At 57.9% G+C, this 115,343-nt stretch carries 93 protein-coding genes, 2 pseudogenes and 1 riboswitch (1 of these 96 running past the window's edge); of the genes and pseudogenes, 48 read left to right on the top strand and 47 right to left on the bottom strand.

Features of this window, described 5'->3' with window-relative positions:
- From SPL01S_RS02490 to sseB, 9 genes are all read left to right on the top strand, one after another.
- Positions 1-9, top strand: partial view of an IscS subfamily cysteine desulfurase gene (locus tag SPL01S_RS02490; RefSeq protein ID WP_004952093.1) — the end only. Its footprint begins 1,206 nt before the window's first position; the window shows 9 of its 1,215 coding nt (coding positions 1,207-1,215); its start codon lies off the left edge, out of view; it ends in the stop codon at positions 7-9.
- A gap of 24 nt (positions 10-33) precedes the next feature.
- Positions 34-420, top strand: a complete 387-nt coding sequence (gene iscU / locus SPL01S_RS02485) for a Fe-S cluster assembly scaffold IscU (RefSeq protein WP_004952090.1) — start codon at positions 34-36, stop codon at positions 418-420.
- 125 nt (positions 421-545) lie between these two features.
- Complete coding sequence (iscA, locus tag SPL01S_RS02480; RefSeq protein ID WP_004952089.1) at positions 546-869, top strand: iron-sulfur cluster assembly protein IscA; 324 nt, start codon at positions 546-548, stop codon at positions 867-869.
- Between the two features lie 63 nt (positions 870-932).
- Complete coding sequence (gene hscB, locus SPL01S_RS02475; RefSeq protein WP_063197400.1) at positions 933-1,454, top strand: co-chaperone HscB; 522 nt, start codon at positions 933-935, stop codon at positions 1,452-1,454.
- Between the two features lie 26 nt (positions 1,455-1,480).
- On the top strand, positions 1,481-3,331 hold the full coding sequence (gene hscA, locus SPL01S_RS02470; protein ID WP_020439609.1) for a Fe-S protein assembly chaperone HscA: 1,851 nt from the start codon (positions 1,481-1,483) through the stop codon (positions 3,329-3,331).
- Between the two features lie 2 nt (positions 3,332-3,333).
- Complete coding sequence (fdx, locus tag SPL01S_RS02465; protein ID WP_004952086.1) at positions 3,334-3,669, top strand: ISC system 2Fe-2S type ferredoxin; 336 nt, start codon at positions 3,334-3,336, stop codon at positions 3,667-3,669.
- A gap of 32 nt (positions 3,670-3,701) precedes the next feature.
- Positions 3,702-3,902 (top strand): Fe-S cluster assembly protein IscX, encoded by a 201-nt coding sequence (gene iscX, locus SPL01S_RS02460; protein ID WP_006327336.1) that lies wholly within the window; start codon positions 3,702-3,704, stop codon positions 3,900-3,902.
- 223 nt (positions 3,903-4,125) lie between these two features.
- Positions 4,126-5,421 (top strand): aminopeptidase PepB, encoded by a 1,296-nt coding sequence (pepB, locus tag SPL01S_RS02455; protein ID WP_063197398.1) that lies wholly within the window; start codon positions 4,126-4,128, stop codon positions 5,419-5,421.
- A gap of 89 nt (positions 5,422-5,510) precedes the next feature.
- Complete coding sequence (gene sseB / locus SPL01S_RS02450) at positions 5,511-6,341, top strand: enhanced serine sensitivity protein SseB (protein ID WP_004952083.1); 831 nt, start codon at positions 5,511-5,513, stop codon at positions 6,339-6,341.
- An 11-nt stretch (positions 6,342-6,352) separates the two neighbouring features.
- Here the strand turns inward: sseB and SPL01S_RS02445 are convergent, their stop codons facing one another.
- The 3 genes from SPL01S_RS02445 to SPL01S_RS02435 all read right to left on the bottom strand — a co-directional run bounded on the left by SPL01S_RS02445 (position 6,353) and on the right by SPL01S_RS02435 (position 10,234).
- Positions 6,353-7,141, bottom strand: a complete 789-nt coding sequence (locus SPL01S_RS02445) for a MurR/RpiR family transcriptional regulator (RefSeq protein ID WP_063197396.1) — start codon at positions 7,139-7,141, stop codon at positions 6,353-6,355.
- A 155-nt stretch (positions 7,142-7,296) separates the two neighbouring features.
- Positions 7,297-8,655, bottom strand: a complete 1,359-nt coding sequence (locus tag SPL01S_RS02440) for a 6-phospho-alpha-glucosidase (protein ID WP_063197394.1) — start codon at positions 8,653-8,655, stop codon at positions 7,297-7,299.
- A 13-nt stretch (positions 8,656-8,668) separates the two neighbouring features.
- Positions 8,669-10,234, bottom strand: a complete 1,566-nt coding sequence (locus SPL01S_RS02435) for a PTS transporter subunit EIIC (RefSeq protein ID WP_063197392.1) — start codon at positions 10,232-10,234, stop codon at positions 8,669-8,671.
- 292 nt (positions 10,235-10,526) lie between these two features.
- Between SPL01S_RS02435 and SPL01S_RS02430 the strand changes: the two genes are divergently transcribed.
- From SPL01S_RS02430 to SPL01S_RS02370, 13 genes are all read left to right on the top strand, one after another.
- Positions 10,527-15,518, top strand: a complete 4,992-nt coding sequence (locus SPL01S_RS02430; protein WP_063197390.1) for an alpha-2-macroglobulin family protein — start codon at positions 10,527-10,529, stop codon at positions 15,516-15,518.
- A gap of 61 nt (positions 15,519-15,579) precedes the next feature.
- Complete coding sequence (gene pbpC, locus SPL01S_RS02425; RefSeq protein ID WP_063197388.1) at positions 15,580-17,904, top strand: peptidoglycan glycosyltransferase PbpC; 2,325 nt, start codon at positions 15,580-15,582, stop codon at positions 17,902-17,904.
- A gap of 182 nt (positions 17,905-18,086) precedes the next feature.
- Positions 18,087-18,512, top strand: a complete 426-nt coding sequence (ndk, locus tag SPL01S_RS02420; protein WP_004952077.1) for a nucleoside-diphosphate kinase — start codon at positions 18,087-18,089, stop codon at positions 18,510-18,512.
- Between the two features lie 279 nt (positions 18,513-18,791).
- Positions 18,792-19,988: a dual-specificity RNA methyltransferase RlmN gene (rlmN, locus tag SPL01S_RS02415; protein ID WP_004952075.1), complete on the top strand. Its 1,197-nt coding sequence runs from the start codon at positions 18,792-18,794 to the stop codon at positions 19,986-19,988.
- Between the two features lie 87 nt (positions 19,989-20,075).
- Positions 20,076-20,822, top strand: coding sequence for a type IV pilus biogenesis/stability protein PilW (pilW, locus tag SPL01S_RS02410; protein WP_006327320.1), 747 nt, complete (start codon positions 20,076-20,078; stop codon positions 20,820-20,822).
- Positions 20,812-21,795 (top strand): cytoskeleton protein RodZ, encoded by a 984-nt coding sequence (gene rodZ, locus SPL01S_RS02405; RefSeq protein WP_063197386.1) that lies wholly within the window; start codon positions 20,812-20,814, stop codon positions 21,793-21,795. Before pilW ends, rodZ begins: the two co-directional genes overlap by 11 nt.
- A 46-nt stretch (positions 21,796-21,841) precedes the next feature.
- Positions 21,842-22,963: a flavodoxin-dependent (E)-4-hydroxy-3-methylbut-2-enyl-diphosphate synthase gene (gene ispG, locus SPL01S_RS02400; RefSeq protein ID WP_004952070.1), complete on the top strand. Its 1,122-nt coding sequence runs from the start codon at positions 21,842-21,844 to the stop codon at positions 22,961-22,963.
- A gap of 139 nt (positions 22,964-23,102) precedes the next feature.
- Entirely contained in the window at positions 23,103-24,377 is a 1,275-nt protein-coding gene (gene hisS, locus SPL01S_RS02395) for a histidine--tRNA ligase (protein WP_063197384.1), read from the top strand.
- Between the two features lie 13 nt (positions 24,378-24,390).
- Positions 24,391-25,011: a YfgM family protein gene (locus SPL01S_RS02390; protein ID WP_063197382.1), complete on the top strand. Its 621-nt coding sequence runs from the start codon at positions 24,391-24,393 to the stop codon at positions 25,009-25,011.
- A gap of 11 nt (positions 25,012-25,022) precedes the next feature.
- Positions 25,023-26,204: an outer membrane protein assembly factor BamB gene (gene bamB / locus SPL01S_RS02385; protein WP_004952064.1), complete on the top strand. Its 1,182-nt coding sequence runs from the start codon at positions 25,023-25,025 to the stop codon at positions 26,202-26,204.
- A 133-nt stretch (positions 26,205-26,337) separates the two neighbouring features.
- The gene (der, locus tag SPL01S_RS02380; RefSeq protein WP_004952062.1) at positions 26,338-27,819 is read left to right on the top strand and encodes a ribosome biogenesis GTPase Der; all 1,482 of its coding nucleotides are present in this window, start codon (positions 26,338-26,340) and stop codon (positions 27,817-27,819) included.
- Between the two features lie 97 nt (positions 27,820-27,916).
- Positions 27,917-28,873 (top strand): AEC family transporter, encoded by a 957-nt coding sequence (locus SPL01S_RS02375; RefSeq protein ID WP_004952059.1) that lies wholly within the window; start codon positions 27,917-27,919, stop codon positions 28,871-28,873.
- A gap of 19 nt (positions 28,874-28,892) precedes the next feature.
- Entirely contained in the window at positions 28,893-29,114 is a 222-nt protein-coding gene (locus SPL01S_RS02370; RefSeq protein ID WP_062868286.1) for a zinc ribbon domain-containing protein, read from the top strand.
- Positions 29,115-29,118: 4 nt separating this feature from the next.
- Here SPL01S_RS02370 and SPL01S_RS02365 read toward each other — a convergent pair whose 3' ends face one another.
- From SPL01S_RS02365 to SPL01S_RS02355, 3 genes are read right to left on the bottom strand one after another with little or no spacing between them, the layout of a single operon-like run.
- Positions 29,119-29,460 (bottom strand): protealysin inhibitor emfourin, encoded by a 342-nt coding sequence (locus SPL01S_RS02365; protein ID WP_004952056.1) that lies wholly within the window; start codon positions 29,458-29,460, stop codon positions 29,119-29,121.
- Complete coding sequence (locus SPL01S_RS02360) at positions 29,460-30,485, bottom strand: M4 family metallopeptidase (protein ID WP_063197380.1); 1,026 nt, start codon at positions 30,483-30,485, stop codon at positions 29,460-29,462. Before SPL01S_RS02360 ends, SPL01S_RS02365 begins: the two co-directional genes overlap by 1 nt.
- 60 nt (positions 30,486-30,545) lie before the next feature.
- Positions 30,546-31,628: a LacI family DNA-binding transcriptional regulator gene (locus SPL01S_RS02355; RefSeq protein WP_062868284.1), complete on the bottom strand. Its 1,083-nt coding sequence runs from the start codon at positions 31,626-31,628 to the stop codon at positions 30,546-30,548.
- Between the two features lie 365 nt (positions 31,629-31,993).
- Between SPL01S_RS02355 and SPL01S_RS02350 the strand changes: the two genes are divergently transcribed.
- On the top strand, positions 31,994-33,301 hold the full coding sequence (locus tag SPL01S_RS02350) for an MFS transporter (protein WP_063197378.1): 1,308 nt from the start codon (positions 31,994-31,996) through the stop codon (positions 33,299-33,301).
- Positions 33,302-33,312: 11 nt separating this feature from the next.
- Positions 33,313-35,679 carry a glycoside hydrolase family 31 protein gene (locus SPL01S_RS02345; protein WP_063197376.1) on the top strand — a complete coding sequence of 789 codons (2,367 nt, stop codon included), beginning with the start codon at positions 33,313-33,315 and terminating at the stop codon, positions 35,677-35,679.
- Positions 35,680-35,688: 9 nt separating this feature from the next.
- Here the strand turns inward: SPL01S_RS02345 and xseA are convergent, their stop codons facing one another.
- Positions 35,689-37,074: an exodeoxyribonuclease VII large subunit gene (gene xseA / locus SPL01S_RS02340; RefSeq protein WP_063197374.1), complete on the bottom strand. Its 1,386-nt coding sequence runs from the start codon at positions 37,072-37,074 to the stop codon at positions 35,689-35,691.
- Between the two features lie 170 nt (positions 37,075-37,244).
- On the opposite strand from xseA, the gene guaB reads away from it, so the two are divergent.
- A complete protein-coding gene (guaB, locus tag SPL01S_RS02335; protein ID WP_063197372.1) occupies positions 37,245-38,708 on the top strand; it encodes an IMP dehydrogenase in 1,464 nt (487 codons plus the stop codon).
- A 103-nt stretch (positions 38,709-38,811) separates the two neighbouring features.
- A complete protein-coding gene (guaA, locus tag SPL01S_RS02330; RefSeq protein WP_063197370.1) occupies positions 38,812-40,389 on the top strand; it encodes a glutamine-hydrolyzing GMP synthase in 1,578 nt (525 codons plus the stop codon).
- A gap of 275 nt (positions 40,390-40,664) precedes the next feature.
- Here the strand turns inward: guaA and SPL01S_RS02325 are convergent, their stop codons facing one another.
- Positions 40,665-41,558 carry a DMT family transporter gene (locus tag SPL01S_RS02325; RefSeq protein WP_063197368.1) on the bottom strand — a complete coding sequence of 298 codons (894 nt, stop codon included), beginning with the start codon at positions 41,556-41,558 and terminating at the stop codon, positions 40,665-40,667.
- Between the two features lie 83 nt (positions 41,559-41,641).
- On the opposite strand from SPL01S_RS02325, the gene SPL01S_RS02320 reads away from it, so the two are divergent.
- Positions 41,642-42,529, top strand: a complete 888-nt coding sequence (locus tag SPL01S_RS02320) for a LysR substrate-binding domain-containing protein (protein WP_197913129.1) — start codon at positions 41,642-41,644, stop codon at positions 42,527-42,529.
- A 510-nt stretch (positions 42,530-43,039) separates the two neighbouring features.
- Here the strand turns inward: SPL01S_RS02320 and SPL01S_RS02315 are convergent.
- Positions 43,040-43,414, bottom strand: a complete 375-nt coding sequence (locus tag SPL01S_RS02315; RefSeq protein ID WP_062791738.1) for a winged helix-turn-helix transcriptional regulator — start codon at positions 43,412-43,414, stop codon at positions 43,040-43,042.
- 124 nt (positions 43,415-43,538) lie between these two features.
- Here SPL01S_RS02315 and SPL01S_RS02310 point away from each other — a divergent pair, with 124 nt between their 5' ends.
- Complete coding sequence (locus tag SPL01S_RS02310) at positions 43,539-44,372, top strand: enoyl-CoA hydratase/isomerase family protein (RefSeq protein ID WP_063197542.1); 834 nt, start codon at positions 43,539-43,541, stop codon at positions 44,370-44,372.
- Positions 44,373-44,411: 39 nt separating this feature from the next.
- On the opposite strand, the gene SPL01S_RS02305 is transcribed toward SPL01S_RS02310, so the two are convergent.
- Both SPL01S_RS02305 and SPL01S_RS02300 read right to left on the bottom strand, forming a co-directional pair.
- Positions 44,412-46,193 carry a hybrid sensor histidine kinase/response regulator gene (locus tag SPL01S_RS02305; protein ID WP_063197364.1) on the bottom strand — a complete coding sequence of 594 codons (1,782 nt, stop codon included), beginning with the start codon at positions 46,191-46,193 and terminating at the stop codon, positions 44,412-44,414.
- Entirely contained in the window at positions 46,190-46,822 is a 633-nt protein-coding gene (locus SPL01S_RS02300) for a response regulator transcription factor (RefSeq protein ID WP_063197362.1), read from the bottom strand. Before SPL01S_RS02300 ends, SPL01S_RS02305 begins: the two co-directional genes overlap by 4 nt.
- A 179-nt stretch (positions 46,823-47,001) precedes the next feature.
- Between SPL01S_RS02300 and SPL01S_RS02295 the strand changes: the two genes are divergently transcribed.
- A complete protein-coding gene (locus tag SPL01S_RS02295) occupies positions 47,002-47,316 on the top strand; it encodes a putative periplasmic lipoprotein (protein WP_004952028.1) in 315 nt (104 codons plus the stop codon).
- Between the two features lie 230 nt (positions 47,317-47,546).
- Positions 47,547-50,654 carry an autotransporter outer membrane beta-barrel domain-containing protein gene (locus tag SPL01S_RS02290; protein WP_063197360.1) on the top strand — a complete coding sequence of 1,036 codons (3,108 nt, stop codon included), beginning with the start codon at positions 47,547-47,549 and terminating at the stop codon, positions 50,652-50,654.
- 69 nt (positions 50,655-50,723) lie between these two features.
- On the opposite strand, the pseudogene SPL01S_RS25620 reads toward SPL01S_RS02290, so the two are convergent.
- Positions 50,724-50,831, bottom strand: a pseudogene (locus tag SPL01S_RS25620) (23S rRNA pseudouridine synthase F); the annotation flags it as partial.
- Positions 50,832-50,975: 144 nt separating this feature from the next.
- Here SPL01S_RS25620 and SPL01S_RS02285 point away from each other — a divergent pair.
- Together SPL01S_RS02285 and SPL01S_RS02280 are read left to right on the top strand one after the other, a co-directional pair.
- Complete coding sequence (locus tag SPL01S_RS02285; protein WP_063197358.1) at positions 50,976-51,782, top strand: YPO3983 family protein; 807 nt, start codon at positions 50,976-50,978, stop codon at positions 51,780-51,782.
- On the top strand, positions 51,772-52,230 hold the full coding sequence (locus SPL01S_RS02280; RefSeq protein ID WP_073972011.1) for a DUF943 family protein: 459 nt from the start codon (positions 51,772-51,774) through the stop codon (positions 52,228-52,230). The genes SPL01S_RS02285 and SPL01S_RS02280 overlap by 11 nt, the downstream gene beginning before the upstream one ends.
- A gap of 180 nt (positions 52,231-52,410) precedes the next feature.
- Here SPL01S_RS02280 and rluF read toward each other — a convergent pair whose 3' ends face one another.
- Together rluF and SPL01S_RS02270 are read right to left on the bottom strand one after the other, a co-directional pair.
- Positions 52,411-53,166: a 23S rRNA pseudouridine(2604) synthase RluF gene (gene rluF, locus SPL01S_RS02275; RefSeq protein WP_063197356.1), complete on the bottom strand. Its 756-nt coding sequence runs from the start codon at positions 53,164-53,166 to the stop codon at positions 52,411-52,413.
- Between the two features lie 21 nt (positions 53,167-53,187).
- A complete protein-coding gene (locus tag SPL01S_RS02270) occupies positions 53,188-53,637 on the bottom strand; it encodes a winged helix-turn-helix transcriptional regulator (RefSeq protein ID WP_006327260.1) in 450 nt (149 codons plus the stop codon).
- A 94-nt stretch (positions 53,638-53,731) separates the two neighbouring features.
- Here SPL01S_RS02270 and SPL01S_RS02265 point away from each other — a divergent pair, with 94 nt between their 5' ends.
- Positions 53,732-54,973 carry an MFS transporter gene (locus tag SPL01S_RS02265; protein ID WP_063197354.1) on the top strand — a complete coding sequence of 414 codons (1,242 nt, stop codon included), beginning with the start codon at positions 53,732-53,734 and terminating at the stop codon, positions 54,971-54,973.
- Here SPL01S_RS02265 and SPL01S_RS02260 read toward each other — a convergent pair.
- Entirely contained in the window at positions 54,950-55,630 is a 681-nt protein-coding gene (locus SPL01S_RS02260; protein WP_063197352.1) for a class I SAM-dependent methyltransferase, read from the bottom strand. The genes SPL01S_RS02265 and SPL01S_RS02260 overlap by 24 nt on opposite strands.
- A gap of 446 nt (positions 55,631-56,076) precedes the next feature.
- Here SPL01S_RS02260 and SPL01S_RS02250 point away from each other — a divergent pair, with 446 nt between their 5' ends.
- Both SPL01S_RS02250 and SPL01S_RS25120 read left to right on the top strand, forming a co-directional pair.
- The gene (locus SPL01S_RS02250; protein ID WP_063197349.1) at positions 56,077-56,598 is read left to right on the top strand and encodes a hypothetical protein; all 522 of its coding nucleotides are present in this window, start codon (positions 56,077-56,079) and stop codon (positions 56,596-56,598) included.
- Between the two features lie 12 nt (positions 56,599-56,610).
- Complete coding sequence (locus SPL01S_RS25120) at positions 56,611-57,018, top strand: putative T6SS immunity periplasmic lipoprotein (RefSeq protein WP_147424915.1); 408 nt, start codon at positions 56,611-56,613, stop codon at positions 57,016-57,018.
- A gap of 271 nt (positions 57,019-57,289) precedes the next feature.
- Here SPL01S_RS25120 and SPL01S_RS02245 read toward each other — a convergent pair whose 3' ends face one another.
- Positions 57,290-57,715, bottom strand: a complete 426-nt coding sequence (locus SPL01S_RS02245; RefSeq protein WP_006327257.1) for a GNAT family N-acetyltransferase — start codon at positions 57,713-57,715, stop codon at positions 57,290-57,292.
- Positions 57,716-57,783: 68 nt separating this feature from the next.
- Positions 57,784-57,875, top strand: a riboswitch (TPP riboswitch).
- Between the two features lie 36 nt (positions 57,876-57,911).
- Here SPL01S_RS02245 and thiM point away from each other — a divergent pair.
- The 3 genes from thiM to SPL01S_RS02230 all read left to right on the top strand — a co-directional run bounded on the left by thiM (position 57,912) and on the right by SPL01S_RS02230 (position 60,048).
- Positions 57,912-58,706 carry a hydroxyethylthiazole kinase gene (gene thiM / locus SPL01S_RS02240; RefSeq protein ID WP_006327256.1) on the top strand — a complete coding sequence of 265 codons (795 nt, stop codon included), beginning with the start codon at positions 57,912-57,914 and terminating at the stop codon, positions 58,704-58,706.
- Positions 58,703-59,503, top strand: a complete 801-nt coding sequence (gene thiD / locus SPL01S_RS02235) for a bifunctional hydroxymethylpyrimidine kinase/phosphomethylpyrimidine kinase (RefSeq protein WP_004951994.1) — start codon at positions 58,703-58,705, stop codon at positions 59,501-59,503. Before thiM ends, thiD begins: the two co-directional genes overlap by 4 nt.
- A gap of 86 nt (positions 59,504-59,589) precedes the next feature.
- The gene (locus tag SPL01S_RS02230) at positions 59,590-60,048 is read left to right on the top strand and encodes an inhibitor of vertebrate lysozyme family protein (RefSeq protein WP_062868267.1); all 459 of its coding nucleotides are present in this window, start codon (positions 59,590-59,592) and stop codon (positions 60,046-60,048) included.
- Positions 60,049-60,094: 46 nt separating this feature from the next.
- Here the strand turns inward: SPL01S_RS02230 and gutQ are convergent, their stop codons facing one another.
- From gutQ to SPL01S_RS02150, 16 genes are all read right to left on the bottom strand, one after another.
- Positions 60,095-61,066 carry an arabinose-5-phosphate isomerase GutQ gene (gutQ, locus tag SPL01S_RS02225; protein WP_004951990.1) on the bottom strand — a complete coding sequence of 324 codons (972 nt, stop codon included), beginning with the start codon at positions 61,064-61,066 and terminating at the stop codon, positions 60,095-60,097.
- Complete coding sequence (gene srlR, locus SPL01S_RS02220; protein WP_004951988.1) at positions 61,059-61,832, bottom strand: glucitol operon DNA-binding transcriptional repressor SrlR; 774 nt, start codon at positions 61,830-61,832, stop codon at positions 61,059-61,061. The genes gutQ and srlR overlap by 8 nt, the downstream gene beginning before the upstream one ends.
- Before the next feature lie 83 nt (positions 61,833-61,915).
- Positions 61,916-62,272 (bottom strand): transcriptional regulator GutM, encoded by a 357-nt coding sequence (gene gutM / locus SPL01S_RS02215; RefSeq protein ID WP_063197346.1) that lies wholly within the window; start codon positions 62,270-62,272, stop codon positions 61,916-61,918.
- A gap of 45 nt (positions 62,273-62,317) precedes the next feature.
- Complete coding sequence (srlD, locus tag SPL01S_RS02210) at positions 62,318-63,097, bottom strand: sorbitol-6-phosphate dehydrogenase (RefSeq protein ID WP_063197344.1); 780 nt, start codon at positions 63,095-63,097, stop codon at positions 62,318-62,320.
- A 10-nt stretch (positions 63,098-63,107) separates the two neighbouring features.
- Complete coding sequence (srlB, locus tag SPL01S_RS02205; protein WP_004951982.1) at positions 63,108-63,470, bottom strand: PTS glucitol/sorbitol transporter subunit IIA; 363 nt, start codon at positions 63,468-63,470, stop codon at positions 63,108-63,110.
- 23 nt (positions 63,471-63,493) lie between these two features.
- Complete coding sequence (gene srlE, locus SPL01S_RS02200) at positions 63,494-64,474, bottom strand: PTS glucitol/sorbitol transporter subunit IIB (protein ID WP_020439579.1); 981 nt, start codon at positions 64,472-64,474, stop codon at positions 63,494-63,496.
- A gap of 15 nt (positions 64,475-64,489) precedes the next feature.
- Positions 64,490-65,038: a PTS glucitol/sorbitol transporter subunit IIC gene (srlA, locus tag SPL01S_RS02195; protein ID WP_004941528.1), complete on the bottom strand. Its 549-nt coding sequence runs from the start codon at positions 65,036-65,038 to the stop codon at positions 64,490-64,492.
- A 234-nt stretch (positions 65,039-65,272) separates the two neighbouring features.
- Positions 65,273-66,322 (bottom strand): class I fructose-bisphosphate aldolase, encoded by a 1,050-nt coding sequence (fbaB, locus tag SPL01S_RS02190; protein ID WP_006318230.1) that lies wholly within the window; start codon positions 66,320-66,322, stop codon positions 65,273-65,275.
- Between the two features lie 251 nt (positions 66,323-66,573).
- Positions 66,574-67,260 (bottom strand): GntR family transcriptional regulator, encoded by a 687-nt coding sequence (locus SPL01S_RS02185; protein WP_006327242.1) that lies wholly within the window; start codon positions 67,258-67,260, stop codon positions 66,574-66,576.
- A 105-nt stretch (positions 67,261-67,365) separates the two neighbouring features.
- The gene (locus SPL01S_RS02180) at positions 67,366-68,841 is read right to left on the bottom strand and encodes a mannitol dehydrogenase family protein (protein ID WP_063197342.1); all 1,476 of its coding nucleotides are present in this window, start codon (positions 68,839-68,841) and stop codon (positions 67,366-67,368) included.
- A gap of 47 nt (positions 68,842-68,888) precedes the next feature.
- A complete protein-coding gene (locus tag SPL01S_RS02175; protein ID WP_006327239.1) occupies positions 68,889-70,178 on the bottom strand; it encodes an MFS transporter in 1,290 nt (429 codons plus the stop codon).
- An 84-nt stretch (positions 70,179-70,262) separates the two neighbouring features.
- Positions 70,263-71,279, bottom strand: a complete 1,017-nt coding sequence (locus SPL01S_RS02170; RefSeq protein ID WP_063197538.1) for a Zn-dependent oxidoreductase — start codon at positions 71,277-71,279, stop codon at positions 70,263-70,265.
- Positions 71,280-71,293: 14 nt separating this feature from the next.
- A complete protein-coding gene (gene manD, locus SPL01S_RS02165) occupies positions 71,294-72,508 on the bottom strand; it encodes a D-mannonate dehydratase ManD (protein ID WP_063197340.1) in 1,215 nt (404 codons plus the stop codon).
- A 193-nt stretch (positions 72,509-72,701) separates the two neighbouring features.
- On the bottom strand, positions 72,702-73,601 hold the full coding sequence (gene yegS / locus SPL01S_RS02160) for a lipid kinase YegS (RefSeq protein WP_063197338.1): 900 nt from the start codon (positions 73,599-73,601) through the stop codon (positions 72,702-72,704).
- A 488-nt stretch (positions 73,602-74,089) separates the two neighbouring features.
- On the bottom strand, positions 74,090-75,442 hold the full coding sequence (gene trhP / locus SPL01S_RS02155; protein ID WP_004951966.1) for a prephenate-dependent tRNA uridine(34) hydroxylase TrhP: 1,353 nt from the start codon (positions 75,440-75,442) through the stop codon (positions 74,090-74,092).
- Between the two features lie 235 nt (positions 75,443-75,677).
- Positions 75,678-76,016, bottom strand: a complete 339-nt coding sequence (locus tag SPL01S_RS02150) for a YegP family protein (protein ID WP_004951963.1) — start codon at positions 76,014-76,016, stop codon at positions 75,678-75,680.
- 349 nt (positions 76,017-76,365) lie between these two features.
- On the opposite strand from SPL01S_RS02150, the gene SPL01S_RS02145 reads away from it, so the two are divergent.
- Together SPL01S_RS02145 and SPL01S_RS02140 are read left to right on the top strand one after the other, a co-directional pair.
- Positions 76,366-76,629, top strand: a complete 264-nt coding sequence (locus tag SPL01S_RS02145; protein WP_006318240.1) for an antitoxin — start codon at positions 76,366-76,368, stop codon at positions 76,627-76,629.
- A 2-nt stretch (positions 76,630-76,631) separates the two neighbouring features.
- Complete coding sequence (locus tag SPL01S_RS02140) at positions 76,632-77,021, top strand: type II toxin-antitoxin system VapC family toxin (protein WP_006318241.1); 390 nt, start codon at positions 76,632-76,634, stop codon at positions 77,019-77,021.
- Here SPL01S_RS02140 and baeR read toward each other — a convergent pair.
- The 6 genes from baeR to SPL01S_RS02110 are packed head-to-tail and all read right to left on the bottom strand — an operon-like array spanning position 77,016 to position 88,001.
- The gene (gene baeR, locus SPL01S_RS02135; RefSeq protein WP_004951961.1) at positions 77,016-77,732 is read right to left on the bottom strand and encodes an envelope stress response regulator BaeR; all 717 of its coding nucleotides are present in this window, start codon (positions 77,730-77,732) and stop codon (positions 77,016-77,018) included. The genes SPL01S_RS02140 and baeR overlap by 6 nt on opposite strands.
- A complete protein-coding gene (baeS, locus tag SPL01S_RS02130; RefSeq protein ID WP_062868259.1) occupies positions 77,732-79,114 on the bottom strand; it encodes an envelope stress sensor histidine kinase BaeS in 1,383 nt (460 codons plus the stop codon). The genes baeR and baeS overlap by 1 nt, the downstream gene beginning before the upstream one ends.
- On the bottom strand, positions 79,111-80,544 hold the full coding sequence (locus SPL01S_RS02125; RefSeq protein WP_063197336.1) for an MFS transporter: 1,434 nt from the start codon (positions 80,542-80,544) through the stop codon (positions 79,111-79,113). Before SPL01S_RS02125 ends, baeS begins: the two co-directional genes overlap by 4 nt.
- Before the next feature lie 19 nt (positions 80,545-80,563).
- Positions 80,564-83,644, bottom strand: a complete 3,081-nt coding sequence (mdtC, locus tag SPL01S_RS02120; protein ID WP_063197334.1) for a multidrug efflux RND transporter permease subunit MdtC — start codon at positions 83,642-83,644, stop codon at positions 80,564-80,566.
- A complete protein-coding gene (locus tag SPL01S_RS02115; RefSeq protein ID WP_063197332.1) occupies positions 83,641-86,757 on the bottom strand; it encodes an MdtB/MuxB family multidrug efflux RND transporter permease subunit in 3,117 nt (1,038 codons plus the stop codon). The genes mdtC and SPL01S_RS02115 overlap by 4 nt, the downstream gene beginning before the upstream one ends.
- Complete coding sequence (locus SPL01S_RS02110) at positions 86,757-88,001, bottom strand: MdtA/MuxA family multidrug efflux RND transporter periplasmic adaptor subunit (protein WP_063197330.1); 1,245 nt, start codon at positions 87,999-88,001, stop codon at positions 86,757-86,759. The genes SPL01S_RS02115 and SPL01S_RS02110 overlap by 1 nt, the downstream gene beginning before the upstream one ends.
- 269 nt (positions 88,002-88,270) lie before the next feature.
- Here SPL01S_RS02110 and SPL01S_RS02105 point away from each other — a divergent pair, with 269 nt between their 5' ends.
- Positions 88,271-89,224: an aldo/keto reductase gene (locus SPL01S_RS02105; RefSeq protein WP_063197328.1), complete on the top strand. Its 954-nt coding sequence runs from the start codon at positions 88,271-88,273 to the stop codon at positions 89,222-89,224.
- Between the two features lie 68 nt (positions 89,225-89,292).
- Positions 89,293-89,910, top strand: a complete 618-nt coding sequence (locus SPL01S_RS02100; RefSeq protein WP_063197327.1) for a pyridoxamine 5'-phosphate oxidase family protein — start codon at positions 89,293-89,295, stop codon at positions 89,908-89,910.
- Here SPL01S_RS02100 and SPL01S_RS02095 read toward each other — a convergent pair.
- From SPL01S_RS02095 to yegD, 3 genes are read right to left on the bottom strand one after another with little or no spacing between them, the layout of a single operon-like run.
- Complete coding sequence (locus tag SPL01S_RS02095; protein ID WP_232245979.1) at positions 89,907-90,416, bottom strand: P-loop nucleotide/nucleoside kinase family protein; 510 nt, start codon at positions 90,414-90,416, stop codon at positions 89,907-89,909. The genes SPL01S_RS02100 and SPL01S_RS02095 overlap by 4 nt on opposite strands.
- A complete protein-coding gene (locus SPL01S_RS02090) occupies positions 90,410-90,973 on the bottom strand; it encodes a GNAT family N-acetyltransferase (RefSeq protein WP_062868251.1) in 564 nt (187 codons plus the stop codon). The genes SPL01S_RS02095 and SPL01S_RS02090 overlap by 7 nt, the downstream gene beginning before the upstream one ends.
- Before the next feature lie 47 nt (positions 90,974-91,020).
- A complete protein-coding gene (gene yegD, locus SPL01S_RS02085) occupies positions 91,021-92,373 on the bottom strand; it encodes a molecular chaperone (protein ID WP_063197323.1) in 1,353 nt (450 codons plus the stop codon).
- A gap of 181 nt (positions 92,374-92,554) precedes the next feature.
- Here yegD and alkA point away from each other — a divergent pair, with 181 nt between their 5' ends.
- Entirely contained in the window at positions 92,555-94,051 is a 1,497-nt protein-coding gene (alkA, locus tag SPL01S_RS02080; protein ID WP_063197321.1) for a DNA-3-methyladenine glycosylase 2, read from the top strand.
- A gap of 2 nt (positions 94,052-94,053) precedes the next feature.
- Here alkA and SPL01S_RS02075 read toward each other — a convergent pair whose 3' ends face one another.
- From SPL01S_RS02075 to ppk1, 6 genes are all read right to left on the bottom strand, one after another.
- The gene (locus SPL01S_RS02075) at positions 94,054-94,404 is read right to left on the bottom strand and encodes a DNA-binding protein (RefSeq protein WP_004951938.1); all 351 of its coding nucleotides are present in this window, start codon (positions 94,402-94,404) and stop codon (positions 94,054-94,056) included.
- A gap of 216 nt (positions 94,405-94,620) precedes the next feature.
- Positions 94,621-97,959 carry a diguanylate cyclase gene (locus SPL01S_RS02070; protein ID WP_063197319.1) on the bottom strand — a complete coding sequence of 1,113 codons (3,339 nt, stop codon included), beginning with the start codon at positions 97,957-97,959 and terminating at the stop codon, positions 94,621-94,623.
- Between the two features lie 162 nt (positions 97,960-98,121).
- Positions 98,122-99,555, bottom strand: a complete 1,434-nt coding sequence (mgtE, locus tag SPL01S_RS02065; protein ID WP_063197317.1) for a magnesium transporter — start codon at positions 99,553-99,555, stop codon at positions 98,122-98,124.
- Between the two features lie 200 nt (positions 99,556-99,755).
- Positions 99,756-99,935, bottom strand: coding sequence for a YfgG family protein (locus SPL01S_RS02060; RefSeq protein ID WP_062868246.1), 180 nt, complete (start codon positions 99,933-99,935; stop codon positions 99,756-99,758).
- Between the two features lie 190 nt (positions 99,936-100,125).
- Entirely contained in the window at positions 100,126-101,676 is a 1,551-nt protein-coding gene (ppx, locus tag SPL01S_RS02055; protein ID WP_063197315.1) for an exopolyphosphatase, read from the bottom strand.
- A gap of 10 nt (positions 101,677-101,686) precedes the next feature.
- Positions 101,687-103,750 carry a polyphosphate kinase 1 gene (ppk1, locus tag SPL01S_RS02050; RefSeq protein WP_062868244.1) on the bottom strand — a complete coding sequence of 688 codons (2,064 nt, stop codon included), beginning with the start codon at positions 103,748-103,750 and terminating at the stop codon, positions 101,687-101,689.
- A gap of 491 nt (positions 103,751-104,241) precedes the next feature.
- Here ppk1 and SPL01S_RS02045 point away from each other — a divergent pair, with 491 nt between their 5' ends.
- From SPL01S_RS02045 to SPL01S_RS02025, 5 genes and pseudogenes are all read left to right on the top strand, one after another.
- Positions 104,242-106,416: an ABC transporter permease subunit gene (locus SPL01S_RS02045; protein WP_063197313.1), complete on the top strand. Its 2,175-nt coding sequence runs from the start codon at positions 104,242-104,244 to the stop codon at positions 106,414-106,416.
- Positions 106,413-108,065 (top strand): phosphate ABC transporter permease PstA, encoded by a 1,653-nt coding sequence (pstA, locus tag SPL01S_RS02040; protein ID WP_063197311.1) that lies wholly within the window; start codon positions 106,413-106,415, stop codon positions 108,063-108,065. The genes SPL01S_RS02045 and pstA overlap by 4 nt, the downstream gene beginning before the upstream one ends.
- A 28-nt stretch (positions 108,066-108,093) precedes the next feature.
- Positions 108,094-108,907: pseudogene (pstB, locus tag SPL01S_RS02035) on the top strand (phosphate ABC transporter ATP-binding protein PstB).
- 226 nt (positions 108,908-109,133) lie between these two features.
- On the top strand, positions 109,134-110,813 hold the full coding sequence (locus tag SPL01S_RS02030; RefSeq protein ID WP_063197309.1) for a ShlB/FhaC/HecB family hemolysin secretion/activation protein: 1,680 nt from the start codon (positions 109,134-109,136) through the stop codon (positions 110,811-110,813).
- 63 nt (positions 110,814-110,876) lie between these two features.
- On the top strand, positions 110,877-115,343 hold a 4,467-nt coding region (locus SPL01S_RS02025; protein ID WP_063197307.1), incomplete at its 3' end, for a two-partner secretion domain-containing protein.

Below are 115,343 nucleotides of genomic sequence, written 5' to 3'. Positions count from 1 at the left end.
CATCATTAATTCTCAGGATTCAGGAGCAAGGTCATGGCTTACAGCGAAAAAGTAATCGATCATTATGAAAATCCACGTAACGTGGGCTCGTTTGACAACGAAGATCCTACCGTCGGTAGCGGCATGGTGGGTGCACCGGCCTGTGGCGACGTGATGAAGCTGCAGATCAAAGTCAACAATGAAGGCATCATCGAAGACGCCCGCTTCAAGACTTACGGCTGCGGTTCCGCCATCGCCTCCAGTTCGCTGGTGACCGAATGGATGAAAGGCAAGTCTCTTGATCAGGCCGAAGCGATCAAAAACACTCAGATCGCCGAAGAGCTGGAATTGCCGCCGGTTAAAATTCACTGCTCTATTCTGGCTGAAGATGCCATCAAAGCAGCGATCGCCGACTACAAGAGCAAGCACAGCGCCAAGTAGTTTTTGTGTAGGGGCGCTGTATATTGCGCCTGCGTTGATCGGGGCGAAGATATTCGCCCCCTACACCGGTTTGCTCCCCAACACCGGTTTTGCAAGAGGTTGGGGATATTGAGTGTGAGGTTGTGATGTCAATTACCATGAGCGACAGCGCTGCGCAGCGTGTTCAGGCTTTTATGAATAACCGCGGCAAAGGTCTGGGTTTGCGTCTGGGGGTAAGAACCTCCGGCTGCTCCGGGATGGCTTATGTGCTGGAATTTGTTGACGAAATGAACGATGACGACATCGTTTTTGAAAACAAAGGCGTCAAGGTGATCATCGACGGCAAGAGCCTGGTCTACCTTGACGGCACCGAGCTTGATTTCGTTAAGGAAGGCCTGAACGAAGGCTTCAAGTTCAACAACCCCAATGTCTCGAGCGAGTGCGGCTGCGGCGAAAGCTTCAACGTCTGACAGCCCATCGTGCTCCCCCGCGTGCTGCGGGGGAACTCCATCCGATAACGCCCAGAGCACGCTATGGATTATTTTACTTTATTCGGGCTGCCAGTTCGCTATTCCGTGGACGGCGGCCTGCTTGCCTCTCGCTATCAGGATTTGCAGCGCCAATTCCATCCCGATCGCAATGCCCTCCAGCCAGAACGCGAACGCCTGATGGCGTTGCAGCAGGCGGCGACCATTAATGAAGCCTACCAAACGCTGAAGCACCCATTAAAACGCGCGGAGTATATGCTATCTTTGCACGGTTTTGATTTGGGTAATGAGCAGCACACTGTGCGCGATACCGCGTTCCTGATGGAACAGTTGGAACTGCGTGAAGAGCTCGATGCCATTGAACGCAAAGCGGATGCAGAAAGCCTGCTGGCCGATTTTGGCGCGCGGGTGAACGAGACGGTCAAACAGCGCAGCGCGCTGATGGTACAGCAGTTGGATAACCAGCAGTGGTCTGAAGCCGCCGACACCGTGCGTAAGCTGCGCTTTTTGGACAAACTCCAGCAACAGGTTGAACAACTCGAAGAAAAACTGCTGGGTTTTGAGTAATACATTCTGATTGTGGAAGCTTCAATATGGCCTTATTACAAATTAGCGAGCCTGGCCTCAGCGCCGCACCGCACCAGCGACGTCTGGCTGCCGGTATTGATTTAGGCACCACCAATTCTCTGGTCGCCACGGTACGCAGTGGGCAGGCGGAAACCCTGGCCGACGCGCAGGGGCGCGATTTATTGCCTTCGGTGGTGCACTATCAGACTGACGGGTTGCGCGTAGGTTGGGAAGCGCGCCAGCAAGCGGCGCAGGATCCGGCCAATACCATCAGCTCGATCAAACGCATGATGGGCCGCTCGCTGGCCGACGTTCAGCAGCGTTACCCGAACCTGCCGTACCAATTCCAGCCCAGCGATAACGGCCTGCCGATGATTGTCACCGCAGCCGGTCTGGTTAATCCGGTAGGCGTTTCCGCCGACATCCTCAGGGCACTTTCCGCTCGCGCGCAAACGGCGCTGGAAGGGGAGCTCGACGGTGTCGTGATCACCGTACCCGCTTATTTTGACGATGCACAGCGCCAGGGCACCAAAGACGCTGCTCGTCTGGCCGGCCTGCATGTGCTGCGCCTGCTGAACGAACCGACCGCCGCGGCGATTGCCTATGGCCTGGATTCTGGTCAGGAAGGCACCATTGCGGTTTATGATCTGGGCGGCGGAACCTTCGATATTTCCATTCTGCGCCTGAGCCGTGGGGTGTTTGAAGTGCTGGCTACCGGCGGGGATTCTGCGCTGGGCGGTGATGACTTTGACCACCTGCTGGCCGACTGGTTGCGCGAGCAGGCCGGCGTGGCCGATCGCAGCGATCATGGCGTCCAGCGCCAGTTGTTGGATGCGGCTATTGCCGCCAAAATTGCATTGAGCGATGCCGACAGCGTCAGCATCGACGTGGCCAACTGGCAAGGTGAAGTGACCCGCGCGCAGTTCGATGCGCTGATAGCACCACTGGTTAAACGCACCCTTATGGCTTGCCGCCGCGCTCTAAAAGACGCCGGCGTCAGCGCGGAAGAGGTGCTTGAAGTGGTGATGGTGGGCGGCTCCACTCGCGTGCCGCTGGTGCGTGAGCAGGTGGGGGCGTTCTTTGGCCGCACGCCGCTGACGTCTATCGATCCGGACAAAGTGGTCGCCATCGGCGCGGCGATCCAGGCCGATATCCTGGTAGGTAACAAGCCGGACAGCGACATGCTGTTGCTGGACGTGATCCCGCTGTCGCTCGGTCTGGAAACCATGGGCGGTCTGGTCGAGAAAGTGATCCCGCGCAACACCACCATTCCGGTGGCGCGCGCGCAGGAATTCACCACCTTTAAAGACGGCCAGAGCGCGATGATGATCCACGTGTTGCAGGGTGAACGTGAGCTGGTGCAGGATTGCCGCTCGCTGGCGCGCTTTTCGCTGCGCGGTTTACCGCCAATGCCTGCCGGGGGCGCACATATTCGCGTCACCTTCCAGGTGGACGCGGATGGCCTGCTGAGCGTCACGGCGATGGAGAAATCCACCGGCGTTGAGGCTTCGATCCAGGTGAAGCCGTCTTATGGCCTGTCCGACGGCGAGATCGCCGACATGATCAAAGACTCGATGGCCAATGCGCACAGCGACGTTGGCGCGCGCATGCTGGCGGAACAGCGGGTAGAGGCATCGCGGGTGCTGGAAAGCCTGCAGGGCGCCCTGGCCAGCGATGCCGCCTTACTGAGCGAAGCTGAAAGTACGGCGATCGCCGCTGCGGTGGAAGGCCTGCAACAGGCGACGCAGGGCACCGATCCTGCCGCCATTGAAGCCGCAATTAAAACATTAGATGCACAAACGCAAGATTTTGCCGCGCGCCGTATGGATGCTTCCATTCGCCGCGCGCTGGCTGGCCATTCTGTGGATGAGGTTTAATCATGCCTAAAATTGTTTTCCTGCCCCATCAAGATCTGTGCCCGGAGGGGGCAGTACTGGAAGCCGAGCAAGGCGAATCGATCCTTAACGTTGCCCTGCGCAACGGGATTGAAATCGAACACGCCTGCGAGAAATCCTGCGCCTGTACCACTTGTCACTGCATCGTGCGCGAAGGCTTTGATTCGCTTGAAGAGAGCAGCGAGCTGGAAGACGACATGCTGGACAAGGCCTGGGGTCTGGAGCCGGAAAGCCGCCTGAGCTGCCAGGCGCTGGTCGCCGATGAAGACTTGGTGGTAGAAATGCCGCGTTATACCGTTAACCATGCGCGTGAGCATTAATTGCTAGTCGCGGCGCAGAGCTGGAGATCATAATGGGACTGAAGTGGACCGACAGCCGTGAAATCGGCGAAGCCCTGTACGACCAATACCCGGATACCGATCCGAAAACCGTACGCTTTACCGACATGCATCAGTGGATTTGCGATCTCGAAGAGTTCGACGATGATCCTCAGGCTTCCAACGAAAAAATACTGGAAGCGATTCTGCTGGTCTGGTTAGATGAAGCGGAGTAAATAGCGTAACGGGCTGCCTTGGGCGGCCCGTTTATTTTGTATCCGACATACCCGTCGTCTTTCAAACTGCAGCGTTGTTACCTGCACGATCACACCCCAGTCACTTACCTGAGTAAGCTCCTGGGGATGAGATCGCTGGCCGCCTAGCTGCAATTTGAAATCCATAGGGTATGCAATAAAGCCCTAATGAAATAATAAAGGGAACATCCGGAGTGAGAAGGCTATGACAACTGAAATTATGCTGGTAACGCTGTCGCACCAACCTGCGGACGCTCGCTGGGGCGAGAAAGCGTTGCTGAGCACCAATGCGGAAGGGATGACCATTCACCTGACCGGCAACGACAAGCTGGGCAGCGTTCAGCGCGCCGCGCGTAAAATCGACGGTCAGGGCATCAAAAAAGTGAAGCTGGCCGGTGAAGGCTGGGATCTGGAAAACAGCTGGGCATTCTGGCAGGGGTTCCGTGGGCCGAAAGGCAAACGCAGCGTCGAATGGGCAGAACTGCCGGAAGCCGACCGTAAAGAGCTGGAACAGCGCCTGAAGATTGTTGACTGGGTGCGTGACACCATCAATATGCCGGCAGAAGATCTGGGGCCGGAGCAACTGGCCACCCGCGCCGTCGATCTGCTGTGTGATGTCGGCTGCGATGCCGTCAGTTACCGCATCACCAAGGGTGAAGATCTGCGCGAGCAAAACTACGCCGGCCTTCACACCGTGGGCCGCGGTTCCGACCGTTCCCCTGTGCTGCTGGCGTTGGATTTCAACCCGACCGGCAACCCGGATGCGCCGGTATTCGCTTGCCTGGTGGGGAAAGGCATCACTTTTGACACCGGCGGCTACAGCCTGAAACAAAGTGCCTTTATGGACTCGATGAAGTCCGACATGGGCGGTGCAGCGACCATTACCGGCGCACTGGCGCTGGCTGCCGCTCGCGGCCTGAAGCAGCGCGTTAAGCTGTTCCTGTGCTGTGCCGACAACATGGTCAGCGGCAATGCCTTCAAACTGGGCGACATCATTCGCTATCGCAACGGCAAAACCGTTGAGGTGATGAATACCGATGCGGAAGGGCGTTTGGTGCTGGCTGATGGCCTGATTGACGCGTCCGAGCAAAACCCCGAGCTGATTATCGACTGCGCTACGCTGACTGGCGCGGCGAAAACGGCGGTAGGTAACGATTACCATGCGCTGTTCAGCTTTGACGATGCGCTGGCGCAGGAACTGTTGACCAGCGCGACGGCGGAGCAAGAACCTTTCTGGCGCCTGCCGCTGGCCGAGTTTCACCGCAGCCAATTGCCGTCCAATTTTGCCGAGCTGAACAACGTGGCAGGCCCGGCTTACACCGCCGGTGCCAGCACCGCGGCCGCCTTCCTGTCGCATTTCGTGAAAAACTATCAGCAAGGCTGGTTGCACATCGACTGTTCCGCGACCTACCGCAAAGGCGCGGTGGATCAGTGGTCTGCCGGCGCGACCGGTCTGGGCGTGCGGACTCTGGCCAATCTGCTGCTGAGCAAAGCCAAATAATTGAAAGCCCGCAGCGGCGGGCGGTAGAATATGGTTTATCCTCGGGGCCCAGCATGCTGGGCCCCGTTATTTAATTGCTGGAGTTTGCCATGAGTTCCCATCATCACGATGCCGCCCCGGGCGAGAACGAGCTTGAACGTCTGCTGAAGCTGGCGGTGACGGAGCCGGCCCATCGCCCGGCGTTTTTCCGCGAGTTGCTCGATGCCACGGTATTGATTCTCGGCGACAGCGATCAGGTGCAGCAGGACGGCGACATTACGCTGAATGCCGATACTCCGGTGAATATCCAGCACTGGGAAAAACAGGACGGCGGCAGCATCATTCCGTTCTTCTCCTCGCTGGAGGCGTTGCAGAAAGCCGTCGAAGATGAACAGCCGTTTATCGCCATGCCGGCGCGGGTATTGTTCGAGATTACCGAAGGCGCGGATCTGTTCCTTAATCCGAAAGCCGAGTACGGCAAAGAGTTCTACCCCGAGGAAGTCGCGATGCTGCTGGCTACCGGCGGCGTAGCCAAGCCTGCGGAACGCTATGTCGACAAGGATACCCAGATCCTGCTGGGCCAGCCGGAAGAATATCCGTCGGCGATGGTGGATGCGTTGACCACGCTGTTCAGCCAGCGCAAACCGGTACGCCGTGCGTTTCTGGCGCTGATGCATGATCAGGCGGTGGATGAAAAGCCTAACCTGCTGGTGGGGCTGGAAGTGGATGGCGATCAAGGAGATATCGAAGCCTTGATCAACGAAGCCGGCAGCGTGGCCAGCGAAACGGCGCCCAACGACGAACCTGTGGATTTTTGTCTGGTGTCGGAAAAAGAGCGTGGGGTCAGCCATTATCTGATCACCCATACTCAACCTTTCTATCAGCGTCGCTGGGGCAGCTGGTTGCGTAACATCATTCCTTCCACTGACAAAACGCAGTAACCCTTCTCTTGCTACCGTGCGGCACGCAGCCCGCCGGTAGCGCTCAACAGCAATAAATCCATCAGCATCACCAGGTTCGATTCGAACGAGGTTATCTCACCGGCATCGACCGCCGCGTCATTGGCGTCGTCGTACAACGGAAAGTGAATATCCGCCAACGGCGCTAACGGGTTGATGGAGGCTCGGGTAAAAGCCACCACTTTCATACCTATGTTGCGCGCGATGCGCGTCTTGTCCAGTACCTGCTCGGTCTTCCCGCTGCGTGAAATCACGATCAGCACCCGGTATTTAGGCGCGTTGTTGAGGAAAATACCGCGGCTGTCGCCGCCGCCGGAGACAAAGGCGCTTTTACCGAGGATCTGCAGCTTCTTTTCCAGATATTCGGCAAACAGATGTGAAAAGCCGGTGCCGTACAGGTAAAAACTTTCTTCCTGCTGCAACAGGTCGCTAAATGCGGCGATTTTCTCTGCGCTGACGTAGGCAAAGGTTCGCTGGTAGTTGGCGATAAACTGTTGAAACGCCGCCGGCAGATTGCCGGGCGAAGGGGTGGTGAGCACCAGCGTTGGATTATCGCTCAGCAGCTGTTTGATGGTGAACAGCAGCTCGCTGTAGCCGCTGAACCCCAGTTTGTGACATAAACGCATCACGGTAGCGGTGGAGACAAAGGTTTCGCGCGCCAGCTCGCGCACGGTGAGTTTGCCAACCTGCAGGGCATGGTCGGCGATAAAGGCCAGCACCCGGTATTCGGCGCGGGTGAGATCCTCGCCGCGTTGCAGCAAAGAAGCCAGACGGTTATCCAAGAAATATGCCTCCGGTGGCAAGCGTTGCCTTATCCTAGGGGGCGCAGGGCGGCGATTCAATGCAAAAGAGAGCGGCCAGCCCCGAAAGGCCGGCCGGGTACTGCAATGGGCGCCGGAAAACCACTGAATCACACTAAAGGGCTACCGGGCACAAATTATTGTGCGATGCCTTCTTTATAGGCTTGCGCCAACTGCGGCCAATAATCCTGATTGGCGGCTATCATATCGTCCAAAATCGCTTTGGCATGCTGCATGGTTGGCACGGTACGGTTGAGAGTGAACGCTTGCAGCGCCTTCTCATAGCTGCCTTCCAGCGTCGCCTCCACCAGCAACTGTTCGCAGGCCAGTTGTTGTTCAATCAGCCCTTTGTAGAACAGCGGAATTTTACCGACCGTTACCGCTTCCGGGCCGTTAGCCGTGATGTAGGCCGGCACTTCCACCATGGCATCGTAAGGCAGGTTGGCGATGGCACCGCGATTTTCAACGATCACCAAATGGCGCTGACGCAGATCAAAAGCCAGCGAGCGTGTCACGTCGACAATAAACGAGCCGTGCACGCCAACGTGGAAAGCATCGGGTAGAATGCCGGTTTTTTTGTACTCGGCCGCTGCGGCAAACAGCTTTTTCTCGCGGCCGTCCATCACTTCGTTGGCGCGGGTATAGCCCGGATTTTGATGTTCCACGATCTGATTTGGCATCAGGTAATACTGCATATAAGGGTTTGGCAGGTATTCCGGGAAGTGGTCCATCAGCGGCTTGATGTTGCGCCAGGTTTTGACCCAGGAAGGATCGGAATGCTGCGGATCGGTGGCTGCCGCGTCTTCGGTCAGCAGGCCAAACCTGGCGATGTGCTCGCGCAGCTGCGGCAGGCGATCGACGCCGTCGACCAGCACCTGAGTGAACCAACCAAAGTGGTTCAAACCAAAGTAATTTACGGTCACCGCTTCGCGATCGACCCCCAGCACCGCCGCTATATTGCGCATCGCCGCCACCGGCATGTCGCAGATGTTCAGCACTCGCGCCTGCGGACGCAGACGGCGCACCCCTTCGGCCACGATCGCCGCCGGATTGGAGTAGTTGACGATCCAGGCGTTGTCCGCATGGCGCTCGACCAGGTCGATCAGTTCAACCATCGGCAAAATGGTGCGAAGCCCGTACGCCAGCCCGCCGGGCCCGCAGGTTTCCTGGCCCACCACGCCGTGGCGCAGCGGAATTTTCTCATCCTGTTCGCGCATGTTGTACTGGCCGACGCGCATTTGCGCGAACACGAAGTGGGCGTGGCTGAATGCCACCTCCGGGTCGGTGGTGACCGTCAGTTTGATGCTCTGACTGTGATCGCGGATCACCTTCTCCACCACCGGGGCGATGATGTCCTGCCGCTCGCCGTCAATGTCGTACAGGCGGATCTCCGCCAGCGGAAAATCAGCGAGACGTACCATCAGGCTTTTAACGATGCCCGGCGTGTAAGTGCTGCCGCCACCGGCAATGGCGAGAATGAACGGGGGTTTGGTCATGGTAATTCTCCTGTTAAAGCGCGGTTTCGACCGCTTCACGCATTTTCTTGACGTGCAACCCATACACCACCTGCACATTGTTGCCGGAGCGAATGACGCCCTTGGCACCGGTGGTTTTTAGCTGTTGCTCATTGATGGTTGAGATATCGCGAACCCTGACCCGCAGGCGGGTATAGCAGTTGTCCACCCCCTCGATATTTTGTTTGCCCCCCAGCCCGGCGATGATGACATGGCCGATACTGTCACCCGTGGCTGGCGGTGCGGCGGTGGGGGCTTTGCCTTGGTAATCGGCTTTGGAATACAGCCGGGTTTCCGTTTCATCGCTTTCGCGGCCGGGGGTTTTGAGATCGAACCTCAGGATCAGGAAACGGAACAGCAGGAAATACAGCGCCGCCATAATCAACCCGACCAGGATGTACATCGGCCAATTGGATTTTTCGATGCCGAGCGGCAGGTTATACAACACAAAATCAATCACCCCGTTGGCACCGATGGCATGCACGCCGAACAGGTAAAACAGCATCATGCCGACCCCGGCCAGCACCGCATGCACGCCGAACAGCAGCGGGGCGACGAACAGGAACGAAAACTCCAGCGGTTCGGTAACGCCGAGCAGGAAGGACGTGAAAGCCGCCGGGATCAGGATCGCCTTGGCGGCATTTTTGCGTTCCGGTTTGGCAGTGACATACATAGCCAGCGCCGCGGCGGTCAGGCCAAACATTTTGCTGATGCCGCGTGCGTCCCACACCACCGTCGGGCTGAGCTGCTTCACGCTGTGGCAAGCCATTTCAGCGAAGTAGATATTGCGCGCCCCCTGATAGGCGGTGCCGCAAACGTCCTGCGTGCCGCCCAGTTCGGTGTACAGGAAAGGCGTATAGACCAGGTGATGCAGGCCGGTCGGGATCAAAATGCGTTCCAGAAAGCCGTAAACCAGCACGCCAAACGCCCCGGCGCCGTGAATCGCGTAGGCCAGATGGGTAATGCCTTGTTGGGCGTACGGCCACAGATAGCTGAGAGCAAAACCCAACGCAATAGCCAGTGGGATCGCCAGAATGGTGACGAAGCAGTGGCCGGAATAGATCGCCATCACTCCGTTAAACTGCACGCCGGAGTAGCGGTTATAGAGATAGCCCGCCACGCCGCCAATCAGAATGCCGGCGAACACGCCCATCTCCAGCACCTGCACGCCCAGCACCATGCCCTGGCCGGCCGCGCGCATCTGTTCTGCCGGCACCAGTTTGCCGTGCAGCTGCAAGGTGATATTCATGGCATTGATAAAAATGATAAAGGTCACCAGACCGATCAGCGCCGCGTAGCCCTTATCGCGCTGCGCCAGCCCAATGGGAATGCCGACGGCAAACACCAGCGCCAGGTTGGCCAGAATGGCGACGGCAGAACGGGAAACCAACTGACCAAAGTCTTGCACCAACGGGTGATTCAGCAGGGGGATATAGCCCGCCAGATTGCCGTTGCCAAACAGGTTGCCGAGGGCGATAAACAGCCCGACGATCGGCAGAATCAATACCGGTCCGTACAGCGACTTGCCAAAATCCTGCAGCACGTTAACTGCTCTGTTCATTGCATGCCCTCATTATTGCTATTCGTATCGGGGGTCAATCGGGTTGAATCTGATGCTAGCAGCGCCGTGATTGCTTATCTATCTATCCTATTGTTTTAAAAACAAATAACTCTAATGGTAACAAGTAACGTTACGCAGTGTGATCGGCGTAACAGTTCTTTGCATAGCGCTTCGCCATTACGCTCGACACAGATTGAAATGTTTCACGGCTTGGGGAGCAGCGCTGCTATTATTCATCCATATCCGGATATTGCGCCGACAAGTCGCGCAAACGCTGCCAGGGAGTTAAACGATGAAACCATGCCGTTCAGGGGCATTCGCGTCAGGCAAGAAACTTTGTCAGGGGATCGCATTGGCGGGGGGCTTGCTGCTGCTGGTCGCCTGCGATGATGGCGGTCAAAAAACAGCCGTGGCGCAAGCCGATGGGCCGACGAACAGCGCCACGCAGGCGAAACGGCCGGATGCCGCCGCACTGGCGGTGCTGGCGAAACGCGACGCAGGCAAGCCGCTGGCGTTGCTGGATGCTTCCGAACTGCAACTCGATGGCGCCAGCGCTATGGTGCTGACGTTTTCTCTGCCGCTGGATCCGAATCAGGATTTCGCCGCGCGGGTGCACCTGGTCGACAGCGTCAGCGGTAAAATCGACGGTGCCTGGGAGCTGTCGGATAACCTGATGGAGCTGCGGCTGCGTCATCTGCAACCCAACCGCAAGCTGGTGCTGACCGTTGAAGGCGGCCTGAAAGCGGTCAACGGCGCCGAACTGGGCCAACAACAGCAACAAACCCTCGCCACCCGCGATATTAAACCCAGCGTCGGCTTTGCCGGCAAAGGCTCGCTGCTGCCGACCAAGCTGGCGCAGGGGTTACCGGTAATGGCGCTGAACGTCGACAACGTGGACGTTAACTTCTTCCGGGTGAAGGCCGATGCCTTACCGGCGTTCCTGGCCAACTGGGAATATCGCAACGCGCTTTCCAGCTGGGAGTCGGAAGAGCTGTTGAAAATGGCCGACCTGGTTTACAGCGGCCGTTTCGATCTCAACCCGCAACGTAATACCCGCGAACGCCTGCTGTTGCCGCTGAACGGCATCGAGGCATTGCAGCAGCCCGGCGTTTATTTGGCGGTGATGCAGCAGGCCGGTCATTACGGTTACACCAATCCGGCGACCTTGTTCACTCTCAGCGATATCGGCGTTTCGCTGCACAGCTATCACGATCGTCTGGATATCTTTACCCAGGGCTTGGAAGGCGGCGCGGCGCTAAGCGCGGTTGAGTTGCGCCTGCTGGATGAAAAAGGCCAAACCCTGGCCCAGGGCACGACCGATAAGCAAGGGCATGCTCAACTGGCGAAAAACAGCAAGGCGCGCTTGTTGCTGGCCACCCAACAGGGCCAGACCAGCATGATAGATCTCTCGACGCCGGCGCTGGACCTGGCCGAGTTTGATATCGCCGGGCCGGAAGGCTACAGCAAACAGTTCTTCGCCTTTGGCCCGCGCGATCTGTATCGGCCGGGCGAAACGCTGATCGTCAACGCTTTGCTGCGCGATGCCGACGGCAAGCCGCTGCCGGCCCAACCGGTGAAGGTGGATATCGTCAAGCCGGACGATCAGGTGGCACGTAGCTTTGTCTGGCAGCCGCAGGACGGTTTGTATCAATACCAGTATCAAATCCCCGAGGGCGGGCCGACCGGCAACTGGTCGCTGCGCTTTAATCTGGGGGACAACCAGCCGCGGCTTTACGGCTTCAAGGTAGAGGATTTCCTGCCGGAGCGCATGGCGCTCGACATCACCGCACAGAAAACCCCGCTGCACCCCGACGCGCAACTGGTGTTTGACGTCACTGGCCGCTATCTGTACGGTGCGCCGGCTTCCGGCAATCGCCTGCAAGGACAGGTGTTCCTGCGGCCCCAGCGTGAGGCGGTCAGCAGCCTGCCGGGTTATGAATTTGGCTCGGTGACGGAAGAGAGCCTGTCACGCAATATGGACGAGTTCGATCAGGCGCTGGACAGTGCGGGCAAGGCGCAGGTGGCGGTAGACAGCAGTTGGGCCGAGGTGAAATCCCCGCTGAAAGCGATCCTGCAGGCCAGCCTGCTGGAATCCGGCGGCCGCCCGGTAACGCGTCGCGCCGAACAGGCGATCTGGCCTGCCGATGCGCTGCCCGGCATTCGGCCGTTGTTCAACAAACAACAGATTTATGACTACCGCAGCGACAGCTATCAGGCTCAACCGGTCGTGGATGAAAACACCCAGGCCGGCTTTGATATCGTTTACGCCAATGCCGCCGGGGAGAAGCTGGCGGCCAGCGGGCTGAAGGCCCGGCTGGTGCGTGAGCGCCGCGACTATTACTGGCAATGGTCGGAAGGGGAAGGCTGGCAGTCGCTGTATGACAAGAAAGATCTGCCGCTGGCGGAACAGACTTTGGATATTGCCGCCAACGGCAGCGCCAAGGTGAGTTTCCCGGTGGAATGGGGCGCGTATCGCATTGAAGTGGTGGATCCGCAGAGCAACCTGATCACCAGCCTGCGATTCTGGGCAGGGTACAGCTGGCAAGACAACACCAACGGCAGCGGCGCGGTGCGGCCGGACCAGGTGAAGCTGAAGCTGGACAAGCCGGCCTATAAGCCGGGCGAAAAAGTAAAACTGCATATTGAAGCGCCGGCCGCCGGCAAGGGGTATTTGCTGGTGGAATCCAGCGATGGCCCGCTGTGGTGGCAGGAGCTGGCGGTGCCGGCCGGCGGTGCCGATGTCGAGGTGCCGATTAACCAGGACTGGAAGCGCCACGATCTGTATCTCAGCGCGCTGGTGATCCGCCCTGGTGACAAACAGCAGCAGTCGACGCCGAAGCGGGCGGTGGGCCTGTTGCATCTGCCGCTGGTGGACGAAGGGCGCAAACTGGCGCTAACGCTGGAGGCGCCGCAGCGTATGCGGCCGAATCAGACGCTGACGGTGAAGGTCAAGGCGGCCCATAGCGAAGGCAAACCGCCGCAGCAAATCAACGTACTGCTCTCCGCCGTGGACAGCGGCATTCTCAATATTACCGACTACGCGACGCCGGACCCGTATCAGGCATTCTTTGGCCGCAAGCGCTACAGCGCCGATCAATACGATGTTTACGGGCAGTTGATTGAGGGGAAAGGGCGCCTGGCCAACCTGCGTTACGGCGGTGACGGCGACGAAGAAGATGCGTTGTCGCGCGGCGGTAAAAAACCTATTACCACGGTGACCATCGTGGCCCAACAGGCGCAGCCGGTTAAGCTGGACGCCAAGGGCGAGGGCGAGATCCAGATCGCCATTCCGGATTTTAACGGCGAACTGCGGCTGATGGCGCAAGCGTGGAGCGACGAAGACTTCGGCAAGGCGGAGGCCAAAACCCTGGTTGCCGCGCCAGTGGTGGCAGAGCTGGCGACGCCGCGTTTCCTGGCCGGGGGCGACAGCACCCAGTTGGCATTGGACGTCAGCAATCTGTCCGGCCAGCCGCAGACGCTGACGGTGAAATTGGCCGCCAGCGGATTGGTGGCGCTGCAAGGTGCGGGTGAACAACAGGTCAGCCTGGCAAACGGCGAACGCACTACGCTGCAGATACCGGTGCAGGCGCTGGTGGGCTTTGGCCAGGGTGAGGTGGCGCTGAGTGTCAGCGGCCTGACGCTGCCGGGTGAAACGTTGAAAGATTATCAGCATACCTGGAAGATTGGCGTGCGGCCGGCTTACCCGGCGCAAACCCGCCAGTTCGCCAGCGTGATCCGCGCCGGTGAAAGTTGGAGCCTGCCGGCCGATGCCGCCGCCGGCCTGGTGCCGACAACCCTGGAGGGGCAATGGCTGTTAACCAGCAGGCCGCCGATTAATCTGGCGCGTTATATCAGCGAGCTTTACGCCTATCCGTACGGTTGCCTGGAACAAACGACCAGCGGGCTTTATCCGTCGCTGTATACCAACCGGGCGCAACTGAGCGCATTGGGCATCAAAACCGGCAGTGATGAAAACCGCCGCAGCAGCATCGATGCCGGCATCGAGCACTTGCTCAGCATGCAGCGCTTTAACGGCGGTTTTGGCCTGTGGAACCGCGACAGCCAGGAAGAGTTCTGGTTGACCGCCTACGCCACAGACTTCCTGTTCCGCGCCAGCGAGCAGAATTACAGCGTACCGGCCGATGCATTGACCGCAGCCAATAACCGCCTGCAGCGCTATTTACAGGACCGCAGCCAGATCGACGTCGCCTATACCCCGTTCCCTGATCACACCCGTTTTGCGGTGCAGGCTTATGCCGGGTTGGTGCTGGCGCGTCAACAGCAGGCACCGCTTGGCGCACTGCGGCAGCTGTACGAACGCCGTGCCGACGCTCGCTCAGGTTTGCCGCTGGTGCAGCTTGGCGTCGCGCTGAAGTTGATGGGGGATATGCCGCGCGCCAATCAGGCGATCGAACAAGGGTTGGCGACACAACGCAACGCCAAGGATTATTGGCTGGAAGATTACGGCAGCCCGCTGCGTGACGATGCGATGATCCTGGCGCTGCTGACCGAAAACAATCTGCTGCCGGCGGTACGCGACCAGCGTTTGCTGTCGCTGTCCGAGCGGCTTAACGGCGAGCGTTATCTGTCCACGCAGGAGAGCAATGCCCTGTTCCTGGCGGCGCGTAACCTGATCGGCAGTGCTGAAACGCCGTGGCAGGCGCAAACGGCGCAGGGCAAGACGCTGTCCGGCAGCCAGGCACTGACGCAAAGCTTGTCCGCCGAGCAGGTGGTCGCGGGGCTGCAATTCACCAATACCGGCAGCGGTACGCTGTACAGCCGCGCCGATCTGGTCGGTTACCCTGAACAGGCGCCGCAGCCGCAGAGCAACGTGCTGAACATTCGCCGTGAATTCCTGGGATTGGACGGCAAACCTGTGGATCTGACCCAGTTGAAAAGCGGACAGCTGATTCTGGTGCATCTGGATGTCTGGGCCGATAACGCGGTGCCGGACGCGCTGGTCGTCGATCTGCTGCCGGCCGGCCTGGAGCTGGAAAACCAGAATCTGGGGGACAGCAGCGCCAGCTTGGGCGAAAGCGCCAGCAGCGTGACCGAGCTGTTACAGGACATGCAGCAGGCCGATATCAAGCACCAGGAGTTCCGCGACGATCGCTACGTGGCGGCGGTGAATATCGACGGCTACCGTCATACCACGCTGCTGTATCTGGCGCGGGCGGTGACGCCGGGTGCCTATCTGGTGCCGGCGCCGCAGGTCGAGTCGATGTATGTGCCCGCCTGGCGTGCATTGGGCGCTACGCCGCCGCGACTTGAGATTGCCCGATGACCTACCCTGTCCCGCCCCGGAGGTTTAGCCGGTGGCGGGGCAAGGGAGCGATGCTTTTCTTATGACTCTCTTCCTCGCCCATTTGCGCCGCCGCGGGTTAATTTGGCTGCTGGTGATTTTACTGCCGCCCGCTTTGCTGTGGCTGGCGGACCGGCTGTGGCCGTTGCCGCTGAAGGATGCCGAGATGGCCCGAGTGGTGGTGGCGGAAGACGGCACGCCGCTGTGGCGCTATGCCGACGGCGACGGCGTGTGGCGTTACCCGGTGACGTTGCAGCAGGTGTCGCCCTATTATCTGCAAGCGTTGCTGACCTATGAGGACCGCTGGTTTTATCGGCATCCCGGTATCAACCCGCTGGCGCTGGCTCGCGCCGCCTGGCAGGACCTGCGCAATGGGCAGATTGTTTCCGGCGGCAGCACGTTGTCGATGCAGGTGGCGCGCCTTATCGATCCCCATCCGCGCACGCTGGGTGGCAAATTACGGCAGGTGTGGCGTACCGCACAGCTGGAATGGCATTTATCTAAGGATCAAATCCTCGAAATCTACCTTAACCGGGCACCCTATGGCGGCACGTTGCAGGGGATTGGCGCGGCAAGTTGGACCTATCTGGGCAAACCGCCTTCGGCACTCACGCGTGGAGAAGCGGCCTTGCTGGCGGTATTGCCGCAAGCGCCGAGCCGTTTGCGGCCGGATCGTTATCCGGAACGGGCGCAGGCCGCACGGGACAAGGTGCTGGAGCGGCTGGCGTATTACCGCGTTTGGCCGGTGCGGCAGGTGAATGAAATTCGTCAGGAAGCCTTGTGGCTGGCACCGCGTCAGGTGCCGCAGCTAGCGCCGTTGCTGGCGCGGCGCATGACGCAGGGTAACCGTAGCCAGGTCGTAACGACCACGCTGGACGCCACGTTACAGCGGCGGCTTGAAGAACTGGCGCGCGGCTGGAAGAGCCAACTGCCGGAAAAAACCTCGGTTGGCGTGCTGGTGGTCGATCACACCAACATGAAGGTGCGCGCCTACCTGGGGTCGTTGGATTTTAATGACAACGGCCGTTTTGGTCATGTTGATATGGTGGCGGCATGGCGTTCGCCGGGATCGACGCTCAAACCCTTTTTGTATGGGCTGGCGCTGGACGATGGGCTGATCCACGCTGAATCGCTGTTGCAGGATGTGCCGCGTCGCTTCGGCGATTACCGGCCCGGCAATTTTGATACCGGCTTTCACGGTCCGGTCAGCGCCAGCGAGGCACTGGCGCGCTCGCTCAATCTGCCGGCGGTGCAGCTGCTGGAGGCTTACGGTCCAAAACGCTTTGCCGCCAATTTACGCAACGTAGGCGTGGAGCTGCGGCTGCCGGCCCACGCCGAACCGAGCCTGGCGTTGATTCTGGGCGGAGCCGGCGCGCGGTTGGATCAGTTGGTCGCCGGGTTCAGCGCATTGGCCCGGCAAGGCAAAGTGGCGCCGCTGCGTTTTACGCCTCGGCAAGGGCTTTACGATCGCCAGTTGCTGTCGCCGGGCGCAGCCTGGATTGTGCGGCGCATATTGGCGGGAGAAGCGCGCCCGTTACCGGATGACGTGCTGCCTGCCAGCGTGCCGCTGGCGTGGAAAACCGGCACCAGTTACGGCTACCGCGACGCCTGGGCGATTGGCGTTAACGCCCGTTACACGCTGGGCATATGGGTTGGGCGGCCGGACGGCACGCCGGTGGCCGGGCAGTTCGGTTTCGCCACGGCGGTACCGCTGCTAAACCAGGTCAATAATTTGCTGCTGACCTCTTTGCGACAGCGCGGGCAAGGGATCCCGACCGATCCGCGCCCGGCGAGCGTCAGCCGCGCGGAGATCTGCTGGCCCGGTGGGCAGCCGCTTGCCGTCGGGGACAGTAACTGCCGCCAGCGGCGCCTGAGCTGGATCCTCGACGGAACCCTGCCGCCGACGCTGTCTGCACCGGGCCAGGAAAGCGCGTTGGGTAGCCAACCCCTGGTGTGGCTGAACGCTCGCGGGCTGCGCGTGGCGGCGGATTGCCCGGGGGCTGTGGCGCATCGTTTGGCGCTGTGGCCAACGCCGCTGGAGCCGTGGTTGCCGCCGGCGGAACGCCGTGCCCAACGTTTGCCGGCCGTCGATCCGCTGTGCCCGCCTTTGCCACAGCAAGAGGTGCCGCCGCTGCTGATGCTGGGCATACGCGACGGCGCGATACTGCGTCGCCTGCCGGGTAAAAATGCGCTTGATTTGCGAGTTAGCGCCCAGGGAGGCAGCGGGCAGCGCTGGTGGTTCCTGAACGGCCAGTTGGTGGGGGAAGGGGAGTCGCTGTTGCAGACGCTGACGCAGCCGGGCCGCTACCAGCTCAGTCTGCTGGATGAGAGTGGCCAGGTGGCGCTACGCGGTTTTAGCCTCGATTAAGCCGTTTTTTCACCTTCGGCCCGCAGGGCGCACAGTGAAGAATGAAGATAATAATTTTTAATGAAATGTTGATTTTCCCGTAGGCAAGCGTTAACGGCGCACATATAATCTGCGCCACTTAAGAAGGCCGGCACGCGTTTAATTGCAGACCGGTCAGTTTTGGAAGCCATATAGAGGCCATCATGACCGTAGAACGTACCTTTTCCATTATCAAACCAAATGCTGTAGCCAATAACGACATCGGCGCAATCTACGCTCGTTTCGAGCGTGCCGGTTTCAAAATCATCGCATCCAAAATGCTGCGTCTGACTCGCGAACAAGCCGAAGGCTTCTACGCTGAGCACAAAGGCCGCCCATTCTTCGACGGTCTGGTTGAGTTCATGACTTCAGGCCCAATCGTGGTTCAGGTTCTGGAAGCTGAAAACGCAGTACAGCGCAACCGTGACATCATGGGCGCAACCAACCCGGACAACGCACTGGCAGGCACCCTGCGTGCTGACTACGCGGACAGCTTCACGGCCAACGCCGTGCACGGTTCTGACGCAGTAGAATCTGCCCAGCGCGAAATCGCTTACTTCTTCAACGAAAGCGAAATCTGCCCACGCTAATACCGGCTGTCTTTCAATCCGCAGCATGTGGGCTGCAACTTGAAATCCATAAGGTATTCTGTGTTGTGGGTTGCAGAGGCTCGATGAGCATTCACCGGCTGAAACAATAAAAATGCCCTGAATGCCTTTCAGTCGTGGCAACCCGCTACTAAAATTTGTACAATGCCGCGCCCCTGATGAGTCGTCTTGTCAGGGGCGCGTTTTTCAGTGCGATTTAAACGCACACTTACTTTCCATTCTTTAGCGCCATAACGTGTAACAACGAGGCCAGAGATCATCATGTTAGAACCCATCACGTCCGAGCACATCGTGTCTGAAAATAATTCGCTGACTACTCAATCCGTTAACGCGGAAACCCCGGCTGCGGCCAAAATTAACCTGCTGGATTTGAACCGTCAGCAAATGCGTGAATTCTTCGCCAAAATGGGCGAAAAACCTTTCCGCGCCGATCAGGTCATGAAGTGGATATACCACTATTGCTGCGATGATTTTGAGCAGATGACCGATATTAACAAGGTACTGCGCAACAAACTGCAGAGCGTCGCCGAAATTCGCGCGCCGGAAGTGGCAGAAGAACAGCGTTCAGCCGATGGCACCATTAAATGGGCGATCACGGTAGGCGATCAGCAGGTCGAAACCGTGTTCATTCCGGACGGCGATCGCGCGACCCTGTGCGTGTCATCCCAGGTGGGTTGTGCGCTGGAGTGCAAATTCTGTTCGACCGCTCAGCAGGGCTTTAACCGTAACCTGCGCGTGTCGGAAATCATTGGCCAGGTGTGGCGCGCGGCGAAAATCATCGGCGCACTGAAAGTCACCGGCGAACGCCCGATCACCAACGTGGTGATGATGGGCATGGGGGAGCCGCTGCTCAACCTGAACAACGTCGTGCCGGCGATGGAAATCATGCTGGACGACTTCGGTTTCGGCTTGTCTAAACGCCGCGTTACCCTGTCTACTTCCGGCGTCGTGCCGGCGCTGGACAAATTGGGCGATATGATTGACGTTGCGCTGGCGATCTCGCTGCACGCGCCGAACGACAAGATCCGCGATGAAATCGTGCCGATCAACCGCAAATACAATATCGAGACCTTCCTGGCAGCGGTACGCCGCTACCTGGAAAAATCCAACGCCAATCAGGGCCGGGTTACGGTCGAGTACGTGATGCTGGATCATATCAACGACAGCACCGACGATGCGCACCAGTTGGCGGAGGTTCTGAAAGACACGCCATGCAAGATCAACCTGATCCCATGGAACCCGTTCCCGGGGGCGCCGTATGGCCGCAGCTCCAACAGCCGCGTGGATCGTTTTTCCAAAGTGTTGATGGAATACGGCTTTACGACTATTGTTCGTAAAACCCGTGGTGATGATATCGATGCCGCCTGCGGGCAACTGGCAGGTGAAGTGATCGACCGTACCAAGCGTACCCTGAAAAAGAAAATGGCCGGGGAACCTATCAACGTGCGTGCGGTCTGAATCCTATAGCATGATTTTTTTGTTATCTAACAGTCTGTTATGTGAATAGACACCAAGGTGACATCAGATAAGGAAATGAATGCGGGCATGAAGCTGAATCTGTGGGGCATGGTGCTGGCGGCCGGTTTACTGGCCGGCTGTTCCGGTTCGTCACCGGAAAAAGACGCGCAACCTGAAGCGGGCCAGACGCGTTTGCAACTGGGGCTGGAATATCTTAAGCAGGGCGATTTGAACGCCGCGCGGCAGAATCTGGAAAAAGCGGCGGACGCTGCCCCACAGGATTACCGTACCCAATTGGGCATGGCGCTTTACGAGCAGCGGATTGGCGAGAATGGCGCGGCTGAACAACGTTATCAGCAGGCGCTCAAACTTGCGCCAAACAATGGCACCGTGCTGAATAATTACGGTGCGTTTCTCTGCAGTTTAGGGCAGTATGTACCGGCACAACAGCAGTTTAGCGCCGCGGCACTGGCACCGGATTATGGTCAGGTTGCCGACAGCCTGGAAAACGCAGGTTACTGTTTTCTCAAGGCCGGACAGAACGATGAAGCGCGCACCTTGTTAACGCGCGCCCTGAAGGTCGATCCGGACAAAGGCACTCCACTTTTGGTGGAGGCAGAAAAGCAATTTGGAGAAGGGAAGCGCGCTCAGTCGCAACTTTTATTGGATAGTTATCAACATGTTCTGCCGGCCAGTGCCGACAGCTTATGGTTACAGATTCGTTTCGCCGCGTTAGCAGGCCGCCAGGATAGCGTTCAACGCTATGGCAAGCAGCTAGCGCGAAGTTTTCCACAATCCAAACAGTACCAGCAGTTCTTAGCTAATGAATACTGAAGCCTCCCAAGATAAAACCGTATCCATGACGACAGGCCAACGTCTGCGTCAAGCCCGTGAAGAACTCGGGTTGAGTCAACAGGCCGTTGCAGAACGCCTGTGCCTCAAAATGTCTACCGTGCGCGACATAGAAGAAGACAATCTCTCCGCAGACCTTGCTTCGACCTTCGTGCGTGGTTATATCCGTTCCTACGCCAAGCTGGTGCGTTTGCCGGAAGATGAGCTGCTGCCGATGTTGGCCAAGCAGGCTCCGCTGAAGGTGGCAAAAGTCGCGCCCATGCAGAGCTTCTCGTTAGGCAAGCGTCGCAAAAAACGCGATGGCTGGCTGATGAGCTTCACCTGGCTGATTGTTTTCGTGGTAGTCGGGCTGACCGGCGCCTGGTGGTGGCAAAACCACAAGGCGCAGCAGGATGAGATCGCCACCATGGCCGATCAATCTTCCGCCCAGCTTTCGCAAAACAATGAAGGCCAATCCGTGCCGTTGACCGACAGCAATGCCGACAACAGCGCGCCTTTGGCTGACAATGGTTCAACGCCGGTAGATACCGGCGTTGCGCCTGCGCAACAGGCAGCACCGGCTCTGGCCGCAACCGGCAGTGAAACCGCGCAGCAACCTGCGGTGGTTTCGCCAAGCCAAGCTCCGCTCCCAGAGACCACGCCTGCGGCTCCGACGGCGCAAGCCCCGCTGCCGACCGGCGAAGCGGGCCTGGCTGCACCGGCCGAAGATCCTAACGCGCTGGTGATGAACTTCTCCTCCGACTGTTGGTTGCAGGTAAGCGACGCCAGCGGCAAGACGTTGTTCAGCGGCACCCAAAAGAGCGGCGGCAAGCTGAACCTGGCAGGCACCGCGCCGTATAAACTGACTATTGGCGCACCGGCCGCAGTACAGATTCAATATCAAGGTAAGCCGGTGGATTTAAGCCGGTTTGTTAAATCAAACCGTGTTGCTCGTCTGACCGTTGCCGCGCAGTAATTGCGCGGCCATTGTCTGAAGCCAGAGCAACAATGGAGAGTAAGTAATGCATAACCAAGCGCCCATCAACCGTCGAAAATCAACGCGAATTTACGTCGGCAAGGTGCCTATTGGTGATGGCGCGCCGATTGCCGTGCAGTCGATGACCAACACCCGTACCACCGATGTTGAAGCAACGGTTAATCAGATCAAAGCGCTGGAGCGCGTGGGCGTAGATATCGTCCGCGTTTCAGTTCCCACCATGGACGCCGCCGAGGCGTTCAAGCTGATCAAGCAGCAGGTTAACGTGCCGCTGGTCGCCGATATCCACTTCGATTACCGCATTGCGTTGCAGGTTGCCGAATACGGCGTGGATTGCCTGCGTATCAATCCGGGCAATATCGGCAACGAGTCGCGTATCCGCTCAGTCGTGGACTGCGCGCGCGATAAAAACATCCCGATTCGTATTGGGGTGAACGGCGGCTCGCTGGAAAAAGACATTCAGGAAAAATACGGCGAACCTACGCCGGAAGCACTGCTCGAATCGGCGATGCGCCATGTCGATATCCTCGATCGTCTCAACTTCGATCAGTTCAAGGTCAGCGTCAAAGCCTCCGACGTATTCCTGGCGGTGCAATCTTATCGCCTGTTGGCCGCGCGTATCGATCAACCGCTGCATTTGGGCATCACCGAAGCCGGCGGCATGCGCAGCGGTTCGGTGAAATCGGCGATTGGCCTGGGGCTGCTGCTGTCGGAAGGCATCGGCGATACCCTGCGTATTTCGCTGGCGGCCGATCCGGTGGAAGAAGTGAAAGTCGGTTTCGATATTCTGAAATCGCTGCGCATTCGCGCGCGCGGCATTAACTTCATCGCCTGCCCGACCTGTTCGCGTCAGGAGTTTGACGTGATAGGTACGGTGAACGCGCTTGAACAACGCCTGGAAGACATCATCACGCCGATGGACATCTCGATTATCGGTTGTGTGGTCAACGGGCCGGGCGAAGCGCTGGTTTCCACGCTGGGCGTGACCGGTGGCCATAACAAGAGCGGTTTTTACGAAGACGGCGTGCGCCAGAAAGAGCGTTTTGACAACGAGCAGATGATTGACCAACTGGAGGCGAAGATTCGCGCCAAGGCGTCGATGATGGATGAAAGCAATCGCATCTCGGTCAATCTGCTGGAAAAATAAGCGTTATCGCTACATGGCGGGCTGATTAGCCCGCTTGTTTATGAACCCGGGAGGCAGAAAGCGGCACCCGCGTTGAATACGGGGCGGCAAAGTCCCTATAATCGGGTTCATTTTTATAGACAACGGACAGAGAAATCACGTGGCAAAGAACATTCAAGCCATTCGCGGCATGAACGACTACCTGCCGGAAGATACGGCATTATGGCAGCGTATTGAAGGCACACTGAAGCAGGTGCTGGGCAGCTACGGTTACAGCGAAATCCGGTTGCCGATTGTAGAGCAGACCCCGTTATTCAAACGCGCGATCGGCGAAGTGACCGACGTCGTGGAAAAAGAGATGTATACCTTCGAGGATCGCAACGGCGAAAGCCTGACGCTGCGTCCGGAAGGGACGGCTGGCTGCGTTCGCGCCGGCATCGAACATGGTCTGCTGTACAATCAGGAACAGCGTCTGTGGTACATCGGCCCGATGTTCCGCTATGAGCGTCCGCAAAAAGGCCGCTATCGTCAGTTCAATCAGCTGGGTGTGGAAGTGTTCGGCCTGCAAGGCCCGGACATCGACGCCGAACTGATCCTGCTGACCGCCCGCTGGTGGAAAGCGCTGGGCATTTCCGAGCACGTGAATCTGGAGCTGAATTCAATCGGTTCTCTGGAAGCGCGCGCCAACTACCGCGATGCCCTGGTGGCGTTCCTGGAACAGCATAAAGACACGCTGGACGAAGATTGCAAACGCCGCATGTACAGCAACCCGCTGCGCGTACTGGACTCCAAAAATCCGGAAGTTCAGGCCTTGCTGAACGATGCACCGCGCCTGTCTGAGTATCTGGATGAAGAATCCAAAGCCCACTTCGACGGCCTGTGTGAACTTTTGTCTCAGGCAGGTATCCCATATACCATCAATGAGCGCCTGGTGCGCGGTCTGGACTACTACAACCGTACGGTATTCGAATGGGTGACCACCAGTCTGGGCGCTCAGGGTACGGTGTGTGCAGGCGGCCGTTACGATGGCTTGGTCGAGCAACTGGGCGGGCGTGCGACGCCGGCGGTCGGTTTCGCGATGGGTCTGGAGCGTCTGGTATTGCTGGTTCAGGAAGTTAATCCGGATTTCAAAGCCCCGGCGACCATTGACGTGTACGTTATCTCCTCCGGTGCAGGCGCCCAAAGCGCGGCGATGCAGTTGGCAGAAAACGTGCGCGATGCAGTACCACAGCTGAAATTAATGACCAACTACGGCGGCGGCAACTTTAAGAAACAGATCACCCGTGCGGACAAATGGGGCGCGCGCGTCGCTTTGATCCTCGGTGAGAACGAAGTCGCGGCACAGCAGGTGGTGGTTAAGGACCTGCGCAGTGGTGAACAAGAAACGCTGGCGCAAAGCGAAGTCGCAGTGCGTCTGGCAACGATGTTAGGTTAAGGAGAAGGACACCGTGGAAGTCTATACCACTGAAAACGAACAAGTCGACGCCGTGCGTCGGTTCTTTGCCGAAAACGGCAAAGCGCTGGCGGTGGGGGTGGTGCTCGGAATTGGTGCCCTGGTCGGCTGGCGTTTCTGGCAGAGCCACCAAAACTCCAACATGATGGCTGCGTCCCAATCCTATCAGGAAGCCAGCGATCGTCTGGCAGCCGGTAAGCCGGACGACGTGTCCGCTGCAGAGGCGTTTGCCAAGGCCAACAGCAATAGCTATGGCGTACTGGCCTCGCTGGAGTTGGCGAAACACTTTGTCGAGCAAAATGATTTTGCCAAGGCAGAGCAACAGCTGGTGCTGGCTCAGGGCCAGACCAAAGACGATAACCTGTTGGCGATGGTTAGCCTGCGTCTGGCGCGTGTCCAGTTGCAGGAGAAAAAGCTGGATGAAGCGCTGAAAACGCTGGATGGCGTGAAAGGCGAAGGTTGGGCGGCGATGGCGCAAGATGCACGCGGTGACGCGTTGCTGGCCAAAGGCGACACCAAAGGTGCGCGTGAGGCTTACAGCAAAGGCATTGAGTCCAACGCTTCTCAGGCGCTGCAGGTTTTGCTGCGCATGAAATTGAATAACTTGTCCAGCTAAGGGGAATTCCCATGCAATTGCGTAAAACACTCTTGGTCGGACTGGTTTCCGTCGCCTTGCTGAGTGGTTGCTCGCTGTTTAACAGTGAAGAAGACGTGGTTACCATGTCGCCGCTGCCAAAAGTTGAAAATCAGTTCACGCCGAACAAGGCGTGGAGCACCTCGGTAGGTGACGGTATCGGTGAGTTTTATTCTCACCTGCGTCCCGCTTTCCAGGACAGCACACTGTATGCTGCCGACCGTCACGGTATCGTGAAAGCGTTGGACGCCGACAGCGGTGACGAAAAGTGGAAGGTCGATCTTTCCGAGAAAACCGGCTTCTTCTCCAGCAACCTGCCGGCATTGCTGTCAGGTGGCCTGGCGGTCGCGGGCGATAAAGTTTACGTCGGCAGTGAAAAGGCGGTGGTTTACGCGCTGAATACCGCAGACGGTAAAGTGGCGTGGCAGACCAAGGTGGCCGGCGAAGCGATTTCTCGCCCGGTCATCAGCGACGGCATGGTGCTGATCCATACCTCCAACGGTTTGCTGCAGGCGCTGAACGAATCTGATGGCGCGGTGAAGTGGACGGTTAACCTGGACATGCCATCGCTGTCACTGCGCGGTGAGTCTGCTCCGGCCGTTGCCTTCGGCGCGGCGATTGTCGGCGGTGATAACGGCCGCGTCAGCGCAGTGCTGATGCAGCAGGGCCAGCTGATCTGGCAACAGCGTATTTCCCAGCCGAGCGGCGCGACCGAGATCGATCGCCTGAACGATGTGGACACGACGCCGGTGATTGTTGAAGGCGTTGTCTACGCATTAGGTTACAATGGCAACCTGACGGCGCTGGATCTGCGTTCCGGCCAGATCATGTGGAAGCGTGAACTGGGGTCCGTGAACGACTTCATCGTGGACGCGGGCCGCATCTACCTGATCGATCAGAACGATCGCGTGGTAGCGCTGAGCACCGAAGGTGGCGTAACAGTGTGGACGCAGAGCGATCTGCTGCACCGCAACCTGACTCCACCGGTGATGTATAATGGTTATCTGGTGACCGGGGATTCCGAAGGTTACCTGCACTGGATCAACACCACGGACGGCCGTTTTGTTGCCCAGCAGGAAGTGGATAGCTCCGGCTTCCTGTCTGCGCCGATGGTGGCTGGCGATAAGCTGGTTATTCAGGCCCGAGGCGGAAAAGTTTACGCTTTCACCCGCTAACGTTGCCGGTCATCGCACGGTTTGCAAACGGCTCCTGAGTGTTCAGGGGCCGTTTCGTATTTTTATAATCTGCACTTCTGGTGTCTATCCATGGTGCAGTAACGCATTGATTATTAAGTAATGAGGCTTCACAATGATACCTGTCGTCGCGCTGGTTGGGCGCCCGAATGTGGGTAAATCCACCTTGTTTAACCGTTTAACACATACGCGCGATGCGCTGGTGGCGGATTTCCCCGGGCTAACGCGAGACCGCAAGTATGGTCGTGCCGAAGTTGAGGGTAATGAATTTATTATCGTCGATACCGGGGGCATTGACGGTACCGAAGACGGCGTTGAAACGCGCATGGCCGGCCAGTCGCTGTTGGCGATTGAAGAAGCGGACATCGTGCTGTTCATGGTCGACGCGCGTGCCGGCCTGATGCCGGCCGATCAGGGCATCGCCCAGCATCTGCGCAACCGTCAGAAAGCCACCTTCCTGGTCGCCAACAAAACCGACGGCATGGATCCGGACATGGCCACCGCCGATTTCTACTCGCTGGGCCTGGGTGACGTGCATGCGATTGCCGCTTCGCACGGCCGTGGCGTAGCGCAACTGATCGAGCACGTGCTGGTGCCGTTTGTCGGTGAAAAACCCGAAGAAGTCGAGCTGACCGAAGAAGAGGCGAACGCCGCTTACTGGGCTGAGCAGGAAGACGAAATCCCGGAAGACGAAGAGCCGGAAGACGACTTCAACCCGCAAGATTTGCCGATCAAGCTGGCGATCGTTGGCCGCCCTAACGTAGGTAAGTCCACACTGACTAACCGCATCCTCGGCGAGGAGCGTGTGGTGGTGTACGACATGCCGGGCACGACCCGCGACAGTATCTATATCCCGATGGTACGCGACGAGCGCGAATACGTGCTGATCGATACCGCCGGGGTACGCAAACGCGGCAAGGTGACGGAAACCGTAGAAAAATTCTCGGTAATCAAAACCCTGCAGGCGATTGAAGACGCCAACGTAGTGCTGCTGGTGGTTGACGCGCGCGAAGGCATTTCCGATCAGGATCTCTCGCTGCTCGGCTTTATCCTCAATAGTGGGCGCTCACTGGTGATTGTGGTCAACAAGTGGGACGGCATGAGCGAAGAAGATCGTGAGCACGTGAAAGAGATGCTCGATCTGCGCCTGGGCTTTGTCGATTTCGCCCGCATTCACTTTATTTCAGCCCTGCATGGCAGCGGCGTTGGCAATCTGTTCGTATCGGTGCTGGAAGCCTACGAGTGTGCGACCCGTCGTGTGAACACCTCCATGCTGACCAAAATCATGCAGATGGCTGCCGAAGACCACCAACCGCCGTTGGTGCGCGGCCGCCGCGTGAAGCTGAAATACGCTCACGCCGGGGGTTACAACCCACCGATCGTGGTGATCCACGGCAACCAGGTGAGCGATCTGGCCGACTCTTACAAACGCTATCTGATGAACTACTTCCGTCGTTCACTGAAGGTCATGGGTACGCCAATCCGCATCCAGTTCAAAGAGGGTGACAACCCGTTCGCCGGCAAACGCAACTTGCTGACGCCGAACCAGATGCGTAAACGTAAACGCCTGATGAGCCACCTGAAGAAAAGCAAGTAATCTTCAAAAAGAGCGCGGTAGCCATACCGCGCTCTTTTTTATTGCCCCGAAGTCGTTCTATTATCTGCATATTGTCGCCGTCAGTTGAAGGAACACCATGTCTTGGGAAACCTGGAGTTTTGCGTTCAGCGTCACCGTACCTAATTTGTTAATGATGCTGTTGGGCGTATTGTTGCGCCACTGGCGGCTGATGGACGATCGTTTTATTGATGGCGCCACCCGGTTGGTGTTCAATCTGGCGCTGCCTTGCCTGCTGTTCTTCAGCATCGCCACCAGTCATCCGCAACTGTTGGGCAACCTGCCGTTGGTTCTCTACGGGGCGATCGGCACCATCGCCACTTTCCTGCTGCTGGAGGTGGCGGCGGTCTGGCTGGTTAAGGAGCCGCGTGAACGGGGCGTGTTCGTGCAGGGCGGGTTCCGCGCCAATACCGCCATTGTCGGGCTGGCGTACGCCATGACTGCGTATGGCGACGAAGGGGTGGCGCTGGGTTCTCTGTACCTGACGGTCACGGTGATCCTGTTTAACGTGCTGTCGGTGATTACCCTGACGCGCAGCTTGCAGGGCGGGCATGGCAAGAAGATCAGCCGTTTGTCGCTGCTGCGCAGCATTGTCACCAATCCGCTGATTATCGGCCTGGTGTGTGGGCTGCTGTTCGCGCAAACCGGCCTGGCAATCCCGCAGGTGATCCGGCAGACCGGCAGTTATATCTCCGGGTTGTCGCTGCCGCTGGCGCTGCTGTGCACCGGCGCAAGCCTGGATCTGCGCGCCATGTTCCGTTCGTCCAACGTTGCTGCGCTGTCTTCTTCGGCCAAGCTGTTTCTGGTACCTGTACTGATGACGCTGGGCGGCTGGCTGTGGGGCTTTCACGGCGCGGCGCTGGGGATTATCTTCCTGTTTTCCGCCACGCCGACCGCCTCGGGCAGCTATGTCATGACGCGCGCCATGGGCGGCAACGCCACGCTGGCGGCGAATATTATTGCCATCACCACCGTCGGTTCGTTTTTTACCACCGCGCTGGGGATCTACTTCTTGCGCTCGTGGGGCGTCATCTAATTCAGATTCAGGAGTCAGTATGGAAGCGCACTGTCCGCAATGCGATCAAACGATGGAGTGGGTGAATGGTCACTACCATTGCGCCGCCTGCGAACGCGATTATCGGCAATTGGCCCATTGCCCGGACTGCGGGCAGCCGCTGCAGGAGCTGAAGGCCTGCGGCGCGGTGGATTACCTGTGTCAGAACGGCCACGGGCTGATATCCAAAAAGCGCGTGCTATTTGATTATCAGCCGTTGTAAGCGTTCACTCATCCACCTGACCGGTTTTCCACAAGTCCACCAGCGCCTGCGGTGCGCTGGTTTCCGGGATCAGCAAGACGATTTCACTGCACAGATTCTGGCTGTAATAGCTGATTTGCACGCGGAAGTAGCGCTGGTCGCCGCAGCCGGGGGAACCCGGTTTTCCCTCTTCCTGCGCGTAGGGCAGCGTTTGATTCAATAACTGGCTCAGGCGTTGGCGTTGCTCCGGCGTAATATCGGCCAGCGCAATGCGCCGCTGGCCCGCCAGTTTGGGAATAAAGGCGAAGCCGCCTTCACGCGCCAGCTCAATGACCGTGTCCTGATTGAGCGACGGCAAGGGTTTCATTATTCCACCCCCACCTGATGCCAGGCTTGCTGCACTTTGTCCGCCACGGTGCGATCAAAACGTTGCCGTGCATGTTTTACCGTAGTACGGGCGAAGGTGGCGAAGTCGGCATCCTGCGGCAGCGCTTTGTCGCATAGCGTGTCATACCAGACGTAACCGGCTTTCTCCCAGGCGAAGCCGCCGAGTGTGGTGGCCGCCAGATAGAAGGCACGGTTGGGGATGCCGGAGTTGAGGTGCACGCCGCCGTTGTCCTCTTTGGTCTGAATGTAATCCTTCATGTCGGCCGGTTGCGGATCTTTACCCAGCAGCGGATCGTCGTAGGCGGTGCCGGGCGCAGACATCGAGCGCAGGCCTTTGCCGTTAATGCCCTTGGCCAGCAGGCCCGCGCCAATCAGCCAGTCGGCCTTGTCGGCGGTTTGCCGCAGGTGGAACTGCTTGACCAAGGAACCGAAGACGTCAGACATAGACTCATTCAGCGCACCGGCCTGTTGGAAGTAAATCAGCCCGGCTTCGCTTTCGGTTACACCGTGCGCCAGTTCATGGCCGACGACATCGATAGCGAGGGTAAAACGGTTGAAGATCTCGCCGTCACCGTCGCCGAATACCATCTGCTGGCCATTCCAGAAGGCATTCTGATACTCATGGCCATAGTGGACGCTGCCGGTCAGCGGCAGCCCTTTGTTGTCCAGCGAGTTGCGCTCAAACGCCTGCCAGAAGAAATCGTAGGTTACGCCGAGATAGTCATAGGCTTCGTCTACCGCCACGTCATGGTTGCTGGCCTGGCCCTCGTTGCGCACTTGTTTGCCGGGAAGCTGAGTGCCGTTTTGAGCGTCGTAGATATCGCGGATGACTTCGCCGCCGCTGGCGGTTTGCGCGCCGGGCGCGCGCAGCGGCTTGTTGCCGAGCAGGCTTTGGACGTGGTTCAGGGTGTGCAATGCGCAGTCGCGCTGCGGTACGCTGCCGTGTTCAATAATCCTGCGTAGCATATAAGGGGGGATGACTGAACGTGCGGTCAGGGTCGGCATAATGGCTCTCCTTAAGCAAAATTACCCTCAATAAGTCAATATTCCACCACTAAGTGTAGTTCAGACATCGTAAAGACGATGATCGTGGGTGCTGACCGCCGGGCTGGTCTTGTGCGGGCTGATGCGCTTGACCGAGGCGCGTACCGCCAGTTTTCCGTGCAGCAGCAGGTTGCACGGTGGCGCATCGGCGCGCAGCATCCGGCGCTGCAACAGTTGGATCGCCTCATGCCCCAGTTCGTCTCGCGGCACATGCACCGAGGTGAGCGGCACATCATGAATTTCCGCCAGATTGAAACCGTCGGTGCTCATGACCGAGATATCCGTCGGTACGTTCAGCCCCAGTTTGTTCAATGCCTTGACCGCACCGACCGCCATATAGTCGCCCCCGGCGAGAATAGCCGTCGGCAGTTGCGAACGCTGGCCGACCTGATTGATAAAGGTGGTCAACGCCTGCTCGGCTTCTTCGCTGCCAAAGCCGGAGGTGGTAACCAGATGGCGGCCTTCGTCAAAGGCGATGTTGTGCTGCGCATAGGCCTGCCTGATGCCCGCCAGCCGCAGCTCCATGGTGTGTCGGCGCAGGCATTGCAGGTTCAGAATATGGCTGTGGCCCTGTTGGATCAGATAATTGGCGGAGAACTCGCCGATCAACTGATGATCGGGGGAGACGCTGTCCAGCCGCATCTGACGATCGGTGCAGTTGATCAGTACGCAGGGCTTGTGCAGATCGGCGGCCAACTGGTGAATGTGTTCGTCGTCGATGCCGATAATCAGCGCCGCCTCGGTCTGCGGATCGCTCATTTTTTCCAGGAACAGCGCGCCGTCGCTGTGTTGCTCTTCGAGCCCGCAATAGCGGATGCGCACCTCATGCTCCGCCAGCGCGGCGGTGATCCCCTGGATCACCTTGTGATAAAAGATGTCGGTGCGCACGTCGAAGGCGCGCTGCGGGGCAAACACCATGACGTTGTTCAGCATCAGCCGGCCGTTGGACAGGCCTTGCAAGATGCCGTTCTGTTGGGCGCAGGCCAATACTTTGTGGCGCGCCTCGGCGCTGGTGTTGGCCTTGCCCGCGAGTACGCGTGAAACGGTGCTGATCGACAGCCCTGTTTGGCGGGCGATTTCCTGTATTTTCAGCTTTCCGTTCATTCTGTGATCTCCTTCAAATTTGCCGGTGAAAATATTTTCACCGCATTTTTTCAGCGTACTGTCTGGCTTGGGTCGCCATTATGGCGAGCTTTTAGGCTGCTTATGAAAATTTTTGCAAAAAACCACGTTTCGCTCACGCTTCCGGCTGGCTAGTCTGCATTGGTACACCAATTTTATAGACTTATCAGTCCAATTTACCGACTGAATTATAAATAAAATGAAAATAAATCATGTGGTTGTGAGCAGTGTGTGTGATTTTTCGTGATCGCCATCGCAAATTTTAGCAACCCATACCTTCGATACCAAAACGTGCCCTACCAAAAAGCGAGCTGTTTCACCGGGCAGCCGCCGTGGAGAGAAGACAGATGAGTGTTGAAATTAATCAGACGGTCGCGCACAGCGGCCGCCGCAAGTTTAAATCGCTGCGCTGGTGGATGCTGGCGCTGTTTCTGCTCGGCGTTACGGTCAACTACATTACCCGTAACTCGCTGGGTATCCTGGCGCCGGAGCTGAAAACCAGTCTGAACATGACCACCGAGCAATATTCCTGGGTGGTGGCGTCGTTCCAACTGGCCTATACGGTATTTCAGCCGATCTGCGGCTGGCTGATCGATGTTATCGGCCTGAAGATGGGCTTTTTGATCTGCGCCAGCATCTGGGCAGTGGTGTGCATGCTGCACGCCGGGGCGGGGAGCTGGGTTCAGTTGGCGATCCTGCGCTTCTTCATGGGCGGGGCGGAAGCGGCGGCCACGCCGGGCAACGCCAAGGCGATCTCCGACTGGTTCCCGAAAAAGGAACGGCCGGTTGCCGCCGGCTGGGCGGGCGTAGGTTTTTCTATCGGCGCCATGCTGGCCCCGCCAATCATCGTCATCGCCCACGTCTCTTTTGGCTGGCAGGGCGCCTTCTTGTTCTCCGGCGCGCTGGGGTTGATCTGGGTGGTGCTGTGGTGGCTGTTCTACCACGAGCCGTTAAAGCACCCGAACCTGAGCCAAAAAGAGCTGGATCTGATCCGCGAAGATAACGAACCGGTCTTGCCGAGGCTGCCGTTTTTAAAATCATTGGCCATCTTGTGTAAAAACAAAAAGTTCTACGGCATCGCCATCCCGGCCTTTCTCGCCGAACCGGCCTGGGCGGTGTTCAGCTTCTGGGTGCCGCTGTATCTGGCCACCGAACGCGGCATGGATTTAAAGCACATCGCCATGTTTGCCTGGCTGCCGTTTTTGGCGGCGGATATCGGCAGCGTCGCCAGCGGTTATCTCACCACCCTGTACCGCAAATGGTTCGGTTGCAGCCGCGTTAACTCGGTGGTCGCCAGCTCGGTCACTGGCGCCTTCATGATGGTATCGCTGGCGTTTGTCGCGGTGACCAAAGATCCCTATGTGGCGATCGCGTTGATCTCGATCGGCGGTTTCGGCCATCAGGTGATCTCCTGCATGCTCAGCGCGCTGGTGGTGGAGTCGTTCGATAAAAACCAGATGGCGACGGTCAACGGCATGCGTGGCTCCAGTGCCTGGATCGCCAGCTTCCTGTTTACGCTGCTGATCGGTGCGGTTTCCGACACCGTCGGCTTCAATCCGCTGTTTATCGCCATGGGCTTCTTCGATCTGATCGGCGCCGTGTTCCTGATTGCTTTGATCGCCGAACGCAGCGGTAAAAAAACACTGAATAGTTAAGTTGGATACCTATGAAAACGTTAAAAAAATGGACGCTGGCAGGTGAATATGCCGATCGTATTGAGCTGTTGGTCGACGAGCGCCACCTGTTCTGCCTGTACGTGCTGGAAGACAACCTGTTCCGCGTGCTGATCAAACGCAACGGCGAGCTGGCGCTGGATCGCACCTGGAGCATTGCGCCGCAGGCTGACGTGCCCTGGGAAGGGCGCGATCGCCTGAGCGTCGCCGGTTTTAGCCTGCCGGGCTATCAACTGCAACAGCATGAGGATCGGCTGGTGGTGACCAGCGCCGCGCTGCGCGTTACCCTGCATCAGCCGCTGTGGCTGGAGTGGGAGCACCGCAATGCCGCCGGTGAATGGCGGCCGCTGGCGGCCGACCGGCCAACCAGCGCCTACCTGCTCAATCCGCAGGGTGACGGCGTGGCGCACTACCAGCGCCGCTTTGCCGGCGAACGCTATTATGGCCTGGGCGAGAAGGCCGGCGATCTGGAGCGCAGCGGCCGCCGTTTCGAAATGCGCAATCTGGATGCGATGGGCTACAACGCCGCCAGCACCGACCCGCTGTACAAACATGTGCCCTTTACCATCACCCGCGGTGCAGAGGCCAGTTTCGGGCTGTTTTACGACAACCTGAGCAGCTGTTGGCTGGATTTGGGCAACGAGATCGACAACTACCATCTGGCCTACCGCCGTTATCAGGCCGAGGCGGGGGATCTCGATTATTACCTGTTCCTGGGGCCGCAAGTGCTGGACGTGACCAAAGCCTTTGTGCGCCTCACCGGCAAGACCCACTTCGGGCCGAAATGGAGCCTCGGGTACAGCGGTTCGACCATGCATTACACCGACGCGCCGGACGCCCAGCAGCAGTTGCAACAGTTCATCGCCTTGTGCAAGCAGCACGATATTCCCTGCGATTCGTTCCAGCTGTCTTCGGGTTACACCTCGATCGGCAACAAGCGCTACGTGTTCAACTGGAATTACGACAAGGTGCCGCAGCCGAAGCTACTGAGCCAGGCGTTCCACGCCGCCGGGCTGAAGCTGGCGGCCAACATCAAACCCTGCCTGTTGCAGGATCATCCGCAGTACCGGCAGGCGGCGGAGCAGGGGCTGTTTATCCGCGATTCGGAAAGCGACCAGCCGGAGCGGTCCAGCTTTTGGGACGACGAAGGCTCGCACCTCGATTTCACCAATCCGGCGACGGTGCGTTGGTGGCAGCAGGGCGTCACTCAGCAACTGCTGGAGATGGGCATAGATTCAACCTGGAACGACAACAACGAATACGAAGTATGGGACGCAGAAGCGCGTTGCCAGGGTTTTGGCCGGCCGATCGCCATCAAGCATATCCGCCCGGTAATGCCGTTGCTGATGATGCGCGCGTCGATGGAAGCCCAGCAGCGCTTTGCGCCCGACCTGCGGCCGTACCTGATCTCCCGTTCCGGCTGTGCCGGCATGCAGCGCTACGTGCAGACCTGGAGCGGCGACAACCGCACCAACTGGCAAACCCTGCGCTACAACATCCGCATGGGGTTGGGCATGAGCCTGTCCGGGTTGTATAACCTGGGGCACGACGTCGGCGGTTTTTCCGGCGACAAACCGGACGCCGAACTGCTGGTGCGCTGGGTGCAAAACGGCGTGATGCACCCGCGTTTCACCATTCACTCCTGGAATGACGACGCGACGGTTAACGAGCCGTGGATGTATCCGGCCGCCACGCCGGCCGTCCGCGAGGCGATCAACCTGCGCTATCGCCTGATGCCCTATTTCTACACCCTGCTGTGGCAGGCCAGCGCCGACGACGAGCCGATGCTGCGCCCGACCTTCCTCGATCACGAGCATGACGAACGCACCCTGAAAGAAACCGACGATTTTATGATTGGCCGCGATTTGCTGGTGGCCAGCGTGGTGGAGCAGGGGCAGCGTGCGCGTTCGGTCTATCTGCCGGATAACGGCGAAGGCTGGTACTGCTTCCACAGCGGCCAGTGGTTCAGCGGTGGCCAGACGGTGGTGCTGGATGCGCCGCTGGAGCGTTTACCGCTGTTGGTGCGCGCCGGGGCGGCGTTGCCGTTGTCATCACGCTTGGCGCACGTTGACGTTGCCGCCGACGATCGGCGCGAGTTGCAACTGTACCCGTTTAAAGGCTGTGGCAGCGCTTCTGGGCTGTTGTTCGAAGACGACGGGGAAAGTTATGGCTGGCAGCAGGGCAACGCGCTGTGGCTGCGCTGGGAGATGCACAGCGATAATCGGCGCGTCATGCTGAACGTCACCACCGAAGGGCAGTTCAAACCGGCATGGCGAACGCTGACGGTCAGCCTGCCTGCCGGAGAAACGCGGGAACTGTGGATCAACGGTGAGCCGGGAGAGAGTTTTACGCTGAAATAACGGGAATAGCTATTCGGCCGCGTCAGCCGCGCGTTTTTTGCGCGGCTTCTTGGCGACGATGATAGTTTTCACTTCGCTTTCCACCCAGCCATCCTGCAGGCGGGTTTTCAGCAGTTCGCCCACCTGGGCCTGTTTGGTGGTTTTCAGCAATTCGCCGCGCGGGGTTTGCGTCACGCTGTAGCCGCGCGCCAGCGTCGCCAACGGGCTGACCGCTTCGAGCTGGCTACAGGCCACGCCGAAACGCTGGCGGTAAGCATTGAGTTGGCGCTCCAGCACCTGCTGCAAACGGTATTCCTGTTGCTGCACGCGTTGCTGATAACGGTGAATGCGCGCCTGCGGCTGTACCTGCGCCAAACGTTGTTGCACCCGATCGCTGCGGCGTGAAGACAGGCGCAGCTGGTTTTGCATGCCGTCTTCCAACCGGCGTTGCAGCTTGAACAACAGCGTCTGCTGGCGCGCCAGGCGCAGATGCGGATGCTGCTGTTGCAAACGGTGGTTGATGCGGGTGAACTGCTGCTGACGCTGGGCCAGATAGTAATCCATCGCCATTTCCATCCGCTGCTGCTGGGATTGCAACTGACGCAGCAGCTCCAACTGATTGCGGCTGACCAGTTCGGCGGCGGCGGAAGGGGTTGGCGCACGCAGGTCGGCGACAAAATCGGCAATGGTGACGTCGGTTTCATGGCCGACGGCGCTGACGATCGGAATGCGGCTGGCGAATATCGCCCGCGCTACGCGTTCGTCGTTAAAACTCCACAGGTCTTCCAGCGAGCCGCCGCCCCGGCCGACGATCAGCACGTCGCATTCGTCGCGGCGGTTGGCCGTTTCGATGGCGCGCACGATCTGCAATGGCGCTTCCGCGCCCTGCACCGAGGTCGGGTAGATAACGATGGGCAGCGAAGGATCGCGCCGTTGCAGCACCTGCAGCACATCGTGCAGCGCCGCGCCGCTGGCGGAGGTGATCACCCCGACGCGTTTGGCCGGGCTGGGCAGCGGTTGTTTGAACTGTTGGTCGAACAGGCCTTCGGCGCTCAGGCGCTGTTTCAGTTGATCGAATTGCTGTTGCAGCAGGCCGTCGCCGGCGGGTTGCATGCTTTCGGCAATCAGCTGATAGTCGCCGCGCGGTTCATACAGCGTGATGCTGGCGCGAACCAACACTTGCTGGCCGTTTTGCGGGCGGAAGGTGGTGCGGCGGTTGCTGTTGCGGAACATCGCACAGCGCACCTGCGCGCGGTCGTCTTTCAGCGTGAAATACCAGTGGCCGGAAGCCGGTTGAGAGAAGTTGGATATCTCGGCGGAGAGCCAAATCTGGCCCATTTCCATTTCCAGCAGCTGTCGAACCGTCTGATTCAGGCGGCTTACGGTAAAAATAGACGGCGAGACAGGTAGCGACATGTGACCCAGATCAAATTCCAAAACAACCACTTAATTGGTCGATACTACAGGGCTGAAAAAGGTAATCAAGAGTTTTTGTGAGAAAGTGCTGGAGGCAACCGATTACGCTCTGTATAATGCCGCGGCAATATTTTATCTTTTTCACAGCCCACTCTGGTGAGATATTGCCCATGCTACGTATCGCGAAAGAAGCACTAACGTTTGACGACGTTCTCCTGGTTCCAGCTCACTCTACGGTTCTGCCTAATACCGCTGAGCTCGGCACCCAATTGACCAAAACTATCCACCTGAATATCCCTATGCTGTCCGCAGCCATGGATACCGTAACCGAATCCGGCCTGGCCATTGCGCTGGCGCAGGAAGGCGGCCTGGGCTTCATTCACAAAAACATGTCCATCGAGCGTCAGGCTGAAGAAGTCCGCCGCGTGAAAAAACATGAAAGCGGCGTAGTTACCGACCCGCAAGCCGTAACTCCCTCCACCACGCTGAAAGAAGTGAAAGAACTGACCGCGCGTAACGGCTTTGCCGGCTACCCGGTAGTGACCGAAGAGAACGAACTGGTCGGTATCATCACCGGCCGTGACGTGCGCTTCGTGACCGATCTGAACCAGCCTGTTACCGCCGTGATGACGCCGAAAGAGCGCCTGGTCACGGTGAAAGAGGGTGAAGCGCGTGAAGTCGTGCTGCAAAGAATGCACGAAAAACGCGTTGAGAAAGCGCTGGTGGTGGACGACAACTTCCATCTGCTGGGCATGATCACCGTAAAAGACTTCCAGAAGGCGGAGCGCAAGCCAAACGCCTGTAAGGACGAGCATGGCCGCCTGCGCGTTGGCGCTGCGGTTGGCGCCGGTGCCGGCAACGAAGAGCGCGTTGACGCGCTGGTCGCAGCAGGCGTTGACGTACTCCTGATCGACTCCTCTCACGGCCACTCCGAAGGCGTATTGCAGCGCATTCGCGAAACCCGCGCCAAATACCCGGATCTGCAGATCGTTGGCGGCAACGTCGCTACGGCCTCCGGCGCCAAAGCGCTGGCTGACGCCGGCGTGAGCGCGGTGAAAGTGGGTATCGGCCCTGGCTCCATCTGTACCACCCGCATCGTGACCGGCGTGGGCGTACCGCAGATCACCGCTATCGCCGACGCGGTTGAAGCGCTGGAAGGCACCGGTATCCCGGTTATCGCCGACGGCGGCATCCGCTTCTCCGGCGACATCGCCAAAGCCATCGCGGCCGGCGCATCTTGCGTAATGGTCGGCTCTATGCTGGCGGGCACCGAAGAATCGCCGGGCGAAATCGAGCTGTACCAGGGCCGTTCGTTCAAATCCTACCGCGGTATGGGCTCGCTGGGCGCCATGTCCAAAGGCTCTTCCGACCGTTACTTCCAAACCGATAACGCCGCCGACAAACTGGTGCCGGAAGGTATCGAAGGCCGCGTGGCTTACAAAGGCATGCTGAAAGCGATCGTGCACCAGCAAATGGGCGGTCTGCGCTCTTGCATGGGCCTGACCGGCTGCGCCACCATCGACGATCTGCGCACCAAGGCTGAATTTGTGCGCATCAGCGGCGCCGGCATTCAGGAAAGCCACGTGCATGACGTGACCATCACCAAAGAGTCACCGAACTACCGCATGGGTTAATGCTTGACCCTCTCCTGCGGGAGAGGCCGGGGTGGGGGGTTTGGCTCCTCGCCCCGAAACCTTATTTTTCGCTCTTTTTCTCTGTTGCTGGAATTCGCCTCACATGACAAATAATATCCATAAGCATCGCATCCTTATTCTGGATTTTGGTTCGCAATACACTCAACTGGTAGCACGCCGCGTGCGCGAAATCGGCGTTTACTGCGAGCTGTGGGCCTGGGACGTTAGCGAAGAGCAAATCCGCGAATTCAATCCAAGCGGCATCATCCTTTCCGGCGGCCCGGAGAGCACCACCGAACATAACAGCCCACGTGCGCCAGAATACGTGTTCACCGCCGGTGTGCCGGTACTGGGCGTATGCTACGGCATGCAGACCATGGCGATGCAGCTGGGCGGCCATGTGCAGGGTTCCAACGAACGTGAGTTCGGCTATGCGCAGGTGGAAGTGACCACCGACAGCGCGCTGGTTCGCGGCATCGAAGACGCCCTCAGCGCTGCCGGCAAACCGCTGCTGGACGTGTGGATGAGCCACGGCGACAAAGTGACCGCCATCCCTTCCGACTTCGTGACCGTCGCCAGCACCGATACCTGCCCGTTCGCCATTATGGCCAACGAAGAAAAACGCTTCTACGGCGTGCAGTTCCACCCGGAAGTGACCCATACCCGCCAGGGCCAGCGTATGCTGGAGCGTTTCGTATTGGATATCTGCCAGTGTGAAGCCCTGTGGACGCCTGCGACCATCATCGAAGATGCGGTTGAGCGTATCCGCGAGCAAGTGGGCGAAGATCACGTGATCCTCGGCCTGTCCGGCGGCGTGGATTCTTCCGTTACCGCCATGTTGCTGCACCGCGCCATCGGCAAACGCCTGACCTGCGTGTTTGTCGACAACGGCCTGCTGCGCCTGAACGAAGCCGACCAGGTGCTGGATATGTTCGGCGACCACTTCGGCCTGAACATCGTGCACGTCGCGGCGGAAAACCGCTTCTTGGACGCGCTGGCCGGCGTTGACGAGCCGGAAGCCAAGCGCAAGATCATCGGCCGCGTATTCGTGGAAGTGTTCGACGAAGAAGCCTGCAAGCAAGACGAAGTGAAATGGCTGGCGCAAGGCACCATCTATCCGGACGTGATTGAATCCGCCGCTTCCGCCACCGGCAAAGCGCACGTGATCAAGTCGCACCACAACGTGGGCGGCCTGCCGAAAGAGATGAAGCTGGGCCTGGTCGAGCCGCTGAAAGAGCTGTTCAAAGACGAAGTGCGCAAAATCGGTCTGGAGCTGGGCCTGCCGTACGACATGCTGTACCGCCACCCGTTCCCGGGGCCAGGTCTGGGCGTGCGCGTGCTGGGCGAAGTGAAGAAAGAGTACTGCGACCTGCTGCGCCGTGCCGATGCCATCTTCATCGAAGAGCTGCATAAAGCCGACCTGTACAACAAGGTCAGCCAGGCGTTCACCGTATTCCTGCCGGTGCGTTCGGTCGGCGTGATGGGCGACGGCCGTAAATACGACTGGGTTGTTTCACTGCGCGCAGTGGAAACCATCGACTTTATGACCGCACATTGGGCGCACCTGCCGTACGATTTCCTCGGCCGCGTCTCCAACCGCATCATCAACGAAGTGGACGGCATTTCCCGTGTAGTTTATGACATCAGCGGCAAGCCACCGGCTACCATTGAGTGGGAATGATTTGGTTGCCGGCTTAAGCTGGCGCTGACAGGCAATAAAATGACTAAACCCGCGTAATTGCGGGTTTTTTTGTTTTTATGATTGGCAAATTTTGGTAGCGCTTGTTGCGATAGAAGAAAATTTTAGCGGCTAAAACCTCTGTGAGTATTAACCTTTGATTGTGTTGCCTTATATTTGAACTGACATCCTCGTTGGCCTGTGAAAAGTTGGGTTTGGATGTCTCAGGGCGTGAAGCGGACGCTGTGAACCCGTGAAGATTATCTGTCGCTATGGCCTTATAAACTTATCTTCCGTTGTCGCCCGACTGGGAAATGCCAGCCCAGTTTTACACCAAGTGTGCATAGTGCGATCAGTATCATACCTGTCATCTGAATGACCCCTGGTTGATGGCCATAAAACACCCAGTCAACAATGATAGCAACCACTGGGTAGATAAAAGTCAGCACGCCAATTACCGGGGTGGTTAACTTTGGATAAGCCGAATACATCAGGACGTAGGCGACACCGGTGTGCAGTACACCTATGCCAATTAACCACCCCCACGACTCAGGAGGAACTGAACGAAACGAATCGGTAAAGGGGGCCAGCAGAATAATTCCAACTATCGTCTGGCATAATGTGGTAATTTCGGGTCGTTGCTGTCCCAGTCCTTTCCCCACTACTGTTGATATCGCGTACAGCAAGGCTGCAACCAGAGTAAGCGCGACTCCCAGAACCCAGTGAATATTAATGACACCGGAGGGAGCGATAAGCCCACTGGCCAGAATGACGCCTGTAAATGCTCCTGCCATCCATAGGACCTGGTTTAGTGAGATCAGCTCCCTAAGAAACACCGCGCTGATCAGTACAACAAAGAAAGGTTGTATGTGGTAGACAATAGTTGTTGTGGCTATTGAGGTAAGTGTGAATCCGGCAAAAAAAGCTATCCAGCTAAGCACCATACAGACCCCTGCGAGGGAGGCATAAGTAAGACGTTTAAGGGAAAGAGACCTGTCCGGCAGGTAACCCCGGATGATGCACCATAAACCAAGAAAGAGAGTGCCAAAAACGCAGCGCCAGAACACTACCGAAACTGGCGAAAGTCCGGACTCCACGGCAAAAGCACCAACCGTTCCTATCATCGCCATTCCGACAGCGAGTTTAACCGCAGGTAGCTGTTTGTCAGACATTTTTCTTTCCCTTCCCAGGCTCTAAAATGAACAATGAAGCAACTATATTTTTCGTGGTTAAATTAATCCAGTGAATAGATTTTATGGCTTCTATTCGTTATATTGATAGAGCTATGGCTAATCTTTTAGATATTGATCTGCTGCGTGCCTTTGTTGCTGTTGTCGAAACGGGCAGTTTTTCCCGTGCGGGCGAACGGATCGGGAGAAGCCAGTCTGCTGTGAGTATGCAGATCAAGCGTCTTGAACAGTCCATCGGTAAACGCCTTTTACATCGAGGGACAAAGGCTGTTGTCCTCAACTCCGTTGGTGCTGATTTCCTGGTTCATGCCAGGCAAATTTTGAAACTGTCAGATGAGGCCTGGACAAGTGTGACACGCCCAGAAGAGACGGGCTGTGTTCGCCTGGGGGTACCTGATGACTATGCCGCTTTTTTATTACCTCCGGTGCTTGAACAATTCTCGGCGGAACATCCCTTGGTGACAGTAGAACTGATATGTGAGCCCTCTCTTTCCCTCACAAAAGCTATTGCGGATGGAAAAATTGATCTGGCTATTGTTACCCGGGCGGAGGAACAACCGGTTGAAGTGATACGAAAAGAGCCTTTTGTCTGGGTTGCATCACCAACACATGTCGCCTGGAAAAGTGATCCTGTCCCGGTAGCACTATTTGCTCCCGGGAGTGCTGCACGTACCAATGTCATTCGTGCTCTATCTGAAAACGGCTATACCTACCGGAATGCTTATTCGAGTGCCAGCTTGCTTGGTCTTGTAGCTGTTGTTCAGGCGGGGCTTGCAGTGGCCGGTTTGGCTAAGTGCAGCGTACCGCCATCCCTGTGCATTATTGGCGCCAATGAAGGTCTGCCTCCACTGAACGATCTGGAAGTGAGTATCTTACGGAAGTCAGGAGAAAGTGGGCCTGCAACAGATTGCCTGTACAACTTTCTCTATCGTTCCTTAACGGACTACCGTTGATACAAGCTACCGTGTTAAGTTCCCTGGTTTCGCTGAAATAACTGAAGAATACCCCCCTAAGCGTCAGCAGCAAGATAAGGCCCCGTAAATCCCCCCCTTTATGTCGCAAGCGCCGTAAAGCCCTCTCTCCGGGGTTAAAAGAAATTACTTGCTGACAGCTGGTTCAGGCTAATCAGGGCTGGGGGAAGAAGGGCAGAGTTTATAGCCAGGTAACTGGCTACGCCGGGCTTACGGTGCCATGTCTCTGACGCGGCATTCAGTAGGGCGAGCAGCACACTGCTCGCCTGTCTTGTTAGCTTCAGGGAAATAATCACCTGTCCGTCAGGAGGTCCGGTTTGTGCTGTGAGCTCAATGGGTCGATGCAACGCTATCCTTAACGAGGGGGACGGCTGATTTCCTCCTTAACACCCCCCGGCATGTTTTTTTCGCCGATGTACAAGATAAAGCCCATCTCCAAATACGATCCTTGCCTGCAATGGAGCGCAGAGTATGTCTTATCAGTAGCCAGCCTCAATTCTCAACCTGTTGGCTTTGCTCATCATATCTGCGCTGGCAGTCCTGAATCGCCTCCATATTCCCCAGCGTCCAGTTGAACAGTATCGAAAACGGCCCCTGCAAGGATTCGCCAAGCGGCGTCAGTGAATACTCGACGCCAAGCACCCGCCCATCCAACACCTTGCGTTTCACCATGCCGTTGCGTTCCAGCTTGCGCAGCGTTTGGGTCAGTACGCGTTGAGTGACGCCATCCAGGCGGCGCTTGATGGCGTTAAAACGCTGCGGCTCACGCAGCACCTCCAGCACCATCATTGACCATTTGTCGGCGATCTGGTCGAGAACGATGCGGCTCGGGCAGTCTGCGCGGTAGATCGGGTCAGTCTTGTCCATAGGTATTCTCCAGCATCCCTGGGATGCTTAAGGTGCGTAATTGACGCCAGGTATGCAAAGTATACCATTCGACGAACGGCGCGAAAATCCAGCACCGTTATCCCCAGGCAAAAAGGACATGGACATGACAGATACAGATTTCAGCAAGCTCAGGCTGTCTCACGCGCACGGTGTATTGACGGTCACTATCGATAATCCGCCGGTAAACGTGCTCGATGTGGCACTGATGTCGGAAATGAGTCGTTTATTGCTCTCGGTACGTGACGATCCGGACACGCGCGTGCTGGTTTTTCAGAGCGCGGATCCCGAGTTCTTCATTGCGCATGTTGATATGACCCTGATCGATGAGCCGCACGCCTTCGATGAACTGGCGCGCAACGCGCCGGAGGGGCTTAATCCGTTCCAGGCCTTTGGCGAATTGGTGCGCAACCAACCGCAGGTCACCATCGTTAAGCTGGCCGGGCTGGCGCGCGGCGGCGGCGCAGAATTTGTGGCGGCGGCCGACATGGCCTTCGCCGCGGAAGGGCGGGCGGGGCTTGCCCAGTGCGAAGCCCTGATGGGCATTACGCCCGGCGGCGGCGCGACCCAATATCTGACGAGCCGCATGACGCGCGGCCGCGCGCTTGAAGTGATCCTTGGCGCCGATCTTATCGACGCGGCAACCGCAGAGCGCTACGGCTGGATTAATCGCGCATTGCCCGCCGCCGAGCTTGATGAGTTCGTCGAGCGGCTAGCGCGCAACATCGCGGCATTGCCTGCCGGGGTTATCGCGGCGGCCAAGCAGGCGATGCCCGCGCCGGACCTGCGGGCGGGCTTTCAGCGCGAGCACGAAGCCTGGGCGGGTTTGTTTGCCCGCCCGGCCACGGAGCAGCTGATTCGTGGTGGGCTTAAGGCTGGCGCCCAGACTAAAGAGGGGGAACGCAACCTCGAGGGCCTGCTGCGCAAGCTTGGCGTTTAAGGTGTTTTGGCGGTGGGGCCGGGGGCCAGTCTGTGTTCGCTAACTACTCGCCCACTGGCTCAACAAAGCATGCAATTTCGCCGGCTCCAGCGGCTTTCTCAATACCAGGTAACCTTCCTGCTCGGCCTCTTGCAGAACCGGCGAGTTGAATTCCCCGCTGACCATGGCGCCGCTGGTATCCGGCAGGCGCTCAAACAGCGCTTTCAAGATATCGAAGCCGCTCTCGCCGGAGCGGAGTCGTTGATCGCACAGCACGGCGAAAGGCGTGAAGCCTTCGTCGATAATCGCAAAAGCCTCCTCGGCGGAAGCCGCGCAGCGCACGGTAATGCCCCAGGTGCTCATCAAACTCTCCCAGGCGGAGGTCACCAGCGGGTCATCGTCCACCACCAGGCAGGCGCCACTCAATGACTCATAGCGGGTTGGGGCGCCGGTGTTGGCGTAGCTGTTAACGCTTTCCGGCGGGTGCTCTTCGCCGGCATACAAGGCAAAACGCATCCAGAAACGCGATCCTTTGCCTTCAATGGAGCGCATGCCGTATTTCACCTTCATCAATTTGGCGCAGCGCGCCACCACCGCCAGCCCCAATCCATGGCCGGCGCTGTCGATTTTCCACGCCAGTTCGGGGCGATAATAGGGGGAAAAGATTTTGCCTTTCTCTTCGTCGGCGATACCGACGCCGGTGTCCCACACTTCGATCAGGCATTCCTCGCCCCGTGGGCGGATCGCTATCAATACACCGCCTTCTTGCGTATAACGCAGCGCATTTTGTATCAGGTTGATCAGCGATTGCCGGATGAGCAATTGATCGCCCATCACGCAAACCCGCCGTTTGGGCCGCCATGTGCGAAGTGATAATGCCCGGCTGTTCGCCTCTTCGCGAAACAGCGTGATCACGGAATCCAGTAGCTTTCCAATGTCCACATGGGTGGTCGCCGTACTGACGTTGCCGGACTCAATCTTGCTGAGATCAAGCAGCGAATTGAACATAAGATGCACCGATCGCACGCTTTGTTGCAGATCCAACAGTTGGGGGATCAGCGTGGCGTCACGATTCTTATGGATGATGGCCTCGATCAGAAAACCCATCGCGTGTACCGGCTGGCGCAAATCATGGCTGGCGGTGGTCAGGAATTGATTTTTATCCAGCAAGGCTTGTTCCGCCTCTTCCTTGGCCTGCCGAAATTGTTCCGCAAGGCGCGAGCTTTTCTCTTCGAGCAGGGCTTGCTGAATAAAGAAGGCGTGCGAGGTCAATGCGTGCCGGTAAATGGCGAACCCATAAAGCAAATTGAGCATCAGTACGATCGGCATGACATCGCCCAGTCGCCAGATAATGCCAAAATTAAGCACGCCCCAGGAGGCGAAGAAAAAACGCGTAAAGGTGCTGATGACCGGCGTCAGATGGGTTGCGTTGGCGGCGACGATGGCCGCGATACTGATGTTTAATAACAGGAAAAAATCGAAGCTGTTTTTTTCTGGGGCGATTAAATATAAGGATGAAATACCCAAACCATGCACGAAGGCGACGTTATTAATGCGCGGTAACCAACGGCTAATCACAGTGCTGGCGTTATTTTTCTGGGTATCATAGCGATAGCGTCGATGCCATAATCTGATGGCCAATGCGCAGAGAAAATATATCAGTATCCAGGCAATAATCGGCGTGAGTTCTTTCCCCAATAAATAGAGCCAAATGGCGAAAGGAATACCGACAAAGGGCACGGCGGTAAAGCTGAAGACCAACCGCATGAAGGTATTGTCCAGCAGGCGGATCTGTGCGCGTGGGGAGATCTCATCATTTTGTAATGATTGAAGTAATTTCATTGCGAATGATCCTGCCTGCCATGCAGCAGGGTGATGGCTTCCACCCGGCTGTTTACGCCTATTTTTTTGAGAATGTTGCTAATGTGCTCTTTAACCGTGGGTTCGGAAATAGACAACTGCGAAGCTATTCGCTTATTGGGAAAGCCGCGCATCATCATGATTAATACATCTATTTGCCGCGGGGTTAAATTGAATTTTTGCAGGTGGCTGTGAGCGCTGGTTACACATTCTTCATGTTCCAGAGGGAACCACTTTTTATTTTCCATCAGGGCGGAAACGGCTTCGGCGAATAATTCAGGTTGTTCGTTTTTAAGCACAAAGCCGTGCCCGCCGGCATCACGCACCTTTTGCCCTATTTCATTGTTCTCATCGCCGCTGACCACCAGAAAACGAATCTTCGAATACTGGTCTTTTAGCTCTTTGAGTAACTTCAACGCCGTCCCCTCGGACAACCAAAAATCGATAACCATTAAGCGCGGAGCGCCATTTTCCAGAATATGGCGATAACAATGAGCTTCGTTGGTTACCACATAGGCATGTTTAAAACGACAATGCGTATTCAGGTAATTGGCGATGCCGCTTGCCACCAGCGGATGGTCATCGACAACCAGTGCATAATCCTGCTCCAAAGAGATCTCCTTTCGTGTAAACGTACCAGATTGGCTCCGATGACTCGTTATTATCAACCCTCCCTACTTTAGGAGGGTTTTTTAACTTAAGAAAGGGAAATATATTATTCGGGGATTTGGATAAGGTAAAACATAAAACCATTCAGCGATTGGATCTGTCTGGTTACAAAGGATAATTTATGAAAAAACCACTTATCGCTTTAGCCGTTACTTTACTGGTGGCCGGCTGTTCAACGTTGAAAACCGATCAGGCAATACCCTTGTTGCAGGCGGAAACGGCTAAAATGCTGGGCCTGGGTTCATCGGATGAAATAACTGTGACCAATGTCAATGGTGCTCAGCCCGATGCCCTGGGTGGGCAAAAACTTTCTTATCGCGCCACCACCGAGAAAGGCCGCATTTTCGACTGCTCCTCGCTGATGATGCCGGGTATTTTAGGTTCGGCGCCCTCGCTGAGCGCACCGACCTGTACTCCAGTCGTCACGCATAAATAATTCGCCTCAGGCGCGAGCCGGAGTTGGCAATCAGGACTGGTCCGCAGTCCCAATAATTTTGGCATCGGGGCATTGGCGCTGGGGGGCAATAAGCTGGCGTCTCGATGACAATCCCTCTGTACCCGCCCTCTGTACTCGCAAATAACGCGCCACGCATACTCTAATGCATTGAGTTTTTCATATAAATAATAACTTTGATGGCATCAAGATAATTGGGCCGGAGATAGAACATGAAAGATCAAACATCGCATCACTTCGCGGTAAGAAAACCGCTTTCCAAAGTTTACCTCGCACTTTTTTCCGCGCCATTGATATTGATTGGGCCCGCCGATATGGCGCGCGCCGATGATGCTATTTTTGATGGCGACTCCCGTATTACGGAACCTTTGAGTTACGCGGGCAATGTTTACGTCGGCCGTAATCAAGGCGGGAACCTGTTGATCGATAATGGTGAAGTCAACGCCTATAACATCAATATCGGCACCCGCGCCAATGGTCAAATTTATGAAAGTTCGGTCACTGTCAAAGGGCCGAACGCGGTATTGAACGCCATCAATGACCAATCCGTCATGCACGGCAATATTAATCTGGGGCTGGGCACATTGCGGGTTGAAGAAGGGGCGCTGGCCAGCGCGAAAGAGATCGTGGTCGGCTCCAGCCGTGGCTACGACAGCCATCTTGTCGCGACGGGCGCCGGTTCCAGAGTCGTCAGCAATTTTCTTAGCGTCGGCACCGATCTGGGGGCCAGATCCACGCTGTCGATTGAAGACGGCGCGGTGCTGAACACCATGTTCGATGCGCGCATCGGCAACGGTTCCGGACCCGGCGAGACCGATAAGCTAAGCCCGAAAGCCACGGTTACGGGGGCGAATTCGCAGTGGAACGTCGGCCGCGCGCTCACGCTCTATGGCGATCTGGACGTGTTGAACGGCGGCGCGGTCAACGTCGGCAGCATCGAGGTGGCGGGCGTCTCCGGCGCGCGTAAAACCGCCGAACTCTACATCGCCGGCCATGGTTCGCGCGTTACCAGCGGGAGCCATGTCAGCGTGGGGGATTACGGCAACGGCGTGCTGTCGGTCGTTGACGGCGGCGAGTTTTCCGCCGGCGCAAACGAACTGCGGTTGGGCGATACCGGCTCCGGCTCGAACAGAGGTGCGCTGATCATCGGCAGCCGCGGCAATATGGACACCGGCACCGGGTTGACCGAACCCACGCTAGGCGCGGCGGGTGGCGCGGGTACTATCGATGCCCAGACGGCGGTCAACCTGCGGGGCGGCTTGTTCGGCAGCTATGTCTACTTTAACCATACTTCCGACAGCTACGACTTCCGCAACAAGATGATGGGGGAAGGCGAGGTTATCAATACCGCCGGGCATACGACGCTGAGCGGCGACCTGACCCAGCTCAAGGCAAATGTGACCGCGCGGGGCGGCAAAATCATCATCGCCGGCGATATCAATACGCAGCCAGAAGACAGCCCTTTCGACGTGCAGACACTGAGCGCCGAGAGCGGCGGCACCTTGATCCTCAACGCCACGGCCGGTTCTGACGTCAGCAATGGCCTGGGTTACAGCAGCGCCGCGTCGATCAAATCCGGCGGTACGCTGGGCGGTAACGGCACCCTGGGCCAGACCGAGATCCAGTCCGGCGGCCATATTTCCCCCGGCGACGGCAATATCGGCACGCTTACGCTGAAACGCTATCTGAATTTCCTCGGTGAATCTTTCTACGACGTCGATATCGCCGGCGACGGCAGCAGCGACAAACTGGTCGTAGCGGGTAAAACCACCATCAGCGAGCAGGCCAAAGTGCAGGTTACCGCGCTGGATCCGCAAACCAGTTATAAGACAGGACAAAGCTACCGCATTTTAACCTCGGAGGGCGGGATTGACGGCAAGTTTGCCGAGGCTATCTCAAAATCTGCATTTTTGGACGTGGCGCTCAACCAGAGTACGAATGCCGTGGATCTGACGATTGCGCAAAAAGGCGGTAACCCAGGCGAGGGCGGTAACCCAGGTGAAGGCGGCAACCCAGGCGAAGGCGGCAACCCAGGTGAAGGCGGCAACCCAGGTGAAGGCGGCAACCCAGGCGAAGGCGGCAACCCAGGCGAAGGCGGCAACCCAGGCGAGGGCGGCAATCCAGGCGAGGGCGGTAACCCAGGCGAGGGCGGCAATCCAGGTGAAGGCGGCAATCCAGGTGAAGGCGGCAGCAAGCCCGGTATTTTCCAAACGGTGGCGCAAACCGGCAACCAGTGGAATACCGCCGGCGCCCTGTCGACGTTGGCGCAGAGCGGCCCTTCACTGGCCTTATACAACTCCTTGCTGTTGTTGAACGCGCCGGAAGCTCGCGACGCATTCAATCAACTGTCTGGTGAAGTCTATCCCTCCATTCAGTCAAACCTGATTGCCGGCAGCACCCAAGTGTTCAATGTCCTGAACCAGCGCATGCTGCGCGCGTTTGATAATGATGCGCTGCCCGTTCCACCGCTGGCGATGACGCTGGTTCAGCCGGCCAATGCCGAAAATAACGGCGTATGGGGGCAGACCTTCGGCTCCTGGACAAGAAACAGCGGTAACGACAACGTGGGGAAACTGGATGGCAACACCAGCGGTTTCCTGATCGGTGCCGATCGCAAGCTCACCGACCACAGTGTCCGCGTTGGGGGATATTTTGGGTATAGCCGCGGCGATTACGATATTGATAGCCGCCGTTCCAAGTCCGACAGCGACAATTATCATCTGGGTCTGTATGCCGCAGGGCAGCAGGATGCCTTCTCCTTGCGCGGTGCGCTGGGTTACACCTGGCATCGGCTTGAGAATGAGCGCAACGTTGATTTCGGCAATTTCTCCGATCGGCTCAAGGCGGACTACGACGCCGACTCGCTGCTGGCGTTCACCGAAGCGGGCTACCGTTTCGGGCAGCCGGACGCTAACGTCGAGCCCTTTATCAATCTGAGCTACATCCGTCTGCACACCGATAACTTCCAGGAAAGGGGCGGCGCCGCCGCGCTGAGCGTCCGCAATGAAACGATGAATACGTTCTATTCGACATTGGGCGTGCGTGGAACCAAAGAGTTGCCGAAAAACGTCAGCCTTTACGGCTCACTGGGTTGGCAGCATGCCTACGGCGATAAAAATACCTCATCGCGCATGGCATTTGCCGGCAGTGACGCTTTTGTCACCCAGGGGCAGGCGGTTGACGACAATCTGATGGTGGCTGATGTCGGGGTGAGCGTGAAGCTGTCGCGATCCACCACGCTGGCCGTCGGTTATCAGGGGCAATACGGTTCCGATACTCAGGTTAATGCGGTTAATGCCAACATCAAATGGTCATTCTGATGTGCTGAGGAATTAGGTTTCTGTCGTATCGAGATGTCGCTGGGCAACGGGATGTTGCCTGGCGATATCTCAGCTTCGGCGCTCTTGTGCCGCAAGGCAGCGCTCTTCGGACGAAGAGTGCTCTATCAGCTTAAATAATTCGAGCCACTCATCATCGGTGAAATCCCGCCACTCGCCAGCCCGGTGGGTTATGGATTACATTTATCTAGGTTATGGATAATTGAACATACTCATAGATTTTGACATTTTCGGATATCACGCTGATAAGGTAGGCTATACGATAAATACACAGGGAAAACACGACTAAGGGACTGGTTTAGGATGCGTGGATTGACAAGGCCGTTAACGATTTTTACTGGCAAGAAACCTTTTAATGACCGTTTAGCGGATGATATGCAATGCGGGGATATGAATGAACGTACTTTGAAGCAACGTTACCATTTAGAACAGGTATCAACGCATATAAACTGGAGTACTTATAAAGCCGCGTATGATCACCCGTTAACAAGAAACATCCCGGCGGCCAGCAAAGAAAAAGTGGTTTCAATGCTTTTTGATGAATTGAGGTCATCATCAAGATATTTTTCTTTCATAGGGGCTTATCAGGGGATGATCGCTAAGCTGTTCAATCATATGCAGTATAATAACGGTGCTGCTTACTATGATGTTCAAATGGATCAAGCCTATAAGAAACTTATACTAAGCGATAAATCTGAAAATAGCACACTTGTTCGAATTAAAAACGTCCTGGATACTTTTGACTTTGATTCTTATGAGTTGAATAAAGAAGCATTCTCTCTTCAGTTGTCACAAAGCCGCTTGCCGAAATATATTCGTTGGAAAGATTCTGTTAATGGGTTGGGAGTAACGGTCCATGATATTAACAGTACAGAGATAAGTATCGAGTCGCTTGTTTTTCAGGGCAACAGATACACTGCTGTCGTTAACTATAAGGCTCAAGACCATTTTGGTCTGGACAAAGATGACATTGGGAAGTTGAAATTTAATTCTATTAGCTTCTTTAGAATTTGGTTTGTGCTTCAGCGGTATGAAAAATTTGCATACAAACCGTTCTTCACCAATTTCGGTGCGAAAATAACACTGACAGGTGAGAACAATGTTTCGTAAATATAAATTTAAGATTGCTGTAATCGCGACCTTGATTGTTATTATTTGGTTGGCCTGGGTGATGGTAAGGCCTGCAAGTATTGTCAGGGTTGATGGCGCGTCGGTTTATGTTGAAAATCTTCCACTGACTACCGAAGGTAAAATTTCTTGGTGGAACGATAATAAGGCCATGCTTCAGAATAGGTACTCTATTATCAAAGATAAAAGTCATTTCACCGTTGCTATAATGAATTTCGGTGGTTACGTAGAGCTTCCAACAGGTAGCAATGATGGGAGTGTTGATGACTATCATTGTTTTAATGATGTAAAGAGCAATAAGAAATGTATCTATAATAATATATCGATGATTATCAATGGTAATATTAACAGGAAAGTTTTTATAAGCCTTGATGGGGAGCTTTATGTCCAAACGCCTGATAATAAAATAGAACCAGTAAATAGTCATTAACCTTCACCCGTTAAATTCTGGGCGTTATTCTACCCGGCCGGTTGACATAAAAGCACGTCGCCATTTCGTCGCGGCTTGGTAGGTGGCGTGATGGTGTACGGCGGTATCACTGGTCCGCAGGCTGTTTCATGGCGATATTTCAAATAGACGCAGAACCTACATGACGAACAACGTGCGGGCCTATGGCAGCAATGCCGCAAGGCAAGGCTCTTCAGACGAAGAGTGCTCTATCAGCTTAAATAATTCGAGCCGTTCATCAGCGGTAAAATCTCGCCACTCGCCCAGCGCCAGCCCGGTGAGATCGACGTTCATGATGCGTACGCGCTCGAGTTTGGTGACTTCATAACCGAAATATTTGCACATGCGGCGGATCTGGCGGTTAAACCCCTGAACCAGCGTAATGCGAAACACCTGCGAGGCTTCTTTCTCTACCTGGCATGGATGGGTCACTTTACCCAATATCGGCACACCCGCTCCCATACCCTGAATAAACGCATCGGTCAGCGGCTTGTTTACGGTGACCAGGTACTCTTTTTCGTGATTATTGCCGGCGCGGAGGATCTTGTTGACCAGGTCACCCTGATTGGTCAGAAAAATCAGCCCCTGTGAGGCCTTATCCAGGCGGCCGATAGGGAAGGTGCGTTGGCTGTGGTTAACGAAATCGCCGATGTTATCCCGCTCGTGCTTGCCCATGCTGGTGAGGACGCCAACCGGCTTATTGAGCGCGATAAGCACCAGATCTTCCGCGTCACGCGGCGCGATCTGCTGACCGTTAACCTTCACCCTGTCCCCTGAAAATACCTGTGCGCCCACGGCGGCCAGCCTGTCGTTGATAAAAACGTTGCCCAGTTTGATGTGACGATCGGCATGGCGACGGGAACAGATGCCGCTGTCGCTAATGTATTTGTTAAGGCGAATGGATGATTGAGTCAGCATGGTTTCCCCGTAAAACGCGGACTATACATCACCGACCTTCACCACTCTAGTATTCAGCGGCGTAAGAGTCTGCCCGCCGTGGCCGGTCGGTGTCATGCGCGGAATAGGTTGGCCGCTGCCGCTTTCCACCAGATGCGAATGCGCTTCGCCCTGTGCAAACAGATGATCTTCCCCCCACTGGCGCAGGCCGACGATCACCGGGAACAGGGCGCGGCCCTTGTCGGTGAGAATATATTCCTGATAGGCGCTGCCGTCCGAGGCAGGCACGATCTCCAGTACCCCGTGCGCCACCAGCGTGCGCAGGCGGGTAGAGAGAATGTTCTTCGCCATCCCCAACCCCTTTTGAAACTCGCTGAAGCGGCGTATGCCGTCAAAGGCGTCGCGCACGATCAGCAGCGACCACCAATCGCCGATCACATCCAGCGTACGTGCCACCGGACACTGTGCATCTTCCAGGCTTTTACGTTTCATGGCTCAGTTCCCTTCATGATATCTGGTTGCATTATAAAACCTCTACGCGTAAAGTTCATTGGGTTTAATAATGAAACCACTTTAAGGGTGAACGATGAGTGACAAAACGCTGGATCCGATCTGTACGCCGCAAAGCCGCGCGCTCAGTCGGCTGCCCGTTTCGCTGGTGCTGCTGCTGGCCGGGGCCAGCGCTTTCAGCGTGGCTAACGTGTATTACGCCCAGCCGCTGCTGGATGCGATCGCTCATGATTTCAACATCAGCCTGGCGTCGGTGGGGATAGTGATCACCGCCACCCAGCTTGGCTGTGCGCTGGCTCTGTTGCTGGTGGTGCCGCTGGGGGATCTGATTAATCGCCACCGGCTGCTGGCGGTACAGCAATTGTTGTTGATGGCCGCGCTGTGCGTGGTGGGATGGGCGCACAGCAGCGCGCTATTGCTGGTTGGTATGCTGCTGGTGGGGTTGCTTGGCACCGCCATGACTCAGGGATTGATCGCCTTTGCCGCTACCCTGGCGGCACCGCATGAACGCGGGCGGGTGGTGGGCGCAGCACAAGGCGGGGTGGTGCTGGGCCTGTTGTTGGCGCGCACCTTGTCCGGTTCACTGGCGGATATCGGCGGCTGGCGGGCGGTCTATTTTTTCTCGGCGGCGGTGACGTTGCTCCTGCTGCCGGTGTTGTCGCGCCTGTTGCCAACGCCGCGCACGCCGCCGTCGACGCTCAGTTATCCGGCCTTGCTGCACTCGATGCTGGCTTTATTGCTGCGCGATCGCACGCTGCAAATTCGCGGCATGCTGGCGCTGCTGATGTTTGGCGCGTTCAGCATCTTCTGGAGCGCGCTGGTGCTGCCGCTCAGCCAGGCGCCGTTCAATTTTTCACATTCGGTGATTGGCGCCTTCGGTTTGGTCGGGGCGGTTGGCGCGCTGGCGGCGGTGCGTGCCGGGCATCTGGCGGATCGCGGGTTAGGGCAAGTGGCGAGCGGTGTCTGCCTGCTGTTGCTGGTGCTGGCCTGGCTGCCGCTCGGCATGCTGGGCTACGGTCTGGCGTGGCTGGTGGCTGGTATTGTGCTGCTCGATCTGGCCGGGCAGGCGATTCATGTGCTGAACCAGAGCATGATTTTTAGCGCGCACCCGCAGGCTCACAGCCGGTTGGTGGGCTGCTATATGCTGTTTTACGCGGTGGGCAGCGGGCTGGGTGCCTTTGCCGGCACCCACGTATACGCCGTGGCGGGCTGGCCCGGCGTGTGTTGGTTGGGGGCGGGCGTCAGCCTGGTCGCCTTGCTGTTCTGGTGGCTGACGCTGCGTGGCATGCCGGCCTCAGGCGCGGCGGTAGAGCAATGACAACCGGAAACCCAGTGCGTCGCACAGCAACTGCGGTGAGGTAAAACCGCTTTCCGTCAGCAGCAATCGGGCGCGCTGCGCCGCCAGCGGATGCCAGTTGCTGCGGGTGCGTTCAATCACCTCACGTGCGCCGTCGAGGGAATGCCCGGCGCTTTGCAGCCAATGCTGGTAGTGGCTGACCGGCAGGCCATCCGGCTGATAGTCGAACAGCAGCAGCGGCGCACCTGGCGACAACCGCGCGGCCAACTGTTGCAGGAAGGCCAGCTTGGCGCCGTCATCGGCAATAAAGTGCAGCACCAGCGAACAAACGGCGGCGTCGTGCAGCGTTTGCGGCGCCTGGTCCAACAGTTGCTGGTGGAAGGTGACCCGCGGTTCACAACCTGCCATTTCCGCCTTGGTGCGTGCAGCCGCCAGCATGCCGGCAGAAGGTTCTACGGCGCTGAAAAGCCATTGCGGGCCGATGCCCGCCAACGCAATCAGTTCGTTGCCGGTGCCGCAACCGGCCAGCAGCAGGCGGGCTTGCGGCGGTAACGCTTGTGCCAGGGTGGCGGTCAGCAGCGACTGGGCGAACTGATAGCCGGGCACCAGCGTCAAAATACGGCGATCGTAGTCTGCCGCTGCAGCGTCCGGGAAACGGGTATCCGTTTGATGTTGCATGTCCATTCCTTGAATAGCCTGTAAGAGGTAAACCGGAGGATAGTCTTTAACGCAAATGAAATCCATTCTCATTGTTGCGTTGGCGCAGGGCAGCGCTGAAAGGCCCTCTGCACAGGGTAGCTAACATCCCTGCGAGGCAGGATATCGTTTCGCAAGGGTTGTAGTCTGAGCCGTGCCAGAGGCCTGACGATGTCAGGCCTTTTCAGGTTTGGTTCACAGCGGGTGAGGTCATTCAGTTACGGGGGGATCAAAAAATACAGTCAAACGGCTTTGCCTGATCTTGAGAAGAAGATCAATAAAGTGATGGTAATAGTGACAACGAAGCAGGGGTTTTTTATGAATACGGGCATAATTCCTAAAAATGAATCTTCGGTTGAGTCTTTTGTACCCTGAATTTATCATTCACTTACTATGCTGATGTTTATGCTCCTAACAAAGGATTATTTATGGAAACGGAAAGTTCATTGCGTCTCTTAACTTTAGGCGAAAAAAACTTAGCTCAAACAGTCTTTGGTAGCTCAATTCAATGGAATAAAGTATGGGTTCATTGTGAAAGTTATCTTCCATTTGGTTTACAGGGAAAGTTTGTTGGAATGACACCTAACGGTGAAATGTATTTCAGAAAAGAAACGTACCTCAAGGATTTTTCTTCATCATCAAAATCTAATCAACATTTTTTTATGCATGAAATGACACATGTCTGGCAACATCAGCACGGAATGTGGGTAAGAACCAGAGGCGTTTTTAGCTGGGCGTCAACTTACAAATACACTATTGACGCAAATAAGAAATTAAGTAAATACAACATGGAGCAACAGGCTCAAATCATAGCCGATTATTTTTTACTGAAAAATTATGGTATAGAGGGTTTAAAAAGTGAAATTGGCCGGCAAGCTGGGTTTCAAGGGGCGGTGGATGGAAACACTTTTGCTCTATATAGAAAAATACTACCATCATCCATTTTATAAGGTAGCGAACTAATGAAAATTATAATCGTGTTTATTCTCGTTTTACTTATAACATCTTGCCACATGAATGATCCCCGACCAGAAAATCACAGAGCTAATGTAACTACAGTCGGAAGTCGTGTTTGCGTTATATCGCCAGGTTCTGAAGGAGAAAGTATATCTTCATTGAGTATTAGCGAGGTTGGTAGTGATCTGAACATGTTAAATAAAACCTTCACTACTGAAAATGCCCCAAGGTTATATCCAAATAAATGCGCGCCTAATTTTGGGTTTAAATTTGAATATGGTAAGGCATATGTATTTTCTATTAACTCAATACATATAAATGAAAATGATACCGTGAACAATGGCAGGAGTTATAGTGTGACGTTTTCTTTATGGATGGATAAAGGAGAATTAAAAGCGATAGATATTAACTAGTTTCTTAGAGAGTTATCCTTCGGCATAAATATTTTTGTAGAAGTAGGGGCATTTGCTTGTAAGCACACTCACTTTTTGAGATCTCCAGGATGAACTCAACAACACAATTTCAGTTTTCAGGCACTTGAGTCTGCCTACGTTGCAAACCTGCTAAATGCCGCATGTTGGGGTATGTCCTGCGCTCTACCCATGAAACAAAACCCGTATTTTATCGTCAACCTCAAGCCTGACGATGTCAGGCCTTTTCCAGTTCGGCTCACAGCGAGTGACGCTATTTTTTAGGCGAATGCAGCAGGTAGTATTCTTCGCCGCCGTCGTTGCCGGTGGTTATCTTTTGCCAGCCATGCTTATGGTAAAACGCCAGCGCCTTCTCGTTTTTCACCAGGCATTTCAGCGAGCCGGTGGCGGTAAAGGTTCGCTCCGCCGCTTGCAGCAGGGCCGTGCCGACGCCGCGTGGCGGGAGGTGAGGATCGACATACAGGTTGTGAATGAAGTTATCCTGGCGATAAATCGACACGAACCCCAGCAGTTTTCCCTGATCTTCCGCCACCCAGATATCCTCGCCCAGCGTCGAGCGGTCGAAATCCTCCAGCCGGTAATCTTCGGTATCGCGCCACGTGAACGCCGCCTTGCGCGCAGCCAGATAAAGGGTGCGCAAGAACGGGCGATCGGCTTCTCGGTAGGGTCTTGTTTGCATGGCAGCTCCTTTTTATTTTTTGACACTATAGCGCGATTGACCTCACCGGCGGCAACCCCAATAATGGCCTCCTTGACTCGGGGTGCCCCAAGGGGCTGAGATTTTACCCGTATTACCTGATCTGGATTATGCCAGCGTAGGGAAGTCTCGGTGCCCCAACCGGTACCCGCCTTCTTGAACGCCGGTTGGGAGGAATATGTTCGCTCGACCTGATGCTTTACCCGGCGCCCGCGCCGCGGCCTGTCTGACCCAATTCAAACAACAGCCCCCGCTGATTCACTGCCTGACCAACGAAGTGGTGCAGGAGCTGACGGCTAACGTATTGCTGGCGCTTGGCGCTTCCCCGGCGATGGTGGTGGAACCGACCGAAGCGGCGCAGTTCAGCCAGATGGCTAGTGCCCTGTTAATCAATATCGGTACTCTCAATGCCTCGCGTGCCGAATCCATGCTGGCGGCGGTAGAAGCTGCCAATTTGGCGGGAACGCCCTGGACGCTGGATCCGGTGGCAGTAGGCGGGTTGGCGTACCGCACCGCCTTTGCCCGTCGTTTGCTGGGCGAGAAGCCGGCGGCGATCCGTGGCAACGCGTCTGAAATTATGGCGCTGAGCGGCCGGCAGAGCGCCGGGCGCGGCGTAGACAGCACCGACGACTCGCTGGCGGCTTTGCCGGCGGCACGCGAACTGGCGCAGCTCAGCGGCGCGGTGGTGGCGGTAACCGGCGTGGTGGATTACATCACCGATGGCCGGCGCGACTGGGCGGTCGCCGGTGGCGATGCGCTGATGACGCGGGTGGTGGGCACCGGTTGCGCCCTGTCGGCGGTGGTGGCGGCATTTTGCAGCCTGCCGGGCGATCGGCTGGACAACGTCGCGACCGCTTGCCGGGTGATGTCGCTTTGCGGCGAGCGGGCTACGCACCGGGCTGCGGGGCCGGGCAGCTTTACCCCGGCGTTCCTCGACGCCTTGTATCAACTGCGTGCGGAGGAGCTGCAATGAAACGGATTAACGCTTTGACCATCGCCGGCACCGATCCGAGCGGCGGCGCCGGCATCCAGGCCGATCTGAAAGCTTTTTCTGCCTTGGGGGCTTACGGCACTTCCGTGATCACTGCGCTGGTGGCGCAAAATACCCGTGGCGTGCAGTCGGTATATAACATCGATCCGGCGTTCGTCGCCGCCCAGTTGGATTCGGTATTCAGCGACGTGCGCATCGACAGCGCCAAAATCGGCATGCTGGCCAACGCCGATATCGTGCAGGCAGTGGCCGAACGCCTGCGCCACTACCGGCCGCCGTTCGTGGTGCTGGATACGGTGATGCTGGCGAAAAGCGGCGATCCCCTGCTGGCGCCGGAGGCGGTAGAGTCTATCCGCCGCGAACTGCTGCCGCAGGTGTCGATCATCACGCCGAACCTGCCGGAGGCGGCGGCTCTGTTGGCGTGCGCCCCGGCGGAAAATGAGCACCAGATGCGCGAACAGGGCCGGGCGTTGCTGGCCATGGGTTGCCAGGCGGTGCTGATGAAGGGTGGCCACCTCAGCGAAAACGAAAGCCCGGACTGGTTGTTCAGCGCGGAGCAGGAACTGCGCTTCAGTGCACCGCGCGTAGCGACTCGTCATACGCACGGCACCGGCTGCACGCTCTCCGCCGCGTTGGCTGCGCTGCGCCCGCGTCATGAAGACTGGGCCGGCACGGTCGCCGCCGCCAAGGACTATCTACAAAAGGCATTGCAGCAGGCGGATACCTTGGAAGTGGGGCACGGCATCGGGCCGGTGCATCATTTTCACGCGTGGTGGTGATTCAACTTTTTGCCGTTGTTGTGGTCAGACTGGATCCATGCCCGGCGCTCGCCGGGTACGATCGGATTTAACCAAGGGAGAAGGCCATGACAGGACAAAACGCACTTCGCTGCGCCATCTTCGGCGCGTTACTCAGTCTCAGTGCGGGCAGCGTTGCCCAGCAGATTGTTACCACCTCGGACGTGATCCAGCAGCCGGGCTATCAAACCAGCTGGCAGAACATGGTGAAGGGGCAGGCTCGCCTGCCGGGCTGGGCGCGTAAGGGGATGGGCACTTCCACTCCGGCGCAAAGCCTGAGCTGGAAGGGGCAGAACTATCTGGTAGGCAATCTGTGCAAGCCGCACGACTGCGCCAACAACTTTTTGATCGTGGCGTTTAAAGAAGACAAATCCCAGGCCTGGGGCGTGCGGGTAGAAGTCGCCGACAAACCGGAAGCGATCGATCATCCAAAGAAATACGCCAAATACCAATGGCTGGGCAAGCCGGACGAAGACATGAAGGCGCTGCTGAAAAAACAGTTCGAGAGCAATCCCGACTGGAAATAAAACGACCTGGGGCGCAGTTCATTGCCTGCGCCCTGAGGCCACGCACTCAGCCAATGCCGGCCTGATGCAGATCGTGCAGGTTGATGGCGCCCACCAGCACGCCATCCAGATTGACCACCGGCGCGGCGCTGATGTGCTGTTCGTGCAAGGCTTCCAGCGCTTCTCCGGCGCGCCACTGTTCCGGCAAGCGGTAGCCGGGGCGGGTAATCGCCTGGCCCAACGCATCCTGCAGGCTATGGCCTTTCACCAACCAGCGGCGCAGGTCGCCGTCGGTAAACACCCCCACCACTTTTTGCTGCGCATCGCACACCGGCACCAACCCCAGCCCGGTGCGGCTCAGTTCCAGCATCGCTTCCATTACGTTGGCGTTTTCACTGACCTGCGGCAGGCGATCGCCGGTGCGCATCAGGTGGTGTACCCGGTTCAACAGGCGCGCGCCCAGGCTGCCGCCCGGATGGGAGCGTGCAAAGTCTTCGGCGTTGAACCCGCGTTGGCGCATCAATGCCATTGCCAGCGCGTCGCCCATCATCAGCGTATTGACCGCGCTGGAAGTGGGGGCCAGCCCCATCGGGCAGGCCTCACGTTCGACGCTGATGTCCAGCACGCAGGCGGCGGCCAGCGCCAGCGGCGACTCTTTGCCGCCGGTAATGGCGATCACCGGAATGTTATTTTCCGCCAGCAGCGGCAGGATCAAATCCAGCTCCTTGGCGCGGCCGGAATAGGAGATAAATACCACCACGTCGTCGGCGCCGATCATGCCGAGATCGCCGTGCAGCGCCTCCGCAGGATGGACGAAGAACGACGGCGTGCCGGTGCTGGCCAGCGAGGCGGCAATTTTTTTGCCGATATGGCCGGATTTGCCGATGCCGGAAATCACCGCCTTGCCCCGGCAGTTCAACAGCAGTTCGCAGGCGCAGACGAAATTGTCGTCCAGGCGCGCCAGCAGGCGCTGAGCTTCGGTCAGCTCAATTTCCAGCGTTTCGCGGGCAAAGGCCAGCAGGGCAGTAGCGTTACTCATCGGAATCTCCTACCAGAATGATATTGATGCCTTTCGCTTGCAGCGCGGCGAGGTAATCCGGATTGATGTTTTTATCGGTGATCAGCGTATCCACGGCGCTCAGGTCGCACACCACGTTCGGGCTTTTACGGCCGAATTTCGACGAATCCACCAGCAGGATAATGCGGCTGGCGGCCTCGCACATCGCCTTGCTGACGTTATGCACCTCGTTAAAGGTGGTGACGCCGGCGTTGAGATCGACCCCGTCCGCGCCAATAAACAATTTGTCGAAGCTGAACTTCTGGAACGCCGATTCCGCCAGGCTACCGTGGAACGAGGCCGATTTTTTGCGGTAGGTGCCGCCGGGCATCAGGATGGTTTGGTCGTTGTCCAGCTCCACCAGCGCGTTGACGATATGCAGGCTGTTGGTCATCACAGTGATGTTATTGAACTGCGCCAGATGCGGGACCATTTGCAGCACCGTGCTGCCGGCATCGAAAATCAACGAGTCGCCGTCGTTAATCAGCTTGATGGCGGCGTAAGCGATTTGGCGTTTCTTTTCGCTGTTGATATGGGTTTTACGGTCGATCGGCTGGTCGCCGTCGTCGCGGCTGAGCACCACGCCGCCGTAAGTGCGGATCACCTCGCCTTCGTCTTCCAGCAGGGTGAGATCCTTGCGGATGGTGGTGCCGGTAGTGGAAAAATGCTCGGCCAGGGCGTCCACTGCCGTTTTGCCATGCCGCTGCAGATATTCAAGGATAGCGGCCTGCCGCTGCTTTGGTTTCATCGCGATTCCCGTTCACAAGGGGTGGGCATTTCCCTTCAGCGAATAATTCAATATGAAAGGTAATGTCTTTTAATGTGAAAATATCATGATTTAGGGGCAATCGCTAACGATAGTGCAGTCCGGCATGCGCGATCCTCGGGGAAGATCACATCCGGGCGCAAATCCTGTTGATGCAGGCCGTGCAAATGCGTGAGCGGCTGCGGGCGGGCGAAGATGGTCAGGCCGCGCATCAGCAGGCTACCGCACACTCGCCGCTCGGCATCGAAAGCCAGCGCCAGCACGACCCGGGGTTGAAAACGGCCGCCGGAGCGCCCGACGCCGACGGTGCCCTGCCGGCACAGGCGATCGAAGGCGCGGTTGAAATGGCGGATTTGCCACCCGCCAAGGCCGATTTGCAGCAGCCAGGCCAGTACGGCGAAGATAACCAATGCTTGAGTCATAATGCCTCCTTAATCCCCCTCCGGGTGGAGGGGGAGGCGATCACATCAGAACATCACCTGGCCGCCGGTGATGTTAATCGACTGGCCGGTACAGTAAGACGCCTTGTCGCTGGCGTAAAACAGCAGGGTGTTCAGCACGTCCTGATAGTCGCAGCCGCGTTTCAACGGCACCTTGTCGGTGTAATATTTTTCGACCTGATCCGGCTCGATCCCCAGCTTTTGCGCGTATTGCGGCAGCAGCGACTGGAACATCGGCGACTTCAGCAGGTTGCCGAGCATCAGTGAATGCACGGTAATGCCGTATTCCGCCAGATCGAGCGCCAGCGACTGGGTCAGCCCCACGCCGCCGAACTTGGCCGCGCTGTAACCGGAGTTGTGCTTGCTGCCCACCTTGCCGGATTTGGAGTTGATCTGGATGATACGGCCGGCCACGCCGTCGCGGATCATCAGGCGGGAAAACTCGCGGGCGCACAGAAAATAGCCGACAAGATTGACCTGCAACGAGCGGTCAAAATCCCCCAGCAGGAAATCGGTGATCGGCGCCGCCTTGGCGATACCGGCGCTGTAAACCAGCAGATTGGCCTGGCCGAACGCCTGATCCACCGCCGCCGCCAGCGCAATGACGCTCTGCTCGTCGGTGGCGTCGGCCTGGAAAGCCTGGGCGCGGCCCGCACCGAACTCATGGTTAATCTGTTGCGCCACCTGCCGGGCATTGTTGGCGTTCAAATCGGCCACCGCGACCCGGTAACCCGCCTGCGCCAGGCCATGAGATAAAAACGCACCTAAGGTTTGGCCGCCGCCAATCACTACCGCTACTTCAGACATGGTCTACTCCTTATGCAATAAATTTCAGCGTGCTGCCTAACGGGATATCAGCCGGCGTGGCGCCGGAAACGTGGATCGAACCCGGAAACTCGGCCTGGGTTACGCCGTCGAAGCGTACGGTGACATGACCCAGCTCGCGTAGGTTTTGCGTCGCGACGCTGCCGACGGCGGTGATCGGATAACGCTGCTCCGCCAGCTCCATCCAGCCGCCAACCTGCAATTCGCCGGCGGTGTCGCCGTGCCGATGGATAAAGCAAAACTCTTCGATGTCCGCCGGCGCGCCTTCGCGGAAGGTGATCAGCATGTCATCCTGCAATGCCTCACGGGCGCTGCCGCCAATCTGCGTAATGGTGGTGTGGAAAATGGTGTGCATGATCTTTTCCCTGCAAAACAGTGTCATTGATAGATGAAGGCCGAAGCGGCCCAGGCGATCAGTACCGTTGGCGCACCGGTCAGGAAACGCCCGACCAGTACCGACGGCACGCCGACCCGCACGGTGTCCTGTTTGGCCTCCGCCAGCGACAGGCCGACCGGAATAAAGTCGCAGGCAGCCTGCGCGTTAATCGCAAACAGCGCAGGCAGCGCCAGCTGCGGCGGAATATGCCCGAGACCGATCTGCACCCCGACCAGCACGCCAATCACCTGGGCGATCACCGCGCCGGGGCCGAGGAAGGGCGACAACAGCGGGAAGGAACAGATCAGCGCCAGCGTCACCAGGCCGATTGGGCTGCTGGCCAGCGGCGTCAGGCCGTGGGCGATAAAATCACCCAGACCCGAGGCCATGATGATGCCGATCAACGCCGAGACGAACGCCATAAACGGCAGGATGGTTTTCAGCACCGTGTCGATGGTGTCGCGCCCGGCCTGGAAGAACACCGCCACCACCGAACCCATGCCCATACCGACCTTGGCCAGCAGGCCGTCGCTCTGTTCGGTGATTTTTTTGCTGGTGTCGTAATCCCGCCCTTTGGGCTGCGGGGCGGGGGCCTTTTGCGCAGTATCGGTTGCCGACGCCACCAGGCTGATGTTGTTGTCGCGTACGCCGGAGACGTAAATGTCCTCGAGGATAAACTGCGCCAGCGGGCCGGACTGGCCGGTGGCGTGGATATTGACCGTCGGGATGCGGCGCTTCGGATATAACCCGCAGCGCAGGGTGCCGCCGCAGTCGATCACCATCACGCCAATCTCTTCCGCCGGCGGTTCGCCCTCTTTAAAGCCGTCGACTGCCGGCCAGCCGGTCAGCTCGCTGAGCCGATCGACGATCGAAGGGCGGGTGCCGGCGGTGATGTACACCACTTTCTTGCCGGGTTCGACAGCAATTTCCAATGGGCCACCCCAGCCGCTGGCGCCTTTCTCAATACGGATATAAGCACTCATGCTGCACTCCACGGATTAAAGTTGCACCTGGCGATCCAGGCGGATGCCCATCTTGCGTTCGAACAGACTGGTGGTGAGGTCGGTTACCCAGCCACGGAAGAAGTTGGTGAACAGCCCGACCAGGAAATAGCTCACCGCCAATGGCCCCAGCGGCAGGCCGAGAGTCGTCAGCCCGCTGGCGATACCGAGGTAAACGAACAGCTCGCCGGGGTTGATGTGCGGAAACAGGCCGTTCATCGAGTGGCAGCTGTAGGACGCCGCCGCATAGTAGCTGGGCTTGTATTTCTCCGGCATAAAGCGCCCGAGACTGAGGGTCATCGGGTTACAGAAAACAAAGGTACCGATCAGCGGCAGCAGCAGATAGCGTGATACCGGGTTGCCCGCGCAGCGCTGCGCCAATCGTTCGATACGTTCCTGGCCTACAAATTTGATCAGCGCATTCATGATAACCAACAGGCTGATTAACAAAGGTAAAATGCCGGTCACCATGCCGACAAACACTTCACCACCTTTCTGAAACAGGCCGATAAACCACTCGGCGCCGTGGGTGATTAGCTCAATCATTATTGCTCTCCTGTGATGGACGGTATGGCCTGGAGCGAAAAGCGGCTCTGTCGCCATGGGCCTTACACTAGTCACTTTATGGATTCATTTGTTTTAAATAGATCACATTTTGAAAGATAAATATTTTATTGTGAAAGTTAATTATGAAAGAAAAATAAGGATAAAACGAAAGGATTGGCGGAAGACAGGCACAAAAAAGCCCGGCGTACCGGGCTGTGGGGACAGGGAAAGGGATCAGGCGATGGTGACTTTTTTGTCCAGATAGGTGTCCTGCACGGCGTTGATCAGCGCCACGCCTTCTTTCATCGATTTCTTGAACGCCTTGCGCCCCAGGATCAGGCCCATGCCGCCTGCACGCTTGTTGATGACTGCGGTGCGCACCGATTCCTGCAGGTCGTTTTCACCGGCGGCGCCGCCGGAGTTGATCAAGCCCGCGCGGCCCATATAGCAGTTGGCCAACTGGTAACGCACCAGATCTATCGGGTGATCGGTGGTCAGCTTGTTGTAGACGCGGTCATCGGTGTAGCCGAATTTTACTGCGCGGTAGCCGCCGTTGTTTTCCGCCATTTTTTGCTTGACGATATCGGCGCCGATGGTGGCGGCAATATGGTTGGCCTGGCCGGTGAGATCGGCGCTGGAATGATAATCCACGCCGTCTTTGGTGAACGCCGGGTTACGCAGATAGGCCCAGAGTACGGTGACCATGCCCAGCTCGTGCGCACGTTCGAAGGCGGCAGAGATCTCCTCGATCTGGCGGCGAGATTGCTCGGAGCCGAAGTAAATCGTTGCGCCGACCGCGACCGCCCCCATATTGAAAGCCTGCTCGACGCTGGCGTACAGCGTCTGGTCGTATTGCGTCGGATAGCTCAGGGTCTCGTTATGGTTCAGTTTGACCAGGAACGGAATTTTGTGGGCATAGCGGCGTGATACCGACGCCAGCACCCCGTAGGTGGAGGCGACGCAGTTACAGCCGGCTTCGATTGCCAGTTCGACGATGTTTTTCGGATCAAAATACAAGGGGTTGGCGGCGAAAGAAGCGCCGGCCGAGTGTTCAATGCCCTGATCGACCGGCAGAATCGACAGGTAACCGGTGCCGGCCAGGCGGCCATGGTTGAGCAGGGTTTGCATGGAACGAAGGACGGTATTGGGACGGTTGTTATCGATCATTATCCGGTCGACAAAGTCGGCGCCCGGCAGGTACAGATTCTCAGCAGGGATGGTGGTACAGCGGTGTTGCAACAGGTCTTCCGCTTCCTTTCCTAACAACTGCGCGATATCAGTCATGATTAACTCCCGATTTAGCTCCCTCATACACCGGCAATGCCATCCCCGTGGTTTTTCAAGCCCTGGCTGCAACTTGAAAGCCATAGGGGATATTGGGTCACCGGCCTAGCAGAAAGCGGTGATTAAAGCTGAAAAAACGAGACTACTGAATTTCCTTTGGCAAGGAGAAACAATAGATGCGATTGAGAGGAAATTCCATTTGCAGGGGAAAATACGCGAGGGCGATCGCCCCCGGCGCGGTAACTGGCTGATTACTCGATATCGAACCACTCGGTGTTTTGCAGGGCGATCGGCGTAATAGAGTAGATCATCTCCTGCAGGTGCTCATGGATGGCGCGTTCGGCGGCGTCCGCATCCTGCGCCTTGAGCGCGGCAAAGATCCGATAATGCTGCTGGATCAGGCTTTCCGGCGGCGACACCTCGCTCAGGCTGAGAAAACGCACCCGGTCCATGGTGGCCTTGATGGTTTCGATGGTTTCCCAGGCCAGGGGGCAGTCGGCGAACTGGGTCAGCAACTGGTGGAACTCATCGTCCAGCGCCAAAAACTCGCGCGTCTGTTGGTTTTGCGCCGCCAGTTCCTGGCGATGCAAATTGTGCTCCAGCGTCATCAGCTGTTCCGGCGTGATCCGCTGCGCCACGCGGCGGACGATCGCGCATTCCACCGCCTGGCGGATAAAGCGCCCGTCGGCCACCCGCTTGGCGGAAATCTTCATCACGAAAGTGCCGCGCTGCGGCAGTATCTGCACCAACCCGGCCTCCGCCAGTTTGATGAAAGCTTCGCGCACCGGTTGGCGCGAAACGCTAAAACGGGTGGAAATCTCTTTCTCGGAAAGCAGCGTGCCGGGCGGAATGGTGCAGTCGACAATGTCTTTACGCAGGAAACGGTAAATTTGCTGGTTGACCGGAAGGGTGTTGGTGAGGCTGTAGGATTCAGACATGGCGACAATCAGTGACCCGACTTGCTGTGAATGCCACCATACTAGCAGATTATCTTAGGGCTGCGGGCGGTAAATCCCGCCGCAGCTTGATGAATTTCAATCGATCTAACAACTAACCGCTAATCCGGCGACGGCGGCTTTTGCTCCCTTAGCCAACAGCGCCAGATAAGCCTGAGTCACTGCGCCGACGAAGTCTGGGCTGTCCGGCAGGTCATGGCCAAAGATCTTTTCCAACTGGAGCAGCGCAAGCACGCGCTGTGGGCCTTCCTCGCTGCCCGCCACCAAATCGGCAATAGGTTCACGCAAGGGATCGCTGATTTCTATTGGCCGGCCCTGCTCATCCTGGCCGCCGACGTAGCGCATCCAACCGGCCACGGCCAATGCCAGGGCGTCAAAACGGCTGCCGTGCGCCAGATGGTGGCGAATGGGATCCAGCAGGCGCTGCGGCAATTTTTGCGTGCCGTCCATGGCGATCTGCCCGGTGCGGTGTTTCAACGCGCTGTTACGGTAGCGCTGCAACAGCGAGTCGGCGTAATGCGCCAAATCGACACCGCTTACCTGCAACGTCGGCGCTTGCTCCGCCAACATTAAATGGCGCGCTGCGCGGACAAAATCCTCATCTTGCATGCAGTCGCTGACGTGCGGATAACCGGCCAGATAGCCGAGATAGGCAAGGAACGAGTGGCTGCCGTTCAGCATCCGCAACTTCATTTCCTCGTACGGCAGCACGTCGCTGACCAGTTCGGCGCCCGCTAGCTCCCACTCTGGCCGCCCCTGCGGGAAGTCGTCTTCAATCACCCATTGGCGGAAGGGTTCACAGGCCACGCCGACCGCATCGCTCACGCCGCCCAGCAACGCCTGCAACTGGCGTTGGGTTTCCGGCGTCACTGCCGGGACAATGCGGTCTACCATGGTGGAAGGAAAGCGGACATTTTGCCGCACCCAGTCGGCCAACCCGGCATCCTGCCGCTGCGCCAGTTGAGTGACGACGTTGCGGGTTACCTGGCCGTTGGCCGGCATGTTGTCGCAGGACATCACGCTAAACGCCGGCAGGCCGCGCTCCCGGCGCAGGCACAGCGCAGCCAGGATCAGCCCCGGCGCGGACCGCGGCCGCAGCGGGTTGGCGATGTCGTGTTGAATGTCCGGGTGATCGAGCATCAACTGGCCGTTGGCAGGTTGATAGCAGTAGCCTTTCTCGCTGACGGTCAATGAAACTATGGCAATCTCTGGCTGCGTCATGGCGTCGAGTACCGTTGCCAACCCGTCGACCTGCAGGTGCAGCGCTTGCCTGATCACGCCGATCGTGCGGCCGCGCCAGCCGTCGCCGTCCATTTCGGCCACCGTATACAGCAAATCCTGCTGTTGCAGATCGGCGATTTTTTGCTGGCCGTTATGCATGCTGATCACGCAGTAGCCCCAGTCGCCGGCGTGCTCGTTGGCCAACTGCTCGGCATACACGGCCTGATGTGCGCGGAAAAAGGCGCCAAAGCCGAGGTGGACAATGCGGGGTTTTATGCGTTCACGGGCGTAACCTGGCCGGGCAATTGCCGCCGGTAGCGCGCTGTTGCTGGAAAGTGTCATGCTGAAATCCCTGAAAGAGCGGGGCGACGTTGGCCGCCCCAAAGGGGTTAGTGTTTCGAGATCTGCGGTTGTGCGGCATTGCGCGGTGCCTTGATCACCAACAACACCAGCACGGCGCCGAGTGCGGCCACGCCGCCGGCCAGGATAAAGGCGCTGTCGAACTTGCCGGTGTTCTGCACGATATAACCGGTCACTACCGGGCCAATGATCCCCGACACGCTGCCGATCATATGAACGAAGCCGCTGGCGCCGCCGACCCGCGATTTATGCACCACGTCCTGAATGATCGCCCAATAAATGGCCCCGGTGATATACAAGAAGAAGATAGAGACCGACATCAGCATGACCGCCGGCACCACGCTGCTGACGGTGCCCGCCAATGCGACGCAAATGGCCGCCGCCAACAGGCTGGTCACCAGGACGATCTTGCGTGACAGCAGCAGCTTGCCGGTGATATTGAAAATCTTGTCGGAGATATAGCCGCCGAGCGCCAGCCCAACGAAGCCGACAATCCACGGAATCATGGTGGTGAGGCTCATTTCCTTGATGTTCAGGTTGTGCGCCTGCACCAGATACGCCGGGAACCAGCTCAGGAAGAAGAACAGGATATAGTTGTAGCAGAAGAAGGCGAACGCGGTGACCAGGATGATCGGCTGCTTCAGGTAGTAGCCTAGCCCATGCGCGGCGTCGCTCAGCTCTTCTTCTTCGCTGATTTTTTCCTCTTTCAGCTTGTTGATCAGTGCCCGTTCGTTTTCGCTGACGTGCTTGCTCTTGGCCGGGTTATCCGCCACCACGAAGAACCACACCAGCATCCAGACGATGCCGATCGAGCAGATGATCATAAATGCCATCCGCCAGCCGAACGCCAGCGCCAGATAGCCGACGATCGGCCCGGCTACCGCGCCGCCCAAAGGCGAACCGGCGCTGAGCAGGCCCATGGCGGTAGCCGCCTGTTTCTTCGGGAACCAGCCGTTGATCATTTTGTTGGCGGAAGAGCTGATCGGCCCTTCGGCCATGCCGAACAGGATGCGCAGGATCAGCATGGAATAGAAGCCGGTGGCGAATGCCGTCATGCCGCAGAAGATTGACCATAAGGCCACGGCGATGCCGAGCACCAGCGTCGGGCCGTACCTGTCGACCGCCAGCCCGCCGATAAAGTTGAAGATGGCGTAGCCGAAGAAGAAGCTGCCGAAGATGAGGCCGAACTGCTCGGCGTTCAGCATCAGATCTTTTTCGATCATCGGTACGGTAATCGACAGCGCGACGCGGTCGAGGTAGTTGATCATAAAGACCATGAACAGCAGGAATACTATGGTCCAACGCAGGTTTTTAAACATAAAAGCACTCCATATATTTCTAGTTTTGATGCTTTGTTCTCTGCAAGGGCGGCCAGGCCGCTCTATGCCCCGGTGTTAACAAAACTAACTGAATTGCAGTAACACTTTGCAGCAGGTGCGCTGATCTTTTTCGAACATCAGCATCGCCTGTTCCACTTCACTGGCGGCGACGCAATGGGTGATTAACCGCTGCGGGTCGATTTTTCCGTTGGCCATCCAGTCGATAACCTGCGGGAAGCGGGCGCTGTTGAGGCGCGAGGAGAAAATCGACAGCTCCTTGCTGGTGATACTTTGCTGGGTGACGGTGCAGGCATCGCCGGAGAAACCCATGATGCCGATGCGCGCCGCCGGTGATGCAAGGTTAATGGCTTCCTGCAAAATGGCCGGGTGGCAGGCGGCGTCGACAATCAGCGTCGGGCGGATGCCTCGTCGTTCCAGCTCGGCCGGCAGCGAAGCCTCGGCGTTATTGAACGTCCAGTCGGCACCGTTTTCTTGCGCCATGGCCAGCCGTTCGGCGATGCGGTCGGTAACAATCACCTGCTTCACGCCGTAGACCCCTTTCAGCGTCTGGATCACCGTCAGCCCCATCGGCCCGGCACCGTAGATCAGCGCGATATCCTCGGCCCTGGGTTGCAGATGGGCGGTGATATTGGCGGCAATGGTGAAAGGCTCGACCATCGCGGCGTGGCGATCGCTGATGCTTTCCGGAATGCGGTAAGCGTTGCGCGCCGGGGCGCAGGCATAGTCGCTGAAGCCGCCGTCGCGGTGCACGCCGATCACCTGCAGCTCGCTACAGACGTTGGGGCGCCCGATGGAACAAGGATAACAATGGCCGCAGCTCACCACCGGATCCACCGAAACGCGTTCGCCGATGCGTTGCGGGTCGACGTCGCAGCCCACCTGATCAATCACGCCGAAAAACTCATGGCCGATCACGCGCGGGTAGCGGGCGAACGGGTTATGCCCATGATAAATGTGCACATCGGAGCCGCAGATGCCGGCAAACTTCACCTTTACCCGCACTTCGCCGGCCGCCGGCTGCGGCAGCGGGCGCTGCTGGATAACCAGCCGGCCAGGTTGTTCAATCACCACGCTTTGCATTGCGCGTTCTCCCGTTACCAGTTCCATAAGGTGCCGTCCTCCAGGCGCGCGACCGGCAGATAGGCCGGTTCGTACGGATAGCGTGCGGCCAGTTTTTCGTCGAACTCAATGCCCAACCCCGGTTTGTTGCCCGGGTGCATGTAGCCGTCGTTGAAGGTCCAGCTGTGCGGAAACACCTCGAGCATTTGTTCGGAGTAACCCATATATTCCTGCACGCCAAAGTTCGGCACCCACAGATCAAAGTGCAGCGCCGCCGCCATGCAGATAGGCGACAGGTCGGAAGGGCCATGCGAACCGGTACGCACCTGATACAGCGAGGCGAAATCGGCGATGCGGCGCATGCCGGTGATACCGCCTGCGTGGGTGAGGGTGGTGCGGATATAGTCGATCAGCTGTTCTTCAATCAGCTGTTTGCAGTCCCAGATGCTGTTGAAGACTTCGCCGACGGCGATAGGCGTAACGGTATGCTGGCGGATCAGCCGGAAGCACTCCTGGTTCTCCGCCGGGGTCGGATCTTCCATCCAGAACAACCGGTACTGTTCAATGCTTTTGCCAAAGCGCGCGGCCTCGATCGGCGTCAACCGGTGGTGCATGTCGTGCAGCAGATGCTCGTCAAAACCGAACCTGTTGCGTACCGCCTCGAACAGCTTGGGGGTGAAATCGAGGTATTTCTCCGTGGACCACAGCTGCTCTTCCGGCCAGTTGCCTTTGGTGGCCGGTTCGTAGGCCTGCCCTTTGCCTTTGGCCATGCCGTAAGTGGTTTTCATGCCCGGCACGCCGCACTGGGCGCGGATGGCTTTAAAGCCCAGCTCTTTATGTTTGGCGTAGTCGTCGAGCACTTCGTCGATGGAATGGCCGGTGGTGTGGCAGTAAACCATCACGCCGGTGCGCGATGCGCCGCCCAGCAGCTGATACAGCGGCATATTGGCGGCCTTGCCCTTGATGTCCCACAGCGCCATATCGACGGCGGAGATGGCGGACATGGTGACCGGGCCGCGCCGCCAGTAGGCGCCTTTATAGAAGAATTGCCAGATATCTTCGATCTGGTGGGCATCGCGGCCGATCAATTGCGGGCAGACATGATCTTTCAGGTAGGAGGCTACCGGCAGTTCGCGGCCATTGAGGGTGGCGTCGCCGATGCCGGTAATGCCGTCGTCGGTGGTGATCTTCAGCGTGACGAAATTCCTGCCTGGGCAAGTGACAAACACCTCTGCGTTAACAATTTTCATAACGTCTACATCCTGTTCCCACGGGTCATTAATAGGGAAAAAATACGCCATGAACTAACTACCATACAAGTATGATTTAAAGGATTTGCCGGGGAAGATCACATTTCATCGCGTAAATAGAGGGAAGGGATAAGGGCGAACCGGTGGGGGCGCAGCAGGCTGGCTGCGCCCAGGGATCAGAGAAAGGGCGGCCTTAGCCCAGCAGCTCGCAGTTGGGTGGCAGGCGGCATTCAATGGCGTTCGGCAGCACTTCGATGCGGAAATGCGTGCCCTTCAGCGGCTCGCCGTCGAGGTTAAAGGTGATCTCGTGCGGCGCATTGATTTCCAACCAAGGCAGCGCGGCGCTAACCACGTTTTTGTTTTCCTCGTCGTTAACCAGGCTGGCCACCAACGCCGGCAGCAGTTCGTCTGCGATCAGCAGCCGCAGTTGCAGCAGCCCGTCGTTGATTAACGCGTCCGGGCACAGCTGCTGGCCGCCTCCGGCCTGCTTGCCGTTGCCGATGCCAATCACCAGCGCGTCTCCGGACCACTGGAAATCCGGCCCGCGGATCTCGCAGCGGTCGGCCTTCAGCGTATCCATGCGCAGCAGGCCATGAATAAAGTAAGAAACGCCGCCCAGTACGGCCTTTAGTTTTTCCGGCGTTTCGGTGGTGATGCGGGTGCCGAAACCGCCGGTTGCCATGTTGATAAAGTAACGTTCGTCATTGACCTTCGCCAGATCGATCGGTACCGCACGGCCTTTCGTCGCCAACAGCAGCGCCTGTTCCGGTATCAGCGGAATATTGCAGGCCACGGCGAAGTCATTGGCGGTGCCCAGCGGCAGTATGCCCAGAGCCGGGCGGCTGCCCGCAGGCAGCGCCGTCAGCGCGGCGGCCACTTCGTTGATGGTGCCGTCGCCGCCGCCGGCAATCAGCGTGGCGACCCCCAGTTGGCAAGCTTCCTTCACATAGCGCGCCGCGTCACCCTGTTCCCAGGTCACGCGAACGTGCAGGGTCTGGCCCTCATCCCGCAGCTTCTGCACCGCAAGGCGAACGTCTTCGTTGCCTGCGCCTTTGCCATTAATGATAAGAAGCGCTGACGTGTGTTGACTCATTCCCTCTCTCCCGGCTGACCAATGCTTTGGACTGAAAAAGATAAACTACAAGTGGAGAGCAGACCATCAGAATATTCAGTTAATTCTGATTATGGTCAGCGGGCCAATGATTATTTCTGCATATTTGGCTTAATTTAAGATATAGGTGCGGTATCAGCAGCGAGTTATCGTTAATGGTTTAATTAATCGATGAGGTTGGGTATTTATATGGAAATGCAGTTTGGCGTGTTATTAAAATAGATAACTCGACAATTTTAAATGTTAAAAAAATATTAGGGTTTCATCTGCGGGTATTTTGACGGCACCAAAGAAAAAGCCAGCCCAAGGGAGATTGGACCGGCTAAGGAGGTGGTTCCTAGTATTGCTATGCAAATATTTTTCATTCTTGGTTTTAAGCAGGCTGATGGTAACCAAGCTGCGCGGTAATTGATGTGATCCAATTCTAATATTTGCTAAAAATCGCCACCTAAGGGTGGCGATGGGTGTTTTTACGCGGCGGGACTCTGGGTGTCCGGTAAATTGCGGATCAGCAATGCGTAATTGAGATCGATATCCTGTGGGATCGGCAAATAAACGATGTGCCCGTTGCCAGGCGCCACGTCGATCGCTTCGCCTTTCTTATTTTGCATGCTCTCCAGGGTAAACAACACGTTACCGCCGGGGGTCATCATCTCCACGCCGTCGCCGATCATAAACTTGTTTTTCACGTCCACTTCCGCCCAGCCGTCGCGCCTTACGCCGGTAAATTCGCCGACGAACTGCTGGCGTTCGGACAGCGAGGAGCCGTAATCGTAATTTTGCTGCGCCTCATGCACGTGGCGGCGCAAGAACCCTTCGGTGTAACCGCGGTGCGCCAAACCTTCCAGCGTGGTAAGCAGCGAGGGATCGAACGGCTTGCCTGCGACCGCATCGTCAATGGCGCGACGGTAAACCTGTGCGGTGCGCGCGCAGTAGTAAAAGGACTTGGTGCGGCCTTCAATCTTCAACGAGTGCACGCCGAGTTGTGTCAGACGCTCTACGTGCTGGATGGCGCGCAGATCTTTCGAGTTCATGATGTAGGTGCCGTGTTCATCTTCAAAGGCGCTCATGTATTCATCCGGCTTTTGCGCTTCGGAGAGCATGAACACCTTGTCGGTCGGCGCGCCGATGCCCAGCGTCGGCTCGACGGTCTGCACCGGGATCGGCTCATGCAGATGCACGATGTTGCCGGTGTCATCCTCTTTGCCTTCTTCCGCCTTGTACTGCCAGCGGCAGGCGTTGGTGCAGGTGCCTTGGTTGGGATCGCGCTTGTTGATGTAACCGGACAGCAGGCAACGGCCGGAGTAGGCCATGCACAGCGCGCCATGCACGAAGATTTCCAGCTCCATCTCGGGGACCTGGCTGCGGATCTCGGCGATCTCCTCCAGCGACAGCTCACGCGACAGGATCACGCGCGTCAGCCCCATCTGCTGCCAGAACTTCACCGTCGCCCAGTTGACCGCATTGGCCTGCACCGACAGATGAATGTCCATCTGCGGGAAGGCTTCGCGCACCATCATGATAAGGCCGGGATCGGACATGATCAGCGCGTCCGGGCCCATATCTATCACCGGTTTAAGATCGCGAAGGAAGGTTTTCAGCTTGGCGTTGTGCGGCGCGATGTTCACCACCACATAGAACTTCTTGCCCAGCGCGTGGGCTTCGTTGATCCCCTGCGCCAGATTCTCGTGATTGAATTCGTTGTTACGCACCCGCAGGCTGTAACGCGGCTGGCCGGCATAAACCGCATCGGCGCCATAGGCAAAGGCGTAACGCATGTTTTTCAGCGTTCCGGCCGGGGAGAGAAGTTCCGGTGTAAACATAATGAGTCTCGGTCTGATTTCAGGTCAGTATACCTGTGTCTTTCAAACTGCAGCTTTGTTGACTGCAACATGAAAGCCAGTGGGTATAACGCACCACCAAATGGCGCAGTAAAAGCGGGGGATTGTAGCGGCAGAGCGGCAAAAAATCAGCAGTTAACCGGATTTATTACAGGGGGATTGATCCCGGTCATAAGAAAAACGCGCGATGGCGATCATCGCGCGCCGGGTGACGAAGTTACGCGCTTAAATCGCGCACGTCGGTGCTTGGGCCGTTCTTGATCACCGACTGAATGCCGTTTTTCGCCGCAGTTTCAGAACTGTACATTTCACTGACGCCGATCACCTGATGGTTCTTGGCTTTCAGTACAAAGTAAGGTTGATTGCTGGTGCTGTGTTTCAATTCGTACTGCGCTTCCTGAGGCGAATTGGTTTGCACCGAGGCAATGCCATTCTCCGCCGAGGCTTTGCTGGCGTACATCTCACTGCCCAAAATGATTTCGCCATTACTGGCTTTCAGGTTGAAGTGGTATTGCCCATTCTTTGCTTTTTTCAGCTCATAGTGACCGATTGCCATGGTTCCTCTCCTGTGGGTTCCGATAAGTGATGTAAGTGTAGCCAATAGCTTGAAATTGAGCGGCTAATAAACATCCTTTGCGCAGCATAGCTTAAAAAAGACGCAATTTTTTTGCGTTGGCGTTGAATTTCATCAGCAAGGGGCGCCAAAGCACGAGAAGCTAATGGCGAGCCCGATGCCCAAATTGCGTAGCTTGCCGCACATTGGATAACGCGGTATTCCGCTGAAGGGCATTGCGCGTTAAGGTTTGCCGCATCGCAAAACAATGCGATTAAAAAACAAGCGAAGCATCTTGGCATCGACGCGGTACAGGCATATGCTTAGGCCTATGCCTGTCAGGAGGGTGCAGATGGAAAGAATCGCAAAGCTGTTTAAAAATGGCAGAAATCAGGCGGTGAGGTTACCCGTGGAATTCGAATTTGACACAGATCGCGTATATATCCGCCGCGATCGGGAGGGGAATGTGATTTTATCGAAATACCCTGCAAAACCGGACAGTTGGGAGCCGCTGTTGAACATAATCGCCAAAACGCCGGTACCGCATGATTTTCTGGGCGCGGATGAACGCCAACAGGGCATTGCCGACCGGGATCCTTTCGCAGAGGAAGAGTAAGCATGTATATGTTTGACACCAATACCGTGAGCCACCTGTTTCGCCGGCACCCAGGTTTGCTGAGTGCGATGGAAAAGGTGCCGCCTTCCACCGTATGCATTTCCAGCATCACGGAGGCAGAGCTGCTTTTTGGCGTGGCCAAGCGGCAGAGTAAAGCGTTGAAAGCCATGGTAACGGCGTTTTTAGCCGCGGTGACCGTTTATGACTGGGATAGCGAAGCTGCCCGCTGTTATGGCGTGATGCGGGCGAGCATGGAGAAAAAAGGCAAAGTCCTGGGCGCGCTGGACCAGTTGATTGCCGCGCATGCGCTTAGCCGGGGCGCGACAATGGTCACTAGCGATCGGGCCTTCGGCATGGTGTCCGGGCTGGACGTTGAAGACTGGACCCTATAGCCCGTTTATCAGCCGGCAGGGTTCGGATTCCCAGCGATAACCCACGCCGTATACCGAGCGAATAAACGACTTTTCACCGTCGATCAGCTCCAGCTTGCGCCGCAGGTTTTTGATATGGCTGTCGATGGTTCGGTCGGTGACCACCCGGTAGTCGTCATACAGATTGTTCAGCAACTGCTCACGCGAGAAGACGTTGCCCGGCTGGCTGGCCAGGGTTTTCAACAGGCGGAATTCCGCCGGGGTGAGATCCAGCATCTGGCCTTGATAGCTGGCCTGAAAGCGCGGTTCGTCGATATGCAACTGCGTTTCTTCCTGCTGATTTTCCAGCGGCCGATAGCAGCGGCGTAAAATGGTTTTCACCCGAGCCACCACTTCTCGCGGGCTGTAAGGCTTGCAGATGTAATCGTCCGCGCCAATCTCCAGCCCCAGCAGGCGATCAATCTCCTCAATCTTCGCCGTCACCATCACCACCGGAACATCGGTAAAACGGCGCAGTTCGCGGCATACCGTCAACCCGTCGCTGCCCGGCAGCATTAAATCCAGCAGGATCAGCGCCGGGGAGTGTTCATGTACCGCTGGCACCACCTCGCTGCCGTTGGTCAGCCAGCGGGTGGCGTATCCCGCGGCCTGCAGATAGTCCACCAGCAGTTGGCCCAGTTTGGGTTCGTCTTCAACAATCATGATTTGCAACGGCTGATTCTGGGATTCCATCATGGCGCCTTATTCATTATCGGGGTGGCAAATTCTACTGTAATCCGCACGCCGCCCAAAGGCGAGTGCGCAGCAAAGATCTGGCCGTTGTGGGCTTCCACGATGTTTTGACAAATCGACAGCCCCAGGCCGGAACCGCCGCTGGCACGGTTGCGCGAGCCTTCGGTGCGGTAGAAGCGTTCGAAAATGCGCGCCAGCTGTTCGTCGTTGACGCCGGGCCCGCTGTCCTGCCAGTAAAGCCGCAGCCGCCCCGGCAACTGTTCTGCGCCAATCTCCAGCTTACCACCGGCGTCGGTATAGCGCAGGCTGTTCTCCAGCAGGTTGTTGAACAACTGATTGAGACGATCGGGATCGCCGAACAGCGGCGCCTGTTCCGGCAGCAGGGTGACGATCTCAAGCCCTTTGGCGCGAAAACGCTCGCGGAAGGTGGCGACCGCAATTTGCAGCAAATGTACGCAGTCGACCGACGATTTACGGTAGGCCAGTGCGCCGAGATCGGACAGCGAAAGCTGATGCAGATCGTCCACCAGTTTGGTCAGGGTGGAGACCTCCGCCTGCAGCGAGCTGAGCGACGCCTGCGTCGGCTGGCGTACGCCGTCCTGCAATGCCTCCAGTTCGCCACGCAGTACCGCCAGCGGGGTGCGCAACTCATGCGACACGTCGGCCATAAAAGCGCGCCGCATCTGCTCGTTCTTTTCCAGCGAGGTGGCGAGCTGATTGAAATCCTGCGCCAAGCGGCCGAGCTCATCCTGGCTGTCGACGGTCACGCGGGTACTGAAATCACCGGCCGCCAGCCGGTGGGTGCCGGCGACCAGCCGTTTGACCGGGGCCAACAGCCCGCGCGACATCAACCAGGTCACCGCCGCCGCCAGCAGCGTGGAGAGTGCGACTATCATCCAACTGGTGCGCTTTTGCTGCTGGTCGAAATTGATATCGGTATTGCGGGTCAGCCGCTCGACCGGCGTGGTGATCACCCAGCCGACGATTTCGTTGTTGTAGCGGATCGGATGGCGCGGGCCTTCTTTGGGCACCGGGCCGGAATGTCCCACCAGCCGGTTGAATTGATTGTCCACCACCCAAAACTGAGTGCGCCAGCCTTTGGGCGGCAGATTATGGCTGCTGTCGCTGTTTTGTTCGAACGAGCGCATGATCTGGTAAATCACCTGATCGTTATTGCGCAGAAAAACCCAGTTGCCGTGATGGCTGTACTGTTCTTCCAGCGCTTCGCTCAGCATGTTGATACGTTGTTCGTTGCTGTGCTTGATGTAGCCGATGAAACCGCGTTCAAAGCTGACGCGCACGCCCCAGTGCATGGTGATCAGCACCAGCATGCAGGTGGCGAAGATGGCCAGAAACAGTTTCCCGGTGATGCCTATTCTCATTTTTGTAACCTCGTTGAACCGGTGCCCGGCTCTTTGGTCAGCGTGCGGTTTGGCGCGCTATCCGGCGGCACGCGGGCAAAAGCCAGCGCGGGCAGGGCAATGATTAACGCCATACAGCAGTAGCTGTAAATAAATGCGCTGTGTATCGCCGGGCTGTCGGTGACCACCTGGTGATGGGCAAAGCTGCCAATCAGGATCCCGGCGATGCTGACGCCGAGGCTCATGGACAGCTGCATCACCATCGACAGCAGGCTGTTGCCGCTGCTGGCCAGCCGGTCCGGCAAATCTTTCAGCGTCAGGGTATTCATTGCCGAGAAGCGCAGCGAGTTGACCATGCCCTGGAAGAACAGCACCGCCGGCAGTAGCCAGATCCAGTCGATCATCGCCACCAGCGGGAAGCTCAGGCTGATCAACGCCAGCATCAGCGTGGCGGCCACCAGCACGTTACGGTAACCGAAACGGTTAACCACCCGAACCACGATACGCTTCATCCCCATGCTGCCGATAATCATCGGGATCATCATCAGCCCGGCGTGGAACGGGGAAAACCCCATGCCCACCTGCATGAACAGCGGGGTCATAAACGGCAGCATGCCGCTGCCGATACGGCCCAGCAGGCTGGCGGTCAGCCCCACCTTGTAGGTCTGGGTTCTGAACAGCCGCAGGGAGAACAATGCCCGGCTGTTTCCGCGCGCATGCCACCAGTAACCTGCCAGCGCCGCAATGCCCATCGCCACCAGCCCGGCGATAGTGGCGATGGACAGCCCCATGCCCTTGTGGCCGTCGAGCGCCAGCGTCAGCGTCGCCATCCCGATCGCCAGCATGATAAAACCGCTGACGTCGAAGCGCCGGGTCTGCATGCGGTAGTTGGGCATCAGCAGCAGCGTGGCGATGGCGCCGGCGATGCCGACCGGGATATTGATCAGGAAAATCCAGTGCCAGCTGGCGTACTGCACCAAAAAACCACCCAGCGCCGGCCCCATCAGCGGGCCGATTTGGCCGGGCAGGGTGACGAAGGTCATTGCCGCCATATATTGCTCGCGCGGCACGATCTTCATCACCGTCAGGCGGCCGACCGGCACCATCATCGCGCCGCCGATGCCCTGGATCACCCGCGAGGCGATCAGCTCATTCAGGGTTTCCGAACGGGCGCAGAGGATTGAGCCGAGGGTGAACAGCACGATGGCGCTGAAGAACACCCGCTGCACCCCAACCCGATCCGCCAGCCAGCCGCTGGAGGGCAGCATCACGGCTACCGTCAGCACGTAGGAGACGATCACCGACTGCATGCGCAGCGGGTTCTCCCCCAGGCTGACGGCCATCGACGGCAGGGCGGTGTTGACGATGGTGGTGTCCAGCGTCTGCATAAAGAAGCCGAACGCCACGATCCAGAGTTGCCACTGTACTGAGGCGGTGCGTTTTATGATCATCAGTCAACCGGGTTAATCATTAGTGAGGCAGCGGATCCAATTTCTTGCCGCGCCGGAACTTCATCTGCAGCCGGTCAAAATACAGATACACCACCGGCGTGGTGTACAGCGTCAGCAACTGGCTCATGATCAGACCGCCGGCGATGGTGATGCCGAGCGGCTGGCGCAGCTCCGCGCCGTCACCGCTGGTCAGCACCAGCGGCAATGCGCCGAACAGCGCCGCCAGCGTGGTCATCATGATTGGCCGAAAACGCAGCAGACAGGCCTGGAAAATGGCTTCTCGTGCGCCGATGCCGCCGTTGCGCTGCGCATCGAGGGCGAAGTCGACCATCATGATGGCGTTCTTCTTCACGATGCCGATCAACAGCATAATGCCGATCAACGCGATCAGGCTGAAGGGGGCGCCGAACAGCTCCAGCGCCAGCAACGCGCCGACCCCGGCGGAAGGCAGGGTCGACAAGATAGTCAGCGGGTGAATATAGCTCTCGTAGAGTACGCCGAGCACGATATACACCGTGGCGATTGCGGCGGCGATCAGGAACAGCTGGGATTTCAGCGTGTCCTGGAATACCTGCGCGGTGCCGGCAAAGGCGCCGCGCACCGTGGACGGCACACCGAGCGCCGTTATGGTGCGTTCCACCGCGGCGGTGGCGTCTGACAAGCTGCCGCCGTCCGGCAGGTTAAAGGAGATGGTCGAGGCCGCCGACAGCCCCTGATGGTTGACCGACAGTGGTGCATTGGCCGGCTGCCAGCGGGCGAAATAGGCCAGCGGGATCGCCTTGCCGTCTTTGTTTATCACGAACATCTTGTCCAGCGAGCTGACGTCCTGGGTATAGGGCTGTGCCACTTCCATCACCACCTTGTACTGATTGAGCGGCTGATAGATGGTGGAAATCTGCCGCTGACCGAAGGCGTTGTTCAGCAGGGCGTTGGCGTCGGAGACCGAAATGCCGAGCCGTGCCATGGTTTCACGATCGTAGATCAGATCCATCTCCGAGCCTTTGTCCTGTTGGTCGGAGTTGACGTCCGCCAGCTCCGGCAGCGCGGCCAGTGCGGTACGGATCTTAGGCTCCCATTCGCGCAGCGCGGCGAGATCGTCTGCCAGCAGCGTGTACTGGTAGCTGGCGTTGGATTGCCGGCCGCCGACGCGGATGTCCTGCACCGCCATCAGGAACAGGCTGGCCCCCGGCTCTTTCGCCAGCCGGGCACGCAGCCGGGCGATCACCTTCTGCGCGTCATCGCTGCGCACCGAAAGCGGCTTCAGCGAGATAAACATCGACCCGCTGTTGGTGCGCGAACCGCCGGTAAAACCGGTGACGTTTTCCACGTCCTTGTCTTCGCGCACGATCTTCATGAAGTCTTCCAGTTTCACTCGCATCGCCTGAAAAGAAATGCTCTGGTCAGCCTGGATAAAGCCCAGCAGGCGGCCGGTATCCTGTTCCGGGAAAAAGGTTTTCGGGATGCTGACATACAGCCAGACGTTGAGCGCGATGGTGGCGAAAAATATCGCCAGCACCCAGCGCGAGTGGCCGAGCACCCAGTTCAGCGAGCGGCCGTAACCCTGTTGCAAGGCCAGCAACATTTTGCCGAAGCCGCGAATACGCCGCTGCGCGCGCGCCGGCTGGTGGCGCAGCAGGTAGGCGCACATCATTGGCGTCAGCGTCAGCGAGACGATCAGCGACAGCCCGATCGACACCGACAGGGTGACGGCGAACTCGCGAAACAGCCGCCCGGGCAGGCCGTCCATCAGCAGCAACGGGATAAACACCGCCACCAGCGACACGCTCATCGACAGCACGGTAAAGCCGACCTCCCGCACCCCTTGCAGCGCGGCGTTGAGCGGTTTCATGCCGGCCTCGACGTGGCGCGAGATATTCTCCAGCACCACGATAGCGTCATCGACCACAAAGCCGGTGGCGATGGTCAGCGCCATCAACGACAGGTTATTCAGGCTGAAGCCGCACAGGTACATGGCGGCGAAGGAGCCGATCAGCGACACCGGCACCGCGACCGCCGGGATCAGCGTGGCGCGGCCGGAGCGCAGGAAGATGAACACCACCAGGATCACCAGGCCGATGGCGATCACCAGCGACTGCTCCACTTCCGCCAGCGAGGCGCGAATGGTCGGCGAACGATCCTGGGCGATATTCAGCTGGATTGACGCCGGAATACTGTCCTGCAACGTCGGCAGCTCGGCGCGAATGCGATCGACGGTTTCAATGATGTTGGCGTCCGGCGCACGGCTGATCGCCAGAATAATCGCCGGTTTGGCATTGGTCATGCCGGCGTTGCGTACGTCCTGTACCGAGTCTTTGACCTCGGCCACATCCCCCAGCCGCACCGCCGAGCCGTTGTTGTAGTGGATAATCAACGGCCGATAGGCATCGGCGGTTTTCAACTCGTCGTTGGCCTGGATCTGCCAGCGCTGCTGCGGGCTTTCCACCGATCCCTGCGGCCTGCGTACGTTGGCGCCGCTGATGGCCTGGCGCACGGTGTCCAGCGATACGCCCTGGTTGAACAGGGCGGTCGGGTTCAACTCCACCCGCACCGCAGGCAGCGAGCTGCCGCCGACCGAGACGTCGCCCACGCCTTCGGTCTGGGCGATTTTCTGTGCCAGCTTTGTGGAGGCAAAGTCGTACAGTTGGCCCTGGCTGTAAGTCTCCGACGTCAGCGTCAGGATCATGATCGGCGCGTCGGACGGGTTGACCTTACGGTAACTCGGGCGGTTCGGCATGCCGGTGGGCAGCAGGCTTTGCGCGGCGTTGATCGCCGCCTGCACGTCGCGGGCGGCGCCGTTGATATCGCGATTGAGATCGAATTGCAGGATCACCCGCGTGCTGCCCAGCGAGCTCATCGAGGTCATCTCATTGACCCCGGCAATCCTCCCCAACGCACGCTCGAGAGGTGTCGCCACCGACGAGGCCATGGTTTCCGGATCGGCACCCGGCAGTGAGGCGCTGATCGAAATCACCGGGTAATCGACCTGCGGCAGCGGCGAGACCGGCAGCAGGCTAAAGCCAATCACACCGCTGATGGCTATCGCCAGCGTCAGCAGCGTGGTGGCGACCGGCCGGTAGATGAACAGGGCGAAGAATTTCACGGCAACTCCTGCGCATCGGGCTGGCGACGGGTATTGCGCGCCAGTTTGTCAAACAGCAGGTAGATCACCGGCGTGGTGAACAGCGTCAGGATCTGGCTCATCACCAGCCCGCCGACCATACAAACCCCGAGCGGGTGACGCAGCTCAGCGCCGGCGCCGGTGCTGAGCATCAGCGGCAGCGCGCCAAGCAATGCCGCCAGCGTGGTCATCAGGATCGGACGGAAACGCAGCAGGCAGGCCTGATAAATCGCGTCGTACGGCGTCATGCCCTGCTCACGTTCGGCGGCCAGCGCGAAGTCGATCATCATGATGGCGTTTTTCTTCACGATACCGATCAGCAAGATGATGCCGATAATGGCAATCACGTCCAGCTCGCTGCCGGCCATCATCAGCGCCAGCAGTGCGCCGACCCCGGCGGTCGGCAGGGTGGAGAGAATGGTCACCGGGTGAATAAAGCTCTCGTACAGCACGCCCAGCACGATATACATCGCCACCACCGCCGCCAGGATCAGCCACAGCGTGCTGCCCAGCGCCGCCTGGAACGCCAGCGTCGCGCCCTGGAACTGGGTGGTGATGTCTTTCGGCATGTTGAGATTTTTTTCCGCCAGGCTAATGGCGTCCACCGCTTCGCCGAGCGAATAGTTGCCCGCCACGTTAAACGAGATGGTCGCCGCCGGGAATTGATCGAGATGGTTGACCGACAGCGGCCCAAAGCGCTCCTCGATTTTGGCGAGGGTGCTCAGCGGCACCGTGGTGCCGTTGCTGCTGGTCAGACGGATATCGTTCAGCGCCGCCAGCCCCGGCGTGGTGCTGACATCGTGCTCCAGCACCACGCGATACTGGTTGGCCTGGGTGTAAATGGTGGAGATCAGCCGCTGGCCGAAGGCGTTGTACAGCGCGTTGTCCACGTCGCTCATGCTGATGCCAAGGCGCGAGGCCGAATCGCGATCGACATTCACGTAGGCCACCAGCCCCTGATCCTGCCAGTTGCTGCTCACGTCCGCCAACTGCGGCGTCTGCTTCAGCTCGGTCATCAACTGCGGCACCCACAGGCTGAGATCGTCCAGCGACATCGCCTGCAAGGTAAACTGGTATTGCGTGCGGCTGACCTGGGTGTCGATGGTCAGATCCTGTACCGGCTGCAGATACAGCTTCACACCGGGGAACTGTGCGCTCTGCTGTTGCAGGCGGGCGATGATCGCCGGAATGCGTTCACTGCGCTCGCTCAGCGGTTTAAGGTTGATCTGCAAACGGCCGCTGTTGAGCGTGGCGTTGCTGCCATCGACGCCGACGAACGACGTCAGGCTTTCCACCGCCGGATCTTTGAGGATTTCCGCCGCGACCTGCTGTTGGCGTTCGGCCATATTGCTGAACGACACCGTCTGCGGCGCTTCCACCGTGCCCTGAATAATGCCGTTGTCCTGTAGCGGGAAGAAGCCTTTCGGGATCAGCAGATACAACAGCACCGTCAGCGCCAGGGTGCTCAGCGCCACGCCGAGCGTCAGCCACGGGTGATTCAACACGATTTTCAGCCACTTGCCGTACTGCGCAATCACCCGGTCGAAGAAGCGCTCGGAGGCGGCGGAAAACCGGTTCTGCTTGCGCAGCGATTCGTGGCTCAGCATGCGCGCGCACATCATCGGCGTCAGCGTCAGCGACACCACGGCGGAAATCAGGATCGCCACTGCCAGCGTTACGGCGAACTCGCGGAACAGCCGGCCAACGATATCCCCCATAAACAACAGCGGAATCAATACCGCCACCAGCGAGAAGGTCAGGGAGATAATGGTGAAGCCGATTTCGCCGGCGCCTTTCAGCGCCGCGTCGAGCGGCTTTTCACCCTTTTCGATATAGCGCGAGATGTTTTCGATCACCACGATGGCGTCATCGACCACAAAACCGGTGGCGATGGTCAGCGCCATCAGCGTCAGGTTATTGATCGAGAAATCGAGAAAATACATGGCGGCAAAGGTGCCGACCAGTGACAGCGGTACCGCGACGCTCGGAATAATGGTGGCCGGCACGTTGCGCAGGAACACGTAAATCACCATGACTACCAGCGCAACCGCCAGCAGCAATTCAAACTGCACGTCGTTGACCGAAGCGCGAATGGTGGTGGTGCGATCGGTCAGCACCTTGACGTCCACCGACTTCGGCAGGCCTTTTATCAGCTGCGGCAACATTTCGCGAATGCTGTCGGCGGTGGTGATCACGTTCACGCCCGGCTGGCGTTGAATATTCAGCACTATTGCCGGCTGTTTGTTGGCCCAGGCGGCCAGGCGGGTATTTTCCGCCCCCTGTTCGATGGTGGCGATATCCTGCAACCGAATGGCCGCGCCGTTTTGGTAGGCGACAATCAGCTGGCGGTAGTCGTCGGCGGATTTCATCTGATCGTTGGCGGAAAGCGTCACCGAGCGCGTCGGCCCGTCCAGGCTGCCTTTGGCGGAGTTGACGTTAGCGTTGCCGATGGCGGTGCGGATGGTTTCGCTGTCCAGACCGTAGGCGGCCACCGCCGCGGCGTTGAGCTTCACGCGCACCGCCGGCCGCTGGCCGCCGGAGAGGGTAACCAGACCTACGCCGGTCACCTGGGAAATTTTTTGCGCGACACGGGTTTCCACCATGTCTTCCACCTGGGTCATCGGCATGGCGGTCGAGGTGACGGCCAGCGTCATTATAGGTGGATCCGCAGGGTTGACCTTGCTGTAAATCGGCGGGTAGGGCAGATCGCTCGGCAGCAGGTTGGTGGCGGAGTTGATCGCCGCCTGCACTTCCTGCTCGGCGACGTCGAGCGGCAGCTCAAGCTGGAATTGCAGCGTTACCACCGACGCGCCGCCGGAGCTTTGCGATGCCATTTGTTTCAGGCCGGACATCTGGCCAAACTGGCGCTCCAGCGGGGCGGTAATGGCCGAGGTGACCACGTCCGGGCTGGCGCCGGGATACAGCGTGACCACCTGAATGGTCGGGTAATCCACCTCCGGCAGGGCGGAAACCGGCAGGGAGCGGTAGCCGATAATCCCCGCCAGCAAAATAGCTACCATCAACAGCGTGGTGGCGACCGGGCGCAGAATAAACAGGCGGGAGGGGCCGCCGGCGTTAGGTGGCATCGCCTGCATCAGGATTTCCTCTGTGCGAGCGGCTTGCTGCCCGGCGTGGCTGCCGCCGGGGTGGCCTGCGGTGTCACCACTTCAACCTGCATGCCTTCGGTCAGGCGATCGATGCCGTCGGTCACTACCCGGTCACCGGCGTTCAGGCCGGCGCTGATGACCACTTGTCGGCTGTCCTGCACGCCGGTGGTCACGCGGTGCTTGCTGACCTTGTTGTCTTCGCTCAGGGTCCAGACGAAGTTGCCTTCGTTGCCCATCTGCAGCGCGGCGGTCGGGATGACAATCGCGTTATGCAGGGTAGCCACCTTCAACCGGGCGTTGACGAACTGGTTCGGGAACAGCGCATCGTCTTCATTGGTGAAACGCGCCTTCAGCTTGATGGTGCCGGTCGTGGTGTCAATCTGGTTGTCCAGACTCAGCAGCGAACCGGTCGCCAGTTGAGTCTGGTTGGTGCGGTCCCAGGCTTCGACGCTGACCGGACCGGCTTTTTGCGCCTTGAGCAAATCGCCGATATTGCCTTCCGGCAGGGTGAATACCACGTCGATAGGGTGGGTCTGGGTGATCACCACGATACCGGTGGTGCTGCCGCTGGTGATGTAGTTGCCGACGTCGACCAGTTTCAGGCCGACGCGGCCGTCAATCGGCGCGGTGATGCGGCTGTAGGTGATTTGCAGTTTGGCGCTGTCGACCGAGCCCTGATCGGCTTTGATCGCGCCTTCGGTTTGTTGTACCAGCGAGAGCTGGGTATCCAGATCCTGACGCGAAACCAGGTTGGTTTTCGCCAGTTGCTGGTAGCGCGCCAGATCCCTGCGCGCATTGGCGAGTGTCGCCTGATCTTTTGCCAATTGCCCCAAAGCCTGCGTCAGTTGCACTTCAAACGGACGCGGGTCGATTTCGACCAGCAAATCGCCGGCTTTGACCTGTTGGCCCTCGGTAAAGTGGACGGCCATCAGTTGGCCGTCGACCCGGCTGGTGACGGTAACGGTATTGGCGGCGGTGGCGGTGCCCAACCCGGAGAGATAGCGCGGTACCGTCTGTTCGGTGGCGGTTGCCGCCTGTACCGGCGACATCGGCGCGCCGCGTCGGCCACCCGCTGCGGCTTTGCCGCCACCGGCGTGAGGTGCGGCAGAGGCCGTATCTGATGCGGGAACCGCAGTATTGAAGTGACGCCAAATCAGAACGGCGGCAATGACCACTATCACCACAACCAGCAGGCGCGGCAGCAGTGAACGACGTTGGGTTTTTGCATTCATGGTGGCGAAAATTCTCTCCAAAAGGCAGGGGTGCGGGCACTCATTGCCACAAAAGTTACACTCCTTACAGAATACTAGTTTAGCCAGTAAAGACGGCATAAAAATGAAGGAAATATGGAGGAAGCGTCAGCATTATCTGAATAGAGTGTCAATTTTATCCTGCTATGTTTATAAGCGACCGGCTTCGACTTATAGCCAATGCGTTTTAACGATTTCTTGATTCCGCGCTAATAATTAACCTGCAAATTATTTATCCCATGGAGCATGCAATGAGCAAAAGAGAATTGGGCCGTTCGGGCATTCAGGTGCCGGCATTGACCTTCGGCGGCAATGTGTTTGGCTGGACGGCGGATCGCGAGACGTCATTCAGCCTGCTGGACGCGCTGGTGGAAAACCAGCTCAATTTCATCGATACCGCCGACGTCTATTCGAGCTGGGCGCCGGGTAATCAGGGGGGAGAGTCCGAAGCCACGATTGGCGAGTGGCTGAAAAAAAGCGGTAAACGCGATCGGGTGATTATCGCCACCAAGGTGGGCAAGCCGATGGGCGAAGGCAAACAGGGGCTGTCGCCGCGCTACATCCAACAGGCGGTGGAAGACTCGTTGCGCCGCCTGCAGACCGACTATATCGATCTCTATCAATCGCACGACGATGACCGGGACACGCCGCTGGCGGAAACCCTGGCCGCGTTCGATGCGCTGATCAAGGCCGGTAAGGTGCGGGCGATAGGCGCTTCCAATTATCAGGCCGATCGCCTGGAAGAGGCGCTGAAAGTGAGCGAGCAGGAAGGGCTGGCGCGTTACGAAACCCTGCAACCGGAATACAACCTGTACGCGCGCGAAGGGTTCGAAAAAGAGCTGGCGGCGGTGACGCAACGCCATGGCCTGGGGGTGATCAACTTCTTCTCGCTGGCCAGCGGCTTCCTGACCGGCAAATACCGCAGCGCGCAGGATGAGGGCAAGAGCCAGCGCGGTGACACAATCATTGAGCGCTATCTCAACCCGCGCGGTTTCCGCATATTGGCCGCGTTGGATCGGGTGGCGGAAAAACACCGCACTTCGCCGACGCAAGTCTCGCTGGCCTGGCTGATCGCCCGGCCGGGCATCACTGCGCCGATCGTCAGCGCCACGTCGTTAAAGCAGTTGGATGAGCTGATCGCCGCTACCCGGCTGCAACTGGACGCCGATGATATTAAGGTGCTAAACGAAGCCAGCGCCGGGTAATACGGATTGCCGGACAGTAATTTTGCTCTATCCTGAATGGGTCAATGTGATCCATTCAGGGAGCAGCAATGCAAAGCGATATTATCAACGATCTTGCCGCGTTGGAGCAGCTGTACGGCAAGCCCGCCGCGCCGTCGATATTTAAAGAAGTCAGTTACATTCATCCGGTCTACCGCCCCTTTATCGAAGCTGCGCCCTTTGCCGCGCTGTCCACCGTTGGCCCGGACGGGATGGACGTCTCCCCACGCGGCGATCCGCCCGGTTTTATTCATATCGAAGACGAGAAAACCCTGCTGCTGCCGGACCGGCGCGGCAACAACCGCATCGACAGCCTGCGCAATATCCTGCACGACAACCGGGTGGCGCTGCTGTTGCTGATCCCCGGTATCGGCGAAACGCTGCGGATTAACGGCCGTGCGGAGATTGTTGTGGCGCAAGAGGTGCTGCAGCGCTTCGCCCACCGCAATATGCTGCCGCGTTCGGTGCTGCGCATTCATGTAGAGGCGGTGTTTTTCCAGTGCAGCCGGGCGATATTGCGCTCAGGGCTGTGGGACGAAGCCAGCCACCTTGAGCGTTCGGCACTGCCCAGCACCGGCAAGATTCTGGCCGAGGTGAGTAAAACGCAGTTTGACGGCGACGAGTACGACAGCGCACTGCCGCAGCGGCTGCGGGATACGCTGTATTAGCGCGGCGTGGCGCTTAACAACGCCAGCAGCCGGGCGAGGCAGCTTTCCACCGGCAGGCCGGCGGTATCGATGCGGGCCACAGGCGTGGCCCAGGGCGTATAGTCATGATCGATAACGCTCTGCCAACCGGGGAGTTTCAGCCCGGCGATATCCCCGCCGCGGGTTTCCACCCGGCGGCGGTGTTCGGCTCTGTCGGAACAGTAGACTTCAATATCAAAGCAAGCGGTGCCGGCGCGTTGCGCCACGCCATGCCAAGCGGCCCGCGTCACTGGCAGCGGGTTGACCGAGTCGGCAATCACCCGGTGGCCCAAACGCAGGTTGTCTTCGGCCACGCCATAAGCGGCAAAGTAACCGGCCGGCCCAATGTCGCCCGCTAGCATGCCGCTGTTGCGGATCGCCTGTTCAAGAGTGTCTATGCGCAGATGAATAGCCGGTAGCCTGGCCGCCAGCGCTCGCGCCAGTGTGGTTTTACCGCTGCCCGGCAGCCCGGAAAAAACAATCAGCATTGCTGTGCCCGCCATTGTTGCTGTCCCAGCCGATACACTACATGGTTTTGCAGCGGATGGCCCTGCGGCAAGCGCGGGTGCAGGAAGCTTTCGCCGTTGAACGCCATGCCAATACGCGCCATTACCCGACGCGAAGGTTGGTTGACGGTAGCGGTAAAGGACACCACTTCATCCAGTTGCAGCGAATTAAAGGCGGTAGCCAGTACCGCCCTGGCCGCTTCGCTGGCGTAGCCGTTGCCCCAATGGGGGGCCGCCAACCGCCAGCCGATTTCCACGCAGGGGGAGCAGGGCAGATCGTCCGCCCGCCTCGCCAGCCCGACAAAGCCGATAAAAGGCGCGCCGCCTTTCACTTCCAGTGCCCAAAAGCCCCAGCCGTGCAGGCGCATGAACCGGCGGATGTTGTCGGCCTGCGCGTCGCTTTGATCGGCTGTCATCACTGAAGGGAAATAACGCATGACTTGCGGATCGGCGTTGAGGGCGGCAAAGGCCGGCAGGTCTTCGTCGCGCCAGGCGCGCAACCGCAGCCGAGCGCTTTCAGGGGAGAGTATTTCAGACATCACTGGCCTCCAATGACCGGGGCGCGGCAGGCCGCGCCCACGGGCAATTAACGGAACAGCGTTTGCGCCCAGCGCGCCAGCCCGGCGGTGACCGAGCCGAAATCGTTGCCGCCGACAATAGGAATGCCAGGCAGCTGTTGTTGCAGCGCGGCGCGCAGCAGCGGTGAGCGTGCGCTGCCGCCGGTGAGATAAATCACCTCCGGCGCGGTCTGGCTGCTGGCCAGCGCGGCACTGACCTGTTCTTGAATGCGCAACAGCGGCTGAGAGATAGCGTCGGCCAACTGATCCTGGCTGATGGTTTCCGCCAGTTCCGCTTGGACGAACGCCAGCGGTGCGTGGGTGGTTTGCTGTGCGGACAGGGCGATTTTACTCTCCTCCGCCGCGCGCACCAAACGGTAGCTTAACCGTTGTTGGTGTACTTTCAGCAGGCGCTTGACCTTTTCCGGATCGGCGGCATCGCGGATCAGATCCCGCAGCATACGGCCGTTGGTGGCGCTGTAGAAATCGATCTGCGCCGGCACGTCGTTGGTGGCTACCGCGTTCCAGTAAGGCAGCGCAGGCAGGGCGATGCCCTTTTCGGTTTCGCCGCCCATGCCGAACAGCGGCATCAACTGTTTGAACGCCAGCATGATGTCCAGATCGTTACCGCCGACGCGGCAACCGCTGTGCCCCAGCAGGCTCTGCTGGCGATCGGCGCGATCGCGCCATTGCGGCCCCATCAACAACACCGAACAGTCGGTGGTGCCGCCGCCGATGTCCACCACCAGCACGGTTTTCTCTTCGTTCAGCGTGGCTTCGAAGTCCAGACCTGCCGCTACCGGCTCGAACTGGAATTCAATATCCTTAAACCCGGCGCGTTCGGCGGCGCGCTGCAAAATGCCCTGCGCCTGCCGGTTAGCGTCTTCACCGCCGATGCCCTGGAAGTTGATCGGGCGGCCAATGACTGCCTGGCTGATGCTGCTCTGCAGCACGTTTTCCGCCTGGCGCTTGATGTGGAACATCATGGCGCACACCAGGTCTTCGAACAGCGCGATCTGCTGCGGCTTCAGGCCGTTGGCGCCGAGGAAGGATTTCGGCGAGCGGACAAAATAGACTTCTTCCGGATCTTCAACGTACTGCGCCAGTGCCTGCAGGCCAAACTGTACGCTGTCGTTGCCGACCGGAATGTCTTCTTCGCGGTTGTAGTTGATGGCCCTGCGCAGCAACTGTTGGTTCTCTTCGCTGCCGGTCGGCACCTGCCAATGGCGGTGCAGGCATTCGCTCACCGCTTCGCGCGTCGGTGCGCACAGCATCGACGGCAGGTAAGGTTCGTTGTTTTCCAGCGTCAGCAGCTCGGGGCCGTTATCTCGCATCACTGCGACGGAACAGTTGGCCGTTCCGTAGTCAAATCCAATAAACATGTCTTTTCTCTACTCCCCATGCCAATGAAGGGGGGCGACTTTACCCGAGTCCCGGCCCCTGGGCAACGTATGCGCGCTTAACTGACGAAAAATTTAGCGGGGCGGGCGGCGCTATGCTTAACTTAGGCTTCCTGTCTTAATGTCCGAATCCCGCACGTCAGCGCGCCAGCCGAGTCGCATAATGAACAAAAAACTGACCCCGAGCGTTGCCATGAAAAACCAGCAACAGGCCCTGTATGACGCACTGAGTGCGCGCGATCGAAAATTTGACGGCCGCTTTTTCGTCGGCGTTTCGTCGACCGGTATCTATTGCCGACCGGTGTGCAGCGCCCGCACGCCGAAAATCGAAAACTGCACTTTTTATCCCAGTGCGGCGGCGGCGGAACTGGCGGGGTTTCGCCCCTGCCTGAAGTGCCGGCCGGAGCTGGCGCCGGGATTGGCGCTGATCGATCTCGGCAATCGTTATGCGCAGGTGGCGGTGCAACTGATTGAGCAGGGCTATTTGTCCGAACACAGCTGCGAGCAATTGGCGGCGCGGCTGGGGATTTCCGATCGCCACCTGCGGCGCATCTTTGCCGATCAGTTTGGCGCATCGCCGATTGATTACGCCCAGTCACATAGGCTGTTGCAGGCCAAGCGGCTGCTGGCGGATACCGATTTGCCGTTGAGCGAGGTGGCGTTTGCCGCCGGTTTCGGCAGCCTGCGGCGGTTTAATGAATTGTTCAAGGCGCGCTACCGGCTGATCCCCTCCGCGCTGCGCAGCAACGGTAGCCGCAATGAGCGCACCGTCGCCAGTGGGTTGGTGTTTCATCTGGCTTATCGCCCGCCGTATGACTGGCCGCGCATGCTGGGCTTTTTACAGACGCGCGCGGTGAGTGGCGTGGAAAAAGTGCAGGATAAACAGTATTTGCGGTCGATCGCCGTCACTCTGGGCGGGGTGGAGTACCGTGGTTGGGTCAGCGTGCTGCCGGAAGAGGCGCGTAACCGGGTGCGGGTAGAAGTTGCGCCTTCGCTGAGCCGGGTGACCACCGAGGTGCTGCGGCGTATCCGCCAGCTATTCGATTTGGACGCTGCCCCGGATCTTATCGCCAATGCGTTAGGGACATTAGCCGCCGATGCGCCGGGCCTGCGGCTGCCCGGCTGCGTCAACAGCTTCGAGCAGGCGACCCGCGCGGTGCTGGGGCAACTGGTCAGCGTGAAGATGGCGGCCACCTTTGCCGGGCGTATGGCCGAACGCTGGGGCACCGCGCTGGAACAGCCTTACGACGGCATTACCCATGTGTTTCCCAGTGCTGAACGGGTGGCTCAATTGCAGCCCGAAGATTTGCGCCCGCTGGGGGTGCAGCTCAAACGCGCGGCGGCGCTGATCGCCATTGCACAGGCGGTCACCGAAGGGCGATTGCAGTTAGATAACGTGCTGGATATAGAGCAGGGGATCAAGGCGCTGACCGCGCTGCCGGGTATCGGCAGTTGGACGGCGAGCTACATCGCCATGCGAGCCTGGTCATGGCCGGATGTATTTTTAACGGGGGATTATCTGATCAAACAGCGTTTCCCCGGCATGACGCCGCGCCAGATTGAGCGCTATGCCGAACGCTGGCGGCCGTGGCGTTCCTACGCCACGCTGCATTTGTGGCATAACGACGGCTGGGCACCGCTGACAGAGGCTGCCGGGTAGGGTTACTCTTTTGTGGCGATAAGCGCCAGCAGGCTGCTGATGCCTTCGCGCATCAGAAAGCTCAGCAGCTTTTCGCGTTCGCTTTGTGTCAGGTGGTAGTAATACTCAATCCACACGGCCAGCGGCGGCTGGCGTTCCACCTGGTAGGCAGCCGGCTCCTCTTGCAGCATCAGCAAGCTGCGCGCGCCGATGGGCAGGCTGTCGATATGGTATTCCACGGCCTTGCCCTGTATGCCTTCTCGGCGGCGGCTGATCCAGCCTTCGCGCCGGGCTTTCAAATTGATTCCCTGTGGTGAGGTGGGTAATCCTGCAATGCCTGTAAGCTCCCTGGCGGCGAACCACTCATTTTTCATAGCCATAATCCCTGGGCAATCGTACGCAAAGACGGTGTTCTAAACGGCCTGACTGGCGTTTTTGATCGCCGTCCGGCGATGTCATGTTATTCAAACGATTAATCTTTACCCATTAGTTATACCATTAACTCAAGCTTGGCTAAGCAAAAAAAGATCGGCAGGGGGCGTGCGGCCGATGATAAGGCCGCAGTCTGAAAGACAGGGGAAAGGCTAGGGTTAGCGGATGCCGAAATAACCGCTGCTGAGCAGCTCCGACAGCGGCAGTTCCAGCGCCACGGTGTCGCCGTCGGCCAGATCGACGCCGATGGCCTGCAGCGTATTGAGCGTGATCTGCTGGTGCGCCGGGCCGGCCAGCGTCTGGGCGTGTACCCGGTGAGCCGCACTGTTGAGCATAGACACCATCAGCTCGTCCATCTGATTGCAATGCACGTTGGTGATAAAGCGTTCGTCGATGCGGATATAGTCAATCTTCTGGCCTTGCAACTCGTCGAAGGCATTGAGGTTGTGGCCAAAACCGTTGACGATCAGCTTGCAACCCCGTTGTTGCAGCTGATGGATAAAGGGTCTGCAGATGGCCGCATGTTCGAGTAGCGCGGTGTCATCGACCATCAACAGCAGGGCTTCAGGTTGCAATGGGGAAGCGTCGAAAGTTGTCAGCAGGTCGCGCTGGAATTGCGCATCGAGCAGGCTGTCGGTCGCCAGCGGCAGCGCCACTGACAGCCCCTTGCGGCTAATGTCGACGGCGTTCTGCGTCAAAATTTGCCCGATGATCCAACGATCCAGATCCGGCTGCAGGTTATAAATCTGTACGGCGGCGATAAACTCGTCGCGGGTCAACGTCCGCTCGTCCAGCGCCATGATCTGCAATTTCAGCTGATAAAAACAGACCGCCTGCGGCGTTTTAGGCGGTGCCACGGCCGTGACGTTCAGCACCAACAGCCCCTCGGCGATGATGTTTGTCACTTCCCGCCGCGTCAGCAGTTGATGCTGGCGTTCCTGCATCATTTTCTGGCGTGCTTCGTAGAGATAAGCCTGGCCGCGGCCACGATGCTTGGCGGTATAACAGGCGATATCCGCCTGCGCCAGCAGTTCGCCGCTCTTGCCGCCGGCGGCATCGATGCGGGTGATGCCCGCGCTGGCACCGACGTGATAAATCTTCCCTTCCCAAAAAAACGGGTATTGGCTGATGTGGTTAATCAGTTGCTGCGTAAGCGATTTGGCCTGTTCCCGCGAGCAGTCGAACAGGATCAATCCAAACTCGTCGCCGCCGAGCCGAGCCAGGCAGTCGCTGTTGCGCAGATGGTGCAGCATCAACTGAGCGATATCTTTTAACAGCGCGTCGCCGGCGGCATGGCCGGCACTGTCATTGACCGCCTTGAAGCGGTCGAGATCGAGAAATACCAGCGCATGCTGCTGATTTTCACTGGCTCCGGCGAGGGTGGATTTCAGGCGTTTCTCAAAATTGGTGCGGTTTGGCAAGCCGGTCAGTGCATCGTGCGAGGCGCTGTAACTCAGTTTTTTCATCAGTTCGCGGGAGGCGGTGACGTCTTGTAATACCATCACCGCACCCATCACTTCGCCGTCCACCGTTTTCAGCGGCGATACCGACTGCTGAATGTCGAAATGGCGCCCGTCGCGGCTGTGCAGCACCAGGGCATAATCCGCCGAAAGCAGCCGGTTTTCCTGCAGGCAGCACTGGATCGGGTTTTCCACTTCTTCGCCGTCTTTGCCGTTGGTCAGGCGCACCACGCCGGCGATAGGCATGCCGATCGCCAGGCTCATCGACCAGCCGCACATTTGTTCGGCCACCGGGTTCATAAAGGTGATACGCATTTCGTCGTCGGTGGAGATTACGCCTTCGCCAATGGCGTCGAGCGTAATGTGCAGGCGCTCTTTTTCTTCGTGCAGCGCTCCGGTGAGGTTTCTGACCTCCGTCATGTCGATGTTGGTGCCGAGCATGCGCAAGGGGCGGCCCTGTTCGTCCAGAATGACGTTGCCCTGGCCACGAATGTGGCGCACTTTCCCCTGGCGGGTGAGCAACCGGAATTCCAGAATGAACGGCCGTGGGTGTTCCAGCAAAGAGGCGATCTCAAGGTCGGTGCGTTCGCGGTCCTCCGGCAACAGCAGCGTGCGCCACAGCGACAGCGTCGGTGTCTGGTCCGGGCTGAGGTCATAAAGCTCATACATGCGTTTGTCCCAGGTGAGGACTTCGTCATGCATCATCCATTCCCAAACGCCGACGCCGCCTACCTGATTGGCCAGCGTGATGCGTTCTACCAACCGGTGGTTTTCCGCTGCGGTGTGCTTCAGTTCACTGATGTCTTCCACCTGAGAAATAAAATACAGCGGCAGGCCTTCGGGATCGCGAACCAGCGATACCGCCAGCAGCGCCCAGACGTGTTCGCCGTCGCTGCGAATATAGCGTTTCTCCAGGGTATAGCTGCTGATATGGCCGTCGAGCAGATCGCGCACCTGGGACATATCGGCGTCCAGATCGTCCGGGTGGGTGATTTCCTGGAACGTCAGCCGTTGCAGCGCCTCTGGCGTGTAACCCAGCAGTTTGCACAGCGCCTGGTTGACCTGCAACCATTTCCCCTGCGGTGAAACCAACGCCATGCCGATGGCGGAATACTCCAGCGCATTGCGAAAACGGGTTTCGCTTTCGACGATATGCCGTTTTTCCTCGCGGAAGGCGTGCATCACCATTGCCATCGAATGCGCCGGGATCAAAATCAGCAAAATCGGCAGGTAAATATCGATGTCGCTGAGGGGAGTTGCGGGCGGATGGACTTGCAACAACCCGAATGTAATCATCACTGTGACCATCAGCGTGGTGCAAAAACAGATGATGAAGGTTTCCAGCCGCAGCAGTGCGATCGCCGCCCACAACAGCGGCAGAATAACGAAGGTGAATGGGAAGGGCAGGTGGCTCAGCGCCAGATAGCTGAAGGCCAGTGTCACCATCAGCGTCAGCAACAGCGAAAACAGGTTAAGCGTTTCCAGCATGCGGCGACGATACACCAGCCCGATTGGCGTTAGCGACAACACGCCAATCGCCTCTGAAATAAACCAGGTGCTGAACAGGTGCCAGAATGTTTGTCCGGGCGCAGGTGCCCACCAGGCTGCCAGCAGGGCGCTGAACAAGGGGGTGAATATCACCGCGCAGACCACGAATTTCCCCCAACTGGCCAGGCCGTTCAGCGGATCCTCCGCCAACAGCAGGCGGCGCAACAGCAACGTGCTGACCACGGCTTCCAGCAGGTTGATCAGCGCCAGCTTGACCGGCAGCCAGCTGTAGCCGAACAGGATGATGCTGGCGGCGACGATGGCCAGCCAGAATGCCAACAGCGGCAACCCCCACAGCTTCGTCGGTTGCCGGTACAGTGCCACGATAATGGCGGCGGTCGGGAACCACAGCGACGTAAAATGGCTGGACTTGCTGGAGAGTGCGAGGCTCAGCAGCGCCAGAACAAATACCGCCAGCGTCGCCAGCAGCGTCTGTCTCAGCCAGGTGCCTTTACGCGTGGTGACGTGAGTGGGTGCACTAATATCCATAGATAACCTTATCGCGGCATCTGTCAGTGAACGAGGTCATGACGCGGATAGAATGAGACGATTTATTGGCAAAGGGTAGTACAGCTCGGTAATAAAACCTACCGAATCATACGGCTTTAGTGAGCTAACGCAAAAGCCGGCGCGGGCGCCGGCGATAAAGGGTCAAAGCAGGAACAGCGTTGCCAGGCCAAGGAAGATAAAGAAGCCGCCGGTGTCGGTCAGCGCGGTGATCAAGACGCTGGAGCCGACTGCCGGATCGCGCCCCATTTTGATCATGGTCATCGGGATCACCACGCCCATCAGTGCCGCCACCAACAGGTTGAGGATCATCGCCAGCGTCATCACGCCGCCCATCGCCCAGTCCCCGTACAGCAGCCAGGTGACTGCCCCCATGATGCCGCCCCAGACCACGCCGTTGATAATCGCCACCCCCAGCTCTCTCAACATCAGGCGGGAGATATTACCGACTTCGATCTGGTGCAGCGCCAGCGCGCGGACGATCATGGTGATGGTCTGGTTGCCGGTGTTGCCGCCGATACCGGCGACGATCGGCATCAACGCCGCCAGCGCCACCAACTGCGAAATGGTGTGTTCAAACATGCCGATGACGCGCGAGGCGATAAACGCGGTGCACAGATTGATAGCCAGCCACGCCCAGCGAGTTTTTACCGCTTTCATGACCGGAGCAAACACGTCCTCATCCGGGCTCAGGCCCCCCATGCGGCGCAGGGTGGTGTCGCTTTCTTCGTTGACCACGTCAACGATCTCTTCAATGGTCAGGCGGCCCATCAGCTTGCCCTTGGCGTCGACCACCGGGGCGCTGATCAGGTCATAACGTTCGAACGCGCTGGCCGCCGCCTCGGCTCTGTCTTCCGGCAAGAAACGGGTGGGATCGCTGTCCATCACGTCCTGCACCGGGGTTTCCGGGTCGTTCAGCAGCACGGCGGTCAGCGGCAACTCGCCCAGCAGGGTATTCTTGCGATCGGTGACAAAGAGTTTGTCGGTAGCCGCCGGGATGGTTTTACGCAAACGCAGGAAACGGTGTACCGCTCCGAGCGTGACGTCCGGACGCACCGTGACCAGTTCAAAATCCATCATCCAGCCTACGGTGTCTTTACCGTAGTGGATCATCTCGCGTACCTGCGCGCGCTGATCCGGCTCGAGCGAGGTCAACAGGCGGCCCATCAGGTTACGCGGCAGATACTGCGCCAGATAGGCCTGCTCATCGACGTCCAGCGTTTTGATCGCCTTGAGCAGGTCTTTATCGCTCATCTCTTCGATCAGGCTGTCCCACACCGGTTCGGCCACTTCCACCAACGTCTGGCCGCGCTTACTGTTGCCTACCAACCGCCACAGCGCCAGGCGTTCGTCCTGCGGCAGCGCTTCCAGCAGATCCGCCAGGTCAGCGGCGTGCATATCGTCCAGCAGACCGGTGATTTCGGCGGTCTGGTTCAGCAATTCGGTTTTGCTGAGCGCATTTTCATCCCCCGGCCGACCAAGAATGCCATCGACCAGGTCTTTATTGTTTAACAGCAGTGAAAGAATGCGCTGGCGATATTCAGCGACTTTTTTAACGTTATGCGTTGCGACTGACATGGTATTCCTTACTGGCACTCAGTAGTCCTCACAGACAATCTCTACCCAAGATAGAACATAGTGAATGCAGGCGTCATTTTTATGAAATGGATGCAGGCGCTGAGGAATAAGTAAGGGGCCTGGCATACCCAACAGGCGTTGGCCGGCGGCAGGCTGCTTAACTATTCGGTTGCCCTGAGTGCTGATGGCATCTTGTCGTTTCAGGGGGAGCCGTCCTGGTTTTCTTGGCGGATCTCCGTGGTGTTCTGAACGGGAGCGAGCTTTTTTTCCTGATGATGGGGCACCGCAACCACGGCGGCATACAGCAGGCGGCCGACTAAAATGATAAAGCTGATCAACAGCACTATCTTTGTCATCTGTCCGGTGGTTTTTTTACGCATATATCACCCGGCATGCCGGTTTCCTGTGCTATCTGGTGTTGGAAATTGTAACCGGAATTCCAGGAGGGGATGACAAAAGTTGTCTATTTATTTCCGGCGTAAGCCGTAGGGCATTTCATCGTCGTTCAGGATAGGGATTCAGCCGCTTCGGCGTTTAACGCGCCCCCACCTCAGGGTGGGGGCGTCGGACTCAGGCTGAGCGTTTCTCGTCCTGCGAGCCTTCTTCTTCAATCATCAGTTTCCAGCCCACTACGTCGTTCCAGTAGGCTTGCTCACGTTCGAAATCCAGCTGTACCAGGTTATTTTGCGCCAGATAGCCGGCCGGGAAGCGCAACGTCCAGTGGTTATCGTCGGTGCTAAGACGCAACGTCTCCGGCGTGGTGGTCGACTGGCGCTGGTTATTGAGCAGGGTGCTCAGGCGCAGCAACTGGATCAGCGGCAGATAATACTTTTTCTTGAACAGGTTCAGGCGCGGCAGTTCTTCGAGCTTGATGCCCTTGCGGTGGAAACGCACCAGCGCCGCCAGCAGCAATTGCTGTTCCTGATGGAAACCCGGCAGGTTGGTGTTCTGCAGAATATAGGCTGAGTGACGGTGCATACCGCTGTGGTTGATGCTCAACCCCACTTCATGCAACATCGCGGCCCACTTCAACAGCGCTTCCAACTGCGGATTCGCCAGCTTGGGGTTTTGCGCCGTCCACTGTGCATACAGCAGCTCGGTGGTTTCGAGCACGCGCTTGGCCTGTTCACGGTCAATATTGTAGTGATCGGCCAGGCTTTTGGCGGTGCGGCTACGGATATCCTGATGGCGGAAACGGCCTTCCATTTCGTACAGCACGCCTTCGCGCAGCGCGCCGTCGGAAAGGCGCAGATCGCGGATCGCCAGCGCATCGAACACGCCGCACAAGATCGCCAGACCCGGCACAAACACCGACTGACGGTCTTCGGATAATCCCGGCAGGCTCAGCGCGCTGAAGTTTTTAAACTGCAGCACCTGTTCCGCCAGCATCTCCAGCCGCTCCAGGGTGATCAGGCCGTCTTTTTCGCCCATCTCCACCAGCACTTCATGTGCGGCCTTGATGGTGCCGGACGCGCCAAGCGCATACTGCCAGCCCTGAATGCGGTATTGCCAGGCCAGGGTTTCGAGCTTCTGCGCCGCCGCCAGGCGTGCGCGCTTGAAGTTGTTCTTGCTGATTTCGCCGCCTGGGAAAAACTGTTGGGCGAAGCTGACGCAGCCCATGCGGCGGCTTTCCGCCAGCAGCGGCTCAAAGTCTTCGCCAATCACCAACTCGGTGGAGCCGCCGCCGATGTCGATCACCAGCTTGCGGCCTTTTTCCGGCTGCGTGTGTTCCACGCCCATAAAGATCAGGCGCGCTTCTTCCTGCCCGGCGATGATTTCAATCGGATAGGGGATCACCTTGGCCGCGCGTTTGAGGAACACTTCCGCGTTAATCGCCTGGCGCAAAGTATGGGTGCCGACGATGGTGACGTTATCCGCCGGAAAGCCTTGCAGCCGTTCGGCGAACAGCGCCAGGCAGGCAAGGCCGCGTTCTATTGCCTCTTCACTGAGCACATTGTTGCTGTCCAATCCATCGGCGAGGTGGACCCGCTGTTTTAAACGGCCCAACACTTGTAAGGCGCCGTTGACGACGCGGGCAATCACCATGTGGAAGCTGTTCGACCCAAGGTCGATGGCAGCGATTTCCTGCGGTTTGTTCGTTGCAGTGCTTTTTAGCGGCATAGTGGCTGGCCTACTGTCCTGGTTGTTCCAGAGCTTTTAAATACTCATAAATGGCAACCTGAGCGCGCACTTTACGGCGGTTGCCGCGCGGTACGTACTGGTTGCTCAGTTCTTTATCGAGGTAGCGTGCCTTGACCGTGTCGCTGAACAGGATTTCCAGAATATCCAGAACCCGTTGTTTCAGCGTTGGATCCAACAGCGAGACCGCCACTTCTATACGGTAATCTATGTTACGGGTCATCCAGTCCGCAGAGGACAGATAGACCAGTTTGTCACCTTTGTTGTCGAAAACGTAAACCCGATCGTGTTCCAGATAGCGGTCGACGATGCTGATTATCTGAATATTGTCACTGATCCCCGGCAGGTTGGGAATCAAAGAACACATACCCCGGACCAACAGGCGGATTTTTACGCCGGCGCCGGAGGCGGTATATAACCGATCTACCAGCCCTTTATCCACCAGATTGTTGATTTTCAGCATAATGCCGGCCGAGTGCCCGGCCTGGGCGTTGGCGATTTCCTGATCGATCAATTCGTACAGCTTCAGGCGCGAGTTCTGCGGCGACACCATCAGATTGTCGAAGGTCACCGGCCGGTACGGGTTCTCGATAAAGTTGAACACCCGACGCACTTCATTGGTGATACGCGAGTCGGCGGTCAGCAGTGAATAGTCGGTGTAAATACGCGCGGTTTTCTCGTTAAAGTTACCGGTACCGATATGAGCATAGCGCACAATATCGTCGCCTTCACGGCGCGAGATCAGGAACAGTTTGGCGTGAATTTTCAGCCCTGGCGCAGAGAAGATAACGTGCACGCCGGCTTCGGTCAGGCGTTTGGCCCAGTGAATATTGGCCTCTTCATCAAAGCGCGCCTGCAGTTCTACCACCACCGTGACCTTTTTGCCGTTGTGCGCGGCGTGGATCATCGACTCGATAATGCGCGAGTCTTTCGCCACGCGGTAAATATTGATTTTGATCGCCAGCACGCTCGGGTCGAACGACGCCTGGCGCACCAGCTCCAGCACGTGCTCGAAGGTATGGTATGGGTAGTAGAGCAGCACGTCCTGTTCGCGGATGGCGTCAAAGCCGTTGCGGAATTTATCGAACCAGATGTGGCGCAGGCGCGGCAGCGGTTTATTGACCAGGTTGGCCTTACCGACGTTCGGGAAGCTGATAAAGTCTTTAAAGTTATGGTAGCGGCCGCCGGCGATCACCGAATCATAGTTGGAGATGCCAAGCTTGCCGCGCAGCAGTTCCACCATTTCGTTCGGCATGTCGCGCTGATAAACGAAACGCACCGGTTCGGCGGTGAGGCGTTGTTTCAGGCTGGAGGACATCAGTTCCAGCAGGCTGGATTCCATTTCTGTCACCAGGTCATATTCGGCGTCGCGCGTCATTTTCATCGAATAGGCGTTGAGCGCATCGTAATCGAAGAAGCCCTTGAAGATATCGTCCAGGCAGTAACGCAGAATGTTGTCCAGCAGGATCATCGGTTTGCGGCGGCGTGGCGCTTCCGGCGGCAGGTTGACGAAGCGCGGTACCTTATCGGACGGGATCTCCAGCAGCGCATATTCGATACGCGTGCCGCGGATAATCTCTACCGCCAGATAGGTGTAATCGTCTTTCAGGAACTGCACCAGATTGGTGTCGTGGTTGATCAGGATCGGGGTGATGTGTTGGCGCAGATGCTGCTTGAAGTATTGGCGCAGCCAGGACTGCTGGTTCTCCGACACCTGACGTTCGTTGATCAAGAAGATCTGGTTGCGTGCCATTTCCAGCAGCAGATCGTTATACAGGCTGTCGAATTCCTGATCGGTTTTTAATACCTTGGCCTGGATCTTCTTCAGCAAATGACGTGAAGCGCCGCCGGATCCTTGCTCTTCGCTGATCAGGATGCGTCGTTTGAGATCGGCAAAGCGGACCTTATAGAATTCGTCGAGGTTATTGGAGTAAATGCCCAGAAAACGCATGCGCTCAATCAGGGGATTGCTCTTATCTGCGGCTTCCTGCAACACGCGTTCATTAAAGGATAACCAGCTTAATTCTTTTTCGATGTAGAGCTTTTCCTGACCCATTGCCACTCCAGTTCAATTTTAGAAAAGGACCCGGGGCGCCCCCCCAAAGCCCGTACTCTGCGTTGTCGGGCTTGAACGTAGCCCGGCTATGTCCTGCACCCATCAACCTTGATGATGGGCTTTTGAGTCCGCAACGGCACCGGGACACAGCCTATTGTCCTTCATCATTATTGCGAGAGATTGACAGGAAAGTCCAACATATCCATTGCGTTGGCACGGGGCATTTTGCGGTATAAAAAATATTTTTGCGGCGGTGAAGCCGCTGGTCAATATTGTTCGCTATAAAATCTCGAATATGAACCCTTGTTATTTGCTATATGACCGGTATTTTCATCATTTTTCAGAAATATACTTGGCATACAGTGGGTTTTATTAGTTGAATAATCCAATTAATAGGTGGGGAACTTTGTCATGCAAACGTCACAAAACTGACATAAGATGCCCGGTTATTCTATGGCGCAAGCCTGATTACATCAGCGACAGCGAGAGACATGGCACAGACTACGGTAAACCAACATCCCCGGGATCGCCTGCGCGCGCGCATCGACCGGAGCGTGCAGGCGGCGGTGACCGTCAGCGGGCTGCTGGTGCTGATGACGCTCATGCTGATCTTCGTTTACCTGCTGTTTGCGGTGCTGCCGCTGTTCAAACCGGCGGCGATGGGCAAGGCGCAGCCGCTGGCGATCGCCGCTTCTGCACCGGCGCTGGCGTTGGGCATGGATGTGCAGCAACGCATCGGTTATCGCATTGATGCGCAGGGCGCGGGCCAGTTTTACCGTTTGACGCCGCAAGAGGGCGCGAAGGCCGGCGAACTGCTGGCGCAGCAACCGCTGCTGGCCAAGCCGACGTTGCTCGCCCAGGCTGCGGGCGAACGCGACCTGTTTGCTTTGGCGCAGGCCGATGGCCGGTTTATTGTCGCCAGCGCGGACTTCGCCGCAGCGGGATCGGCGGTGCCGCAGTGGGCGTTTCCACTCGGGCAACGGCCACAGGCGCTGGATCAACGGGGCCGGCCGTTGACGCTGCTGACGCTGGCCGAGGCGCGGCGCGGCCAGTACTTGCTGGCCGGCGTCACCGACGATAACCGGTTGGTGTTTGGCCGTTTCGGTAACGAGCATCCGCCGCAGTTGAGCGCAAGCGCGCTGGACCGTGCGCCGCAGCAGATCGTACTGACCCCGGACGGGCGCCAGCTGTACCTTTTGACGGGTAACCGCCTGGCGCGTTACCAGATTAACGACACGCAGCTGCAACTGAAAGAAACCCGTACCCTCGGGGAACATTCTCCTTATCAGCTGACGGCGTTGCCCGGTGGCAGTGCGCTGTTGATCGAAGCGGCTGACGGCAGCGTGCGCGAATGGTTCGACGTGGAAAAGAACCAGCGCTGGCAACTGACGCCGGTGCAGCATTTCGAACACAGTGCCGAACCGCAAGATTTGCTGGTGGCCGAGCCTTATCGCCGGGTATTCGCTACCCTGCGACCCGATGGCGGTTTCTCGCTGTTCTCGAGCATTCAGCCGCAGCCGTTGCTCAACGGCAGGCTGAGCAGCGGCGTTCAGCAGATGGCGTTCGCCCCGAGCGGCGACGGCCTGCTGCTGGAAACGGCGCAGGGCTGGCAGCACTATGCGATTGATAACCCTTACCCTGACGTGACCTGGCGTTCGCTGTGGCACAAGGTGTGGTATGAGAATTACCCTGAGCCGGCCTACGTGTGGCAATCGACCTCCGGTGAGGACAGCTATCAGGCCAAATTCAGCCTGATACCGGTGATTTTTGGCACCTTCAAGGCGGCGGGTTACGCGATGCTGTTCGCTATTCCGCTGGCGCTGGCGGGGGCGATTTACACCGCTTATTTCATGTCGCCCGGGCTGCGACGGGTGATCAAACCGGCTATCGAGGTGATGGGCGCGTTGCCGACGGTGGTTATCGGGCTGGTGGCCGGCATCTGGCTGGCCCCGGTGATTGAACATTATTTGCTGGCGGTGCTGTCGCTGCCGGTGCTGCTGGCGGTAGCGGTGTTGGCCTGTGGCGCAGTGGTGAACCGATTTGCGCCGCGGCGGTTACCGCCAGGTTTCGATCTGCTGATCCTGCTGCCTTTGATGCTGCTGGTCGTCTGGCTGACGTTCAGCGTTGGGCCGTGGCTGGAAGTGAAGCTGTTCGGGGAACCGCTGCATTTCTGGCTGGGCGATGATTATGACCAGCGCAACGCGCTGGTGGTCGGCGTGGCGATGGGGTTTGCGCTGGTGCCGATTATTTTCTCACTGGCGGAAGACGCCTTGTTCAGCGTGCCGGCCACGCTCAGCCAGGGCTCACTGGCGTTGGGGGCGACCCAGTGGCAAACCGTGATGCGCGTGGTGCTGCCTTCGGCCAGCGCCGGTATTTTCTCGGCGCTGATGATAGGGTTTGGCCGGGCGGTGGGCGAGACCATGATTGTGTTGATGGCCACCGGCAATACGCCGATTATCGACGGCAGCCTGTTCCAGGGCCTGCGTGCGCTGGCGGCCAATATCGCGATAGAAATGCCCGAAGCGGTAGCCGGCAGCAGCCATTACCGGGTGCTGTTCCTTACCGCGCTGGTGCTGTTTATTTTCACTTTCGTGTTCAATACGCTGGCGGAGGCGGTTCGTCTGCGTCTGCGTAAACGCTATACCCTGAATCAGGAGGCGCCATGAAGCACTGGGTGAAAAGCGGTTCGCCGTGGATTTGGCTGACCGCCGGTTCGGTGACCGTCAGCCTGCTGGCGTTGCTCGGTATCATGCTGCTGCTGGCCGGGCAGGGGATGCGCTATTTCTGGCCCAGCCCGGTTTACCAGTTTGAGTTGAATCAGAGCGCGGCCGGCCCGGTGATGATGATCGGCGAGCTGTACCAGCAGCAAAACATTCCCCGCCGCCAGTTGCAGGAGTCCGGCGTTGCGCTGCCGCCGGGGAATGCGCAGAACTTTGAACGCTATCTGATCAAAGTCGGCAACCGCGAGAGCGAAGGGCAGGATTTCCGCACGCTGCTGGCCAGCGATATTCTGCGGCAGAGCACGCCGCGCGATCTGCTGGTGCTGGAGCGCAACAGCAACGGCACCGCTTATGGCTATTTGGCGGGGATGCTGGAAGACGGCCAGCCTTTGACCGGGCGCAATATCAACCAGGCGCTGCAGCAGCGTTTGCCGCAGATTGCCGCGCTTTCGCGGCAGGCGCACGACATTCAATTTCGCGATATGGCGCGCATCAACCAAAGGTTCGATGCGCTGCGCCTGCGCGAGAAGAGCCTGCAGCGCGATGACAAGCTCGACGCTCGTTCGCAGGCTTCCATCAGGGCTGAAAGGCTGGAGTTGCAACGCCGGTATCGGCAGTTGTCTGACCGGCTGGAAGGGCTGAACCGCGATCGCCAGCGCGATGCGCTGTTGCTGCGTGACATGCACGGGCAGGTTCATACCATTGCGCTCAGCCAGGTGCGCGATGCCTGGTATCCCAATGCAATGAACACCACCCAGAAGCTGGTGCACTGGGCCGAGCAGGTGAAGAAATTCCTCAGCGACAGCCCGCGTGAGGCCAATACCGAAGGCGGCGTGTTCCCGGCGATTTTCGGCACCGTGCTGATGGTGATCCTGATGTCGATAGTGGTGATGCCGTTTGGCGTGATCGCCGCCGTTTACCTGCACGAGTATGCCGGCAATAATTTGCTTACGCGGTTGATCCGCATTGCGGTGGTCAATCTGGCCGGCGTGCCGTCGATTGTTTATGGCGTGTTTGGCCTGGGGTTCTTCGTTTATATGATTGGCGGTACCCTCGATCAGCTGTTTTACCCGGAGTCGCTGCCCAACCCGACCTTCGGTACGCCTGGCGTGCTGTGGGCGGCGTTGACGCTGGCGTTGCTGACGCTGCCGGTGGTGATCGTCGCTACCGAGGAGGGGCTGTCGCGCATTCCCGCCACGCTGCGCCAGGGATCCTTGGCATTAGGCGCCAGCCGTGCGGAAACCCTGTGGCGTATCGTTCTGCCGATGGCCGCACCGGCGATGATGACCGGCCTGATCCTGGCGGTGGCGCGCGCCGCCGGGGAAACGGCGCCGCTGATGCTAGTGGGCGTGGTGAAATCCGTGCCGGTGCTGCCGGTGGACGATATTTTCCCGTATCTGCATCTGGAGCGGAAGTTTATGCATCTGAGCTTCCAGATTTACGATATGGCCTTCCAGAGCCCGAGCGTGGAAGCCGCACGGCCGCTGGTGTTCGCCACGGCGTTTCTGCTGGTGACGATTGTGGTGGGGTTGAATCTGGCGGCGATGGGCATCCGCCATTCGCTGAGGGAGCGGTACAGAGCATGGTCGCAGTAACAATGACGTTATTTCTGGGGAGTGCGTAATGGGTTTGATGACGCCAGGCAGTTTGCCCCGGCTGGATGTCCAGCATCTTGATGATGAACATACCGCGCTGGCGGTGAATGGCCTCAACCTTGTTTTATGGCGAGAAACAGGTACTGCACAATATTTCGCTGCGTATTCCCAAGCACCGCGTTACGGCGCTGATCGGCCCTTCCGGCTGCGGTAAATCGACGTTGCTGCGCTGTTTTAACCGCATGAACGATTTGGTGGATAACTGCCGGATCGAAGGTGAGCTGCAACTCAACGGGCAGGGCATTTCCGGTACGCAGATCGACGTGGCAGCGCTGCGGCGGCGGGTCGGTATGGTGTTCCAGCGCCCTAATCCGTTCCCAAAGTCGATTTATGAAAACGTGGTCTATGGCCTGCGGCTACAGGGCGTGCGCGACCGGCGGATCCTGGACGAGGCGGTAGAGCGTTCGCTGCGCGCCGCAGCGCTGTGGCATGAGGTCAAGGATCGGTTGCGCGAGAATGCGTTCCGCCTTTCCAGCGGCCAGCAGCAGAGGTTGGTGATTGCGCGGGCGATAGCCATTGAGCCGGAAGTATTGTTGCTCGATGAACCGACCTCGGCGCTGGATCCAATCTCCACCCTGACCATCGAAGAGCTGATCTCCGCGCTGAAACAGCAGTACAGCGTGGTGCTGGTTACCCACAACATGCAGCAGGCGGCGCGGGTGTCCGATTACACGGCGTTTATTCACCAAGGGCAACTTGTGGAATACAACGCGACCGACGATATCTTTACTTCACCGCGTCAGCGCCGCACCGAGGATTATATTACCGGGCGTTACGGTTAAGGATTGTTGGGCGCAGCATGCTGCGCCCCGTTCCACTGGAGCTCATTAGCTTCAATGCCCTTTAGTTCATTGCCCCACTCGTCCTCCCGCTCCTTCACGGGTATCCCCTGAACTTTCGCTATTTTCCGCACTTTGAATAAAAACAATTCTCATTCGTATGGACGAGAAGGGATAAATGTTTATAATTCGCCAATCTATGTAAATTATCGTAAATGGATGTTTTTAAATGTGTGCATGGAAGCTATGCATCTGGGCTTTGGCGTTTATGGCCAGTGTCGGGCGTTTTCATTGCGTTCAGGCCGCGGAAATTGCCAGCCCGGTCGACCGCGACAGCATTACCCAACAGCAAAAAACGTTGCTGGAACAGGCGCAGCAGCAGCGTGAAGCACTGCAAAACAATGTCGCGTTGCCTGCATTACCACTGCCTGTGGCGAGTGCCGGCGAGGAAACCTGCCACAACGTACAACGCATTGTATTTCAGGGGGCGGAGCATCTCTCCTGGTCGGTGAAAGAAAAACTGGCAAATCCCTACCAGGGTCGTTGCCTGACGTTGAACCACATCAATCGCTTGGTGCGAGAAACCACCAATGCCTATCTGCAACGCGGCTATATCACCTCGCAGGCCTTCCTGCAGGATCAGGATATTGCTGGCGGTACGTTGATCATCAGCGCCAATGAAGGACGGGTGGAATCCATTACGCTTGATGGAGAAAACACGCTGGCGTTACGTATGGCGTTCCCCGGCAGGGTCGATGAGGTATTGAACCTGCGGGATATTGAACAGGGGATGGAACAGCTCAATCGGTTGCCTTCGCAGCAAGTGAGCATCGATATCCAGCCTGGAGCGCATTCTGGTTATTCAAACGTGGTATTGCGGCGCAGTTCCGCGCGTTTGCCCGTTGCACTTTCTTTTGGTGCAGACAACAGCGGCCAGAAAAGTACGGGCACCGGGCAGATGAATGCCGGCATAACGTTGGATAATCCGTTGCGCCTTGCCGAACAGTGGTCATTTTCTGCGGCACGTAACAGCGATTTCAGCCATAGCCATCGCAGCCGCAGCCTCAACGGCGGTGTGACCTTGCCCTACGGTTACTGGCTATTCAGCTATCAATATGCCTGGAATGATTTTTTCCAGAACGTGCCGTTCAATGGCGACGCTTACCGCTATAAGGGAAATAGTCAAACCCAGCGTTTGGGTGCCAACCGCACGCTGTTGCGGGACGGTTCGCGCAAGTTTTCTGTCGACATAGGGCTGACGCGCAGGCGTACAGAGAACCAACTGGCGGGCGAACGTCTGGCTATCAGCAGCCCGACGCTCAGCGTATTTAGCCTCGGCGGGAATTATAGCGCGGTCGCCGGGCGCGGCTATCTGACGCTGAACCCGACGGTAAGCCACGGCCTACGTATGTTGGGTGCCACCACGGATGACCCGGAGCATACCAATGCGCCGCGCAGCGAGTTTCGCAAACTCAGCCTCAGCGCCAGTTACTTCTATCCTCTGACTCCCTCTTTGTACTACCTGACATCAGCCTACGGGCAAACTACGCCGGATAACCTGTACTCCAGCGAGCGCGTCTCCGTTGGCGGGCAGTATTCGGTTCGCGGCTTCAAGGAGCAATACCTGACCGGCAATCGCGGTGGGTACTGGCGTAACGAGCTCAACTGGCAATGGATGACGCAGCCGGGGCTGGGGGACCTCTCTTTGATTGGCGCGTTGGATACCGGCTGGGTGCAGGGGCGCGCCGGGCAAATCGACGGTGGAAACGTCAGTGGCATGGCGCTGGGCGCTTCGCTGAATGGGCGATGGTTCAATCAGTCGTTCACCGTCGGTAAACCCCTGAAGCACCCTGGCAGCTTGCAACCGGATCATTGGGTGGCCTACTGGCAAGCCGCCTTCACGTTATAACGTCAGCACAGGGTAAGACGCCCGCAGATGTCTAAAACCAACATCATTTCAAAGGAGTGAATAATGGATAAGCTCAACCACCCGTTACTCCGGAGTATCAGCTATTTGCTGATTTATCTGACGGCGCTGCAGCCATTGCACCCCGCCTTTGCCGCGGGTATCAACGCCGCCAACGGCAACACTCAGGTGGTCATCAAACCGGGTAACGTACCGGTGGTGAATATCGCCACGCCGAACGGTGCGGGCATTTCTCATAACACCTATAAGGATTTCAACGTCGGGGCTCCGGGTGCTGTGCTGAACAATGCGACACAGGGCGGAAAAACGCAGCTAGGTGTCGATATTATCAACGGCAACCCTAACCTCAAGGGTAAACCGGCCGATTTGATCATCAACGAAGTCACCGGCGGCAGCCGTTCCGAACTGCAGGGCAAGCTTGAGGTGTTCGGCAACAAGGCCAACGTGATGATCGCCAACCCCAATGGTATCAGCTGCGACGGTTGTGGTTTTATCAACGCTCCCGGCGTCACCCTGACTACCGGTAAACCGCAGTTCGACAAGCAGGGCGCGCTGGAAGCGCTGGAGGTGAAAAAGGGTGGCGTCACCATCGGCGGCAAAGGGCTGGACGGCAACAGCGCCGACTACGTCGACATCATCAGCCGCGCTACCGAACTGAATGGCAAGATCAACGCCAATAATCTGTCGCTGACCCTGGGGGCTAACCGCGTCAGTTTCAAAGACGGCACCATCAAGCCTATCGCCGGCGAAGGCGCTAAACCTGTGCTCGCGGTGGACACCAAAGCATTGGGCGGTATGTATGCCAATAAGATCCGTCTCGTGGCCAATGAGGATGGGGTCGGGGTGAATCTGAAAGATCTCACCAGCAAACAACGAGATGTCACGTTGAGCGTAAATGGCAAAATCTCGCTTAATGGTACAACGCACAGCAAAACAGACCTCAATGTCAGCGCTAAAGAGTTGCATGTCACGCCGGGAGCTATCGTGCAGGCCGACGGCAACGCCACGTTGGCGGCTACCAGACTGGTAAACGACGGGCAAACCAGCACCAGCGGCGATATGCGCATTTTCAGCGATCATGTCCGCAATGCGGGAGAAAACGCCAAGCTTCACGCTAACAAAAATATGTGGATCCAGAAGGATGCGCAGGGCAATAAGGCGAATAGCGTTGAGAACCGTTCGGCGAAGATACTGACCAACAGCGGTGATTTGGTTATTCGTACCAATAAACTCGATAACGTGCGCCAACAGTTTACCATTTCCTCGACCAACGCACCGAAAGACAACAAGGATATTGATCGTTGGCTGGCTGACGGTGTTTATCAGGACCAATTCGACTACCGATTCTTTGACTATCTGGCTGAGCTCGAAGACAAAAGTTTCACATGGCTGGGGCATATCGATTTCAAAAAAACACCCTGGGTTAACAGTGAGCACGCGCGTTTTACCGTGGTAAGGGACAGCAAACCGGCTGAGATCATTTCAGGTAAGAGCGCCTATATCAATGTGTCGGAGCTTTGGAACCACGTCAGTACAATAAAGGCGAGCAAAGACCTGATTTTAACTGGCAATAATCTGAGCGTCCGTAGTGAAACCCTTGGCAACCTGAATGATTACGCCTTGTTCGAACAGAAAACACCCAATCAGAACGTCGTACTGGGACATAAATGGCAGGATGCGAAAACGACGACGCCGGAATACATCCTCTACGTCAGGAAAGGCACGCAGAAAAGTTGGGCGGCGGAAGGGTACTCTGTATCCCTGTTGCAGGCCGGTGGCAACCTGGTGGCGGATTTCAAAAACCGGATAGACATCCAAACGCCAACGCCCAACGAAAATCAGCTCAATGACGTCAAAACGACCGGCCGCCCCGAAACCGTCAAAGGGCAGAATGTACTCCTGCATGCGGCCAACATCGTCAGCACCGACGCCATTAACGCCAGCGGCAATCTCACAGCCATTGCCGAAGACCGCATCGTGCTGGGGCAGGGCATTCTGTCCGCAGGTAAAGCGCTGGATTTGAGTGCCGGCAACACCATAGATGCCTGGCAAAGCGAACTGAAAGGGCAGGACGTCACGCTGACCGCCCGCACCGGTGAAATCAAGATCCACACCAGTGAAAAGCCCAACTATTACCACCCGGACGGCGTTCGCTGGCTGGGCAGTCTACAGGCATCACGTGACCTGACGTTGACGGCGGGCAGTACCATTACCCTACTCAATACGTTACTGGCGTCACAGAGCCGCAATATCAGCATGACGGCCCCAGGCAGCATCTCCATCATTAAGAATGACGCCATTCTGACGCGCAATCGTCCTGGCGAAGACCTGCCGGCGGACAAGCGACTGCAATACTTCAACGGCCTGCTTCAGGTCGGTGCGATGAAGGCCACCGGTTCGGTCTCGCTCAACAGTGGCGGCTATCTGGCGTTGCGCGGCGCCAACATCCATGCCGGCAAGGACGTGACGCTGCTGGCCGGGCACAATGCCGACCTCAACTACCGCGCGCTGGACGGCAATTATGGCCATCCCTTTGTTTCCTCTCGCACCCCGGAGCTGGGCAGCCGGATACACGCCGGTGGCAACCTGCTCATTAACACGGCCCGTGACCTGGGCACTCAGGGTGGCTCGTTGTCCGCCAACGGCAACATCACGTTGTTGGCCGGGCAAAACCTGTGGCTGTCCAACGTGGCCTATTCCGCCATCGATGCCGCCAACGACAACAACAAGGATGACCGTCATGCGGTAACGACCATCAATGCTGGAAAAAACCTGACGGCGGCGGCCAACAACCAGTTGCTGACCTACGGCGCCAAACTGAGCTCCGGCGGTAACATGACCCTGACCTCGGGCGGAGACATGCGTTTCGAGGCAGTGCAAAATCATACCTACCGCGAGGGCAACAAGGAATTTACCGAAACACGAACCCAGCAGGGCACAGAGCTAACTGCCGGGGGCCTGATGACGATCATTTCTAATGGCAGCATTTTGTTCCAGGCAACCAAACTGGTGGTTAAGGGGTTGGGTGCCAACTGGAAGCCGCCGGTCGCGGTGACTGACTGGGGCCAGCGCATTGCGGTAGCTGAGCAGCAGATTCAGAATGCGCAACTGCAGATTAACCAGGCACAGCAGGACAAAAAGAATGCTGAGCTTGCTGTTGCTCAACGCGTATCCGCTGTTCAGCAAGCAGAAGCCGCCGTTAGAGAAGCAGAAAACGGGCGCGACGAGTTTATTAGCAATAATCCACCTCACGAGTATGGAAACGGTTGGTCAGCGGAGGTGGGGAGTTGGAAAAAATTTGTTACACAGCGCGAGAATGAGCTTGCTACGGCGAAAAATAGCCTCGCAACGGCCCAAAATGACGTCATTCTGGCTACCCAGCGTATCAATCAGGGTAACAACGGTAAAAACGAAGCGCAAAATCGCCTGACGGCTGCGCGTCAAGAGGCGCAACTCAAGGAGCCGGATGAGGCTCGTCAGAGGGCTGAGGTCAACGCGTATAACCAGGCCGAAGCCATGCGCGCCGGCAATATGGACATAGCGGCCAAGGGAGGTTATCTCTATGCCCAAGCGATGGAAGAGTCCAGCCATTACGAGAAAAAGGAAACCAAGCGTAAATGGTGGGGCAAGAAAACCGAAGTTAAGCAGACTCGCCATGATGTAGCCAATAAGGTCACCGAGTTTACTGCCGCCGGCAACATCAACCTAATGAGCCGCGACGACAGCACCTATGAAGCCAGTAAAATCGCCGCCGGGCAGAACGCTCGATTAACCAGCACATATGGGCAGGTCAACTTCCGTGCCGTAAAAAATACCTCCTTCGAGCAAACGATCAGCAACTCGAAAGGTTTCTTCATCAAGCAATCCAATAAAGGCTATGAAGACAACAAGTGGGTGCTGCCGAGCATTCATACTGGCGGTACGCTGACCGTCGATGCGGCAAAAGGGGTTAGCGCCGACGTTAAAGTGAAAAACGGCCAGGCGCTGCAAAGCGCGATAGATGCACTGGGTAATACGCCGGGCACCACCTGGGTAAAAGACCTCAACAAACGCAACGACGTGCAGTGGAACACCGTCAAGGACGCCTACGACAGCTGGGACTACAAGAGCCAACATCTGAACCCGGCGGTGGCGGCGGTGATTGCCATTGCGGCGGCGGCAGTGACCGCCGGCAGTTCGCTCACGGCGCTAGCTGCCAGCAATGTTGCCGGGGCCATTGGTGGTGGTGCAGTGACCAGTGGTGCGGTGACGGCCGGGATGTCGTCGCTTGCCTCCCAAGCGGCAGTGGCATTGGTGGAAAATCAGGGCAACCTATCGAAAACCCTGAAAGTGCTGGGCAGTAACGAAAGCGTCAAGGCGACCGCGACCGCCATGGCGATTGGCGGGGCGCTCAACGGCTTTGACAGTGCGATGGGTTGGAGCAAGGACGCGGCGGGCAAACCGCTCAACCCGAAAAACGTCAAGTTGCCGCAATTGAGCAATGGTGACTGGAGCAAGGTGGCTCAGCGGGTA

This window comes from Serratia plymuthica NBRC 102599, from assembly GCF_001590925.1.
Classification (GTDB): Bacteria; Pseudomonadota; Gammaproteobacteria; order Enterobacterales; family Enterobacteriaceae; genus Serratia; species Serratia plymuthica.
The sequence above is the reverse complement of the archived record's forward strand: the minus strand, read 5'-3'. Positions and strand labels throughout refer to the sequence as shown.

Excerpts from the sequence above, each read along its gene's own strand:
- iscU (WP_004952090.1), top strand. The coding sequence starts at position 34 with ATGGCTTACAGCGAAAAAGTAATCGATCATTATGAAAATCCACGTAAC.
- iscA (WP_004952089.1), top strand. The coding sequence starts at position 546 with ATGTCAATTACCATGAGCGACAGCGCTGCGCAGCGTGTTCAGGCTTTT.
- hscB (WP_063197400.1), top strand. The coding sequence starts at position 933 with ATGGATTATTTTACTTTATTCGGGCTGCCAGTTCGCTATTCCGTGGAC.
- hscA (WP_020439609.1), top strand. The coding sequence starts at position 1,481 with ATGGCCTTATTACAAATTAGCGAGCCTGGCCTCAGCGCCGCACCGCAC.
- fdx (WP_004952086.1), top strand. The coding sequence starts at position 3,334 with ATGCCTAAAATTGTTTTCCTGCCCCATCAAGATCTGTGCCCGGAGGGG.
- iscX (WP_006327336.1), top strand. The coding sequence starts at position 3,702 with ATGGGACTGAAGTGGACCGACAGCCGTGAAATCGGCGAAGCCCTGTAC.
- pepB (WP_063197398.1), top strand. The coding sequence starts at position 4,126 with ATGACAACTGAAATTATGCTGGTAACGCTGTCGCACCAACCTGCGGAC.
- sseB (WP_004952083.1), top strand. The coding sequence starts at position 5,511 with ATGAGTTCCCATCATCACGATGCCGCCCCGGGCGAGAACGAGCTTGAA.
- SPL01S_RS02440 (WP_063197394.1), bottom strand. The coding sequence starts at position 8,655 with ATGACCAAACCCCCGTTCATTCTCGCCATTGCCGGTGGCGGCAGCACT.
- SPL01S_RS02435 (WP_063197392.1), bottom strand. The coding sequence starts at position 10,234 with ATGAACAGAGCAGTTAACGTGCTGCAGGATTTTGGCAAGTCGCTGTAC.
- SPL01S_RS02430 (WP_063197390.1), top strand. The coding sequence starts at position 10,527 with ATGAAACCATGCCGTTCAGGGGCATTCGCGTCAGGCAAGAAACTTTGT.
- pbpC (WP_063197388.1), top strand. The coding sequence starts at position 15,580 with ATGACTCTCTTCCTCGCCCATTTGCGCCGCCGCGGGTTAATTTGGCTG.
- ndk (WP_004952077.1), top strand. The coding sequence starts at position 18,087 with ATGACCGTAGAACGTACCTTTTCCATTATCAAACCAAATGCTGTAGCC.
- rlmN (WP_004952075.1), top strand. The coding sequence starts at position 18,792 with ATGTTAGAACCCATCACGTCCGAGCACATCGTGTCTGAAAATAATTCG.
- pilW (WP_006327320.1), top strand. The coding sequence starts at position 20,076 with ATGAAGCTGAATCTGTGGGGCATGGTGCTGGCGGCCGGTTTACTGGCC.
- rodZ (WP_063197386.1), top strand. The coding sequence starts at position 20,812 with ATGAATACTGAAGCCTCCCAAGATAAAACCGTATCCATGACGACAGGC.
- ispG (WP_004952070.1), top strand. The coding sequence starts at position 21,842 with ATGCATAACCAAGCGCCCATCAACCGTCGAAAATCAACGCGAATTTAC.
- bamB (WP_004952064.1), top strand. The coding sequence starts at position 25,023 with ATGCAATTGCGTAAAACACTCTTGGTCGGACTGGTTTCCGTCGCCTTG.
- der (WP_004952062.1), top strand. The coding sequence starts at position 26,338 with ATGATACCTGTCGTCGCGCTGGTTGGGCGCCCGAATGTGGGTAAATCC.
- SPL01S_RS02375 (WP_004952059.1), top strand. The coding sequence starts at position 27,917 with ATGTCTTGGGAAACCTGGAGTTTTGCGTTCAGCGTCACCGTACCTAAT.
- SPL01S_RS02370 (WP_062868286.1), top strand. The coding sequence starts at position 28,893 with ATGGAAGCGCACTGTCCGCAATGCGATCAAACGATGGAGTGGGTGAAT.
- SPL01S_RS02365 (WP_004952056.1), bottom strand. The coding sequence starts at position 29,460 with ATGAAACCCTTGCCGTCGCTCAATCAGGACACGGTCATTGAGCTGGCG.
- SPL01S_RS02360 (WP_063197380.1), bottom strand. The coding sequence starts at position 30,485 with ATGCCGACCCTGACCGCACGTTCAGTCATCCCCCCTTATATGCTACGC.
- SPL01S_RS02355 (WP_062868284.1), bottom strand. The coding sequence starts at position 31,628 with ATGAACGGAAAGCTGAAAATACAGGAAATCGCCCGCCAAACAGGGCTG.
- SPL01S_RS02350 (WP_063197378.1), top strand. The coding sequence starts at position 31,994 with ATGAGTGTTGAAATTAATCAGACGGTCGCGCACAGCGGCCGCCGCAAG.
- SPL01S_RS02345 (WP_063197376.1), top strand. The coding sequence starts at position 33,313 with ATGAAAACGTTAAAAAAATGGACGCTGGCAGGTGAATATGCCGATCGT.
- xseA (WP_063197374.1), bottom strand. The coding sequence starts at position 37,074 with ATGTCGCTACCTGTCTCGCCGTCTATTTTTACCGTAAGCCGCCTGAAT.
- guaB (WP_063197372.1), top strand. The coding sequence starts at position 37,245 with ATGCTACGTATCGCGAAAGAAGCACTAACGTTTGACGACGTTCTCCTG.
- guaA (WP_063197370.1), top strand. The coding sequence starts at position 38,812 with ATGACAAATAATATCCATAAGCATCGCATCCTTATTCTGGATTTTGGT.
- SPL01S_RS02325 (WP_063197368.1), bottom strand. The coding sequence starts at position 41,558 with ATGTCTGACAAACAGCTACCTGCGGTTAAACTCGCTGTCGGAATGGCG.
- SPL01S_RS02320 (WP_197913129.1), top strand. The coding sequence starts at position 41,642 with ATGGCTTCTATTCGTTATATTGATAGAGCTATGGCTAATCTTTTAGAT.
- SPL01S_RS02315 (WP_062791738.1), bottom strand. The coding sequence starts at position 43,414 with ATGGACAAGACTGACCCGATCTACCGCGCAGACTGCCCGAGCCGCATC.
- SPL01S_RS02310 (WP_063197542.1), top strand. The coding sequence starts at position 43,539 with ATGACAGATACAGATTTCAGCAAGCTCAGGCTGTCTCACGCGCACGGT.
- SPL01S_RS02305 (WP_063197364.1), bottom strand. The coding sequence starts at position 46,193 with ATGAAATTACTTCAATCATTACAAAATGATGAGATCTCCCCACGCGCA.
- SPL01S_RS02295 (WP_004952028.1), top strand. The coding sequence starts at position 47,002 with ATGAAAAAACCACTTATCGCTTTAGCCGTTACTTTACTGGTGGCCGGC.
- SPL01S_RS02290 (WP_063197360.1), top strand. The coding sequence starts at position 47,547 with ATGAAAGATCAAACATCGCATCACTTCGCGGTAAGAAAACCGCTTTCC.
- SPL01S_RS02285 (WP_063197358.1), top strand. The coding sequence starts at position 50,976 with ATGCGTGGATTGACAAGGCCGTTAACGATTTTTACTGGCAAGAAACCT.
- SPL01S_RS02280 (WP_073972011.1), top strand. The coding sequence starts at position 51,772 with ATGTTTCGTAAATATAAATTTAAGATTGCTGTAATCGCGACCTTGATT.
- rluF (WP_063197356.1), bottom strand. The coding sequence starts at position 53,166 with ATGCTGACTCAATCATCCATTCGCCTTAACAAATACATTAGCGACAGC.
- SPL01S_RS02270 (WP_006327260.1), bottom strand. The coding sequence starts at position 53,637 with ATGAAACGTAAAAGCCTGGAAGATGCACAGTGTCCGGTGGCACGTACG.
- SPL01S_RS02265 (WP_063197354.1), top strand. The coding sequence starts at position 53,732 with ATGAGTGACAAAACGCTGGATCCGATCTGTACGCCGCAAAGCCGCGCG.
- SPL01S_RS02260 (WP_063197352.1), bottom strand. The coding sequence starts at position 55,630 with ATGCAACATCAAACGGATACCCGTTTCCCGGACGCTGCAGCGGCAGAC.
- SPL01S_RS02250 (WP_063197349.1), top strand. The coding sequence starts at position 56,077 with ATGGAAACGGAAAGTTCATTGCGTCTCTTAACTTTAGGCGAAAAAAAC.
- SPL01S_RS25120 (WP_147424915.1), top strand. The coding sequence starts at position 56,611 with ATGAAAATTATAATCGTGTTTATTCTCGTTTTACTTATAACATCTTGC.
- SPL01S_RS02245 (WP_006327257.1), bottom strand. The coding sequence starts at position 57,715 with ATGCAAACAAGACCCTACCGAGAAGCCGATCGCCCGTTCTTGCGCACC.
- thiM (WP_006327256.1), top strand. The coding sequence starts at position 57,912 with ATGTTCGCTCGACCTGATGCTTTACCCGGCGCCCGCGCCGCGGCCTGT.
- thiD (WP_004951994.1), top strand. The coding sequence starts at position 58,703 with ATGAAACGGATTAACGCTTTGACCATCGCCGGCACCGATCCGAGCGGC.
- SPL01S_RS02230 (WP_062868267.1), top strand. The coding sequence starts at position 59,590 with ATGACAGGACAAAACGCACTTCGCTGCGCCATCTTCGGCGCGTTACTC.
- gutQ (WP_004951990.1), bottom strand. The coding sequence starts at position 61,066 with ATGAGTAACGCTACTGCCCTGCTGGCCTTTGCCCGCGAAACGCTGGAA.
- srlR (WP_004951988.1), bottom strand. The coding sequence starts at position 61,832 with ATGAAACCAAAGCAGCGGCAGGCCGCTATCCTTGAATATCTGCAGCGG.
- gutM (WP_063197346.1), bottom strand. The coding sequence starts at position 62,272 with ATGACTCAAGCATTGGTTATCTTCGCCGTACTGGCCTGGCTGCTGCAA.
- srlD (WP_063197344.1), bottom strand. The coding sequence starts at position 63,097 with ATGTCTGAAGTAGCGGTAGTGATTGGCGGCGGCCAAACCTTAGGTGCG.
- srlB (WP_004951982.1), bottom strand. The coding sequence starts at position 63,470 with ATGCACACCATTTTCCACACCACCATTACGCAGATTGGCGGCAGCGCC.
- srlE (WP_020439579.1), bottom strand. The coding sequence starts at position 64,474 with ATGAGTGCTTATATCCGTATTGAGAAAGGCGCCAGCGGCTGGGGTGGC.
- srlA (WP_004941528.1), bottom strand. The coding sequence starts at position 65,038 with ATGATTGAGCTAATCACCCACGGCGCCGAGTGGTTTATCGGCCTGTTT.
- fbaB (WP_006318230.1), bottom strand. The coding sequence starts at position 66,322 with ATGACTGATATCGCGCAGTTGTTAGGAAAGGAAGCGGAAGACCTGTTG.
- SPL01S_RS02185 (WP_006327242.1), bottom strand. The coding sequence starts at position 67,260 with ATGTCTGAATCCTACAGCCTCACCAACACCCTTCCGGTCAACCAGCAA.
- SPL01S_RS02180 (WP_063197342.1), bottom strand. The coding sequence starts at position 68,841 with ATGACACTTTCCAGCAACAGCGCGCTACCGGCGGCAATTGCCCGGCCA.
- SPL01S_RS02175 (WP_006327239.1), bottom strand. The coding sequence starts at position 70,178 with ATGTTTAAAAACCTGCGTTGGACCATAGTATTCCTGCTGTTCATGGTC.
- SPL01S_RS02170 (WP_063197538.1), bottom strand. The coding sequence starts at position 71,279 with ATGCAAAGCGTGGTGATTGAACAACCTGGCCGGCTGGTTATCCAGCAG.
- manD (WP_063197340.1), bottom strand. The coding sequence starts at position 72,508 with ATGAAAATTGTTAACGCAGAGGTGTTTGTCACTTGCCCAGGCAGGAAT.
- yegS (WP_063197338.1), bottom strand. The coding sequence starts at position 73,601 with ATGAGTCAACACACGTCAGCGCTTCTTATCATTAATGGCAAAGGCGCA.
- trhP (WP_004951966.1), bottom strand. The coding sequence starts at position 75,442 with ATGTTTACACCGGAACTTCTCTCCCCGGCCGGAACGCTGAAAAACATG.
- SPL01S_RS02150 (WP_004951963.1), bottom strand. The coding sequence starts at position 76,016 with ATGGCAATCGGTCACTATGAGCTGAAAAAAGCAAAGAATGGGCAATAC.
- SPL01S_RS02145 (WP_006318240.1), top strand. The coding sequence starts at position 76,366 with ATGGAAAGAATCGCAAAGCTGTTTAAAAATGGCAGAAATCAGGCGGTG.
- SPL01S_RS02140 (WP_006318241.1), top strand. The coding sequence starts at position 76,632 with ATGTATATGTTTGACACCAATACCGTGAGCCACCTGTTTCGCCGGCAC.
- baeR (WP_004951961.1), bottom strand. The coding sequence starts at position 77,732 with ATGGAATCCCAGAATCAGCCGTTGCAAATCATGATTGTTGAAGACGAA.
- baeS (WP_062868259.1), bottom strand. The coding sequence starts at position 79,114 with ATGAGAATAGGCATCACCGGGAAACTGTTTCTGGCCATCTTCGCCACC.
- SPL01S_RS02125 (WP_063197336.1), bottom strand. The coding sequence starts at position 80,544 with ATGATCATAAAACGCACCGCCTCAGTACAGTGGCAACTCTGGATCGTG.
- SPL01S_RS02115 (WP_063197332.1), bottom strand. The coding sequence starts at position 86,757 with ATGCAGGCGATGCCACCTAACGCCGGCGGCCCCTCCCGCCTGTTTATT.
- SPL01S_RS02110 (WP_063197330.1), bottom strand. The coding sequence starts at position 88,001 with ATGAATGCAAAAACCCAACGTCGTTCACTGCTGCCGCGCCTGCTGGTT.
- SPL01S_RS02105 (WP_063197328.1), top strand. The coding sequence starts at position 88,271 with ATGAGCAAAAGAGAATTGGGCCGTTCGGGCATTCAGGTGCCGGCATTG.
- SPL01S_RS02100 (WP_063197327.1), top strand. The coding sequence starts at position 89,293 with ATGCAAAGCGATATTATCAACGATCTTGCCGCGTTGGAGCAGCTGTAC.
- SPL01S_RS02095 (WP_232245979.1), bottom strand. The coding sequence starts at position 90,416 with ATGCTGATTGTTTTTTCCGGGCTGCCGGGCAGCGGTAAAACCACACTG.
- SPL01S_RS02090 (WP_062868251.1), bottom strand. The coding sequence starts at position 90,973 with ATGTCTGAAATACTCTCCCCTGAAAGCGCTCGGCTGCGGTTGCGCGCC.
- yegD (WP_063197323.1), bottom strand. The coding sequence starts at position 92,373 with ATGTTTATTGGATTTGACTACGGAACGGCCAACTGTTCCGTCGCAGTG.
- alkA (WP_063197321.1), top strand. The coding sequence starts at position 92,555 with ATGAACAAAAAACTGACCCCGAGCGTTGCCATGAAAAACCAGCAACAG.
- SPL01S_RS02075 (WP_004951938.1), bottom strand. The coding sequence starts at position 94,404 with ATGAAAAATGAGTGGTTCGCCGCCAGGGAGCTTACAGGCATTGCAGGA.
- SPL01S_RS02070 (WP_063197319.1), bottom strand. The coding sequence starts at position 97,959 with ATGGATATTAGTGCACCCACTCACGTCACCACGCGTAAAGGCACCTGG.
- mgtE (WP_063197317.1), bottom strand. The coding sequence starts at position 99,555 with ATGTCAGTCGCAACGCATAACGTTAAAAAAGTCGCTGAATATCGCCAG.
- SPL01S_RS02060 (WP_062868246.1), bottom strand. The coding sequence starts at position 99,935 with ATGCGTAAAAAAACCACCGGACAGATGACAAAGATAGTGCTGTTGATC.
- ppx (WP_063197315.1), bottom strand. The coding sequence starts at position 101,676 with ATGCCGCTAAAAAGCACTGCAACGAACAAACCGCAGGAAATCGCTGCC.
- ppk1 (WP_062868244.1), bottom strand. The coding sequence starts at position 103,750 with ATGGGTCAGGAAAAGCTCTACATCGAAAAAGAATTAAGCTGGTTATCC.
- SPL01S_RS02045 (WP_063197313.1), top strand. The coding sequence starts at position 104,242 with ATGGCACAGACTACGGTAAACCAACATCCCCGGGATCGCCTGCGCGCG.
- pstA (WP_063197311.1), top strand. The coding sequence starts at position 106,413 with ATGAAGCACTGGGTGAAAAGCGGTTCGCCGTGGATTTGGCTGACCGCC.
- SPL01S_RS02030 (WP_063197309.1), top strand. The coding sequence starts at position 109,134 with ATGTGTGCATGGAAGCTATGCATCTGGGCTTTGGCGTTTATGGCCAGT.